Genomic DNA, 105,856 nt, shown 5'->3' with positions numbered 1-105,856 from the left:
CTTCGGCCGTGAATTTGCTTCTAGGCATAGTAAAATCCCCTTAGAGTTGATAGACGAAATTATAGTTTTTCATCTGTCAACCTTAAGGGGACTATAGCAAAACCGCGGGTGGATTTTTTAATTCGTTAAAATGTACCGAACCCCTTACTTGATCGGCCGACCACCATCAACGTTGGTCTCACCGTTATTTTTCCAATGACATTCGTCGCAAACTTCAAAAGGCGCCACGGGAGCACCGCACACTGGGCACCGCATTTGCTGACTCAGCGCTCGATTATCGTTAGGCTACTTCTTTTTAAGCAGTTTACCGCTTGGTCGCCACGTCGTATGCACCTCTTGCTGATACGACAACAACACCTCATCGTAATCTCGTTTTAAAGCCCGAATGTATTTAGCTTGATCATAGCGACTTTTGTCTTCAATCCACACTTGCCACCCATCCATGTCATCCTCAATATCTCCTGTTTCAATTAACTCAGCTGTAACAGGGGCCTCTTTGGACATTTCTTCATAATAGTCAAACATGAAATCAGGACCATCAACAGTAAACCCTGAATTTTCCGGTAAATAGCCAAGCTCAAGGATATCATACACCATTTGTAAGAACTCTCGAATCCTACTAGGTTGACTGTTATCTTGTTCCCGACTGACCGACATTGAATAATCACACTCCCTTCCACGCGCGTTACGGTGCCATCGTGTATTCTAAAAATTAATGCCAACAATCAATTTTGCATCAACTGTTATCAAGCCTAACCTCATCCGAACGCGTACCCGCTTTTGGCCAAAACGGCTACACGAATTAATTGAATCAGTCAATGGCGGTTGCATGCTAAACTTAAAAAATCGGATAATTGCCCTACACAAAATCTAATATCGATTCAATCTTTAAGCCATTCTCCGTTAGCTCACCGTCTTCAGTTAATGATTCTGCAATTGAATCAACAAACAAATTTTCAATTCGGTCCCACTGCTCATCAGAGGTCATTGCAACTGTGCGTCGGTCAGCAGCAATTGTGCGTCGGTCAGCAGCAATTGTGGGATCTAGCGCCCGGTATAAGTCTGGATAATACTTCTGAATAAAATCTAAATCGCCATCATTAAATTGCCATGACCGCAAGCTCATTTACAGTTCCCTCGTTCTTTGACCAGCCGTCACTGATCCACTACGCTTATTAACAATAATATCGCTAGTTTCATTTTACCATTACTCACGTTTTTTGAAGCACCGCTTAAAAGCCACCATTTTTAACAAAAAGCTAGCGCGTTACCACAAATTAAAAAGGCTCCCGCGTTTGAGAGCCTTTCAAAAATGCTAATCAGCCGATACGCTGATATGCCAATATTCCTATTTCACTTCCGACGTACTGATCACCGGCTGCGAACCCTTTTCCGAAATGATGGTGACCATCATGTTGTTGATCAATTGCAACTTCTTATCATCGGACAGCCGCATCCCGGTATCGTGTTCAATCCGTTTAATGGCCTCTTCAGTAATCGAAACCGCCCCTTCCACGATCACTTTCCGGGCGGATAAAATTGCGGTCGATTGTTGGCGCTGCAACATCGCACTGGCAATTTCCGTCGCGTAAGCTAAGTGAGTTAAGCGGGTCTCCACAATCTCCACCCCGGCCACTTGCAGTCGTTCTTGTAATTCGCTGGTCAAGCGGTCGGAAACTTCGGTCGGGTGACTGCGCAACGTAATCTGCTCGTCATCGTCGAAGGTGTCGTACGGGTACTCCGACGCCACGTGGCGGATGGCCGACTCACTTTGGATCTCGACAAATTGTTCGTAATCATCCACGGCAAACAACGCCATACTAGTGTCGACGACTTTAAAAACAATCACCGCGGCAATTTCAACCGGGTTCCCACGCAAATCGTTAACCTTCAAAATTGCACTATTAAAGTTGCGAACCCGTAGTGAGATGGAGAATTTATTGGTCAACGGCACCGTCATAAACAGCCCCGAATCACGAATCGTCCCGATGTACTTACCAAAGAACGTCAGGACCCGGGCTTCGTTAGGCCCAACAATTGTCAGCGAACTGGCACCAAAGCCGGCAATAATAATGAGTAACGCACCAATCAGAATCTGAATGAAACGATCATGGGTTGCCCCGGACCAACCGAGCCAACCACCAATTAAAACGAATAAAATTGCTAATACTAGCCCAACGTAACCATTAATATGAAAAACTTGCTTTTCCTTCACAGCCACCACCCCTTTGCGTTTAAGTTTAGCATAAGTCCCTTCAAAGGGTAAAACTAGACCTCACGTGCCAAGGTCCCCACGTAATGGCCGGGCAGTTCAAGCCGGCTCAGTTGATAACGCCGTTGGCCGTCAACCGCCCAAGTCAGCTCCGGCAACGTCACTTGGACCCGGCGCGGTGAACGCGTCAGCCCCCGTCCTTGTAGCTTTAAAACCGCCTCTTTAGCCGTCCACAATCGCCAAGCCAGGTCAGCTCGTTGATCGTCAGCCTGCTGCACTAAGTACGCCCATTCCACCGCGGTGAACGCCCGCCGATAGCGCGTCCAATCTACCGATCGTTGGTGCTCAACGTCCACCCCGACGGCTTGATCTGCTAGAACGACGACCACCAGCGTTGCGGAATGACTCACACTAACGCCTAACTGCGGATAACGCGGTAAATAGGGCTGTCCAAGTCGATGATACGCAACTTCCGTTTGCGCCAGGGTCGTCAGTAACTGGCAACCGGTCTGGTGCTGGACGCGTTTTAATTGGCGAGGAGATTGCGCGGCGACCCGTTGCCAACGCACCTTAACTGTCATTAGCTTAAATGCACGCCCTTATCCACGTAGATGACGTCACCCGTAATGCCGGTCGATAGCGGACTCATCAAAAAGGCGGCCACGTTCCCAATTTCACTCGTGGTCACGGCAACACCGTCAACGGTCATTGATTGCGACCGTTTTAATAACTGACGGTGATCTTGAATTCCAGTAACGGCCAACGTCTTCACGGCGCCGGCTGAAATCGCATTGACCCGGACACCAGCCGGACCCAGATCTCGCGCTAAGTACCGGACGTTGGCTTCTAAAGCAGCTTTTGCAACCCCCATCACGTTGTAGTTTGGGACCGCCCGTTGTGAACCGAAATAAGTCAGGGTTGCAATGCTTGCACTCCGACTTAAGAAAGGCCGCGCCGCCCGGGCAACGGCAATTAGTGAATAGGAACTGATATCCTGAGCCTGCTGATAGCTCCCCCGCGGAGTTGCCACAAAATCATTCGTTAGGGCGGCCTTATCGGCGTAAGCAATCGCGTGGATAACCCCGTCAATTTCGCCAAACCGCGCGCCAATTGTCTTAAACGCGGCGTCGACCTGCGCGTCATCCACGACGTCACATTCGATCAGCGGCTGATCAGGCGCTACAAAGCGTTGTAAACTCTTCTTTAAGCGCTCATTTTGATACGTTAAAACGACGCGGGCGCCTTGGTTGAGCAAGGCCTGTGCACAGCCCCACGCGATACTGCGTTGGTTGGCAACTCCCATCACGACAAGCGTTTTTCCCGTTAAAATTCCATCCATAAGTTCAATCCTCGTTTCATTTAAACTGCGCGTACCGCGCGTTACGACGGGCCAAGCGCTCCGTCGGCGATAATTGTTGTAATTGCTCAAAGCTGGCCGTCAGTTCAGTTTTGAGTGTCTGACAATCATTAGCGGTCCGTACTTCCGGCACGACCCGTTCAATAATCCCGTTCACCTTTAGCTCCGCCGGGGTCAGCTGCATTTTTGCGGCTGCGACGGGGGCCTGCTTAGCATCTTTCCACAGAATGGTCGCGTAGCCTTCAGGTGATAAGACCGAGTAAGTGCTATCCGCAAACGCCCACACCTGATCGCCACAGGCTAGGGCCAGCGCGCCACCACTCCCACCTTCACCAACGATCACACTGATCATTGGGACGGGTAGTGCTAAGCCGGTCAGTAAACAGTCGGCAATCGCCTGGCCCTGGCCCTGATACTCGGCCGAAACACCCGGATAAGCACCCGGAGTATTGATTAGCGCTAAAACTGGCCACCCTAAACGCGCTGCTAACCGGTAAGCCCGCCGAACTTTGCGGTAACAAATTGGGGTCGCACAGCCAAAGTGACGCGCCTGATTTTCAGCTAGGGTCGTTCCCTTCTGAATACCGACGATGACGACGGCCCGACCGGCCAACCGGGCTAGCCCCGCAACCACGGCGGGATCATCGCCCCGTTCACGGTCACCGTGCAATTCAAACCAATCCGTCGTTAAACCTTTAATTAGGGCTGACAAGCCAATCTTATCGGTTCGCCGAGCAGCGCGAACTTGCTGGTAAGCGGTTCGCTTAGTCACGGGCACCACCTCCAATTCGTAGCAACTGATTCAACCGGTGGCGTAATTCGGTCCGGGGAACGATTTGATCGATCCAACCATGGGCCAATAACGTTTCCGCCCGTTGGAAATCTGCTGGGGGCGTCGTATGCATCGTTTGTTCAATCACCCGGCGACCGGCAAAGCCGACTAACACTCGCGGTTCACTTAAAATGACGTCACCCTGCATGGCAAAACTCGCCGTGACGCCCCCCGTCGTAGGATCAGTTAAAATTGTTAGATACATTAACCCCGCCTGCCGGTGTTTGTTAACCGCAACCGACACCTTGGCCATCTGCATCAGGGCCTGGGTGCCTTCTTGCATGCGGGCCCCACCGGAAGCCGTGACCAAAACAACGGGTAACCGGCGCCGCAAGCATTCGCCAAATAACAGGGCAATCTTTTCGCCGGTTGCGACCCCTAAACTGCCCATCATAAAATTGGTATCCATCACGCCTAAGCCAAAGGATTGACCAGCTAACCTGGCAAGCCCCGTCACGATACTTTCATTCAAGCCACTAGCAGCTTGTGCTTTCGCAATCTTTTGGCGGTACTGTGCATCCGTAAACCGCCGTGGAACCGTTAGTGATCGATTCAATTCCTCAAATTGATCCGTCAATTGCGCAATGCGTTGCCAAGCGGGTAACCGCCAACCATAACCACAATGGGGACAAACCAGTGCCTGACCCAACGCTTGTTGTGAACAGGTGGTCTGGCAAACCGGACACCGTCGTAGTAGTTGGTCAGGAATATCAGCTTGCCGTTGCCGCAGCTCCGTCATTGTTGGTTGCTGAAACTTTTGCTTGGCCATCTAACCATCCTTTCATAAACTGATTCTGAATATCTTCGGTCGTATAGCGCGCCGTTTGGACGAGTTGACTGCCCACTAAATCGTAAAGAAATTGCCGATTTGTTTGGACCCCACTGACTACTAACTCATCTAGGCAACGCCGCATTTTTTGTTGGACCCGTTGCCGGGTCCGGCCGTGGATAATAATTTTAGCAATCATTGAATCGTAAAACGGGCTGATTAAGCTCCCACTAGTCACACCAGCGTCGATTCGCACCCCCAACGAACCAATTGGCAGTACCAAGTTGCTGATCTTTCCGGGTTGGGGCCGAAAATCAAAGTTAGGATCCTCAGCGTTTAACCGACACTCAATGGCAACACCGTTCACCTGCACATCTTTCTGCCGGAACGGTAACGCTTGTCCGGCAGCAATTTGAACCTGTAATTTAATCAGTTCCAATCCCGTCACCATCTCAGTCACCGGGTGTTCCACTTGTAAGCGGGTATTCATTTCTAGAAAGTAAAATTGGCCCGGCCGATCCATTAAAAATTCGAACGTTCCGGTATTTGTATAATGCAATTTCTTAGTTGCGTCTGCTACTAACTTTAATAATGACTGCCGTTGCTGCGTCGTAATCAAGGCGCACGGACTTTCTTCAATTACTTTCTGGTGGTGCCGTTGAAGCGAACAGTCCCGCTCCGGCAAGGCCACCACGTGCCCGTAATGATCGGCTAAAACTTGTACTTCAATGTGTTTAGCGTCCGTGATGATTTTTTCTAAGTACAACCGGTCGTCCGAATATGACGCGCGGGCTTCGCGCTGCGCCAGTTGAAAGCCCCGGGCGAGTTGGTCGTCGTTGGTCACCGTGCGAATGCCCTTGCCACCACCACCGGCTACGGCCTTAATCATCACGGGGTAACCTAATTGGCGGGCAACCCTTTGTGCAGCCGTTAACGTTGTCAGCGTGTGCTGACTACCGGGAATAATTGGTACACCCAGTTGCTGCATCGTCTGCCGAGCCGTTTCTTTATCCCCCATCGCACGAATTTGATCCGTATCGGGACCAATAAACGTTAAATGACACGCTTGACACAGACGTGCAAATTCGGCGTTTTCTGACAAGAAGCCGTAGCCCGGATGAATCGCTTGGCAGCCGGTTAAATTTGCCGCACTGATAATTGCTTGCATATTCAAATATGAGTCAGTGACGGGGTTAGGGCCAATACAAACGGCTTCATCTGCCAGTTGCACAAACGGGCTATCCTGATCCGCGGGCGTGTAAACCGCGACCGCGGCTATCCCGAGTTCGTGGAGCGCCCGAATAATTTGAACGGCAATCTCCCCGCGATTGGCCACTAAGACTTTAGTAAATAAGTTGGTTTTCATTGCCGTAAATCCTCCTTAAGCTTGAATGGCAAACCTGAGTTCCGCCGTGGCAACGAGTTTGCCGTGACAACGTAGTTCGCCGTAGCCACTTCCAATTTGCCGGCGAACCTTAGTTAGCTTGACCGTCGCTAGTAAGGCATCCCCGGGTTGGACTGGTTGATAAAAATGGGCTTCCTGAACCCCGCCCAAGAAAACGTTTTGACCTAAGTCGCTAGCCGCTAGTATGGCGGCTGCTCCGGTCTGGGCCATTATTTCAATTAAAATGGGGCTCGGCACGTATTTAGCGGTTGCGCTAGCGCGGTTAAAATACCATTCATTAATCGTGATCAACTTGCTCGCCTGCGCACTCACGCCGGATTCCAATTGGATCATTTTATCGATCATCTGAAACGGGGGCCGTTGCGGAATTAATTGATTAACGCTCATCATCAACTCGATCAGCCTCCAGTTCAATTAACGGTTCAGAAAATTCAACCATCCGACCATCCTCAACAAGAATTCGTTTAATGGTCCCGCTGATTGGGCTGGGCACTTCATTAATCAGTTTCATGGCTTCGATGACGCAAACCGTTTGCCCCTTATCAACGTGATCGCCAACTTGAACGAACGGCGGCTTACCCGGTTCCGGTGCCAAATAGGCGACCCCAACTAGTGGGGCGGTAACCGTTGGCGCCGCGCTTGCAGCTGGCGCTTCCGGAGCACCGGTCATGGCCAGTGGTGCCGCTTCGCTATCGACAGCGGGGTACCGCTCGGCTTGTTTATTCAAATGGAGCTCGTAAGCCGGTGTTTTCACGTTAAGCACCTGCGCACTCGACGTATTGAACGTCTTAATCAAAGTTGTCATGGCGTTTAGTTCTTTTTCAGCCATCGTCTATCCCCACTTTCTAAAGGCTAAAACCGCATTATGACCACCAAAACCGAACGAGTTACTCAACGCGTAGTTGCACGGCTCCTGCGCATTTTCGGCCGTAACCAAGTTAACTGGACAAGCCGGATCCTGATCGAACACCCCCACGTTAACCGGTAATTGTTGCCGTTGAAGTGCCCCGATCGTGGCGATTGCTTCGATTGCACCGGCCGCACCGAGTAAGTGACCGGTCATGCCCTTCGTGCTGCTAACGCGGACGTCTTTGCCCAAAAAGTCCAGGATGGCTTGGGCCTCCGCTGCATCGTTGGCATGGGTTGCCGTTCCGTGAGCGTTAACGTAGTCCACCGCTGTCGGGGTGATGCCCGCTTCTTCCACGGCTTGCTGCATGGCCCGCTTGGCACCGGCACCGTCTGGTCGGGGCGCCGTCATGTGGTAAGCGTCACTGGTCGTCCCGTAACCGACAATTTCGGCTAAGATCTTAGCACCGCGCGCCTGCGTATGGCTCAAGGTTTCTAAAACCAGGCTGCCCGCGCCTTCACCCATCACAAATCCCGAGCGGTTCGTATCGAACGGTTGCGACGCGCGGGTGGGATCGGGTTCTTTTGACAAGGCCGTTAGCGCCGCAAAACCGGAAATGCCGATTTCATTGACCGACGCCTCGGCGCCACCGCTAATGATGACGTCCGCTTTACCTTGACGAAGGTATTCAAACGCATCACCAATGGCATTGGTTGCCGACGCACAGGCCGTGACAACGGCCTGGCTCGTATTCTGCGCGTTAAAGGCCATGGCAATGTTTCCGGCCACCATGTTAATGATCGAATTTGGTACGAATAACGGGGAGACCCGCTTAGGCCCCTTTTCGTGCATTTTAATGACCTGTTTTTCGATCGTGGTCAAACCGCCGATGCCCGATCCGTAAATCACGCCTAACCGGGTCGGGTCAAACTCATCCTGTTTAAGACCGGCCTGGGCCATTGCTTCGTAAGCGCTGTAAAGCCCGTAAACCGAAAACAGGTCCAGCCGGTTAGCTAGCTTTTTGGCTAGCCACTTTTCGGGCTTTAGCCCCTTCACTTCGCCAGCAACCGTGACACCGGTTGCCTGCGCATCAAACTTGGTAATTGGTGCAAGCCCACTGTGGCCCGCCAATAGTTCATCTAAAAATGTTTGGACGTCGTTACCGAGGGGCGTCACCGCTCCCATCCCAGTCACGACTACGCGTTCTTGCCTCATTGGGCACCATTCCTTTCCGTATTACACCATCATGCCACCGTCGACCGTCAGCACTTGGCCCGTTAGATACGGTTGCCGCAACAGGAAATCAATTGCCGTTGCAACCTCTTCCGGTCGACCGAAACGGTTCAGCGGGATTTCGCTGAGCGCTTGCTCCCGCACTTTTTCCGGTAACGCGGCCGTCATGGCAGTGGTAATCATCCCCGGTGCAACCGCGTTACAACGAACCTGGCGCCTAGCGCCTTCCTTGGCGGCGGTCTTAGTCAAGCCAATCACGCCAGCTTTACTAGCCGCATAGTTTGCTTGCCCGACATTACCGTGACACCCAATGACGCTGGCAACGTTGACGATTGCCCCGTTACGTTGGCGTTGCATCTGCTTTAAAGCGGGTTTCAAAACGTTGAACGTCCCGACCAGGTTCGTTTGTAAAACGGTCATAAAGTCAGCCGGTGACATCCGCATTATTAACTGATCGCGGGTAATTCCCGCGTTGTTGACCAGGCCGTCCAGACGGCCGTGTTCGGCCACAATTGCTTTAACCATGGTTTCAGCTTGCCCGGCGTCACCGACATCGGCAACGTACTGACTAACGTTTGGAAATTGCGCGGCCAACGCCGCCCACTGGTCATCACTAAGCGGGCGGTGAACGTTCATCACCACGTGCTTGGCCCGAGACGCCAGTTGCTTGACCGTTGCCAGGCCAATGCCCTTGGCCGCTCCCGTCACTAGGTAAACCGCTTGCTTACTGGTCATGGATCGCACCTCCTAATTCAACTCGTACCGCTTGCCAATCTTCCAAACTAGCAATTCGCACCACCCGCATTTTCGGCAACGCTCGGCGTGCTAACTTGGCGGGCGCGCTACCGGGTCCTAATTGGATCATGGTGGTCACGCCCCGCTTGGCCATTGCTGCTAAGCAGTCCCCAAAATAAGTTGGGTGGGTCAACTGTTCGGTTAGCGTAGATTTGAGCGTGGCCGCTTCAAACGGTTGCACGGTCGTATCACTGATCACCGGCAATTTCGGTTCACGGGCGTGTAAGAAGTTCAACCGTTTGGCCAACGCGTCCGCGGCGGGTTGCATTAACGGTGTGTGTGACGCTACCGCAACGTCGAGCGGTACGACGTGCTTGATGCCGTGCGTGTGCAAGAACTCACCAGCAGCTTCCACGGCGGCCAAGTCACCGCCAATCACGATTTGCGTCGCAGCGTTATAGTTGGCTGGATAAACCGCGCCCACCGGTTGGGCTGCTAGACAGGCTTCCTGAACTAATGCGGGCGTAGCGCCAAGGACGGCCGTCATCGCACCCGGCCGTTGTAAACTCGCCCGTTGCATGTAACGGGCCCGTTCAGCCACAACTTTGATCCCATCCGATAAGCTGATTGTATCCGCGGCCATCAGCGCACTGTACACGCCTAAGCTCAACCCGCTCATCACTTCGGGTCGCAACTGATTTGCCGCTAATAACTTGAATAATGCTAAGTTCATGGCCGTAATGGCTACGGGCGTCCGCGTCGCATCTTCCAGCCAGTCTTCATCCGTTGTTAACGACCAAGTCAGTTGCTGATCAATCTGGTCAATGGTTGCCCGGTACACCGGTTCCCGTGCGTACAGGTCCGCCCCCATCCCAGCAGTCGCCTGGCCCTGACCGCTAAAAATGATTGCAATTGACATCAGTTATTCTGCCTCGCTATCCGTTAAATGGGTCGCAACGTAATTAACTAGATCACCGACCGTTGCCAAGGAATCGTCGGTTTCAATTTCGATATCAAAGTGATCTTCCAGTTGGTCGATTACTTCAAAAACGTCTAGGCTGTCTAAGTCTAAATCTTCAGTAAAGTTCGTTTTCATTGAAATCTTTTCAGCTGAAACGTCCAACTGGTCACTCATCATCGTCTTCACTTGGTCAAAAATTTGTTCAGTTGTCATGGTTAGTTCCTCCAATAAATTAGGTTTAAATTAAGTTAAAATTCAATTACAACGCTACCGACCGCTAAGCCACCGCCAAAGCCGCTAAAAACGAGCTGATCACCGCGTTTCAGTCGCCCTTGCGCCATTAATTCAGCTAACAAAATCGGTTCACTGGCCGCCGCGGTGTTCCCGTAGCGGTCAATGTTGATTGGGCATTGGTCGGCCGTCAAACCGAGCTTTCGCTCAACTCGCTTGATAATTCTGGCATTGGCTTGGTGTAGTAAGTAGTAATCAATCGCTGACGCGGGCAGCGCAGCCGCGGCTAACGCCTGGTCAATCGAATCCGGCACCCGCTTAGTCGCAAAGTCGTAAACCCGGTGACCGTCCATTTGAAACGCCCAACCAGGTTCAGTTTTGCTTGCCTGCCACGGATTGGTTGGGGCCTGACCGGCTTGTAAATACCGGCCCAGTTGCCCATCGGTTGCAAAGTACTCACCTAACCAACGGCCAGCACCGCTTTGGGATTGCCGAATAGCGACCCCGCCGGCACCATCCCCGAATAAAACCGCGGTGCGGCGGTCGTGCCAATCAACTAAGCGGCTCAACGTTTCACTACCAATCAGCAACGCCGTTTGGCCAGCTTGTAACATCTTGTGAACCAGCTTTAACCCGTAAACGAAGCCGGCACAGGCCGAGTTAAGATCAAACGCCACGGCGTTATCCGCGCCAATTTCAGCCTGTACTTGGGTGGCCGTTGCCGGGGTCAAATAATCCGGTGACATGGTTGCTACGATGATCAAATCAACGTCGCTGGGTGCAAGTCGCGCGCGCATCAGTAACTTCTGTGCCACCGCGACGGCTAAACTGGTCGTACTTTCAGTGGTTGCCACGTGCCGTTGCCGAATCCCGGTCCGCTGACTGATCCAGTCGTCGGACGTATCAAGCCAGTCGGTTAACTGTTGGTTACTGAGAACCTTCGTGGGCGTTGCGGCAGCACTGGCGGTAATTGTAAATGCTAATGCCATACTTGAAACAACGGGAAGTTTGCTTTCCCAAACGCCTTCCCGTTGCGGTCACCGCCTTTCTAATCCGTGGTCGTGGGGCTCACAATAAAGGTTAAATCGGCTTTACAAGCCGTTTGATCACCGACCATTGCTTGGCAATTAACGATTCCCATATTGGCCCGTTGCTTTTCAAACTGGACGTGTAACTTCAAAGCATCGCCAGGCCGCACGATGTGGCGGAACTTAGCACGCTTAATGGCCCCCAGGTAGGCCGTTTGACCCTGAAACTGCTCCGATTTCAAGATCAAAATCGAAGCCGCTTGGGCGAGGGCTTCAATTATTAGGACGCCCGGCATTACCGGGTTTCCAGGAAAGTGCCCCTGAAAGAAAGATTCGTTGATGGTGACGTTTTTAGTTACCACGATTGATTCTCCGGGGGTCAGTTCATCGACCCGGTCCATAAATAAAATCGGGTACCGGTTCGGAATCAACTTCATAATTTCACTTGCTTCTAAAACACTCATCACTTGTCGCTCCTTTCACGGCGTTTGGGAATGCGATAAAGTTATCCGTTGGCTAAAAAGTTGTCAATTGAAACTTAAAAAACTGACGATAACAGTTTTTAGTTATTAGGCCAAAAATCGCCGTACATTAACTTTTTTCGACAACAAAAAAGCCGCAATTTTTTTCAAACTGCGACCAAACTAATTAATGATTTTTCACGATAAACTGTTTTGAATCGTTACATCCACTATAAAGTTTATAATGTGACGGTTTTCTTTTAAAACTCAGTTAACAGTCGCCACAAAGCGTATTCTAATTAACTGTCACCGGCGTTCCCTGCCTAATATTCTCGTACATCCACTTCGCATCCGCAATTGAGAGCCGCACGCAGCCGTGTGAATTAGCCTCCTTACCAAGCTGGGCCGCCTCGCTTTTAACGTAAGTACCGGTTGCATCAACCGGCACGGAGTGGAAGAGATAAATCCCGTGATCCTTGAAGGAAACCCAGTAATTGGCTCCTTCCTTGGACTGTTGGTTATAAAAATTGGGACCACGTTCCGGTTGGATGACGAACTGTCCCCGCGGCGTTTCCGAGCCAGACTTACCAGTCGAAGCCAGCATCGTGTACAGGGTTTTACCCTGATCCACTAAGTAAACCCGTTGCCGCTTAGTGGACACTTTAATCGTTAGATTGGGGTGCTGTGCCAAATCCGGGTAAGCCTTGTCCGGCATCGATGGTCCGTGCCAATCTACCGGCGTCGTTTTTTGCGACCGTGGCTTAGCCTTTTTAGCAAGCTGAATTTTTTTGGACGTTTGACTCGCCGCCCGCGTTTTTTCCGTTACCGGGTGGCTTGTCAGTTGGTGCCCGCGAATATTATTACTGGTCCCCCAAATCATCACCCCGGCGACCATGGCACCGGTCGCGATGAGAACTGCTTGAGCTTTCATGTTCAGTCACTACTCCATTGCACGGGCCCACACAACCAAGTATTGGCGTAAAGCGTGCTGCAAATTTTAATTCAGTATAAATATTAGCATTACCTTATAGCGGTAACAAGAGAATATAGAGATATTATTAAGCTCATCAAAATATTAAAGGTTTAAAAACCACCGTGGCGTTCAATTCCTGCTGCCACGGTGATTAGTGATCAGCTAATCATGCTATAATTTTTAAAAAAATAAGGTGGTTGCTATGTCAACCGTCACCGTTATCCGGAGCAGCTCGAGCAGCGGTAAAACAACGGTTGCAAGCGTCCTCCACCTCATTTAGTTTCACCAAACCACGCCAAAATCTCTAGCTAAAAAGGACCGCCATAATCCAGCGCCGCAACATCTGCGTAACTGGATCATGACGGTCCTTTGCGTTTTATAACCTTTAAACGGCTTGATCAACTTGGTTGAACTTACCAGCAGCCACCGCTGCTAACATTGCTTTAGCCGCTAGGAAGTGGAACTTCGCACCGTAGATCAAGCCGGCGTCATTACAACGGTAGTTTGATTGGTGCAACACGCCGTTACCACCCGAACCCAGAAAGCCGTAAAAGCCGGGAACCCGTTCTTGATAAAGCGCGAAATCGTCGTCGGCGTTGCACGGGTGCGCGGGCACAATGCGAACCGTGTCGCGGAGGGCCGCCGTTAATACGTCCGTTAAGGTGGCGTCGTTGTCCACGCAACTCGGCCCACGGTCCCACTTGATGGCGGGCGTTTGCCCGTTCATCTTGGTCATCCCTTCAACGATATCGTAAAAGCGTTGCTTGGCTAGTTGCCGGTTGGCGGCGCTAAACGTTCGAATCGTCCCCTTAAATTCGGCGGTATCCGGAATAACGTTAAAGGTCGTGCCGGCATGGGCGGACGCGATCGTCAACACGAGTGCGGCGTCCGGCGCGATGTTACGGCTACGGATTGTTTGCAACGCCGTAATCAGTTCCGCCATCGTGACGACCGGGTCGTGGCTAGCTTCCGGCATGGCCGCGTGCGAACCGTGCCCCTGGATTGTCACATCGAAGTTGTCGTTGCTAGCCATCATTGCCCCCGGTTTGAGTGCCAAGGTTCCGACCGGAATATTGGGTTGATTATGGAAGCCGGCAATCGCTTGAACACCGTTAAGCACCCCGTTTTTAATCATAATTTTTGCCCCGAGGTGGCCTTCTTCACCGGGTTGAAAGATTAGGCGGGCCGTGCCGGTTAGTTCACCTTCGTGGGCCTTCAACAAGCGGGCGCCACCCAGCAACGCCGCGGTGTGAAAATCGTGCCCGCAAGCGTGCATGTGTCCTTCAATCGTCGACGCGTACGGTAAGTCGGACTTTTCTTGCACGGGCAACGCGTCAATGTCCGCCCGTAACGCCACGGTCGGTTCACCGTGACCGATTTCCGCCACGACCCCGGTCGCCCCGGGATACGGTAATAGTCGCACGCCCAAATTAGTTAACGTTTTTTTGATCAGTGCCGTCGTTTGAACTTCGTGCAGTGCTAGTTCCGGGAAACTATGAATTTGATGGCGTAACGTCGTCATCCACGTGGTTAATTCCGTTGTTGTCATACCAAGACCCCCTATAATAATTTCAAGAATACGGATGCAATGATGACTGAAGCAACCGAAACCGTCGCAAAGCCACCGACTAACATCTTAGGCAACATGTTATCTAATAAGTACTTCCGTTCTTCTTTATCGGTCGTCATGATGCCGACAACTTCGTGGGTCACGATGTAATCGGCTGGAAAACCGAACAGTGCGGTCATCGCACTGGCAAACGCCATTTCACGACTAAAGCCCAGCGGTTTGGCTAATAAACTAGAAGCAATGAACATCCCGGCAATCCCTAAGATGATCAACGTCACGATTGGAACCAAAATGCTGGTCAACATGCTGACCTTCACAATGTTTAAGTTCGAAAAGATGTAGGCCAATAGCCCGTACATCAACCAGTGGAACACGCCGGCTTTTTGTAAAACAGAATCTTCCAAAAAACCGATTTGATGGGCGATAACCCCGAAAATCAAGCAAACGATGAACTTGTTGACGGTCCCGTTTAACAATTGCGCCACGTATTCGGCTAACGCCGTGACCAGCGCTACCTTGAAAATCATAAAGGCTGACGTATCGTAAGCATCTGACATCTTCCAGCGCCGGATCCGTAACTTGGGAAGGACCTTTTCTGGAACGACTGCGCTTTCGTTATTACGGGCGTGGGCCGTGACCTGCGCGTTAGTGTGGTTAGACGCACTTTCAATCGCCGGGTCGGCCGCCAAAGCTGCTTTTGGATCCGCGTGATACTTAGTTAATAACCGTTTGCTTTCACGCTTCAACATCCACGAGGTTAACGGGTAGCCCAGCATACTGTGCATCACGAACATCGCAACCGGGTAAGCGGCCAGCGTGACGATCCCTTGCGCCTTTAAACCACCCGTCATTAAGAAAGCGGCAACTAGCCCACCGGTCAACGGTGGCACACTGGCAACGACGGTTTGCCAACTAAAGAGCATGATACCGATGCCCATCGCCAAGGTCACGGTCCCAACGACCCCGGCCAGTGCAATCAACACGGCCCGCCATTGCTTTAACAACAGCTTCAGGTTCATCAGGGTACCCATATGTACCAGTAAGACGGCTTGGGTAATGGCAATAAACTGGGTCCCAAACGAGGCTTGCGGCACGATGTTCTTAGGAATAATCGTCCAAAAGCCGATTAAAAAGAGGACCGCGGTGATGAAGACTGAGGGAATGTAGGCCTTGGAACGGGTCGAAACCCATTCGCCAACCATCATGAATCCCATGACCACCATTAACGAGACAATTGCTACCATAAGCATCACTCCATGTCATTATTTTATAATTAGCTTTCTAATTATATTTTAATGATAACCTACCAGATTTCCGGTTTGATTACGAGGGGGCCCGGCAATTCGCGTTTAATCGCAAGTGTAAAGCGATTTCATAATCGATATTCTTATCTTAAAATGAGATTCTTCTTAATAATTAAAATAATTGGTTGAACTAACATTGATAAGGTTCCCCTTATCCAAGTCAGTTTGCGTCACTTTATTTAATCCGTTAAGATAATTGCGGGGGTGGCAACGATTCTTAAGTACGTTTTACTCTTATTACTGCTGTACGCACTAATTTCCGTAGTGACGGCGTTTGTCAGAACGATTCTGGCTAAGAAACGCGGGAAAACCGCGAATTTCTGGGAATACTTTTTCGACGTTTTCCTAAACGTTTTAGATCCCACCAACTGGTTTTAACGTGGGGCTACTCGATGGCCCTTTTTGAACGGAGGATTCAAGTATGAAATACGAATGGCGTAAAAACGAACGCGAGCTTTACGCAACGGTGAAAAAGCCGTTGATATTAACGGTCCCGGCCCAAAAATTCATTTCTTTATCGGGCGTCGGTGACCCGAACAGTCCCGAATTTGCCTAGAAAATTCAAGTCCTCTACCCGGCGGCGTACGGCATTAAAAACGCGTACAAGCAGTTCGCAACCACGCAGGCGTTCACGGATTACGTCGTTTTTCCGTTGGAAGGGGTTTGGTCCTTAACCGCCAAGGGTCAACAACTCGCTTACTTAGACAAAAACGAGTCCAGCTATGACATTATGATCCGTATCCCCGACTTTGTCCCCGATGACTTAATTCGGCCCGCCTTACAAGCGGTCAAAGCTAAGAAATCCTTACCGGCAATTGATCAGCTTGAAATTAAACGCATCCCCGCCATGGACTGCGCCCAAATCTTACACGTTGGCCGCTACGATGACGAACCGGCTAGCTTTGATAAAATCGATGCATTAGTCGCTAGTGCTGGTCGTAAACGGCTCTCCAAAGTTCACCGCGAAATTTACTTATCGGACGCCCGCCGCGTGGCTCCCGACAACTTAAAGACCATTTTGCGGTATCAAATTGATTAAAAACAATAACGTACCGAAAGTGTCCCCAAGGTTGGCCGTGATAGTCAACCTTGGGGACACTACGTTTAATTCATTTCTGTCGTTACTAGTAATTTGGTGTTTGCTAGCATCTTTTTAATTTCAAAATCGTAACGATTTGTTTTAGCATTTAAACGTTACGGTCCTCCCAAGTTAACCGAGTAGACAATCGCAATTTATAATGCTTTCCGAATCCGTTTAATCAACGCGATTTTCTGCTGGTATAATTCGCGCGATAAGTGAACGGGATACTCTTGCGGATTCAACTGTCGCTTATATTCGGGCCATAATCGGTGAAGTTCCGTTGCCGCATAACGCCGAATTTTTTCTACGCTTAGCGGCGCATCAGCCAGCTTACCGTGATGAAAGACTTCACGTAATAGTGGTCTTGCTTCAAAGTCACGAATAATCTTATTCATGTAAGGGTGTTCCGGATCAAATAATTCAATCTGCCCCGCCGTTCGGGGATCTTCCGCGGTAGTCGCGATGTAATCACCCATAAATTTGTCGTCATCTTTACGCGTAATCCGCCAAATTTGTTTCTTACCCGGCGTCGATATTTTACCGGCATTATTTGACAGTTTCAGCGTCCCCCGCATATGACCATGCGCGTCTTCCATGGCAACCATCTTATACACACCGCCCAATGCGGGCTGATCAAAGCTGGTGATTAACTTAGTGCCCACTCCCCAAACATCAATTTTTGCATCCTGCATCTTTAAGTTCAGAATAGTACGTTCGTCTAGGTCATTGGAAGCATAAATTTTAGCATACCAAAAGCCAGCCTGATCTAATTGGTGACGCACCTGCTTCGACAAAGCCGCCATGTCACCCGAATCAATCCGTACGCCCAAGAAATTAGTTTGATTTTTAAACTCTTTGGCGACTTTGATTGCTGCCGGTACCCCACTTTGTAACGTATCATAGGTATCAACTAGGAAAACACTGTTTCGATGCGTTGCTACGTATGCTTTAAAGGCGGCGTAATCGCTGCCGAAAGCCTGCACTAAGGAATGGGCGTGCGTTCCACTGACCGGAATGCCAAACTTTTCTCCGGCTTTAACGTTACTAGTGGCATCAAAGCCACTGATGTACGCCGCTCGTGCACCCCAAATAGCCGCGTCGGTTTCTTGGGCTCTCCGGGATCCAAATTCCAATAACTGATCATCACCCGCAACGGTCTTAATTCTAGCTGCTTTTGTCGCAATCAAGGTCTGATAATTGACAAAGTTTAGGAACGCCGTTTCGACTAACTGCGCATCAACAATGTTGCCTTCAACCTGAATTAGCGGTTCATTTGCAAAAACGATTTCGCCCTCCGGAACCGACCGCACCGTTGCTGAAAATTGATATTGAGCTAAATAGTTTAAAAAATCAGCTCGATATCCAATTTTCTTTAGATAGTCTAAATCATCGTTAGTGAATTTCAGTTGCTCTAAATACGCAATAACGCGCGCCAACCCCGCAAAAACCGCATAACCGTTTTTAAACGGCAGCTTCCTAAAGTAAAGTTCAAAGACGGCCTTGCGGTTGGCAATGCGCTGGCGCCAGTACGTTTCAATCATATTAATTTCATATAAATCTGTATGCAGTGTCAGGTTGCGATTGCTTTTCACGATTCGATTACCTCCTAATCAGCTTTTCAAACTAGCAATTATTTATCACTAAATACTTTGTGGAAGTCATCAAGTAATCACTATTCATAAAGAGCCACCCACCATTATTAATGGCCCCGATTTTCATCTTTACTAAGATAATTTTGACTTCGACTGATTGCACGATTAAGCAGAATCAAAACAACGAGTGCGATTAATGAAAAGATGACACCAACAATACTGATATTTTCTAAGCCTAATGGCGACATAAACAGTGAAGCCGCGGCAGAGCCAAGCGAAATACCGACTTGGAAAAAGATCATCGGAAATGAGGACGCAAAAACAATTGATTGGGGATACTTCTGTTCCGCAACGTTTAAAAAGTGTAGTTGAATTGGCGCATTAAGCAGGGTCACAATCAGACTGATCGCCAGTAACAGTAAATAATCGACTACTTTCGACGATACGAATAACGGAAACACCGCTAAAATTATTGCATCAAGGATGTAGAAAATTGGTAACCGCTTGAGGCCACCGTGATTGGCTAAGACGCCAGCAAGGATGTTACTAATAACCATCATTAGACCAATTAACCCTAAAAGCCAATCAATATTATTGCTACTAAACCCTAAAAGTGTCGTTAAAATCGGTTGAATATAGGTGTAGTAGGAATACATGATGGCTGCTGAGAATACGACCAATAAAATCCCCCAAATGATTTGGGGCTCTTTTAATATCGTTAATTGGTCACTAATTGTTCCGCTTACTTGCTCAGAATGCTTGGGTAAAAATAAAGCTTGAAGAACAAATAAGAAGATCGTGATCACTGATATAACAATGAAAGTCATTCGCCAACCATAGTGCGAGCTAATAATTGTACCGATTGGTACGCCAATGACCGAAGCAATACTTGATCCGGCGAATACGGCTGATACCAATCCTGCCCTTTTTTCAAGTGGTGCAATTTCATTAGCAAATGTCATCATCAGTGAAGCAATCACTCCCGAGACACTAGCCGTTAAAATTCTTGAAACAAACATGAAAGCGTAATTAAACGACATTGCACTCAACGTATTACCAACAAAGAAGACAACCATTAGGAGTAACAAGGTTGAATAATGGTTAAACTTACTGGTCAATAAATTAATGATTGGCGTACTTAGGGCATACACAACGGCAAATGCTGTGACCAGAAATCCAACCAGCGATTGAGCGACATTAAGACCGTTTGAAATATCCGAAAGTATTCCAACGACCATGAATTCATTACAGCCCAGCATAAAAGTGACAAAAACTAAAATGGTGGCCTGTACGCGATAATTTAACGATTTAATTCTAATCAATCCATTTCTTATTATTTTTTAAATGATGTTTCATATACCTCGTAATTGTGATGATTTCAGCGATAGTCGCAGCAACTAGTGCGAGCATAAACGCTGCTTTGAAACCAATCATAAATAAGTGATCATCATTGACTGGATAATCACCGATCCTCCGACCAGCTTGCCAACTCATCACACCATAAAGCGTGACGGTGGCTAAGCTAGCGCCTAATTCCATCCCTAAATTCCGGGCAAACGAGTTCACGCTACCAGCAACTCCTAAAAACCTTTTTTCAACCGCGGTCATGATAACGGTGTTATTGGGCGCTTGAAATAGTCCCATGCCGATCCCATAAAGTAGCGACATTGCAACGAAGAACCAGAGCGGGGTCGCTAAACTAAATGAAACAATCATAATCTGCGCGATAATTAAGAAAAACAGCCCAATTGCTGAGACCCTTTCGCCACCATACCTATCAGCTAATAGTCCGCCAATCGGGCCAACCACGGCCAAAGTAACTGGAATTACAATCAATAAAAGCCCTGCGAAGCTAGTGCTTAAATGCCGAGCATTTATCAAGTAGTAAGGCATCATAACGCTACACGTAAAACCAACAACGAACGAAAGCATTGCGGCAACCACTCCCATTGAAAAATCAGCGTTTTTAAAAATACCCAAATTAAGGAGCGGTGTTGCTACTGATTTTTCTCGCTGAATGAATGCCGTGGTAAGCACTAAGATAACTAATAGGGACAAGGCAAAGCGGCGCGTCCAAATCCCCTGCGTTTGGATGCGCATTAAGGTGTAGAAAAATAAACATATCAGTAAAGTAAAGATAACGACACCGATAATATCCAGTTTTTCTTTGGATTGGCGCGGAGCACGGTGTGGTAAGGTAATAGCCCCAAGCAATAACGCGAAGCCACCAATTGGCACGTTGATCCAGAATAAGTAGGACCAGCTCCCGACACTCAGGATAAGGCCACCTAATGACGGCCCGATGATTAAACCAAGCGCAAAAAAGGTCGTCAAGATTGAGAGTGCCAGTCCCCGATTCTTCTTGGAAAAGATTTCGGTCGTAATCCCAAAATTATTTGACATTGTCATTGCGGCACCGATAGCTTGAATACCCCGACTAATCAAAAGTACCTCGAATCCTAATCGAATTCCTGCAAACAACGATCCAATTGTAAAAATGATGGTTCCTAGTTGAAAAACTTTAACCTTACCAATAACATCTCCTAAATGACCAAAAAACATGATTAAAGCAGCAATAATCATCAAATAAATCGAAATAACCCATTCGATCATACTGGTTGAAACCGCTAAGTCCTTGGCCATTATGGGCGCCGCAACGTTAACAATGGACGCGTCTAGTGAGGTTATTAAGGTGACTAGCGTAATTGCTAATAGTCCAACCGATTTTTTAGTCAATTTGATGCGCCCCCACCAATACCAAAGCTGTTATACCCAGCGTCGGTAAACTGATTTAATATCTCCATATCTCGTTGCCAGTCGGCATCCTTTGAAAAATGGTGCAGCCGATTTACCGCAAATGATCCGTAAATCATGTAGGTAAACAAAGACTCGGCAACGTCTTTTGGTAGATTGGTTTTCCTGATAATTTCCGGAACAACGTATTGGTGTTCATGGGCTTTGATTCGGCCAACGATATACTCACTTAAGTCAGGATCCATTAATAGGTGCCGGTACTTAGGCGAGTCACCAACGCGCTGGCAAACCGGTAATAGCGATTCATTTTTCTTGAGATATTCCCGTTCGATCACCTTAGAACTGCAAGATAAATGGAGTGCGTCGTCAATGACTTCATTAAGTAAATCGGTTATGGAACTAAAGTGAAGGTAAAAAGTTGACCGGGTAATATCGGCGGTTCGACAGATTTCACTAATCGTAATTTTAACGAAGGGGTCTTGATTAACCAGTGTTAAAAAAGCTTCTTTGATCATTTCGATGGTGTATCTGGTTCGACGGTCCATTTTTTTATGCCGACTCATTTTTAATCACCTACCGCAAGGCGCTCGATCATTTCTTGATATTGTGGAAAGCCCTTTTTCAAATTTTCCTTCTTAGGAATCAAGATTTCATTACTAGCATTTTCCGGAAAGCTGCCACTAATTTGAGCAAAACCAGCGCCGCTATCTTCTAAACTTTCAAACGCAACTACGGTTCCCGCTTCAATATAGAATCCATGGACCTGCTTTTTAGACTTATCTAGTCCGAGGTGCACGCGATAATACTTGCCATCTCGCGTAAAACAATGGGCAACCGTGGCGTCACCTAACGAATACATCCAGGTTTGGTCCTGTTCAACCAAGTGAAAGTGGGATTGATGCTGGGAATCGGTTGTTAAATACATCGTCAATTCACCAGGTCGAATGCCGTGCATCACTATGTATGAAGGGAAAAATAATTTTATGGTTTCATTTTGGGCCTTTTGCTGTTCAGGCGTCAGCTTAGGTTGCGCCTTTGCCGGGCCCTCAATTTCGATTCCCAAATCCTTACCAGTTTTTAATTCTTCAAAAGCATCTAAGATACTGGAAGAAAAGCCAATTGAACGGTCGGCAATGACGGTCGGGATGTTGAGCTGGCCCTTATTGATGGTGATGTAGCGACTATTTTCAGCGCCCGCTACTAATTGCATACTTGGGGCTTTAATCATCTGATTCTGAGGGCCAATTCCCAGTTCGAGAATCAATAAACGTTTATCCTGATAACGCTGTACAAAGTTACCAAAGGCGGCGACCTGATCTTGATTCATTTGAAAGTCTTGACCAGCCATGTTAAAGGTCAACGGGGCCCCACATTGATCACATTTAGGAATATCGGTTTCTTGTAAGGTCCCTTGTTGGTCTTTAAGATAAATCTGATGCAATTGTTCTTTTAAATTGTAGGTACCATGTTCTTTAGGATGACTGCTACAAATTCCTTCCAGCCAGTTACCTTCCAGTTCTAGTAAATTATCGAGCCCGGCTAAAACAAAGTGATGATCAATGTTTGAAGTCCAGATAAAGTACGGCCGGTCGCCAATGATTGCCTTAAGTCCGTTCATGACTGCTCCGGGTTGATAATGCCCAGCATAGTATTCGGTAATTCGTGCGTATACCCGCCACTTGTCTAATTCATTCGGATAGTCATAGCTAATCGCTGCTAATAAGTTTTGCAGATGGTACGTTTGTTCCAACCCACCCAAGACTTCATGTAACTTATCGTCCGTGGCGAAAAGATTTAAGCCCTCGGTAATCGAAAAGCCGTTACTTGCGGTGATTAAAACTGCATCACTATCTTTGACCCATTGTTGTGCGGTTTGAATTGATTTAAGCATTTTGACCTCCATTAATGACTGCAGCTGCTTCTTTTAATACTTCGTTGATATCCTCACTAATTAAAAGTGAACGATCTTGAATTTCCGGGTTCGTAATGGCATCTTTTGGATTGATATTAACGTAATGGGAACGAGTCATATAATGCGTCATTTCCCAAAACGGCTCCTGAATAAACATCGGTGTCATCCGGCCAACCCCCATCTCTAAAAACAAAATATTTTCATTTTTGTGCTGACCAAGAAACTTGTTCATTTTTTTATATTCATCGTGATAACGTTTGTCCTCTAGAAATTCAGGCCCCCGTGCCCATACGATTAACGGCGAACCATCGACTTTACTCTTAGGGAAATACTCTCTGGGTAACCGGTTATTTTTTATTTTCGGTAATAGGTCCTTAACGATTTTTTGGGTGTCATACAAACTTTTATCGGTTACCGGATTCTTACTTTGCAAAAAATAATCGGATCCCTGAATTTCACTGACCTGCTCTTCCGGAAAGAACTTTTTAAACAGCCCGTCTTGATTGGTCGTAACGACGTGAACCGGCTTGTGACCAATAACCGTCTTTAAATAGTCATACGTTGGTTTTTGCGGTGGAATATTAAAAATCATATCCCAAGCCATAATATTCAACGCCCACCGTTCTTCCGGTGAGTCAAAATGACTGTAATAACCATTAAAGACGCCTTCAAAATGATATTTATCATGAAAATAACGCATATACTTTAAAAACAGTGGACTTGCTTCGTACCAAAAATTCATTCCGGCAGCGTTTGACATGCCACTCCCACCGCCGATAAGAATTGCATCGGCCGCTTTAACCTGTTGAACTAATTGTTCTATTTTCTGATCCATAATAATCTCCTCTTCAATGACTTTTTAATGTACAACGTGTCGTCTTAATGTTTTGAATTCTAATACGATTAAATTTTCAATTAAAGCACACTTCGTTACAGTCTGGAGGTTTATGGACAGATAAGCGATTTTGTCACGTAATTTATGTATTTTCTGACCTAAATCAGCTTGACTGGCTAACCCGTGTTGAGTTCATGGAAGACCCTGTGTTCAGATTTAATGATAGTTTTCCCCCCATCTTAATGAAAAATCCGTTCGTCCGCATCGTAAGAAGTAAACTACCTATTAACCATTCAAAATGTTCTGGCAATTGTATTGGAAAGTGGTGGTTATGCGTGCCACCTTTAATAATCTTAGTCACCCACCAGTGTGTCAGTGACGACGTAGCAACAATAATTTTCGTCCAAAAAGAACACATGTTCGCATTTTTATGTTAAACTAAAGCCATTCAGGAAATCTATGATCAACGGAGGTGTGCGCCATGTCTTTTATTGACCACGAACCACATGGTGTCTACTTTTTAATCGATAACAAATCATTTTACAGTAGTGTCGAATGCACAATGCGGGGCCTTAACCCGCTCAAAGTGCCGCTGGTCGTCCTTAGTGAACAGAAAAACACCAACGGCGGCTTGATTTTGGCGACTTCGCCCGAGGCCAAGCGCTTGTTTCACTTAAAGGCAAACGTGTCCCGTCAACGGGATTTACCACAAGACCCGCGGCTAGTCGTCGTCCCACCACGGATGAACCTTTACATCAAACGGAACTTACAAATTAACCAGATTTTTACCCGTTTCGTTGCGGAAGAGGACTTACTCCCCTATAGCATTGATGAATCGATTCTCGATTTGACCCACTCCTGGCACTTATTTGGTGATAGTCCTAAGGCCGTGGCCCGCCGCATTCAGGAAACGGTGCGCGCTGAACTGGGGCTCTACACCACCGTTGGCATCGGCGACACCCCTGTGCAGGCCAAAATTGCGCTCGACCTTTACGCGAAGCACAACGCCGACTTTATTGCGGAGATCCACTACGAAACGGTTCCCGCAATGATTTGGACCATTCCCAATCTCACCGACGTCTGGAGCATTGGCAAGCGAACGGCAAAGCGGCTCGCCCGGATTGGCATCCATAACATGTATGACTTGGCACACGCCAACCCTTACCGGATTAAAAAGGAATTTGGCGTGATGGGTCTTCAGCTTTACGCCATTGCTTGGGGCGTTGACCGCAGTGACCTGCACACGCAGTTTAAGCCCAAGGAAGCCAGTATCGGGAATTCACAGGTCCTACCACGGGATTACCGGAGTCGCCAAGAAATTACGTTGGTCATCCGTGAAATTGCCGAACAAGTCGCCAGTCGGTTACGTCATCATCACAAGCAGGCCGGCTGCTTAGTCCTGAGCATTGGGTTTAGTTACGCCGCCGCTGAACAGGACGGTCACGGTGGCTTTCATAAGTCGCTGACCATCCCACCCACTAACGATAATCAGGAGCTGACTCGCCAAGCCGTCTACCTGTTCGAACAGCTATGGGACGGGCAAGCGGTTCGTAACGTGGCCCTGTACACGTCAAAACTGGCTACGGATAGCGGCTTACAACTTAATTTATTTCAGCAACCTACCCGCCAGTTAAAAGACGCCCAGATCAACCGCGTTGTCGATAACATCCGCCAACGCTTCGGCTTTACCAAATTAATTTATGGCAGCAGCCTATTAAAGGGTGGTACGGCCGTACAGCGGGCTAACTTAGTTGGTGGTCACAACGGGGGGAACGCTTATGACTAACGATGCCAAAGTCATTTGCCAGCGCATGGACTTACTATTCAAGCGACTTGCACGGACCAAGTACTGGCTTCAAGTGGTCAACGACCATTACGATCACAGCTATAACGTTTTCTTCAATAGCCAACGCAAATACGAGCGCCTAAAATCGGTTCCGCTACACACCATCGCAACCTATGACTTAAGTTACTTAGAAAAAGTGCTGGGCGATCTACGGACCCATACCCAGCTGACCATTGAATTCGAAGGGTTCAGTGGTCAGCTGTGGCCCGACTCACAACGGTTGATTGAAAGGGTCAAGAACCATTATGAATAAGGACGAGTTCGACATGGCGGCCGTCAACCGTTTCTTCGAGCATGATTACCACGACCGCGGTATCGTTAAGTGGCAAGGGTTCTTTCTTAGTGACCATACTAGCGCCCTCAATAAGGTGCGGGCCCGTGAGCGCACCGTCATCCAGGGACGCCCCGTTCAGCCGTTGAGCGCCCGAACCGTTATTTTAGCCGACGCCTTTGCGCAGGGCTACCGCGTCAAAATTCAGCTAGCCACACTGGACCGCAACGGTCACTTCTATCCCGACCTAATCGGCACGGTCAGCGGTTACAATGCAACCAATATCGTGCTTAACGGCTCGACTTTCGTTAGTCTGGATCAGATTCGTAACGTTCAACGTGCCCAGTAAAGACCTGCTAAAACAAGTTAAGCGACCACCGTTTACCCGAAGATTTCCAAGTAAACGGTGGTCGCTTTAAATTTTCTGTTTTAATCTATTTAGGGGATTACCCAATCGTGACATATCTACCGATCATACACGTTACGCCGATGACCAATATTAATTGCTACTACAATCAATTGCTCATCCTGAATCTCACAAATAACACGGTAATTACCGATTCGATAACGCCATTGACCAGAACGATTGGCCGTTAACCCTTTCCCCATTGAACGTGGATCTTCTATTCCGTCAACGTGCAAGTACAACCAACGAACAATTAACGTTGCTTGGTGGCGGTCCATTTTACGTAAAGCTCGTTGAACTTCTTTAGTGAATTCTAGCCGATAACTCAATCCAGCCCACCAAATTCTTTCATAATTTTCCGCATCGAAACCGTTTGTTCACCACTCTCGACGAAACGCTTATGCGCAATTTCAGCCGTTTGTAAATCATACTCATCCTCTAGTTGCGCCATCGAATACTTCTTAACCAAATCGGATAACGTTAAACCGTGAAAATCAGCCATATATTGGAGCCAGTCTTTTTCAGCATCGGATACGCGAATTGTAATCATTGCCATCGAATCACCCCCATGGTTTTGTAATACATAGTAATACAAAAACTGAAAATAAGCAATTTTAACGGTGTCCGTCCAACGCAAAAAAACGGCCAACCAAAATTGGTTGGCCGTTTTCGCTCAAGCTGAACACTTAAGCCATAATCGTTGTGATTTAGCCACGCCGACGTTCTGGGATACGAGCAGCCTTACCATGTAAGTTACGTAAGTAGTAAAGCTTGGCACGACGAACCCGACCTTGACGAACAACGTCAATGGCAGCAACCCGAGGTGTGTGTAATGGGAAAGTCCGTTCAACACCGACACCGTTACTGATCTTACGAACAGTATAGGTTTCGCTGATACCTGAACCGTGACGCTTGATTACGACACCTTCGAATAATTGGATCCGTTCGCGAGTACCTTCGACAACGCGAGCATGAACGCGGACCGTATCACCGGCACGGAAATCAGGGATGTCCGTACGGAGTTGGTCGTTAGTGATCTTTTCGATCAATTTGTTTTGACGCATAATTTGTTTCTTCCTTTCGCCGACATTCGTGACAACCTGGCCAGCGGAACATCGTTAATGGGCACAATAGCCAATGAATAGAGTAACATATCACTTACAACGGATGCAAGCTTTTTTTAATTTTAACTCGATTATTGCGGGTAACCCTGCTGGTCAGCCTTAATATCCGCCAACATTTGGCGGGCCTTCCCCGAAAGTTCTAACCCCTTTAATAGGTCGGGGCGCCGGTCATAAGTGCGCTTCAAGGCCTGTTCTAAGCGCCAGTCATCGACCTTTCCGTGGTCGCCGCTGAGAAGCACGTCCGGTACCTTCATCCCGCGAAAATCGGCTGGGCGGGTGTATTGTGGGTATTCCAATAGGCCACTGGAAAACGAATCGCCGGGGGCCGATTCGGCGTTCCCGAGTACTCCGGGAATCAACCGCACGGTGGCATCGATCATCACCATCGCGCCGAGTTCGCCGCCGGTTAACACGTAGTCGCCCAGTGAGACTTCGTCCGTCACAAGTGAGCGAATCCGCTCGTCATAGCCCTCGTAATGCCCACAAATAAAGGTCAGGTGGTCTTCCTTAGCAAAGTCCTCGGCCACGTGCTGGTCAAACTGCACGCCCGCTGGGTCTAACAAGATGACCCGCCCCGGCTCGGGGTGCTTGTCCTGAACGGCCGCTAAGGCGTCGAAAATCGGTTGGGGTTGCAGGAGCATCCCCGCCCCACCACCGTAAGGGTAATCATCAACGTGGTTATGCTTATCGGTCGTAAAATCACGGAAATTAGTCACGTCCACGTTAATTTTGCCATTTTCAACGGCGTTGCCAATCATCGAAGTGTGTAACGGACCGGTAAACATTTCTGGAAAGAGGCTTAAAATGTCAATTTGCATTAATCAATCAACCCTTCCATCAGTTCAACCGTCACAACGCCGGCTTCCAGATCAACTTGCTTGATCACCTGCGGAATCTTAGGTAGTAACACGTCGCTTTGACCGAGCCCGCGTTGGACGACCCAAACATCGTTGGCACCCGGTGACAGGATCTCCTTGATGGTCCCTAATTCCTGCCCATCGACCGTCACGACCTTTAAGCCGATGATTTGGTAGTAGTAATATTCGCCCGCTGGTAAGGCGTGCAGCGCGTCCTCGGCGATTTTAATCGTCCAGCCCTTATACTGCTCCACGTCGTTAATGTTATCGAGCCCTTTAAATGTCAGGAAAAAGAGCCCCTTTTGTTGGCGCGCTTTACTGATAACGAGCGGAACGCCGTTCGTATTGGTCGTCGGGTCCTTGAACAGGGTCACCGACTGACCAACTTTGAACCGTTGTTCCGGAAAATCAGTGATGACCACAACCTTAACTTCTCCACGGATACCATGTGTGTTAACGAGCGTGCCAATCCGGTAATATTCCATTGCTTGCCTCCTGTAAAAATCATGCTAACGTTTTGTGCTAATAAAAAAGCTCTTAAACAAAACATTCCTGCTTCGCTCAAGAGTTTTTTTTCTGTCCGTCTTCGATCGTAAGCCGGACGCGTTTAGGTCCTGAAACTCGGACACTATACACGATCGTTCGAATCGCCGAAGCGACCTTACCCTGCCGACCAATCACGCGACCGATATCTTCCGGATTAACCGTTAAGTTATATTCAAGGTACCGTTGGGTCTCCTTGAAATCAACTGCAATATCGTCAGGATGTTGGACTAACGGGGTCACGACCGTGGTGATTAAAGCTTTAATATCTGCCATGATCTATTACCGCTTTATTATTTAGTGAACTTAGCTTCGTGGTACTTCTTCATGATACCGGCCTTGGATAAGATATTCTTAACCGTATCTGAAGGTTGAGCACCATTGTTTAACCAACCGAGGATATCTTCCTCTTCAAGTTTAACTTGGGCTGGTTGAGTAAGTGGGTTGTATGTGCCGACTTGGGCGATAAAACGACCATCACGTGGTGAACGTGAGTCTGCGACGACAATCCGGTAAAATGGATTTTTCTTTGAACCCATCCGCTTTAGACGAATCTTGACTGACATTTAAACACCTCCCGAATTCTTTAACAGGTAATAATATACCAGTTATTCAATAGCTTGTAAAGGATTTTTTCTTGACAGGTTAATTTTTTCTAGTTAATTAACGTTTGCGCCGGCGCATGGCCTTTGCTAAGCGCTTTTGTTTCTTTTTCTTAGTTTGGCGAACCATCCGTTTCATGGCCATTTGTTGCATCTTGCCACCGAAACCGCCGCCGTTGCCGCCCATCAGGCCTTCCATTCCAGAAAAGTTCCCCTTGGACATCTGGTTCATCATTTTCTTAGTCTGGTTGAATTGCTTGATCATCCGGTTAACTTCGTGAATCGGTCGTCCGGAACCGGCAGCGATCCGCCGCCGTCGCGACGGGTTCAAAATATCCGGATCAGCCTTTTCCTGCTTGGTCATCGAATAAACGATTGCCCGGACGTGGGCAATGTCCTTCGGGTCCATGTTGAAGTTCTTCATCGCCGGGTTATTGGCTAACCCGGGGATCATCTTCATAATGTCTTCCATGTTCCCCATCTTATCAACTTGGTCCAACTGATCGATGAAGTCGTTAAAGTCAAAGGTGTTTTCCTGAATCTTCAGGTTCATTTCTTCGGCTTGCTTTTCATCGTATTGTTGCTGCGCCTTTTCAATCAGTGTCAGCATGTCACCCATGCCAAGAATCCGGTCCGCCATCCGGTCCGGATGGAAGACGTCCAAGTCGGTCATCTTTTCACCCTGACCAACGAACTTGATCGGTTTGCCAGTCACGGCCCGAATTGAAAGTGCGGCCCCACCACGGGTATCGCCATCCAGCTTCGTCAGGATGACCCCGGTAACGTCGAGCTTCGTATCGAACCCTTCGGCGGTGTTAACGGCGTTTTGACCGGTCATCGCATCAATGACCAGTAAAATTTCGTCCGGTTCGGCCACGGCCTTAATGTTGGCCAGTTCGTCCATCAACTGTTCGTCAATCTGCAACCGCCCGGCGGTATCGATGAAGACGTAATCGTTATGATTTTCCTTCGCTTGGGCCATCCCTTGGCGAACGATTTCGACCGGATCAACGTCGGTTCCCAGTTCAAAAACCGGTACGTCGATTTGACGACCAACCTGTTGCAATTGTTCGATCGCAGCGGGCCGGTAAACGTCGGCCGCAATCATTAACGGCCGCGCGTTAGCTTCGTTTTTTAGTTTCAGTGCCAGCTTACCGACCGTCGTCGTTTTCCCGGCCCCTTGTAGCCCGGCCATCATAATAACGGTCGGAATCTTTGGTGATTTATTTAACGGCACCGCCGTTTCACCCATCGTCTTGGTTAACTCTTCATCAACGATTTTGACGATTTGTTGCGCGGGGTTCAATCCTTCGAGCACCTTAGCACCGAGCGCGCGGTCGCGGACCGTCTTAACGAAATCCTTAACGACCGTAAAGTTAACGTCGGCTTCTAAAAGTGCTAAGCGGATTTCCCGCATCGTTTGGCGTAAGTCGCTTTCCGAGACTTTCCCCTTACGCCGTAAATTGGTCATTGCCTTTTGTAAACGTTCTGTTAGGCCTTCAAATGCCATCAGTGTCACCTAACCTTTATCTTATTCTGAGTCGGCTTCAAGACCGACTAGTTGTTGAATCATTTTAATTAACGTTGCATCACCGTGGTAATGCGCCTTGATATAGTCCGAAATTGCGTCCACTTGCCGGTTTCGTTCAATGAAGTCCTGGTAAAGCCGCAACTTGGATTCGTAGCCTTCTAAAATTTTTTCGGTCCGCTTGATATTGTCATACACCGCCTGCCGGGAAACGGAGAACTCGGCGGCAATCTCACCCAAAGAATAGTCATCGGCGTAATAGAGCTGAATATATTCCTTTTGCTTATTCGTTAGTAACGGTTCGTAAAACTCAAACAGCGAGTTGATCCGAAAATTTTTCTCAATTTCCATGCGCTGACTCCTCACGCGTTTATTCGCAGACTACATACTAGTTAAGATTACCGATTTTAGCGTGATTCGTCAACTCCGAGCGCGCTTTTTAGCGTAAAAACCGGGGTAAACTGACCGGTAAGTCTCACCGGGCACCCGCGACCAGAAAATTTACCTTTTGCGCCGGTATTAAAAACGGTTGAACGCCAGTAGCTACTAGCATTCAACCGTTTAAAATCAGCTTAATTGGCTTAAGCCGTAATCACGTCTTTAAAGAGTCCGTAAACAAAGTCGTTGGCGTTGAACGGACGCAAATCGGTCACTTTTTCACCCAGACCCACGTACTTCACGGCAAGGTGGAGTTCGTTGCGAATGGCCAGCACGATCCCCCCACGGGCGGTCCCGTCGAGCTTGGTCAGCACGATGCCGGTCACGTCAGTGGATTGCTTAAAGATCTTGGCCTGGTTCAAGGCGTTTTGACCAGTCGTGGCGTCTAGTACCAACAGCACTTCCTGCGGCGCGGCCGGAATTTCACGGGTGATCACCCGTTTGATTTTTTCCAACTCGTTCATCAAGTTGACCTTATTTTGTAGTCGGCCGGCGGTATCTACGAATAAGATGTCGTAATCTTCCGCCTTAGCCTTCTTAACGGCGTCGAAACAGACCGCCGCCGGGTCACTCTTCTCACGACCGGCAACGACGTCCACACCGTCACGTTGGCCCCAAACTTGCAGTTGTTGGATGGCGCCGGCTCTAAAGGTATCACAAGCCGCTAACAAGACTTTCTTACCCTGTTGCTTATACATGTTCGCCATTTTACCGATGGTCGTCGTCTTTCCGGCACCGTTAACCCCGACAAATAGAATTACGGTCGGACCATTTTCAGCTAAGTGAATCGAATTATCTTCGCCTTCGCCAGCTTCACCGTACATATCGACCAGCTTTTCAACGATTACACTGGAAATTTCTTTCTTCGACTTGGCGTTTTGCAACTTAACTTCGTCGCGGAGCTCGTCACTGATCCGCATCGCGGTCTCGTAACCCACGTCGGATTCGATCAGCGTATCTTCCAGTTCGTCGAAGAAACTCTCATCAACGTGGCGGAAATTCGCCAAAAAGGCGTTGATCCGGTCACCAAAGGTTTTCCGTGATTTCTTCAAACCTTCGTCGTAACGCTCAGCTTCGGTCGGTTCAGCCGCCGGTTCGGGGGCTTCTGACGCTGGCGCTACCGGCGCCGGTTCCGGTTCCGGTGACACCGAACGAGTTTCACTTTCAACTTCCGTTGTTTCCAAGGCGGCACTCGTCACGGCCCCGGTTTCACTTGATGCGCTTGCTTCCACTTCTTCGGTGGCAGTCGATGTGGCTACTGATTCTACGACTTCCGTCGAATCGGGAGCGGTAGTGGCTGATTCTGCCGCTACCGTCGTCGCACTTAAGGCCGCTAACGACGCTGCTACCGCCTGACTGGCAGTCATCGTTGATTCCGGTGCCGTCGATGCCGCGCTGGTTACTTGCGCCTCGGCTGACACGGGAGCCGTACTAGTCGCACTGGTTACGACCGTTTCGGCACTTGCCGGTACGGTTGCTGCTGAAGAAGCCGGGGTAGCTGGCGTCGATTCAGCCGCACTGCGCGGCGCGGCACTCGCCGTACTTTCCTCAACCTGACTAGCCGTCGACTGCGCTGGTTGTTCCTGTGATTCTGGTAAACTAAACGCTTTTTTTAGGCGACTAAATAGTCCCATTGAACACACTCCTTCTCAATTAACTTCATTATTCATCCTTTAAATCCGCTAAGGACACGGAAACCATTTTGGACACCCCGGATTCCTCCATCGTGACCCCGTATAACACGTCGGCGTGCATCATGGTGCCCTTCCGGTGTGTAATAATCACGAACTGGGTACCGGTTTGAAAATCATTCAGGTATTGGCTAAAGCGGTCAACGTTGGCATCGTCCAACGCCGCCTCAGCTTCGTCCAAAATACTGAACGGTACCGGCCGGACGGCTAAGATGGCAAATAATAACGTGATGGCCGTCAACGCCCGTTCCCCACCGGAAAGCAGGCTTAACCGCTGAAATTTCTTACCCGGCGGCTGGGCCATGATGTCGACCCCGCTGGTCAAGAGGTGTTCCGGGTCGGTTAAAATCAATTCAGCCTTACCACCGCCAAACATTTGAACAAAAATTTGGCTAAACTGGGTCGCAACCTTGTCAAAGGCCGCCTTAAAACGGGTCGCAACCGTCGTGTCGAGGCCAGCCATCGTTTGTAATAAGTGGGCCTTCGACGCTTCTAAGTCGCTCGCTTGCGCGGTTAGGAAATCAAAACGTTGCTTAACCTGTTCAAAGGCTTCAATGGCACCTAAATTGACCGTCCCGATTTCGTCCAGGCCGCGTTTAAGCAGCTTCAACTGTTCCTCAATTGCCGGTAACGTCAATTCACTGACGTCGGCCTGGGCCGCCTCCAAGGTCAGGCGGTACTTTTCACTTAAATCAGCCGTGGCGTGGTCGACTTCGCCCGTCAGCTTAGTTTGACTCAGTTCTAGCCGCCGGTAGTCATCGGTCGCCGCCGTGGCCAACTGCTGAGTGCGGACTTGTTGGGCCGTCAAGCTGTCCACCTGGTCGTTCAACGTTGTCAACTGCTGATCACAAGCTTGCTGTTGCGCCGTGACCTGGGCTTGCTTTTCACGCGCCTCGGTTAAGATCGTCGTCCGTTCCTTGACCGTCAGTTGTTGACTGGCCAACTGTTCCTGAATGGTCGTCAGGGCCGTCTGGGCCTCCCGTTGCGTTTGCCGTTGCGTCGCTAACTGACCGTCACAGTCTTGCAACTGTTGGGTCGTTTGGTGACACCGTTCCTTCAACGTCACGAGTTGTTCGCGCCGTTCCTGCAGTCGCTCACGCTGTTCGACCTGGTAATGCTCGTAATCGGCCTGTTGTTGTTCAACGGTGGCCATTTCAGTTTGGTACTGCTCAAGTTTCGCGGTATTAGCCGCCTTGGCCTGTTCGTTACGGCCAACCTGTTCCTCGTAGCTGTCGCCGGCTTGGTCACGCTGTTGTTGTTCGTACTGCAACGCTTTGACCTGGCGCTGGCACTGCTGGTGGTCTTGCTTAGCGCTCTGTAACTGCACTTCAACCTGGTTAAGCTGCGTTCGACTGTCGCTCAGGCGCTGCTGCCCGTCTTCAACTTGTTGGGCAAGGTCCTGGTTAGCCTGCTTGGCGTTGGCCAGTTCCTGCTCGTAAGTTACTAATTCGGCCTTCATCTTTTCCACGTTGGCCGCAATTTTTTCGGCGTTGGCCTGCTGTTGTAATAACCCGTTATCATCGTGGCGGGTCGCCCCACCGGTAATCGCCCCACTGGCCGCGATGGTTTCACCACCAACGGTCACTAACTTGCAGTGGAAGCGGCGGGTGCGCGAAATGGCCAACGCGTGGTCCAACGTATCGACCACCACAGTTGTTCCGAGTAGGTAACGCTTAATTGCCGTTAACTTCGTAGCACCAGTCACCAGTTCACTGGCGATTCCCAGCACCCCCGGTTGTGACTGCAAATCACGTTCAACGTTAACTGCCAGTTGGCGCGCTTGAATCCGCTCGACCGGTAAAAAGGTCGCCCGGCCGGCGTGGTGTTGCTTTAAAAAATTAACGACTTGTTTAGCCGTTTGTTGAGTATCACAAACCACGTTTTGGAGCTGACCACCCAACGCAACTTCGATGGCCTTGGCGTACTGGGCCGGCACCGTCAGTAGTTCCGAGACCGCGCCCGCGACCCCGGGGAACTGTTGGCGGTGTTGTAGGACCATCCGCACGCCGGCATAAAAATTCGTGTAGCGTTCCTGAACCGATTGCAGGGCTTCTAGCCGTGACTGTTCACGTTGCATCAGCCCGGCGGCGTCAAACCAGCGTTGTTGCTGATCATCGATTTTTTCGGCGGTTTGCTTATACTGTTGCCGCTTAGCATTTAGTTGCTCACGTTGCCGATCAACGTCATTTTGACGTTCGGTCCGGTCACGGTTCGCAACGTCAACGGCGGTAGCGGCCCGTTTTAGCTGGGCCTGGGCCTGCGCCAACCGCTGGGCCAAAGCATCGGTCTGATTATCCGACTGTTGATGTTGCTTTTGTAAATGTTTGGCTTCATTATTGAGTGACGCCTGAACCTGCTTTTCATCCACGTAAGCGTTGCGTAAAGCGGTTAAGCGGTCTGCCAACTGCTGCCGACCGGCTTCACTAGTCGCCGCCTTTAGCTGATCGACCACGCCTTGCAACTGACTGACCTGCTTGCGCTGGTCACTTAATTGCTGCTGTAACTTAGCCTGCCGGTCTGCCAACGCGGTAATCGCGGTGGTCGCCGCATCCAGCTCGCGCTGCAGGCGTTGCTGGGTCGCTTGTTGATTTTGCCGCCGTTCTGCGTCGACGCCCTGCTGTCCCTGCGCATTTTCAATCGTCTTGGTCAGTGCCAGCGTTTGCGCCGCCAACTCGTCCTTGCGCTTTAACTGCGCGGCTTGTTGCGTCTTTAAGTCGCTTAACTTAGTCGCACCGGCGTCAACTTGCTGCTGGTAGTCTTTAACCAGTTGCTTGGCCGTTGCCAATTTTTGATTGACCGTAACCAGCTGATCGTGGGCAATCGTCACTTTTTTAACCAACCGCGAACGGTCGAAGAAATCGTAGCGTTGCTTTTGATCCTGGTAATCTCGGGCTAGGCTCGCCTGTTGTTCCAGCGGGCCCTTTTGTTGCGATAACTCCGCAATAATGTCCTTGACCCGGTCCAAGTAGTCACTGGTTTCCGCCAACTTAGTTTCGGTCGTCTGCTTATCTTTTTTATACTTTAAGACCCCGGCAACGTCTTCAATGATACTGCGCCGGTCCTCTGGTTTTGCATTGAAGACCGCTTCAACACGCCCCTGAGAAATGACCGAAAACGAATCCTTCCCCAGCCCGGTGTCGATCATCAAATTCGTAATGTCCTTTAACCGGCAACTCTGGTTATTAATTAAATAGTCACTGTCACCGTTACGAAACAGTTTCCGGGTAATACTAACTTCCGCGTAATCCAACGGCAGGAAGTGGTCGCTATTATCAAAGGTAATTGTAACCTTGGCCATGTTGAGGGGCTTTCGGTGGGCCGAACCGGCGAAGATAACGTCGGTCATTTTGGTCCCCCGCAAACTTTTAACGGCCTGCTCACCCAATACCCAGCGAATGGCTTCAATAATGTTACTTTTACCACTGCCGTTGGGGCCGACAATCCCGGTCATTCCGGATTGGAAATCAATTTTGGTTTTATCGGCAAAAGATTTAAAGCCGCTAATTTCTAATGATTTGAGTTGCATTCGCCACAAACTTCCTGTAATTATTTATCGGTGTCCTGTTGTAACTGCGTATACGCTTGCCGAGCAGCGCTTTGTTCGGCTTCCTTCTTAGAATGACCACGGCCACTACCGATTCGCTTGCCATCCGCTAAAACGGCAATGTCGTAAGAACGTTCGTTAGCCGGACCATCCTGTTCCAATAATTGATACTCGATATCCACGTCGCCGTCTTGTTGCAAGTATTCTTGCAACGTCGTCTTATAATCAAAAACACCGTCAAACCGACCTTCGTCCAATTTGGGAAAAATCACCTGGTGGACAAACTTCAACACCGGTTCGCGGCCCTGATCCAAGTAGAGGGCGCCAACGAACGATTCAAAAATATCACATAATAATGAATCGCGCTCCCAGGCGCGGGCCTTTTGTTCGCCCTTACCTAACCGGATATACTTTGGAAACCCGCACTCGCGCGCAAAGCTAGCGAAACTTTCTTCGCAGACCATTGCGGCGCGGAGGCGGGTCAACTTGCCTTGGGGCATGTCTTTATAGCGTTTGTATAAATACTCGGACACGGCGAGTTCCAAGACGGCATCCCCCAAAAATTCGACCCGTTCGTAAAACTTTAACTTCTGATCCTGATGTTCATTGACGTACGACGCCTGGGTAAACGCTTCGGCCAGTAAATCGGAATTATGAAAAACGATGCCGAACCGTTCTTTAAGCATCGCGGCTAATTCTGTTATCATCTGCAACTTCCTTTCTTAAAATCCGTTATACGTTAATATTATACTATGAGTACCGTCGCAATAACAATCTACTTGCCACCGGCACAAAATAAGGTAGGTCCTGCTCGCATTCGAGACAGACCTACCTTATTTTGAACCCAGCCTAAGCTTGGTGGGCAGCGACATAATCCACCACTTCACCGACCGTTGACAACTTTTCAGCGTCTTCGTCGGAAATTTCACTACCAAAGGTATCTTCAAGTTCCAAAACGAATTCCACAAAATCAATGGAGTCCGCATCGAGATCTTTTTGTAAATTCATCTCGTTGGTTACCTTGCTTTGGTCAACTTCGAAGCGGTCCGCAATAATCGCCGCAATTTTATTAAAAATTTCGTCTTTAGTCATTTTTGAAATCCCTCGCTAACTTTAATTCACTCAAGTATTTTAATCGTTTTCTACGGGCTTGTCTACACCCGCTTCTTGATTAGCCTGCTGGTTAGCAAAGTATTCCGCAACTCCGGGCACGAGGTCCGTGCTGACCATCTGACGAATCTGACGAATCGTATTAACAATCGTTGGCGCTTTGCTGGAACCGTGGGCCTTCACGACCGGCGCTTTCAGTCCCAATAGCACGGCCCCGCCGTACTGGGAGTAGTCCATTTGTGAACGGATCTGGTTGAAGCCGCCCTTCAATAATAATCCGCCTAACTTACCACTAATACCGGTATGGTAGACGGCATCCTTGACCAAACCGAGCATCGAGCGAGCCGTTCCCTCAATACTTTTAAGGACCGCGTTACCGGTAAAGCCGTCGGTCACGACCACGTCCGCCACGCCGTTCAGTAAGTCACGGGATTCCACGTTACCAATAAAGTTAATATCAGCCGTTTGTGAGAGCAGGTCAAAAGCCGCTTTATGCACCTTATTGCCCTTATCGTCTTCGGTCCCGTTATTGAGTAGACCGACCCGCGGATGGTTTGCGTGCATCATCCGTTCGGCGTAATAGGTCCCAAGAATCCCGTATTGTTGTAAGTTCTGGGGCTTACTATCAGCGTTCGCACCGATGTCCATCATCACAAAGTTCGACTGGTTGGCATTGCGAACAACTGGCAACGCCGTCACGAGCCCCGGCCGGTCGATGCCCTTAATGCGGCCGACCACAAACAGTCCGGCCGCCAGTACGGCTCCGGAATTACCGGCGGAGAAAAACGCGTCGGCTTGACCGTCCTTGACCGCTTGAGCAGCCATCACAATTGACGAATGCTTCTTACGGCGGACCGCCCGGACCGGTTCATCCTCCATCGTAATCACTTCGTCGGCATTGATAATTTGAATCCGATCGCGGTTCTTCAACTGAGCGTTAATCACGTCGCGTTGTCCATACAGTAAGAAGACCGTGTCTTCAAACTGGTCGCGGGCCGCTTCGACCCCCTCAATCACCGCATTGGGAGCGTAGTCGCCACCCATAGCATCAATTGCAATCTTAATCATTTCGTCACCATTTCCTCTCGTGAGCGGCCTAGTCTAAGGTACCGACCATCGCCAATTTCACCTTTAAATATTGTGCTAACGCTTGGTATTCCGGTTTTGCTTGCCAATCGGGTTGCTGCACGATGGCGTGTGCATCTTGCTGAGCAACTTGAAGGACGGTCAAATCGGCAATCGGATCACCGACTTTAAATTCAGGCATCCCGGACTGCTTGACGCCGAGCACGTCGCCGGCGCCCCGTAACTCCAGATCCTTTTGTGCGAGGATGAAGCCGTTGGTCGTCTGGGTCATAATTTGCATCCGTTCGATACCCTGTTGGTTTTTCGGGTCCGCCACTAAGATACAAAACGACGCTTTACTACCGCGGCCGACCCGACCGCGCAGCTGGTGCAACTGTGCTAAACCAAAGCGGTCCGCATCGTAAATCATCATAATGGTCGCATTTTTAACGTCGACCCCGACTTCGATCACCGTCGTGGACACGAGGACCTGGATATCTCCCGCCTTAAAGGCCGCCATCTGGGCATCTTTTTCTTCGGGTTTTAACCGACCGTGCAGTAACCCGACCTTGATTTGCGGGCCAAAGTAGTCCTGTAAATTCGCCGATAACGCCTCAGCGTTTTTAACGTCCAACGTTTCGGATTCCTCGATCAGCGGCGTTACCACGTAGGCTTGCGACCCCGCGTTGATCTGCTGACGAACAAAATCCAGGGCATTATTGGCCTGATTACTGCGCACCCAGGTCGTTTGAATCGGCTGACGCCCCGCGGGGAGTTCATCGATTTCCGACACGTCCATTTCGCCGTACGCCGTGATCGCGAGCGTCCGTGGAATCGGGGTCGCCGTCATGGCTAACGCATCCGGTTGGCCGCCCTTTTGTCGAAACGCCGCCCGCTGGTTAACGCCAAACCGGTGTTGTTCATCGGTGATTACTAACCCTAACCGGTGGTAGTTAACCCCCTCCTGAATCAGCGCGTGGGTCCCAATCAAAAGGTCGATCTCACCAGCGGCTAGGGCGGCTAACAACGTCTTCCGAGCAGCCGGCTTGGTTGAACCGGTCAGTAAAGCAACGTTAACGTCGGTTGCAGCAAAGACCTTTGCCAAATTATTAGCGTGCTGCTCCGCCAAAATTTCGGTTGGCGCCATTAACGCCGCCTGATAACCAGCGGTAATGGCGGCGTACATCACAATGGCCGCTACGATTGTCTTCCCAGACCCCACGTCCCCTTGAAGCAAACGGTTCATGTGTTTCGGCGATTTTAAGTCTAAACAGATTTCGTTAACGACCCGCTTTTGGGCGTGAGTCAGTTCAAAGGGCAGCGTTTTAATGAACGCTTTTAAGCGGTCGTTGTTGTAATGAATCGCAATGCCGTTAGTGGCCGCGTCCTCCTGTTTAAGCGCCTGCATCTGCATTTGAAACAGCAAGAACTCCTCGTAAGTGGCCGACCGCCGAGCCGCCGCCGATGCTTCCTGACTCGGCGGGAAGTGCATGTCGTGAATCATCTGGCGCCGTGGCAATAACCGGTACTTGTCGACCAACGGCGCTGGCATGATATCCGTAATCGCATCGGCGTAGTCGTCATAGGCCTGCTTAATCAACTTACGAATCGTCGTCTGCTTTACGGCCTTACTGGCAGGATAAATTGATCCGAACGCTTCGTCGGCGTTATTCGGGTTAATGATCTTCATCCCGGTCAAACTGCTGCGCTTGGCATCCCACTTACCGTAAACGGCAATCGGCTGCCCCGTTGTAATTTGCTTCATCAGGTAAGGCTGGTTAAAAAACGTCACCATGTAGACGTCGTGCTCGATCAGCAACCGGAAATTCAACCGATTCTTCTTACGCCCAAAACGCGCTAGGACCGGTTCCGAAGCCACGGTGCCCTTCAACGTCACCTTTTCCTGATCCGCAATTTCGTTAACGTCTTTAACTTGTAAATCATCGTAGCGAAAGGGGTAGTAGGTCAACAGGTCCGCAATCGTATTGATTCCAAGACCGGCCAACCCTTTTTGCTTCGCCGGGCCAACCCCGCTCAGGCTGGCAACGGCGTCACTTAATTGGTGGGTCATCACCGCACCTCCCTTTCTAAAACTTATGTGCTTATTATACCAAAGTCACTAAGAACTGACCAAAAAGCAGACGACTTTAACGACAACAAAAAGGGACTGGAACGACATCCAACCCCACTTTGTGCGCCTATTTAAGGCTTATTCAACCGAAATCAAGAATGGGTAAACCGGTTGGTCCCCTTCATGAATTTCAATTTCTAATTCACTATCTAAGTCTTGAACCTTAGCTGCTAAGGCGTCGGCGTCCGCCTTGGTAGCGTCTGCGCCGTAAATGATCGTGACTAACTCACTGTCTTCGTCGAGCATCGCTTTAACCATGTCTAAGGTCGCCGTTGCCCGGTCCGGATCAGTAATCACGATCTTGCCATCAACTAAGCCCATATAATCATCTTTTTTGATTTCCAAGCCATCGATGGTCGTATCACGAACGGCGTGGGTCACCTGACCACTAATGACCGTATCGAGCGTATCTTCCATCTCGGCTTGATTAGCAGCCGGATCCGCTTCCGGATTGAAAGCTAACATTGCCGTCAAGCCTTGCGAAATCGTCTTAGTATGAACAATTTCGACCGGGATATCGGCAACTTCCGCTGCTTGTTCCGCTGCCAAGAAGATGTTCTTATTATTTGGTAACACCAGCGCTTTTTCAGCACCACTCGCGTTCACGGCGTCAACAATGTCCGCCGTGCTAGGGTTCATCGTCTGACCACCCGCGATGATGTTCGTCACGCCCAGACCCTTGAACAGAGTGGCAATCCCGTCACCGGAAGACACGGAAATCACAGCGTACCCGTGCATGTCGATCTTCGGTTGCGCTGGTTCGGCCGGCGCGACCGGGGTTGCTTGCGCCGTTTCTTCCTGGTCGTGTTCCATGATGGTTTCTTGTTGTAACCGCATGTTGTCGACCTTAACTTTGATCAACGCCCCGAAGCGTTGGCCCCAAGTCATCACGTCACCGGGATGTTCGGTGTGCACGTGGACCTTGACGATCTCATCATCGTTGATCACCAAGAGGGAGTCCCCTAACTTAGCTAAGTAGTCGTAAAACGTCTGATAATCGAATTGATGGTCGACTAACTTACCGTCACCGATGCGCACCATAATTTCGGTACAGTAACCGTACTTAATGTCGTTCGGGTCTAACTTACCCTGAACACTCTGGTGGTGGGCAGCGTCAATCATCGAATCCATTTCGGCGTCGTCGGGAACGTAGTCCTGGGTCTCGTCAACCCGGCCGTTTAATGAATCGTTAAAGGCTTCTAATACGAAGGTTAACCCCTGGCCACCGGAATCAACGACCCCAACCTGTTTCAAAACAGGCAACAGGTCCGGCGTTGACTTCAACGCAGCTTCGGCAGCGGTAACGACCTTATCCATGACCACACCAATATCATCCGTCGTCTTGGCGGCCTTTTTACCGGCACCCGCTGCTTCACGAATTACCGTTAAGATGGTCCCTTCCGTCGGCTTCATAACTGCCTTATACGCGGTTTGCGCACCGGCAGCAAAGGCTTCGGCAAGGTCGTTGGCATCCAACGTATCCTTACCGGCAACGTTCTTAGAGAAGCCGCGGAAAATCTGCGACAAAATAACCCCCGAGTTGCCACGGGCTCCCATTAATAGCCCTTTGGCAAGTGCTGACGCTAAGTCGCCAACCGCGGTACTGGTTTCTTCCCGCTCGTACTTAGCACCACTCGCCATCGAAAGGCTCATATTCGTCCCCGTATCGCCATCCGGTACCGGGAAAACGTTCAAAGAATTAATGAATTCGGCGCGTTGGTTCAGTTTCTGCGACGCAGCCTGCACCATTTTGCCAAATTCAAGATTAGTAATCGTGGTGATTTTCAATTTCAAAATTCCTCCTTGGCTTCCACCAATTTCAATTAGTCGTTCATTACCCGCACACCTTGGACAATGACGTTGACCGAATTGGCCGTAACGCCAAGCATGTTTTGCAAATTGTATTTGACCTTGGCTTGGACATTGCGTGAGACTTCTGAAATCTTCGTGCCGTAGCTGACGATCACGTTGACGTCAATCGCCACCCCGTTATCTTCTTGACGGACGACGACGCCCCGCGCATAATTTTCGCGGCGTAAAATTTCATTTAAGTTATCACGGATCTGATTGCGACTAGCCATGCCGACAACCCCGAAGTTTTCCGTTGCGGCACCACCAACGACGGTAGCAATCACGTCGTTATCGATATCGATCGTGCCGAATTGCGTTTTGATTTTGACAGCCATGAAAATAGCCTCCTTGTTTTAACGCGTTCATTTACGATAGTTTATCATAGCACAACCCGGGTTGAAAGAAAAATTAAGCGACCAGTGCTCTAAAGCCCGTAACACGGGAATTTAGCAGTAAAGTAAAATTACTTGATAGAAATGTATTGCAACCTGTGGGGAACTATGATAAATTATTCTAGTGAATGATAAAGCAACGACCTTTTATCAATGATTACCGAAGGAGGCAGATCAACATGGCAAAAGACTACGTTACGGGCAAACGGACGCACTTTGGTAACACGCGTTCCCACGCCTTAAACCACAGCCGCCGCAGCTGGAAAGCTAACTTGCAAAAAGTTCGCATTTTAGTTGATGGTAAACCAAAGAAGGTTTGGGTTTCAGCTCGGACTTTGAAATCAGGTAAAGTAACGCGCGTTTAGCGCACTAATTCGTCACTACATTTTTTGTGGGTGGCGTTTTTTTTATGCCCAAATTTCCGGTTGACCACCCCACTTTTTATAAACTTTATAATGGCACCCTAAAAGCCGATTCTCCCCGCACGGGAAAATCGGCTTTTTTTAACAAGTTAATCTTTACTTTGAATCACCGCCAGCACGCCCTGATCGAAACTAACGTGCCCGCTAGTCCCGACAAATTCGTTACTGGCCCACGAAATTGGGTAGTCGTGGTAGTCAGCTTGCAGCCGATACTTCTCATCCGGCAACGTCAGGTGCATCGGCGTTAGCGGAACGAACGCCAGGTAGCGCTTATCGGCTTCCTTTTTAATCCGGTAGTCGCCCGGTAAGTAGTACCGTAAGCTATTCTGCTTATCAATCAGCTTGATTTTAGGCGCCCACTGGCGGAAAAACGGGTCGAGCACTAGCCACACGTTGGCCAGTAAGTGGTCTAACCGTCCGCCAGTCGCCCCGTAGACGTGGACTTCATCAGGGGCTAGCTGTTCAAAAATCGATTTAATGGCTAACTGGGTGTCGGTGTGGTCCTGATCCGGCTTAACGATCACCGAACCGGCTAAAGCTGCTTTAACGGTCGCTAACTCGGCTTGGTTAATCGAATCAAAATCACCGACCACCATTACCGGCTGAATCCCCATTTTAACCAGTCGCAGTGCGCCACGGTCGGCACCGACCCACGATCCGGGAATTTTGGCTAAGTCCGCCGGCCAGTCCGCGGTCGGGCCACCAACCAGCAAATTAATAATCTCCATTAGTTCGTCGCCACTTTTAAATCTTGAATTCTGGCAGCCGGTTCAGGACTGTCGTAAACGTAGGAACCCGCAACGGCAACCGTAGCACCGGCATCGTAGCACGCCTTAACCGTTTTAGCGTTGATTCCACCGTCAACTTCGATATCAAAGTGATAGCCCTTTTCCCGCTTAATTTCAGCTAAGCGACTAATCTTATCGACCATTGCCGGCAAGAAATGTTGGCCACCAAAGCCGGGGTTGACGGTCATCACTAACACCTGATCCACGAGCGGTAACACTTCGGTGATCATGCTCAGCGGGGTCCCAGGGTTAATGACGATTTCCGCCTTAACTCCGGCCTCCTTGATCAACTGTAAGGCGTGATAAACGTGTTGGGTACTTTCAACGTGAATCCCGATCAAATCGGCACCGGCCTTCGCAAACCGTTCCACAAAGCGTTCCGGTTCCACAATCATCAAATGGCAGTCCAACGGTAAGGAAGTCACCGGCCGAAGATCCGCCACGGTACTCATCCCAAAGGACAAGTTGGGGACGAACTGCCCGTCCATGACGTCAATGTGCAGCATGTCCGCACCCGCCTGTTCAGCCATTTGAACGTCCCGTTGTAAATTAGCAAAATCAGCACTTAAAATTGAAGGCGCAACTTTAATCATATGTCTCACTCACTTTTTCTTATTATAGATAACTTTTTTATTTTTAATCGTTTCATAGAATTGTAAGTAATTATCATAACGACTTTGAAGTAACGTCCCCGCGGCTAACGCGGCCTTGACCGCGCACTGCGGTTCGTTGATGTGCACACAGCCACGATACTTGCAATCAGCGGCTAACGCAACGAATTCTGGAAAGTAATGTGTTAATTCGTTAGCAGCAATGTTGAAAACTTCGTAGGACGAAAAGCCTGGTGTGTCGGCCACTAAACCGTCAGCAATCGGAATCAAACTAACCTTACGGGTCGTATGTTTCCCACGGTTAAGCGCTTGCGAAATTTCACCGGTCGCGAGATCCAATCCCGGCTGCAAATGGTTCAGTAGCGTCGATTTACCCGCCCCGGTCTGACCCATGACGACCGCCACGTGGTTGGCCAACGCTTGGCGAAGTGCGTCCAACGCCGTGGCCGAAAAGGCGGTCCGATCCATGATTACCTGGTACCCGATTTGGCGGTAAGCCGCCGCTAACTTGGCACGTTGCGCGTAATCCGCATCCGTTAATAAGTCGGTCTTGGCGAAATAAATCACCGGTTCGATGCCCGCAACCGCTAAGGCCACTAACTGGCGGTCCAGCAAGTTCGTCGAGAACTCTTGCGGGGTCGTCGCCGTCACCACGATTGCGAGGTCCACGTTAGCAACTGGTGGTCGCACCAGCTGCGTCGTTCGTGATAATACTTTCAGTAGATAGCCCTCTTGTGGCGTTGTACTATCAAATTCCACTTGGTCACCGACCAGCGGCGTAATCTTTCGTTTCCGAAAGTTGCCGCGAGCCCGAGTCCGGTAGAGTTGGCCATCGGCGTAAACGTCGTAGAAGCCACTTAATGATTGTCGAATTTGTCCAATTTTCAAATTAGCACCACCTTATTTTCAATTTGGTACGGTCCGCTTTTGGATATCTGTTCCTATTGTACCAAAAAAGTCATGCCTAGGCATGACTTACTACTTTAATTTGTTGCGTCTTCACTCGTAATTTTACTTTTTTCACTAATCGTGACCCCGTTACGGACGATTCGGTAGCGGCCGGTCGCCTTACCGGTCAATTGGAACGGTAAACTAACCCGGGTATCGTGATTGATCGACAGGTCGCGGTAAACCGTCGTCAACACGTGCGAGTCGTCCTCTAAATAAATCTTCACGTTATTCGCCTGAGTACCGCTCGTAGCCAGTGCTTTATACGGCAACGTTATTTTAACATAAAAGTTACTAGGTGTCCCGATTCCTAACGGCCGGTCACCCTGCGACATCATAATCGTGATGCCACTACCGGCACGAACGTTATTACCACCATCCGGTGACTGATCGTACGAGTAACCCTTTTTCTGCTCGCTCGAGTAGCCGCGTTTAAAAGTCACGTTCAAGCCGTTATCAGCCGCGTAAGTTTCAATATCCGACTGACTTTCACCAGTCAGATCCTTTAAATCCACGTACTGGTTACCCGCACTGACCGTGAACGTCACCGTCGTGGCCGTTGGTAACACCGTGCTGCCAGCAGTCACGTCCTGACTTAAAATCTGGCCGGTCGCAACGTCGGAAGTGCTGAAGCGTTCACGCACCGTAAAGCCTTGTGCCTTCAGCGATTTACGCACTTCCCCGTAGTTTTCGTTCACAAAGTTACCAAAGCTCATCTTTTTGGCCCCACTACTAATCACCAGGTCAATGCGTGAGTGTTTAGCCACCTTGGCATTCTTCGCTGGCGTCGTTTTTACGACCTCGTTTTTTGCCACCCGGTTACTCTTTTGCCGCGAAATTTTTCCCACGGTTAAGCTGTGCTTCGCCAGTGCCTGAGTCGCAGCGTTGTGGGTCATCCCGGTAACGGTAGGCACCGAGGTCATTTGTGGTCGGCTAAGGGTTAAGCCAATCAAGACCGCCGCCACTAGCAAGAAAATAACGCCAAAAATCATTAAGATCCGGCGCCTAACCGGGTGGCGCTTGGACCAGGAGCGTTTCGGTAGCGGCGTGACCGTATCATCCGCACTGGCCGTCGTTGTTTCGGCAGGTTTTGCCGGCTCGGGATCCCGCGGCAACGCTTGGGTCGCGCCGTCCTGATTGGCCGCAATCGCCGCCTGAATATCGGCTTTCGGCATGATCTTAGTCTCATCGTTACCGACGTCTGCCGGCACGTAGCGGCGCTCGCCAGCCCGGGTCGTCGACAAGGTCGTCAGTAGATCCGTCGCCATGTCTTCCACCATGGCGTACCGTTCCCGCGGATCCTTAGCCGTGGCCTTTAAGACCACGTTTTCTAGAGCCTGGGGAATGTCGGCGTCAAAGTCTCGAACCGACGGGATCTCACTTTGAAAGTGCTTCAACGCAATCGACACCGCGGTCTCACCTTTAAACGGAACCGAACCGGTCAGCATTTCGTACAAAATGATCCCTAAGGAATAAATGTCCGATTGTTTGGTTGCCATACTACCGCGGGCTTGTTCCGGCGATAAGTAATGTACCGAACCCAAAATCGTGTTGGTTTGGGTCATCGAATGTTCCGATAAGGCAACGGCAATCCCAAAATCAGTAATTTTAGCGTTACCGGCCTCATCGATTAAAATATTTTGGGGCTTTAAGTCCCGATGAATGATGTTATGCGCGTGCGCGGTGGCGACCGCACTTAAAATCTGCTCCATAATATCAATGACTTGCTGCAATGGGAGTGGAAAATGCTGCTTGATGTAATTCTTAAGGTCCATTCCCTTAACGTATTCCATCACCAGGTACTGCATGCCATTTTCTTCACCCACATCGTACAAACTCACAATGTGCGGGTGCACGAGTTCCGTGGTGGCCAGAGCCTCCCGCTGGAACCGTTTGATTGTTCGTGGATCATCACGCAAGTCTAATCGTAAGAGCTTGACCGCAACGTCGCGGTCTAAAATTAAGTCGTGCGCCAAGTAAACGTTAGCCATCCCACCTTCACCTAAGGACCGGACGATTCGGTACCGTCCGCTAAGGGTATAGTTGGGTGTCATTTACCGGCCACCTCGCCATCTACCGCTACGATCAGTGCGGTAATATTATCAAAACCACCGGCAGTGTTGGCCATCTTGATCAGCGTTTCGCACTTTTCGGTGGCGGTTTGGTGCTGGTCGGCTAACACCTTGGCAAGTTGGTCATCAGGAACCATGTTAGTCAATCCATCTGAACATAACAGCAACTGATCACCAAGTTCCATTTTAAATAAACTGGTATCGATATCCGCATCGGGAGAAATGCCCACCGTCCGGGTAATAATATTTTTTTGCGGGTGCTTGCGAGCCTGTTCTTCCGAGATTTCACCACGCTTGACCAGTTCGTTCACCAGTGAATGGTCTTCCGTTAACTGGTGCAACGCGCCGTTGCGGAATAGGTAGCCACGACTGTCACCGAGGTTAGCGACTAAAAACTGGTCGTCAAAAAGTAACGCCGCCACCATCGTGGTTCCCATGCCGTTCAAATCGGAAAATTCACGGGCCTTTTCGATGATGTGCTGGTTTTCATCCTGAACTTCGTTGGACAGCCACTTGACCGCGTCTTCCGGCTGATCAAAGTGGGTGTTTTCAAAGCGGTACCCCATGTGCGAGACCGCCATTTCGGAAGCGACGTCCCCACCCTGGTGGCCGCCGATACCGTCTGCGACAATCGCAAAGTTGATTCCCGCTTTATTTTGAAATACGCCGACATAGTCTTCATTTTCTTCACGTTGTTGGCCAATATCCGACCGGTATGCAAAATCCACTGTTAACCACTCCACCGTTATTTTTTTCGTAAACAAGCAATGAAAAAGCCATCGGACAAGTAATCATCTGGATAAATCGTTAACGTCCGCGTCTTGCGATCCGCTTTTAAGTGATTTGCCGTTGGCGTTGTCAACAACTCGAAATCGGGGTGGCTGGCCAAGAACTGGTCGATCACGTCCTGATTTTCTTGTTGCAAAATCGTACAAGTGCTATACGTCATGATACCACCTTTTTTAAGCGTTGGCGCGCAGGCGGTCAAAATTGCCAGCTGAATCTTTTGGAGGTTCAAGCTGTCACTCAATTGTTTTTCGTACCGAATTTCCGGTTTACGCCGGATCAAGCCGATTCCGGAACACGGCGCGTCGACTAAGATGCGGTCAAACGAAGCCGGCTTAAATTCCGTCGCCACTTTCCGAGCATCTAACGCCGTTGCGGCTACCCGGTCCGCAACGTGTAAGCGGGCCGCGTTTTGGCTGATCAACTTGACCTTCTTATCATGAATATCGAGGGCAACGACTTCACCGCCCTGTTCAGGATCCAGCGCCGCGGCAATTTGCGTCGTTTTACCACCCGGTGCGGCGCAGGCGTCCAACACGTGGTCACCAGGACGCAGGTCCATGGCGGGAACGACGAGTTGGGCACTTTCGTCTTGCACCGTGAACATGCCGTAACGCATCGCCTCGGTATTGATGGCCTGACCGTCCGAAGCAACTAACCCTAACGGCGACACCGCACTGGCTTCGACCGTCAGCCCGGCGTTAACTAGCGCGTTAGTCACGTCTTCAACCGTTGAAACCGCCGGGTTGACCCGTAGCGACTGCTTAGCCGGTTGGTTAAGTGACGCTAAAATACTGACCATCTTGTCCGCACCCAGCTGCCGGCGCAATTCTTCAATCAGCCACTTCGGCATACTGTAAGTCACACTAAGCCGTTCATCAGCGTCTTGGATCGCGTCAAATTTCGGTAAACCACTGCGGTCCATCTGGTGCAGGACACCGGTCACGAAGCGGCGAATCCCGGGGTGGCCCTTAACCTTCGCAATTTCAATCGTTTCGTTAAAAACCGCCCGTTGCGGAATTTTATCTAAGTACTGCCACTGGTACAGCGCACTCAGCAGTAGTTCGCGGACCCACGGATCTAACTTCCCCGGGTGGCGCACAAACGGTGTTAGCCAGTATTCCAACGTTAAGCGGTGCTGGATTACCCCGTAAACCATGTTCGTCAATAAGTTGATATCGCGCCGGTCCATTTCGTGATCATTGATCAACTGGTTCAGTTGAAGGTTTGAATAGGCGCCGTTTTTAATTTTTGCTAAAGCCGTAACCGCTAACCAGCGGGGGCTGTTGCCAACTGTACTCATTTATTAATAACCTGCTCTCCGGTGGCGAACTTGTCGGCCGCCCCATTTAAAAAGTCCGTGATCGTCATTTGTGGCTTGCCGGCCGGCTGCAACTTATTAATTGCTACGGCTGTGCCGTCAGCTGCGGCAATCACCAGTTCGTGCTTCGTCTTACGGACGACTTGGCCTGGTTGCTGACTAACGGTTTCACTCAACGGGGTCACGTCCCAGAACTTGGTCCGCTTACCGTCCATCATCGCGTAGGCGATTGGAGCCGGGCGCATCCCGCGAACCTGGTCATCAATCTGGCTGGCCGTCTGGGTGAAGAAGTCCAGTTGTTCCTGGTCGGGCTGAATGTTCGGCGCAAAGGTCACGTCCGCTTCATTCTGAGGCGTTGCGGTCACCTCACCGGCAATTAATTTTGGCAACGTTTCTAGTAGTAAGTCGCGGCCGACCACGCTCAGTTTCGTGAACATCGTCCCGGTATCGTCGTCCTTTTCAATCGGGATCGCCCGTTGTGCCAACATGTCACCGGCATCCATTTTCTTAACCATGTAAATGATGGTGATGCCAGTTCCGGCTTCACCGTTAATAATTGAATATTGAACCGGTGCACCCCCACGATATTTTGGTAACAGTGAACCGTGAACGTTAACGGCCGCAAGCTTAGCCGCCTTTAATAGCTTGGTCGGTAGGAACTGGCCAAACGCTGCCGTTACAATCAGGTCCGGTTGTAAGTCGATCACCCGTTGCATTTCGGCACTACCACCGATTTTTTCTGGTTGTAAGACTTCGATACCGTGTTCAACGGCCACCTTTTTTACCGGTGACGCCGTTAAAACGTGCTTCCGGCCAACTTTACGGTCGGGTTGGGTAACCACCGCAAGTACCTGGTACTGTTCCTTGATCAAACTTTCTAAAATGGGCGCCGCAAACTGCGGGGTCCCCATAAATACGATTGATGTCATTGATTAGTTTCCTCCGTACATTTCCTAATAATTTTCGTTACATAAAGTGTAGTGGCTCCACGTCGATACTGATTTGGAGCCCCTGCCGCTGCTGTACCTGAGTTTCTTGTAATAACGTACTCAAGGTGCTGGCAAGGTTGGGCTCGCGCTTATACTTCAACACCATTTGGTAGTAGTAGCGCCGGTTGACCCGCGCAATCGGCTTCGGTGTTGGTCCTAAAATCAACGTGCTGGGCGTCAGTCGTGGTCGCAACCACTGCAATAACTGGTACATCCGTTTGGCCGCCACCGCTTCGTCCAGGTCACTAGCGGTAATCTGGACGGTGAAGTAATACGGTGGGTAACCGCCCTGATGACGCATCCGCATCTCGTACTTAAAAAAGCCTTCGTAATCGTGGTGCTGTGCGAAGCGGATCGCGTAATGGTCGGGGTTGAACGTCTGAATGTAGACGTGCCCGGCCTTTTCCGCCCGACCGGCCCGGCCACTGACCTGGGTCAGCAGTTGAAAGGTCCACTCACTCGCCCGAAAATCGGGTAAGCCCAGGGCGGTGTCGGCATTCAGCACCCCAACCAAGGTAACGTTGGGAAAGTCCAACCCCTTGGCGATCATCTGGGTACCGATCAAAATATCGGCATCGCCGCGACCAAACGTTGCTAACAGCTTTTCGTGCGCACCCTTCTTACGGGTCGTGTCGTTGTCCATCCGAATGATGCGGGCGTCGGGCAGTAAGTCGCGGAGTTCTTCTTCAACTTTTTCCGTTCCGGTACCGTAGTAACGAATCTGACGACTATGACAGTTCGGACAGATCCGCGGAATCGCCTCTTCATGGCCACAGTAGTGACACTTCATCGTGTGGGTGTCCATGTGTAATGTCAATGAAATGTCGCAATTCGGGCACTTCAATACAAAGCCGCAGTCACGACACAGCACGAATGAAGAGTAGCCCCGCCGATTCAGCATCAGGACACTCTGTTCATGGCGCTCCAAGCGATCCTGTAACGCCACCAGTAACGGTGCCGAAAAGTTACTTTCGGCGTGTTGCTGCATTTCCTTTTTCATGTCGATAATTGACACCGCCGGCAGTGGCCGCTGGTTAACGCGGTCTTTTAATACCAACCGCGAATAAACGCCCTTTTCCGCCCGCGCCCGGGTCTCGAGCGATGGCGTGGCCGAACCCAGAACGACCGGACAGTGGTGGTAGCGACTCCGCCACAACGCAACTTGGCGCGCGTGGTAACGCGGTGCGTCGTCTTGTTTATACGAGCTTTCATGTTCTTCGTCCATCACGATTAAGCCGATGTTCGTTAACGGTGCGAACACCGCGGAACGCGCCCCAACAACTACCTGGGCTTCGCCACGCTGAATCCGGCGCCACTCATCGTACTTTTCACCGTTTGACAAGCCACTGTGTAACACCGCAACGGCGTGGCCGAAGCGCCCCTTGACCCGCCGCACCATTTGCGGTGTTAGCGAAATCTCGGGTACTAACATTAATGCCGTTTTACCGGCCTTCAACGCGGCCGCCATCGCTTGTAAGTAAACTTCAGTTTTCCCGCTACCGGTGACCCCTTCCAATAAAAAGGTGGTCGTGGCCGGCGCGTCGATGGCGGTCACGATTTGATCCACGGCGACCCGCTGTTCATCGTTTAAGGTTAACGGCTTAGTCGCCTGAATGTCGCTGTCGGCGTACGGGTCGCGGTAAACTTCCTCGGCGACCCGCGTCAACCAGCCCTTCTTTTCACCACTGCGAATCGTGGCGTCGCTCACATTGAAGCGCCGGCTGAAGATTTTTTGCGTCAAGGTCTCCCCGTTCAGGGTCGCTAGGGCCTTCAGTAACGCCAGCTGCTGGGTTGCCCCGGCGCGCACCGTGGTTTGTGCCGTTGCGAGTTCCGCCGGTGTTAACGCCGCTTTGACGGCTAGTTGGGTCTTCCGACGCGCCTGATTTTTAACTTGGTAATAGACGTCGACTTCCCCCGCTTTTTGCCAGCGCATGAGTTGGCTGACCATTTGCGAATCGGTCGCCACGGTCTCAAACGAGACGCTGGACGCATCGCCAAATAGTTTTTCTCGAACCGCGGGACTGGTCTTATCGGTGGCCCGCAGTTGCTTTTCGTACTTCGCCCGCATGACCGCCGGTAGCATCGTCTGCGCACAGGTGATTTGAAACGCAAAGGTACTCTGCGCCAACCACGCCGTCATGGCCAGTGCCTCGGTATTCAAAACCGGCGCCAAGTCCACGACGGTGTCGATTGCCTTCAAATCACCATCGAACGTTGATTGATTGGTTAAGTTCACGACAAACCCCTGAACGCGCCGCTTGCCCCGCCCGAACGGGACAATCACCCGCATACCGGGTTGTACCTGCGACTGCCAGGCCGCTGGAATTAAATAAGTATACGGCCGGTTAGTTTGCATCGTCGGCACGTCTACGATAACTTGTGCAATTTGGGCCACACTGGTCTTCCTCTCTTATGATAATGCCTTAGTGACGCCACGCCTGGTCTGCAACCACCGTCTCTAAAATGGTTCGCGCTACCGCCAATTTTGATTGCAGCGGCGTTTTCACGGAGTCCTGCCCCGGACGTAGTAACGTCACCTGATTCGTATCACCGTTAAAGCCGACCCCGGCTTTCGAAACGTCGTTGGCGACCAGTAAGTCGACCTTTTTACTGGTCAACTTCCGCTGAGCGTTGGCTAATAAATGCTGGGTCTCAGCGGCAAAGCCGACAACGTACTGGGTCGTTTTTTGGGGCGCTAACGTTTTTAAAATATCCGGCGTTTCGGTCAATTCAATCGTTAAATTGGCATGATTGGCCGGTTTCTTGATTTTTTCATCAGCGGCATTGACCGGCCGGTAGTCCGACACGGCCGCAGCCATCACCAATAAATCCGTCGTACTAAACCGCGCGCTGACCGCAGTCAATAACTCAGCGGCTGAGTTGACCGTGACCATCTGGACACCAGCCGGCACCGGCAAGTGGGTCGGCGTACTGATCAAGGTGACGGTCGCGCCCATTTCACGCGCTGCCTGGGCAACCGCGTACCCCATCTTGCCAGATGAACGGTTGGAAATGTAACGGACCGGATCAATGGCTTCGCGGGTACCACCAGCGGTCACCAGCACGTTTTGTCCGCTCAGCGGTAACGCGGGCGTTAATTGAATCAACTGATCCGTTAACCACGCGACGATTTCCGCGGGTTCCGGTAGCCGGCCGCGACCAGCGTAGCCTTCCGCTAATAACCCGGTCGCCGGGGCCATTACGTGAAGCCCGTCCGTCGTTAACTGGTCAAGGTTGCGCTGGGTCGCCGGGTTGGCGTACATGTGCGAATTCATCGCCGGAATTACAAATTTAGGGGCAGTCGTCGCTAAAATCGTCGTCGTGGCCGCATCGTCGGCCAGTCCGTTTGCCACTTTAGCAATCAGGTTGGCAGTCGCCGGGACCATCACCAGCGTCTCCGTCCAGTCCGCCAGCGCCACGTGAACCACGTGGTGCGGGTCACTGGTCGTAAACTCATCCACTACGACCGGCTGACCGGTCAAGGTTTGAAAAGTCAGCGGCGTAACAAATTCAGTTGCGTGGGCGGTCATCGCCACGCGCACCGTTGCCCCGCGCTTCATTAACTGTCGAATCACTAATAACGCCTTATAACTGGCAATACCGCCACTAACTACGACCGTTACGTGGCGTTCATTCCAAATATCCACTGTTTCACGTCCCTTGTCACCGGTTTACCGGTGAATTTAATCGTCCGTTTAGATGTACTGAACCACACCAAACACCATCATAATTGTATCAAGAATTCAGGTGAAGTTGTAGTTCGAACCCCGTTTTACCCAAATAGGCAAAAAATGGGTAAAAAAAAGCACCGCGCACACGCAACGGCACTTCCAAATCAACTTAGTTTTCGTCGGTTTCGTCGGGGTCGATCATTAAGTCACCGGCCGCAATTTCTTCCAAAGCCCGACCAATCGTTTTAACGGACTTATAGTCGGTCAACATTGGGGTGGCCCCGGCATCTAATTCGTGGGCCCGTTTGCTGGCCAACATAATCAATGAGTACCGCGAATTAACCTGCTTTAATAAATCATCAACTGATGGATATAAGATCATGATTCCGCATCTCCTAACATTTCTTCATACTCGGGCATGACCCGCTTAACACTGTACCGTTCACTCCGGATAATCGTCTTGATTCGTTCGGCAGCTAACGGCACTTCGTCGTTAACCACCGCGTAATCATAGTTGCGCATCATTTTGATTTCACCGACGGCCTTCGCCATCCGCTTATTAATGACCGCCATGTCGTCAGTGCCACGACCGATGATCCGGTGCTTCAATTCCATTAAATCCGGGGGTGTCAAAAAGATAAACACGCCGTCGGGCATCTTTTCGCGAACCTGCATGGCACCGTTAACTTCGATTTCAAGGAAAACATCCTTACCAGCGGCCAGCGACTGCTTGATATATTTTAAGGGCGTCCCGTAGTAGTTGTCAACATACTTGGCATATTCAAGCATGCCGCCGCTTTTAATTTCATCCTCGAACTCATCTTTGGAGACAAAATAATAGTCCTTCCCATCAACTTCGCCCGGACGCATTTTCCGGGTCGTCATCGAGACTGAATATTGAAAATCGTTATCATCTGAATCAAAAATTTCCTTACGGACAGTACCCTTACCGACACCCGAAGGACCTGATAAGACGATTAACATGCCTTGTTTCGCCATGATCACAAATTCCCCTTATTAAATATGTTTTAAAGTTTATTTTGCACTTTTTATCCCTTGATTGCAAGCTTTATCAAACGATTCTTCCCATTTTGAAGTTCGCATGACCCGATTGTTAAATTTAATGCTTGCATTTCAGAACGCTTGTTCGTATAATGTAGACACAAACAAATGTTCGAGGTGGCTATCATGCAAAATCAACAATCCAATTTAAAACTCATTTCAAAAAATTTACACGCAACCTACCGCCAATTTATGGATGATTTCATTGCCGCCCCGAGCGCTGAGGTGCCGTTGCTACCGGTAATGCCAGCCGCGCAACGGACGCTGTTTTTACAGCAAGCCCTCGAACGGCACTACGCACTGATGTTGCAAATGCAGCCCCAATTATCTGAGCACCACCCGTATAACGTTCACGGCGTACTTAAGGTACTGGCGAGCGGTCAGCTCGTTTTAATCAACCGGCAGCAACACTTGACCCATCTGATTGACGCTGACCAAGTCCGTTACGTCCAGCGCCAGGGACACTAAAACAAAATTAAATCAACTTGCGGTAAAAGATGAAATTGCTGAGAATAACCACCTTGCATATTCTTAGCGGTGTTTTTACCGCAAACAAAAAAGATTGATGTTACAGCAACTCGTTACTTCCCTGAATGAGTACCAGTTGACCTGTAAATCAATCTTTTTATTTACCGTTATTTCTGGGTCGGATCCGCCCGCTTTTCAATCCAGGCGAGCACCGTATCGGAAATAATTGCCATTAGGGCCGTTGGTAACGCCCCGGCAAGGATGATTGCCCCACCGTTCGTGGCGTTCGTCCCACGAATAATGATATCCCCTAAACCACCGGCACCAACGAAGGTCCCAATGGCGGTGATCCCGATAGCTAACACTAGCGCGTTCCGGAGACCGGCCATAATCACTGACAGCGACAGCGGTAATTCCACCATCCGTAAAATCTGCCAGCGGGTCATCCCCATCCCCTTACCAGAATCCAGAATGTCATCACTCACGTTCAACATCCCAGTATAGGTGTTTTTAATAATTGGTAGTAACGCGTACAGAAAGACCGTGACGATAACCGTGTTCACACCGAGTCCCAAACCGATCATGATGATCGATAACATCGCAAGCGACGGCACGGTTTGAATCACGTTAGCAATCGCAATGACGACGCTACTAAGTTTCGTGTGGTGCGCGATAAAAATCCCAATCGGAATCCCGATGATTGCCGCAAAGATGACCCCGTAAATCGACACCAGGAAGTGGCGCATAAATTGGCTCAAAACGTAAGCACCGTTTTGTTGGTAATAATAAACGAGTTGTTCAAACAAGTTCATATTTGCCATTACTTGTCACTCCCTTCAAAGTAGTTGTGTTTTTCAAGGAACTGCTTAGCGACCGTTTCCGGTTCAACTAAGTTATTATCCACTTGATAGTTCAAGTTTTGCATCGTCTTCAAGCTAATCTTGCCATTCAAGCGGTTCAGAATCGACTTCAACTTCGGGTGTTCCTTTAAGGCTTTGTTATTGGCAACCGCACTCGCGTTATATGGTGGGAAGAAGTTCTTGTCATCCTTCAATAGCGTCAAGTCGTAACTACCAATCCGGCCATCGGTTGAGTACCCTAAGATAGCGTCCATCTTACCCGATTCCAGGGCGTCGTAGACTAACCCAATTTGCATCGGATAAGTTTTCCCGAACTTATAACCGTACAATTTTTGGAAGGCGGTATAACCGTCACCCTTCCGTTCAAGCCAGGTTTGATCCAAGCCGACCGCTAACTTCGGTGCGACCTTTTTCATATCACTAACGGTCTTCAAGTGATACTTCTTCGCCGTTTGCTTCGTCACCATAAAAGCGTAGGTGTCGGCAAAGCCGTACGTTGGGAAGTACGTCATGTCATAATCATCATTAAAGGCTTTGTAGACATCCTGGTCGGTTTCTTTGATCTTTGACCGGTCAACCTTTTTACCCATAATGGTCGAGTAGTCGGTCCCGGTAAAGCGGATGGAAGAAATATCGGCCTGGTCGTTCTTCAGGGCGTTAAAACTAACCGTCCCGGAACCCAAGTTGTTGATGATCGTCGTGTTCATGTTGGAATAGTGCTGAATCATATCCTGAATCACGTAAGCCATGATTTGTTGTTCGGTCGTATTTTGGGCCGCAATCCGAACCGTGCCGCTAGAAGTTCCGGATAACCCTGGGAACCCGCAACCGGCAAGTAACGTCCCGCTGACAATGGTCATTAATAGGCCTAACAGCCATTTTTTGAATTTTTTCATTATTTACATCCCCCTTACGCTTGCGTTGTTCGTGGGGTGACAGCGGCTTCCAGTTTACCTAGGAGCCAATCCACGATGAGGGCCAAAATAATGACTGGAATCGAACCACCTAAAATCAAGTCGGTCCGGTACAAATTTAAACCGTTAAAGATGAAGTCCCCTAAGCCACCGGCACCGATGTAGGAAGCTAGCGCCGCCCACGCGATAACGTAAGTTGCGGACAAGCGCACCCCGGACATGATCACCGGTGCAGCCATGGGTACTTCCACTTTAATAATTGACTGCCAACCAGTCATTCCCATCCCTTTTGCAGCATCAATCAGGGCTGGTTCAACGTCTTCCATTCCTAAATAAGTGTTCCGCAAAATTGGTAACAGGGAGTAAATGAATAACGCAATGATTGCTGGAATCGCCCCGATCCCAAAGAATGGAATCATTAAAGCTAATAACGCCATCGCCGGAATGGTTTGCAGCATACTGGCAATTGACATCACCACGTTCGCGATCGGTTTGACCCGCGTTAACAAGATACCAAGCGGGACGGCCACGATGACCCCTAAAAAGAGTGAAAACGCGGAAATATAAAAGTGTTGCCAAGTTTTAAGCAGCAACTGCGCCCCGTAAGTTTGGAAGAAACTCATCATTTAAGATCACCGCCCTTAGTGCTGGTCTTCGCTGCGTCCTCCTCGTGATGAATATTGTTCGAAGCTTCGTCTTCCGCTTCATCGCCCCAAAGTGCGTCATAAACAATGTCCACCAGCGTGGCCCGCGTTACGATTCCGACTAGGCGGTGTTGGTCGTCAACGACCGGAATGTTCTTCAAACCGCGCTTCAAAATACGTTCAACGGTGTCACGAATCAGCGAATTGGATTGAACGTAGAAAATATCCTTCTTCATGATGTCACTGACACTAGTTGCGGAATTAAAGTTATAGTCCACGTCTTCAATGCCGATCACACCCTTTAAAATGCCGGCTTCATCGGTCACTAGCAGACTATCAACCCGCTTGTCATGCATAAGCCGCAGCGCGTCGGTCAAGGACTTACCCGGGGTGGTCGAAATTGGGTCTTTCAACATGACTTGGCCAACGGTCGTAATACTTGGCCGGGCTTGAATCAAGCGGTCCTTCCCAATTAGGTTCTCAACGAATTCGTTAGCCGGGTGGCGTAAAATATCATCCGGCGTGGCAACTTGCATAATCTCGCCGCCGTCCATGATGACGATCTTCGTGGAAAGCTTTAGGGCTTCGTCCATATCGTGGGTTACGAATACGAAGGTCTTACCGAGGCGTTCCTGCAAATCCTTAACTAAGTCTTGTAACGATTCACGGGTAATCGGATCCAAGGCCCCGAACGGTTCGTCCATTAAAACTAAGTCTTGGTCGGCTGCCAGTGCCCGCACAACCCCGATCCGTTGCTGTTGACCACCGGATAACTGGGACGGGTAGCGGTCCAAGTAATCTTCGGGAAGTTCAACCAGTTTAATCATTTCCTTGGCGCGTTCGTCCATCTTATCTTGTGGCCACTTCAGTAAGCGTGGTACCAAGGTGATATTGTCACGGATCGTCATGTGCGGCATCAAGCCGATGTTTTGGATCACGTAACCAATTTTGCGGCGTAACTTAACCGGATCCATTTTGCCAATATCTTCACCATTTAACTTAATGGTCCCCGACGTTTGGCTAAGCATCCGGTTAATCATCCGCATCGTGGTGGTTTTCCCCGAACCAGACGTTCCGATAAAGCAGACAAACTCACCCTTCTCGATATTCAAGTTAAAATCATCAACGGCGACCTTGCCACCGGGATACGTCTTGTTTAAATGCTCCATTGTGAGAAACAAACTCATCACTCCAATCTAAATTCAGCTTATCTAGGGACTGTCTGAAAACTAAAAATTCAGGTATAATCTGAGGAAAAACGAATCGAGGCATTCCGATGACAACACCTAAACGATACGAACTGGAAGATGCTCAGTGGGACCGAATCAAAGGATACTTCCCGCCATACCGGACTGGCCGTCCATCAAGCCTAGACAACCGTACCGCCCTCAACGCTATCCTCTGGCTCATGCGCAGTGGGGCGCCTTGGCGTGATCTACCTGAACGCTATGGCTCTTGGAAAACGGTGTATAGTCGCTTCCGAGCTTGGGTAAGTTCGGGCTTATTCGAACAGGTTTTCCTCGAATTGATTGACGACCCTGATATGGAAAACTTGAGCTTGGATTCAACGATCGTTCGAGCACATCAAAAAGCCACTGGGGCAAAAAAAACGCCGAATGTTTGGTCGAAAATCAAGCTATTGGACTAAGCCGAGGTGGCCGAACAACCAAGATTCACGCACTCGTTGACGGATTAGGGAATCCTCTGGGGTTTCGCCTAACGGGTGGCCAAGTACATGATAGCCAAGTTGCCAGTGAGTTACTGGAAAGCTTCGATATTTCTCAATCAAATATTATTGCGGATAAAGCCTATGGTACCGCGAAACTTCGCCAGTATATTGAAGATAAAGCAGGCGTCTATACCATTCCGCCTAAGGAAAATACCAAACACAAGTGGGCCTGTGATTACCACGTTTATTGTGAGCGCCATTTGATTGAGAACTTCTTCAATCAGTTGAAGAACTTTCGTAGGATTGCAACGCGTTATGATAAGCTTGCTCACGTTTATCTGGCTACGGTCTACATTGCCTCAATTTGCATCTTACTTAAGTAGTTTTCAGACGGACCCTAGTTCACTTAATAAACTGTGCCCTATTAAGCATAACTTACTATGAAAGCAAATTGCAAACAACACGTCACGTAAATCCAGAATTAGGGGCAGTGACATCGGTTACAACCCCTGACCCAATAGCTTTAATTCAATTCTAATCAACTAAATTCAATTAAGTAAAAACTAATCCAAACTGTTAATATTTAGACTAAATCTGCCGGTCAAAAAAGAGGCTGTAACATTAGTCACAACCCCTTGTGTGTCTCCAAATATTGATAGCCAAAACGTGCGCCAAAAGTCAGCTGGCTCCGCTTAACCCCGTAAGCCAAACAATCCAAGCCCAGGATTTTTCGTCTTACGCCGTTCATGCTCACATCTAACCGACTTTTGGCACACTCTCAACGTATCATGATTTGCTCGCCGACTTTTCTTCGGCCGCTAAGCGTAATAATTCCTGGGCGTGTTCCCGTGATAGCTTCGTGACTTTGGTACCCGCCAGCATCCGCGCTAATTCACCGACCCGGTCGTCCGCCGTCAGTTTCGTGACGCTCGTCTTAGTCCGCTTCCCGGTAATTTTCTTGGCAATGAAGTAGTGGTGATCACTCATCGCCGCCACTTGTGGTAAGTGGGTAATGCAGAGGACCTGCGAAAACTTCGCAATACCGTTGATTTTCTCGGCAATTGCCTGGGCGACCCGGCCACTGACCCCCGTATCAACTTCGTCAAAAATAATACTCGTAATGCCCTGCGACTCGGAAAAGATGGTTTTAAGCGCTAGCATCATCCGTGAGAGTTCCCCACCAGACGCAATTTTAGCCAGCGGACGCATCTTTTCACCCGGGTTGGTCTGAATATAAAACTCGACCCGGTCCAGGCCGCTTTGATAAATCTGGCCGTTCGTCGGCTTAAAGCGGACTTCAAAAACCGCCTTATCCATGTAGAGGTCTTTCAGTTCTTGGTGGATCTGGCGTTGCAATAACTTTGCCGCGGTCCGCCGCTTATCCGAAAGCGCCTCGCCGGTTTTCAACAACGCCGCCTTTTGATCAGCGACCCGTTGGGATAGGTCCTCGCTGTTCTCCTCGGAATCGGTCATCTTGGCTAACTCGGTACTAATTTTTTGGTAATAATCTAAAATTTGCTGCTCCGAGTCACCGTATTTACGTTTCAATTGACTTAAAACGTCCAGCCGTTGCTCAATCTCATCGAGGCGGCCCTCATCGAATTCCTGTAAGTCGAGCTGGTTAGAAATTTGACCGGCCGCATCCTGAAGCCCGTAAAACGCGTTTTTAACGCTCATAGTAATCTCGTTAAACGCCGGGTCGAGGTTGGCAATCGGCTCCAACGCGTTCATCGCAGTGCCGACCATGTCAACGGCACCGGTGGTTTCTTCCCCGGCGGCCAACAACGTATAACTATGCTGTAAGGCCTGGTTGATCGTCTGGTAATTATCCAAGCGGTCCCGCTCGGCCGCTAGTTCAGCTTCTTCACCGACTTTAACCTGAGCCGCAGAAATCTCTTCCACTTGGAAGTTAAGCATGTCTAACCGTTGTGCCCATTCCTTCTCGTTGGCGTTCTTTTTCCGTAATTGGGCACTCAACTGCTGATAGCGCTGGTACTGTGCCTGATAACGGCTCTTCAGGCGCTGGATTTTGACAGCCGCAAATTCGTCCAGCAATCCGAGGTGCTTTTCGGGCTGCATCAGCTCCTGGTGCTCATTTTGACCGTGAATATCCACGATGGTCTCACCGATGTGCTTCAGCGTCGTCGTATTGACCAGCATACCGTTGATCCGGCAAGTGTTGCGACCGCTCTTCGCAATTTCCCGTTGTAAAATCACGGTATTATCAGCGTGATCGATCCCGGCATCATCGAGTAACTGCGCGGTGACCCCGTCTGCCGGTAAAATAAACATCCCTTGTAAAACGGCCTTGTCGGCGCCCGTGCGAATAAATTCTTGCGAACCGCGGCCACCAGCTAACAACCCGACGGCGTCAATAATGATTGATTTCCCGGCCCCGGTCTCACCGGTTAGGACCGTCATTCCGTTTTCAAAAGCGATATCCAAATGTTCAATAATCGCAAAGTTTGTAATTGATAATTCCTGTAACACTGCAAAACCCCCGAACCTAAATTCAGAATTGGCTAAAAAAAGCGACCTGACACAAACGTGAACAGGTCGATCGTCACTCAGTTAGTGACCGCTTAACAGGCGTTGAATCTTTTGCTGTAACTCTAACGTCTGGTCTAACGACTTACAAATAATGAGGACCGTCGCGTCATCACTGATCGTGCCAAAAACCTCATCATAGTGCATCGCTTCGACTAACGTTGCTAGTGCCGGGCCGTTACCAGGTAAAACTTTAACCAGTACGAACTTGTCTTGAGTGGCGTACGAAACGTAGGCATCCCTTAACGTTCGCTTCAGCTTCTTTTCGGTATCCATTTGCTTTTGGACTGGCAGACTGTAATGGTAACCACCCGTTGCTGAGGGCACCTTAACGAGCTGCATATCCTTAATATCGCGCGAAATCGTCGCTTGGGTCACGTCAATATCTTCCGCTTGTAATAGGCGGACAAAATCTTCTTGGCGTTCAATTTCGTTGGTACTCAATAACCGTTTAATGTAGCGCTGGCGCTCCTGCTTTTTCACCTGATCACCCCCGGCGTCTTAGTCATATCTATTTAAACACATCATAAGCCATTTTGCATAAATATGAAAGACTGGATTTGAAATCCGTTAGTTATTCAATTGTTCGTACGCCGCTTTTTGCGTTGCTTCGATGGAAACGGTCGGCGCAACCGTTGCGGTTGCCGCCGTTGCTTGCAGGTGAATCAGGAATTCGATGTTGCCTTCGCCACCTTTGATTGGTGAATAATCCAACCCCAGGACGTTATAGCCAGCAGTTGTCGCAAAGTTGACGATATCCGTCAGCACCCCGGTATGCACCGCCGGGTCACGCACGATTCCGTGCTTACCGACGTTTTCCCGGCCAGCTTCAAACTGTGGCTTAATTAGCGCCACCACTTCACCGCCATCCGCTAAAATCGCGTGGAGCGGCGGTAAAATGAGGTGCAAAGAAATAAACGACACGTCAATTGACGCAAAACTCGGTTGGCCGTGTTGAAAATCGGCGGGTTTACTGTAACGAAAATTGGTATGTTCCATCACGACGACCCGTGGATCCGAACGCAGTTTCCAAACGAGCTGATTACTCCCCACATCGAGCGCGTAACTTAACGTCGCGCCGTTTTGGAGCATCACGTCGGTAAAACCACCGGTTGAAGAACCAATGTCTAAAACGGTGCGACCACTCACATCGATGGCAAAACTTTTTAGGGCCTTTTCTAACTTAAGTCCCCCACGCGAAACGTAGGGCATCGGCTTACCTTTTAAGTGGAGTTCAGTTGTCACCGGAATTTTCATTCCCGGCTTATCCAGCCGTTCTTCGTTTACGCCTAAAATTTCACCGGCCATCACGGCACGCTTGGCTTTTTCACGGGTATCAAATAACCCCTGTTGTACTAATAATACGTCAACTCGTTCTTTTTCCATTAATTTTAAGTCCTTTAATCTGTGAAGTACGTTAAAAATGACGCCAGTAGTTCAAAATCACGCTGACTATCCTTTGACGCCCGTTGTAGTGCGCTAGTCGCGGTAGCCAGCGCCGTTTTCAAAGCCGCTTTGGCCCCCGCCAATCCCAGTAACTCGGGATAAGTGTTTTTTTGCTCGTCCGCATCCTTGTGGGTCGCTTTTCCTAACTCAGCGGGCGTACTAGTAACGTCTAAAATATCATCGTAAATTTGAAAGGCTAAGCCAAAGGCATCCGCAAACGCCAGTAGTTCGTGAGCCACCGGATCGGCGACCTGCGCCTGAATGACACCCGCGGCTACCGCGTAATGAATCAGCGCCCCGGTCTTTTCGCGGTGTAACTGACGTAGCGCGGGTAACGCCAATTGATGGCCCGTATTTTTCACGTCGGCAACCTGGCCGGCTACCATGCCGCGTGGGCCGCTCGCCTGTGCCAAGCCCAACGTCAAGTGGGCCACCATCGTTGCGGGTAAGCCACTGTCCGCCAGCCATTGAAAGCTCAATGGTTGGAGGGCATCGCCCGCTAAAATGGCAATGTCCTCACCGAACTTGACGTGACTAGTTGGTTCACCCCGTCGCAGCCGGTCGTTGTCCATTGCCGGTAAGTCATCGTGAATCAACGAGTACGTGTGCATCAGCTCTAACGCCACGCTGGCCCGTAAATTAGCCGCGGTCACCGGCTGGTCAAAGCTGGTTAAGACGGCTAGCGTCAATAACGGCCGCAATCGCTTGCCGCCCGCCAACACCGAGTAGCGGATGGCAGCGGTTAAAATTTCACGGTCACTGCAATCCCGCAAGTTCTCGTCGAGGTAGGTGTTAATCCGTGGTACCCAGGTCGTTTCAAAGCTTTTTAGTAACGTCTCACTCATTTTGGTCATCGCCCGTATCGCGCTCAAACGGAACTTCGTGACCATTTTCATCCATCATCTTGGTCAACGTCTTTTCAGCGCCTTCCAGGGTGCTTTGCAGCTGCTTGCCCAGGGCCACGCCGCGTTGAAATTGGTCTAACGCTTTTTCCAACGGTACGTCCCCCTGTTCAAGTTGGTTCACGATGGTTTCTAATTGGGTTAAATTTTGTTCAAATGTTGGTTGTTCAGCCATTTTGTTTGCCTCCGTCGGTACTCATAATTTCTGCCTGCGCTTCACCGTCCGCCAAATGCACGGCCACGTTCTGATGCGGCTGCAACTGCTTGATTGAATGGACCACCTGCTGCTCAGCCGTCACGAACGCGTAACCCCGGCCCATAATTTTAAGTGGACTAAGTAGGTCCAATGATTGAACTACTTGGGCCAACCGTTGCCGTTTTTGCCGCATCACTAAGTTGGTCCCCCGCTGTAAGCGACTGGTCAAGTTGGTCACCTGAGTTTCAACTTGACGGACCTGGTGAACCGGGTTCCGTTGCATCAAGCGTTGCGTCAAGCGTTGCGCCTGTTGGCTAGCCCGATTGACGTTGGCCACTTCGGCCTGTTTTAGACGTTCATTTAAAAAGTCTAACTTTTGTAAATAACCTTCGTATAAGCGGGTCGGCTGGGTGAAGACGTACGACTGTCGCAGTTTATCCAGTTGCTGGCGGTCGCGGCGCACAAGATTTTGAAACCCGTTTAAGACTCGGGTCTGATCCTGCTTCAATTGTACCAAAACTTCATTATAAACGGGAACCGCTAATTCAGCCGCCGCGGTAGGGGTTGCGGCCCGCACGTCTGCCACCAAGTCCGCAATCGTCGTATCGGTTTCGTGACCGACTGAAGAAATGACTGGTAGCGTACTGGCGGCAATTGCACGAGCAACGACTTCTTCATTGAACGGCCAGAGGTCTTCGATGGAACCACCACCCCGCCCGATAATCAGCGTGTCAAAATTCCCGGTTTGGTTAGCACGCTCAATTTGGCGAGCAATTTCTGGGGCCGCGGCGTCACCTTGGACCTGCGCCGGGAACAAAACGATTTGTGCAATCGGGAACCGACGACGGGTCGTCGTGATAATATCACGGATAACGGCTCCGCTACGACTCGTGACGACGGCGATCCGTTTTGGAAAACGCGGAAGCGGCTTTTTGGGCGCATTAAATAAGCCCTCAGCCGCTAACTTCTTTTTTAACTGTTCATACGCTTGGTAGAGCGCACCGACCCCGTCCGGTTCCATGCGCTCAACGTAAATCTGATACTGACCACTCGGCGCGTACAGACCGATTCGGCCCACCACTAGGACCTTCATGCCCTCTTCGGGTTGAAATTTAACCTTGGCAAAGGCCGACTTAAACATCATCGCCGAAATCTTAGCGCGGTCATCTTTCAAGCTAAAGTACTGGTGACTGTTCGGCCGGGAACGGTAGTTCGAAATTTCGCCGGTCAGGTACACCGTCCCTAGGTAGGGATCAACCTCAAATTTACGTTTGATATATTGTGTCAATGCGGAAACTGTCAAATATTGTTGACTGTCACTCACTTAGCATCACTCCATTTTGCAAGTTCGACCGTCGTTTGCATTAAAGTCGCAATCGTCATCGGACCAACGCCACCGGGAACCGGGGTAATTAAGCCCGCCACGTCCTGTGCCGAATCAAAGTCCACGTCACCGGTCAACTTGCCATTTTCATCGCGATCCATACCAACATCGATCACCGTTGCGCCGGGCTTAATGTCCGCGCCGTTGATCAAGTGGGTAATCCCGGTCGCCACCACTAAAATATCCGCAGTTTTGGCGACCGCCTTTAAATGGCGGGTCCGACTGTGGGCCAACGTTACCGTCGCGTTTGCGTTCGTTAGTAACGCCGCCATGGGTTTACCAACGATCGTGCTGCGACCAATGACGACCGCCGTTTTACCAGCTAGCTCAACGTTATACTCCTTGAGCATCGTCATAATGCCCCGTGGCGTATTCGCAACCGGGTAGTGCCCCGGATAGTTCGTGATCAGCTTACCCACGTTTTCGGGGTGAAAACCATCCACGTCCTTTTTCGGATCAATAGCCCGCGTAATCAGCGGTTCGTTGATCTGCTTCGGCAACGGTGATTGAACTAAAATACCGTGAATCGATCGATCTGCGTTATATTCCGCGATAATTGCTAATAATTCTTCCTGCGTGGTCGTTACTGGCAACTGCCGGACAACCGAATGCATCCCAAGTTTGAGTGCCTTACGGTTCTTATTACGGACATAAATTTGACTAGCCGGGTCTTCCCCAACAATAATCACAGCAATCCCGGGCTGCACACCCTGGGCAACTAATTCAGTAACGGCCTCAGCCGTTTGGTCGTTCACCTTTTTGGCGACCGCCTTACCATCAATAATTTTTGTCAACACGTGCCACACTCCCTCTCTTGTCTGCTTACATTTTAGCATAGACGGACCACTAATAAGTAGCGAGGAAGATGATAACTTATTAAAAAAAGTCTGGCAAAATGCCAGACTTTTCGGGTTGAACATCCAATTGTTCGGTTTTAGACTAAACCGTTTGGTCCTTAACGGCCTTACCCAGAACACCGCTAACGAATTTCCGTGAACGGTCATCACTGAAAGCCTTGGTCAACTCAATTGCTTCGTTGACCGCGACCTTAGCGGGTACGTCGTCGACAAACTTCAATTCGAAGAATGCGATTCTCAAAATAATTAAATCGGCTTTGGCGAGTCGATCTAACGACCACGTCCGACTTAAATACGGTTGAATCAGGGCGTCTAATTCGGATTGGTGTTCACGAACACCAGTCACTAACGTACTGAGATAGGCTGGAAGCTCAACTTCCGCGTTCTCATCAGGGTTGAGTAACTGTTCAAAAAGCTGATTTTCATCAGCTTCGGGGTTGGCGTTCAACGCAAATAACGCTTGAAACGCCTTTTCCCGAATTTCATGACGCGTTAAACTCAAGATTCTTCACCATCTTCACTTTGATCGGTTTCGGGGTCGTCGTCACCAAACAAATTGTTTGGGTCAATGGCGCTTTCCGTCTTTTCAGTTACAATGCCCGTAATGTGGACGTTCACTTCGCTGAGCGCCAAATCGGTCATGAACAGGATTTGTTGTTTGACCTTATCCTGAATTTCTAACGCAACTTTCGGTACGGAAACCCCGTAGTTCAGGTAAGCGTATACGTCAACACTGATTTGATCGTCAACGATCGTCAGCTTAACACCCTTACCAAGACTCTTCTTGCGACCGAACAACTCATTGACACTGGAAGAAATCGTGCCCCGCATCCGGTTAACGCCATCAATTTGGCTAACCGCGATCCCCACGATTATTTCAAGCACTTCTGGTGCAATTTGAATCTGTCCTAAGCTGGGTTCTTTACTTTGTAACGTAATGTTGCTACTTTCAGCCATGTCGACATTCCTCCAATTCCATGTTTGTCGGTTTGGTACGAACGATTACGCGCGTGAAACGTAAGTGCTATCAACCGTGTTAACGATCAACTTATCGCCGGCCTTAACAAAGAATGGCACTTGAATAATCGCACCGGTTTCCAACGTTGCTGGCTTTGAACCACCAGAAGCAGTGTCACCCTTGATGCCCGGTTCCGTTTCCTTAACTTCCAAGGTAACGGTGTTTGGTAAATCAATGCCTAACACTTCGTTGTTGTACATCGTTACTTGAACTTCCATGTTTTCCTTCAAAAACTTCAGTTCGTTTTCGATTTGTTCGCCAGGAATTTCAATTTGTTCGTAAGTTTCAGTGTTCATGAAGACGTAGTTGCCGCCATCTTCGTAAAGGTACTGCATCGTACTCTTATCGATTGGGGCTTGTTCCATCCGCGCACCGGCACGGAAAGTCTTGTCTTGAACGGCACCAGTCCGTAAGTTCTTTAACTTAGAACGTACAAACGCGCCACCCTTACCAGGCTTAACGTGCTGGAATTCCACGATGCGCCAAATTGCGTTGTCCACTTCAATGGTTAACCCATTCTTAAAATCTGCAGTCGAAATCATATTATTGTCCTCCTAGAAGATATCTTTATTACTATAACAAGCCAGCGCCATCCTGACAACTGTCTTGGTTATAAAATCAGCAAGTCGCGGGTCGCTTTCGTTAACCGTTCGTGCCCGGTTGCCGTCACCAGCACGTCATCCTCGATGCGCATACCGCCAAGCCCTGGGAAGTAAACCCCGGGTTCAACGGTCACCACACTATTGGCAACGAGCCGGTTAGCCGTATTTTTGGAAATTAAGGGTGCTTCATGAATGGCAAGCCCAATACCGTGACCCATCCCGTGGTTAAAGGCTTCGCCGTAGCCCGCCTTAGTCAGGTAGTCGCGACCGACCGCGTCAACTTCAGCACTGTTGGCCCCGGCGTGCACCTGGTCAACCACCAATTGTTGCGCCGTTAAAACGGCTTGGTAAGCCGCCTTGAGCTTCGCGTCCGGTTCCCCCAACGCAAAGGTCCGGGTCATGTCGGACGTATAATCGTCCAAAAAGTAACCGAAGTCTAACGTGACCATCTGTCCAGCTTCCAGTAACGCCGTTGACGCCGTTCCGTGGGGCAACGCCGCCCGGGCCCCGCCAACCACGATGGTGGTAAACGACGCCTTGCTGGCACCGTGGCTACGCATGTAGGCGTCTAACAAGTTACTAACGTCAATTTCACGCATGCCCGGACGCACAATACTCGTTACGTATTGAAAGCCCGCATCGGCCAATTTAGCCGACGCCCGCAGCTTTTCAATTTCATCCGCGGACTTGGTGATCCGCAACGTATCCACCACTGTGGGTAACGCCACTAAGTCACTGACAAGATTCTCATCCAAATAGCTATAAGCCACGTAAGGCAGGTCGTCTTCAAAGCCCATGACGCCCGTTTGCGTGGTCGCAATCAACTGACACACCGCGCCTAAATAGTCACGGGTGATGACTAGGTGCTCGTCATCGTACTGACCCGCAAAGGCCGTCTGATAACGTGCATCGGTAATCAGGTAAGCGTCATCGGCCAAGACTAACAAGTAGCCGTCGCCAGCCATGTCCGCCATTCCCGTTAAATAATGCAGATTGGCTTCGCTAGAAACTAAAAATGCATCGATCTTCAATTCTTCGAAAGTTTGCTGTAACCGTGCAATTCGATTAGACATCGAGTCACTCCCATCCATGCTTTACGTCCCATTATACCAAACTTTGAGCTGGTTAGTTACGTTTGTACTGATGGTTAGCCGGCATCCTCCCGAAAAAAAAGAGCCCCCGCAGAGGCTCTTTCATAATTATTTTGCTGGGTAAACAGAAACTTGGCGCTTGTCGCGACCCATGCGTTCGTAACGAACGACACCGTCTGCCTTTGCAAATAACGTATCGTCACCACCGCGACCAACATTGACACCTGGGTAAATGTGCGTCCCACGTTGACGATAAAGAATGTTCCCATTCTTAACCGTTTGGCCATCAGCCCGCTTGGCGCCTAAACGACGACCAGCTGAGTTACGACCGTTGGTAGTTGAACCGCCACCTTTATGGTGACTGAAAAATTGCAAGTTCATTAACATAGTAAAGTCCACCTCCGAATGTAGTTATCGTGTTTGCTCGCGAACCGTGATAAAATCACCATAATTCGCGGCCACATCGTTTAATCCGAGCGTGAAACTAGCTAAAAGTGTTTGTAATTGTTCATTCGCCAAATCAAGTTTGGAAAAATCTGCAATCAACAATCCCCCGTTAGTCTCATCACTTTGAATCGTGGGCTTTAGGTGGGCAACTTGTTCGATCCCATTGACCGTACTAATTGCTAACACCGAGACCGCCGCACACACGATGTCTTGTCCATAAGCACCTGAATCAGCATGTCCCGTCATTTTAAAGGCGGTCACCTGACCGTCGGAATTACGAGAAATGGTAGCCTGAATCATAAGCAATGCCTACTTTCTTAATTATGCATTGATTTTGTCGATCGTTACCTTGGTATATGGTTGGCGATGACCCTTCTTAGTATGTTGACCCTTCTTGGCCTTGTACTTGAAAGTAACCACTTTACGGTCACGGCCCTGCTTTTCAACAGTACCTTCAACCGTCGCACCATCAACAGTAGGGGTACCAATCTTGGTTGAGTCGCCACCAACAAAGACAACTTGATCAAAAGTTACCTTGTCGCCGGCTGCGGCGTCAAGCTTTTCAACGTAGATAGCTTGGCCTGCTTCAACTTTATATTGTTTGCCACCAGTTACAATAATTGCGTACACGTTTGTGCACCTCCTTAAATTATGAATCACTTAGACTCGCCGAGTTAAGCGTCAGTCAAGCTGAACTTAAAACTCACCCCGTGCGGTTGTAGCTGTAGAAGTCCACAAATACAACAGGAAAATACTATCAAATTTTTGCCTAGTCGTCAAGCTTTAGTTTTATTGAACAAAAAAGTCCGTAAAACTAATACTGCGCGTTGTCATTAAATGATGGAGCTTTTTAATGCATTTCGTTAAATAATGCGGCGTATAGATCATATCATTGGCCAACCAGTCGGTGATCAAGCCCACCGTGGCGGAGACGTAGTAAGCGATTTGAACGTTGATCGGCACCTCGAGGTCCGCAAACTGATCTTGAAAGTCCCGGTAAAACCGCTGCATCCAACTCGTTAGCTGACGGTTGATTCGCTGGCTAACGGCGAGTTGGCGCTGGTCCAACAGTAACGTCTGGAACGCTTCAGCGTGAGCATCAATGTAACCTAACGCCCGCGACAGCGAGAGGACTTGCACCCGCCGTAACGGGGCCGCCGGATTGGTCATCACGTCGCCAATTCCCACCGTAACGATGGCCGCGTCAAATAGCTCCGTGACCAGGTCTTCCAGCGCCTGATCGATAAACGCAGGTTTGTCCTTATAATGGAGGTAAAACGTGCCACGAGTCACCGATGCGGTACTGGTCAATTTTTGAACGGAAATATTTTCAACCGTTTCAGTTTGTAGTAATGTAATTAGTGCTCGGCGTAACCGCCGCCGCGTCTTATCCACGCGCGGATCGATATCATGACTCATAATTAGTTCCCTACTTTCTAAAAGTAATATAGCATTATCCGCTATGGGTGTCTAATTGTTTGTATTTGCCAGACATTTTTAAAATGAACGTCTAAAATGATTTGAATTTCGCCACACTCTGTAAAGGATAACTCCTTGACATTTAATTGACAAGTTGGTTATAATGGGAGTGCAATTTTTTCAGGGAAAGCCTGCTTTTCCGTAAAATTCGGTTGCAATTGACACTATACTTGTTTTAATATAGTCGTTATTGGACTAATCAAAGGAGGGACATACTCTTATGACTGTTGTTGCAAAACCATATAACACTTGGGCATCACGTCGGCCAGTTGCTGGTAAGCAAAAGCGCATTCGTCGCGAAAAGCAAATCGCTGCTATCCAACGTTGGGCTGCCGGTAAGACTGAAACCATTGAAAAAGCCCCAAAAATTAAGTAATCAAAAAAAGAACTGATCATTAGTGATCAGTTCTTTTTTTGATTGATTGTATTGGCACTGTGTGCATGTCGGATGAATCGCCCGCAGGCTAACGGTCATTACGGGAAGCAGTGAAATGCTTGCTTGCTGCATTTTCTTTTGCAACCATGTTTGAATAATATTGAATACCGCCTGCGATGGTCAAAATACCGATAATAGCTAAAACTGGACCCATAACTGATTCTCCTTCCCTGTTACATTTTTATTATCGTTTTGTTACAGGAATATTTCAAGTTAAAAGTCTAGGTTTAACAATTTCTACACTCTTCTTTAAACTTTCTTAAACTATGACAACCATTTAATCATCCAAGTCACCGTTCAACGACCCCCTTGACCAACTTTTTTATCGATTGCAAGCGCGTACCGGCGCCGTTAAAAACTTAAATAAGAATTGACACCTTCAACGTTCTTATCTATAATAAATCCTGTTGTTGTCACCTTGGCTCAACCGGATAGAGCATCCGCCTTCTAAGCGGAGGGTTGTGAGTTCGAGTCTCACAGGTGACATATTAGAATTTCACAGTTACAGTTTTAAAAATAGAGAATCCCGTTAAACGTTGATTTAGCGGGATTCTCTATTTTTAGTTCTCGACAAAACTAGACGGGGTGACGAAATAATTTGTCCCGATTTGTCCCACGGAGAAGCTTGACAGTGAATTATCGTTTGTTTTCGTATACATTAAATGAGCTTCTATTAAATCATGCACATATAGAAGAAATGATTACGCTTAGATTGTTTTCCACCCGCGGTATGCCGCAAACTGACATTTTTACCAAAATTAAAAATGCACTGGATTTCCGATACGTTTTGAGATTACTTCCAAACAAGATATATTACACGATATTCGTCTTTATTAAAAATAAGATTCCTTGTAAACGTTGGTTTAACAAGGAATCTTATTTTTGGTTCACTCTAAAAAACATAGTTCATACTAAATGTGCACGTTTATTGCGCCGATAATGCCGTAGAAATCGGCCGACCGAGATCACTACCGATGTTGTAAAATTAATCTTGAATCAGTAAGGCCATTCATTTAAAACAAATCATTTTAGGAGGTTTTCACCATGCGCACCCGTCACGTTTTAATAGTAATCATTATTAGCCTAGTTAGTCTGCCACTGACCGCCTGTTCCAGTTCACCAAAATCAGCACCCATTAAACCTCAAAGCACCAAAAGCAACCAACATACCAAGTTACCTTCGACTTCGACTAGTCAGACAAACAGTACAACCCGCCAAACTATCCAAAAATATTTAATCGGTAAAAGCTTCTCAATTTTTCCGGTTAAGTTCGATGGCGAAGACGTGGGACAGGCTATGGACGCCGGCCGGGCACCCGTTAATACCGTCCACGATGGCGGTCAATACCTTTACTTCAAAGATGCCAGTACTATCCGTGAAACCGGTAGTATGGCGACCAACCAAGCCTGGGGCACGACCTATCAAATTACAGCAACTCACCTGATCATTGCAAATAACCACCGGCGGATTCCGTACACCGTGACAGCCGGACAAGTCACTTTTCAGGATTGGACTGTAACCATTAACGGTCACACCGTCACTTATCACTTTAACCATGACGACCGATTTCAATCCTTAATTGAATCCAAGACCATTCAAAAGTGACTTAATTCCGCGGTCGCCGGCCGGTTACTAGGACAAGAAAACTCATTAACGCCAGTAAAATTACGCCAGCAGGTTTGCCTTTTGAACTTAGTTCCCCCGTTTGCGGAAGCCGCTGAGAATCACCGGTCGACACTGGCCGTTCTGGTTGACCGACACCCTTAACTTCAGTGACTAAGTTTGGCCAAGAATCGGCTTGTCGACTCGCTGATTGCTGCTTTTGATTATTAGACTTTGATACAACTAGCTGCGGACAGTTAGGTTGCGGTTCAATCGGCTTTGCCATATCTGGCACAGGCTTGACTGGTTTAGGATTGACCGGTTCCGGCGTGACCGGCGCCGGGTTGCCTGGCTCGGGATCAACGGGGGCCGGCGTGACTGGCGCCGGGTTACCTGGTTCGGGATTAACCGGTTCCGGCGTGACTGGCGCCGGGTTGCCCGGTTTGGGATCAACGGGGGCCGGCGCAGCAACGACCTGGACCGACACCGTCTGCGCCAACTCGGTCCCGTACGGCCCAGAATAGCGTACCCGCACGGCATATTGTCCGACCCGATTGGGGTCAACGTTATCGGTAAAGTGGACTTGTGTGGCCGGTATCAATTGTCCGGCTTCGTCGACCGCCCAATCAAAAACCGTTGTTGGGTCGAAATTGTTAAGCGTTCCCACTACGATTGGTGCGGGTACCTTAACTGCTAGCTGGGCCTGGCTTGCCACTACCGTCATCCAAGCTTGCCCCGTCACAACGTTACCTGCAAGGTCGGTATACGTTAACGTCAACTGGGACCGTCCGGCGTGTTTAGGATCAACCGGTCCGTTCAACCAGTCGACCGCAAGTACCTTCAACGGTTCGTTAACCGTTTGACCATTTGCGTCAACTAATTGAACGCCCGTTTGCCAGTCAACCGTTGGTACGTGGTACTGAATTACGGTAACCGGAGCAACATGGACGGCTGCCCGGGTCGCTAATAACGTTAACTCACTCGTATGCGTCAGCAAATCATAATTATTGGTCAAGTAACTAAAAGCCAAGAAATAATGCCCAGCATGAGCTAAATCAAGGGTTGGCAACGTTTCACCAAGTTCATTAGTTAATTTAACGGTCAAAGCGCCAACGGATTGCCGTTGTTGCTCCAAAGCATCCGTTAATGAAATCACCCGGCCCTGATCATCACGAGCATCTAACAAATCTGCAACTTGTGCTAAGGTGACTCGGGGACCGGCGACCACCGTCATATTCCGCCCCGCTAAAATAGCTTGACTATCATTTGCAATGACCCGGACGGTAGCGGTTGCCGTCACCCGTTTACCATATCGGTCTTGATAACTAACGGTGACTGGATACTGCCCCGCTTGGCGTGAATCAACCGCGCCCTCAAACTCAAGTCCCGTTTGCGTTGGGGTCAACGGGTCACCCAATGGTCCAACCAGTTGGCTGACTAATTGGTGCGGATCATAGTGTGCACCAACGTGCAACGTCAAGTCCGTCACCTGAAGTGCTGTCTGGTTCGAAAGCCATCGGTAAGTCGCGCTAATTCCCTGATCATGCATGTACAAGTTAGCGAGTTGGGCCGCGGTGTAGATTGCACCGGTGGCTTGGTTTTGCCAGTACCCCGGATAATCAATCGTCACTGGTGGTGTATTCAGGTATGAAGCCTCGTCATTAGTACCCTTAAATCGCAGCGACTCGTTCACGCTAAACTGGTTTAATCCCGGCGTCTGTAGCATTTCCTGCGTACTTTGTGCACCAGCGAAATCCCAAGTCGATAAATCTAACGTCTGAAAATCTGCACTTTTAAAGGCAGCGTCAAAGTCGTGAACGTGTGTAACGTCCCAGCCATTTAGGTTAACCGTTGGAGCACCTTTAAAGTTTTGGAACAATTCACTCAAATCGACCACGTTCGCGGTGCGCCAACTACTTAAATCCAACGGTGTTTTAATTTGTGCGTTTTGAAATAATCCGCTTAGCGACTGGTGCGTCTCGGTCAACGCGTCATCCTCATATGGCTTAGCACTAAACCACCAGCGTTGCGCATTAAGCGTACCAATCGTAGCTGCTTCGAATAAATTAGTAAGCCCCTGTGTCGGTAAGTTCCAATCGTTCATCGCTAACTGATCGATTTGCGCGCCACTAAACCAATTGGCTAAGCTTTGTAAGCCGTTCGTTCCCCAACCATCGAGGATCAGCTGGTGGACTTTTACCTTTTGGAACAAGGGAGGTACCGACGATTCGGGCGTGATTTGCCAACCACTTAAATCAATACTTCCCGATTGATTGTCAGCCGCAACGCTTGCAGTTATCCGCTCCGCCAGGCTGGTCAGTTGCTCACTTGTTAGATAATTTAGCAACCAGTCTTTCATTTCCAAGTGATCCACAACCGTCTGATCAAATAATAGGTCCGCTTTTTGCCCTGATTGAACCGTCCACCCATTGAGCAGTAAATCGTGAACCCGGCTTCCGGCTAACCAGTCCGTTAACGCGACTTACCGGGACAAACGACTATTGCTCAAATCTAACCTTTGAAGTGAAACGTCCTGAAATACCCCGGTTGCCTTAGTGCCCCCCGAAAAATCAAAGTTTGCTAAATCCGCACTTAGCAAGTGAGCTCCTCTAAAAAGTTGATCATAAGCTTGAATCCCGTAGGCATCCCAGTTTTTAACCGTCACCGCACTATCCGCTACCGTAACGTCCGCATCCATGTTAAAAAACATACGGTCCACGGTACGTAAATCGGGACTCTTGAAGGCAAACGTCATTTTACGCAGTGACCGGGTATTCTCAAACATGCTCGTGGCCGAACGTGCTTGGCGCATATCCCAGTGACTCAAATCAAGTTCGGTGATGGCTTGGTCATTTTTAAACATCCCATCAAAGTTAACGGCGGTCCGTACATCCACCTTATCTAAACCGGACAAGGTCCGCATGTTCGTTAGATTTTCAAACAACCCCCGACCATAATCATCCGCAACCTTCACCATACCATCAACCACGACATCACGTACCTGGCTCAAGTCAAAATCCGCCCCGCTTAGCATCTCAGTGGTATCAGACCGCTTTGGCTCACCACCGTGCAACGTTAACCGCCCAGTTTGCTTATCAAACTGGGCAACCAAACCATGGTAAATTAAATCCACATTTGGCTGTGGTTCCGGCACTACTCGTTTTTCTGGCACTTGCACTGTCTGTCGATCAATTGCAACCTTTGAAGTACCGGTTACGCTACTTTCCGCAACCGTTGCTTCAGGTTTGGTCCCCGCACTCGTTTGTGCCTGAGGACTAGCAGTCTTAGCTTTTGCAGTGGTCGGTTCAATTATTGCCGCTTGTGACTCGGTTGCCGGTTGAGCTGCTGATTGTGCCGAATTTTGTGCCACCTTAGTCAGTTGCGAGCTGAGTTGGCCAGTTGACTTGGCGTTCATTTTAGCTTTCTCGACACTCAATGCCGAATCAGCCGACTGCGCTTCAGCCCCAACTGTTGGTGCCACCGACGGCTCAACCGAACCTTGACTCGTTCTCAACACCTGAGAACGAGCAGTTTGAACCGCACTTGCTGGACTTACCATTGCCGGTGATGCCGAAGTCACAGTTTTTATTTCTGCAGCATCCGCTCCTACCTGGTGTTCAAGTACAACTATTGAACTTCCTAAACCTAACATTAACAGTGTTTTACCTGTATTGTACAAAAAATGAGACGACTCCGGTATTGTACGTAACTTAACCCTTCGCTTTTGCATGTCCCAAACGCGACCTTTCTCCAGATATTATTAAACTCATTCACAATATAGCACTGTTGACCACTGTTAACCATTAATTCAGGTTTTAAATTATTAAGAACGAGCGCGCTGCTTTCCCAGCTAGTCAACCACCCGCAAACTCGCTATAATAGACCACGAGGTGAAAACATGAAACTTGAAGCAATTGCCGGAAACATTGCCCACGCCATTAAGGACCGCTCGACCGACGCCCCCTACAACTTATCCGTGGAATTTACCGATAAGGCCACTAAGGGAAAATCGGCGACCGGGTGCGTGATTGCCCACATGCCGGACCATTTGCACTACACAATTAATAGTTACGATTACCGTTACATGGACGCCGATCCGCAGTTGGTGGCCGAGGAACTTGGCGCCTTTTTCGAATGTGACGACGACTTGGATCAGCGTCAGCCGCTAATTGACTTAGTCAACCAGTTGATTGCGGATGATCCAGATAACGACGCCACCTTGCTCAATAACGATTCAACTACCGAATAAACAAAAAAATCTGCCGTTTGGCAGATTTTTTTGTTAGTAATTATCAGCTTGTCGCTGTTCATTAACTTGGTTCTTAGCCGTAAAGGCCGTTTGAATCTCATCTTGAGTAAACCCAAATTCCACTAACCCTAATTTCAGAAACACGTGCCAAGCGTGTTGGTAGCTCACTTGGCGGTGATTAAAGTAGGCATCGTATAACAGGTGCTTAATGGCTAAATATTGCTTATTCAAATCCGTCGACCGTTGTTCGGCCAACTTTGTCAGGTCGTCAGTAGTTAGTGGTACCAAGTGGGTCCACTGCTGAATTGCAGCTAACAGGAAGAAAAAGTCCATCGCGTCAACGTATTCGTTCAGTAACGTTTCACGCTTGGTCTTACCCGCGTCAGCCTTCCCCTTATGAACCTTCCAAACTTTAAACCATTCGGCCGTATTGGCCATTTCAGCTAATTCTACGTCCAACGCCACCATCGCGTTTTGGAGCCGGTCGGCCGGCTTCCAATGAATCTGTTGGTGAGCCGTAATGTCCCGGTCCAACCGGATGGATTGTTGTAGTAAAGTCGTTAAGTCTAACATCCTAATCCCCTATCATTAAGCAAAAACTAATGGATCCGCTTTAATTTCTAAGGCGTCGATATTATCTAGGTACCAGTCACGCATGAAGTCAAAGTGGAGCAAGACGTCGAACCAGGATACCTCTTGTTGCGGGTCGTGAACCGTTAAGACCCAGCGTGCCTGCCCGTCCGGCGTGTTATTGAACAAGTCGACAATAAGGCCGTCTCGCAATTCAATTTCAGCGCCGTTACCATGCTGCGAGTTGCGCAGCATGTAGTCGTGTTCGGCCGCCGTCACGAATAACTTGTCGACGATCGAACGGTCCAGATCCGCAGCCCGCAGTTCGTACTTCGCCGCGTTGTCCACGTCTAAAATATTGAAATCGACGTTAAAACCAAAGTCGTTGCGCAAGTAGTGTCCAAACGCAATTAACGTGGTTAAGACCGCGTTGATTTGGTCGATCCCGGTTCCCTTTAGCAACAACTTATTAATAAATAAATTGGTAAAGGCCGTACTGTTAAACCGCAATAACCGCCGTTCCAGGTGGATATAAAAGAGATTCTCACCGGTCGTCTGCTCATGGTAATAGGCGCCACCGTTCGCATCACTAACGACTTCAAAACGGAACGTATAATCATCGCTCAGGTCTTCGAAGACGTGGAATAGTGATTCACTATGCCGTTGCGAATTCAAGACCGGCTTTTCGTTTTGGTGCATTGCTAACAGGCGGCTCATAAAAATCAGGTAGTAATCCGCATTTTGATACTGGTGCGGAAAAGTCACGTACGCGGAATCCAACTTAAAATTGGCTAACTGCTGTGCCGCCCCTAGTAAAGTTTCACCATCGGTCGTTTCAATCAACTGGTCCATTAGCGCGGTAAACTTTTCACCGTTAGCCAGGCCGTTTTTCAGGCCTTCGTTAAACATCGTTAGTTTGCCGTGGGTGCTCAGCGTTGCCGCGTCAGTTTCTGTTTGCTGTTCATTATTGCTCATCGTCCGCTACCTGCGCCTTTCCAATCAGCGTGGTCAAGTAATCTACGTACAGACTACGATTACGCTCATTAAAATTCTCGAAGCTCTTAAAGGCGTTTTCAATGGCTTGCTTTTCGTATGCTAAAATGGTGTCTTCTTTAGACAACGTCAAGATCTTCGCTTCGTTATCTTTCATTGCAGCGTGCGCATTATTGGCCTGCTCGTCTTGATCAGCCAACTTAGTTAACTGGTCAATGATTTGTTGGCGCTCTTCCTTAATTCGACCAGAATCGAATAAGGAGTTCCGCTGCCCGTTTTCTTTTAATTGTTTCCGTAACGTATCTTTTTGGTCGTCACGGTCACTCTGGGCGTCGATCAATTTTTGGAGTTGGTCACTGGCCGCCGAAATTTTTTGAATTTGGTCGGTGTTAAAACGCTTGTGGGTCGCCGCTAAGGCAAACGTTTGTTGCAGCTTATTAAATTCATCACTATCAAACTCAAAGGCAACCTTCAAAACATTTAGTTTGCCAAACCGCCGCCGGTCCCACCAGTTACCAAAGTAAATTTGGAACTCGCCGAGATGGGTTTCTTCATAGTAGAAAAATGGGTACTCGCGCGCCAAATAATCAATTAATTTCGTGCTCAAGTAATGACTGATTGCCGGATGAACGTCCGTAATTAAATCCACTTGGGCGTTACGGGTTGAATCCGGTTCCTCGTTTAATAAGGCTTGGTGATAATGGTCACCATCGATCAATTCGTAGATCAACCGGTCGTCACCAGCCGTAATTGCTTGGCGCAGCGTGGTCACGTAGTCCAACTTTTGTTGAAGGCGGTCCGTAAGCACGCGCGTTGGTTGATCTTGATTTTCAAGATCAGGCTGATTTTGTTTTTCCATAATAATCTCCTTGCAATCATTTTCAATCTTTGAAACTTGGTGAATTGCACTACAAGTTAATGTTACCGAAAATTGTTAAATTAATAAAGGTTAACACCGCTAATTTTCCAAAAATATAAAAAAACGGTCAGGTCGCCGAAGCTTCCTAACCGTTTTAGAATCAATCAGTTTAGTTTTTAATACAGTTCCATGTATTGATCGCGTTCCCATTCACTGACTTGCTGACGGTAAGAAGCCCATTCCAGCCGCTTAGCTTCCAGGAAGCTTTGATAAATGTGTGGTCCTAAGGCCTTCTTCATCGTTGGATCCGTCTGGAATTCCTTTAACGCGTTGTGCAAGGTCGATGGTAAGTCGGCAATCCCCGCCGCGTGCCGTTCGTCTTCGTTCATCACGTAGATGTTGCGGTCAACACTCTTCGGTGGTTCGATATTATTCTTAATACCGTCCAGTCCGGCTTCCAAGACCGCCGCAAAGGCCAAGTAAGGGTTGGTTGACGCGTCAACGCTCCGTAATTCCAAGCGGGTCGATAACCCACGGGCACTTGGAATCCGAATCATTGGTGACCGGTTAGATGCGGACCAAGCCACGTAAACCGGTGCTTCGTAACCCGGAACTAACCGCTTATAAGAGTTGACGGTTGGGTTGGTAACCGCCGTGTAACTACGGGCGTGTTTCATCAAGCCGCCCAAGAAGTGGTAGGCATCCGTCGATAATTGTAATTCGTCCTTTTCTTCCGGATCATAAAAGGCGTTCCCCTTATCGTGGAAGAGTGACATGTTAACGTGCATCCCGGACCCGTTCACGCCGTTCAGCGGTTTTGGCATGAAAGTTGCCCACAAATTATACTTACGGGCAATCGTCTTAACAACCAGCTTAAAGGTTTGAATGTGATCAGCAGCACTCAGCGCATCCGCATATTTAAAGTCGATTTCGTGTTGGCCAGGGGCAACTTCGTGGTGGCTGGCTTCAACGTTAAAGCCTAAGCGTTCTAATTCCAACGCAATGTCGCGGCGGCAGTTTTCACCCAAGTCCATTGGTGCAAGGTCGAAGTAACTCCCCTTGTCGTTTAATTCCGTCGTTGGTTCACCCTTATCATTCATCTTAAAGAGGAAGAATTCAGGTTCAGTCCCGATGTTAAAGGCAGTGAAGCCCGCATCGCGCATGTCACTCAGGACCCGGATCAAGTTATTACGCGGATCACCTTCGAACGGCTTCTTATCCGGCGTGTAAACTTCACAGATCAACCGGGCAATTTTACCATGTTCCGTGTTCCAAGGCATGATCAACCAAGTTGAAAGGTCTGGGTAGAGGTACATATCACTTTCTTCGATCCGTACGAAGCCGTCGATGGATGACCCATCAAACATCAGCTTGTTGTCGAGTAATTTATCGAGCTGTGAAACTGGAACTTCAACGTTCTTGATCGTCCCGAATAAGTCGGTGAACATTAGCCGTAAAAAGTTAACGTTCTCTTCCTTAACGATACGACGGATATCGTCCTTGGTGTACTGCTGTTTTGCCATGAAAATCGCTCCTTAAATGATTGACTAATGGATGCAGACGCATTTAATGCGCGGGGTAATGCGGCCCGGGATCAGACTGCAAACGCCCAAGATTCAGGAATTCGTCATGGAGGATTCGGCGAACGTCGTCGTCGGTCAGCGGTCGGGCTAGTGCGGCTTGCTTTTGCTTAGCCCGTTGCTTTTGTAGTTCATAGACTTCTTTAATGCCAGCCATATTAATGCCATCGGCTAGGTAATCCTTGATTTCAAGCAACCGATCAATATCGTTCAACGAGAACATCCGCCGGTTACCGGCGTTGCGTTCGGGAACGATCAGGCCCTGCTCTTCGTAGTACCGAATCTGACGAGCGGACAAATCAGTCAACTTCATAACCGTACCAATTGGCAAAACAGCCAACGAACGACGAAGCTCCTTCTCCTTCATAGCGACCCTCCTCCTTTAATACAGACTTAATAGTAGCAATCTGAATGGTGAAAGTCAACAATTCATGTAAGAAAACATGACATATGCAAATTTAGGTAGACCAATTTATATTTTAGCTTAACCAACTAGCCAGTTGCTGGTCGATTTCGCGCCGTTGCTCGGGGTGTTCCAATAAATCAAACCACGTCACCGTCATCTTATTTCGGAACCAGGTCAGCTGTCGCTTGGCATAGTGGCGCGAATCGCGCTTAATTAGGTCAACCGCGTCAGCCAAGCTCCGTTGGTGCTCAAAGTAGCCGAAGAGCTCGTGGTAACCAATCCCCTTGCCGGCCGGTAAAGCCGCCCCGCCCTGGTCAAATAGCCAGCGGGCTTCATCAACCAGCCCGTCGGCCATCATCAGGTCGACCCGTTGATTGATCCGGTCGTATAACCGGGAGCGGTCGGTAGTTAGACAAAGCGTGCGTGCGTCTAACTGAACGTCCGGTACGTCGGCCTGCTCCGAGAAACGCTTACCGGTCTGGTGATAATACTCGAGCGCCCGGATTATCCGCACCAGGTTAGCGGGTGCCACCGTTGCGGCGGTAGCCGGGTCCACTTGGTTCAAAGCGTCCCACGCCACCTGATTACCCGCCGTGGCCGCTTGATCAAACCAATGCTGACGAAACGCCCAGTCGGGATCGCCATCACTCGGCCCAAACTGGTAGCCCGCTAGTAGTGATTGCAAATAAAAGCCGGTGCCACCAACCACGATCGGTAACTTACCACGGGCGTTGATGGCCGTGATCAGCGCGGTCGTCCGGGTCACAAATTCAGCGACCGTAAAGCGTTGGTCAACCGTCTTAATATCAATCAGATAATGCGGGATTCCCGCCCGTTCTTCCGGCAGCACTTTAGCCGTCCCAATGTCTAATTTTTGATACACCTGCATCGAGTCGCCAGAAATAATTTCACCGTTCAATTGGTGGGCCAACTCTAACGATAGGGCCGTTTTGCCGACCGCGGTCGGTCCCGCTATCAATAAAACTTTATTTTGTTGCACTTAATGTTCACCCCGATAATTTTGTCGTATTTGATAAGCCAGTCCCGGATAATCCGTAATAATACCCGCAAAGCGGTGCCGAAAACAAAAGCGCATGTCGCGCGGTTTGTTAACGGTCCACGGTCGCAACTGAATCTTGGGTAACCACAACCAGTTCAAGCGCACCCAGCGCATGGCCGGGTGGTAGCCCAAAACAACGTGCTGGGCGTGTAACCGGCGCGCAATTCGGCGCCGGGCCGAAAAGAGACTATCGGTTTCAACCTCTGGCTGTAAGCGGTGCAAGCGTTCCACCGATTTGGCATAAAAGCTGGAGTAAACCAGTTTGAAAGGCACCGAGTGCTGGTCAAAATAGTCGGCCACCAAATCTTCAATTCCCTCATAATGAATCTTATTGGTCTTAAGTTCTAAATTAAAGATTCCGGTGAAATGTTGCGCCACTAGCAACTGCACAACGTCATCCAACGTTGGGACCCGCGTGTTGGTGTAGGCCGGGTCAAAGTAGCTGCCAGCGTCCAGCCGTTTTAACTGGGCTAACGTTAGGTCCTGAATCAAGCCTTCCCCATCAGTCGTCCGGTCAACCCGTTCGTCGTGCATGATGATCAGGTGACCGTCCCGTGACAAGTGAACGTCGGTCTCGATGCCATCCGCCCCATCCGCAATTGCAGCGCGAAACGCCACTAGGGTATTTTCCGGCCGGGTCCCCTTACTGCCACGGTGTGCAATAATCTGTGTCCGCATTTTTCCATCCCCATTTTCGAAATTCAAGCTTTAAATCATTGATATCTCGGCAAAAAACAAGCATAATAAAACTAATAACAGCTAGGAGGTTCAAACTATGAAATCATTTACACGTGGCTTCTTATTCGGGGTCGTGGCAACGGCCGGCGCCGTGATTGGTTCCGTTTTATCCTTTAAGAAACAGGTTGTGGATCCAATCGAAGAACAAGAAAATAAATTCGAAGAAAGCCGTAAAAAAGCAATGCGCAAGAGTCGCTCCGCTCATAACGGCTAATTAACGTAAAAAATGGTGGCCCGAACAAAATTATTTTGTTCTTGCCGCCATTTTTTAATACTTGGCTTTTTTCGTCTTGCCTTCCCAGCGTGCGTAACCGGGCTTTAAAATATACAACTCTTTAAAACCGTTTTTATGCAACGTCACAACGGCCCGGGTACTCAAACTATGGGTTTGATCATATAAGTATACCGGCATATCCGTCCGTAGTTCCGCCATCCGGACTTTCAATTGATTAAACGGAATGTTGCGGGCACCCAAAATATGACCCGCATCAAATTCTTTCTTTTCCCGTAAATCAATGACTTGCGCTTTCCGCATACCCGCTTGAAAATCGTCTTCTTCCAGCATGGTGGAAACCTGCTTGCGCCGAATATAACTATATAACTCATAAATAACGTAAGCCGCGATGAGGATCAACAAAACAACGTTGACGTACCCCCAACCGGTAAGTGCACCTAAAACCACGATATCCCTCCTATTTTCTACCTTACTATTTTACACAAAACCGCTTACTTTGACTAGGGGCAAGCGGTAATTATCCCCTTGCCAACAAAAAAGGCGCCGACACGCGTGCCGGCACCCCCAAGTTATTCTCGCTAGATGAAACGTTGTGCTAATGAGCCGGCACCAATGACCCCGGCATCGTTACCCAAGACGGCTAACTTCAAAACGGTCGTGTTCCGAACCGTTGGGAAAGTAAACTGCTTGAAGTAGGCGATAACTTGTTGTAACAAGAAGTCACCGGCAGCGGAAACGCCCCCACCAATAATGATGGACGACGGGTTCATCGTGTTACCAACGTTACCCAAGGCTAAGCCTAAGTAGTATGAAACCCGGTCAACGACGCTCTTCGCTAAAATGTCGCCTTCCTTAGCAAGGTCGAACGTGATCTTAGAACTGATTTCTTCACCGTTATCTAAAAGTTGCTTTAACTTAGAGTTACCGGAGAATTCTTCCGCCATATCCCGTGCAACGTGAACCACCCCGGTTGCCGAAGCGTATTGTTCCAAGCAACCCTTCTTGCCACAAGTACACATGTAGCCGTTTGGTTCAACCGTCACGTGGCCGATTTCACCAGCCGCACCAGCCGTACCGTGTAAGAGGCGACCGTCAGCGATGACGCCACCGCCAACCCCCGTACCAAGGGTAACGAACACCACGTCACTGCCGTTTTCACCGGCACCCTTCCAGCGTTCGCCAAGTGCGGCAACGTTGGCGTCGTTATCGAGCGTAAACTTGATCCCGGTACCTTCTTCAATTTGTTTCTTAACTGGTTGTAAGGTCTTCCAGTTTAAGTTGTACGCCCCAATAACGGTCCCCTTGTCCAAATCAACGGTCCCGGGAGTTCCCATCCCGATACCGATAAATTGGGAACGGTCCATCTTGTAAAGATCGATGTGGTGGTTGATCGAATCGATGATGTTAGGAACGATGTGGGATCCTTCATCTAAAATCGTCGTATCGATACTCCATTTTTGTTGGATGTCACCATTTTCAGTTAAAATAGCGAACTTTGTCGTCGTACCACCAAGGTCGACCCCAATTAATTTGCGCTCCATGTTGCTAAATCCCTCCATTAATGCGGCGCGCCTTTTGCGCGCTCATGTTCTGCTTCTAGCCGGTGCTCATGACTCAATACGAGTTTTACGCGGGAATACATTTTGGCATCGATCACCCCGGCCTGATAGAGGTGATCCACCTCGATGGCCATCAGTTCGATATCCCAAATACGTTTGCCCACGTAAACGTACACACCAAACTTTTTCAGTAATTGTTGGACGTCGTAGAGTGTTTTCATGTGCATATCCTCGATTTATTATACAGTTAATTCACCATTTGTAAAACCCATTTTTAGCAGCGCTACCCAAGCAATCACAAGGACGACCGTCGCTAAAATTCGCTTTAAATTCGAAATTTTACCGATTCGGGGGACGCCCAGCGTGTAGGCGATTAAAAAGCCACCAATGGCACCGCCGACGTGCCCCCAAATATCAATGCCGGTCGAAAACAGGTCAAAGACCAGGTTGATCACCGTTAAGAGTAAGAAGCGGCTCGCCAGCTGCCGAATCACCGGGTTCTCCCAGAACGACTCACCGACCATCAGGAAGGCCCCGAATAACGCGAAGCAGGCGGTACTAGCGCCCAGCGACTGGTTATTCGATAACGCAAAACTCAGGATGTTGCCACTGATGCCACCAATCAAGTAAATGACCAGCATCCGCCAGTGCCCAAACATTGCTTCGATCTGGACCCCCATAAAGTAAATCACCACCGCGTTCAACGCGATGTGGGTCAAATTTGCGTGCAGAAACATCGGCGTGATGAATCGCCACCACTCACCGGCTATAATCGCCTGATTATTTTTGAGCCCCATCATGTTGACTAGCCAGATTCCCTGGCTGCCCATCAGGAGCCACGGGATTAAGAAGAACGCGACCGTGACCGCTAAAATAACCTGGGTTACTGCGGGTTCCGTTTGCCACCATCGTTTAATCACGCTCACCTTCCTTTGCGACGAGTACCTCGTCGAGTAAAATATCAAACGCATCGACCGGCCACTGGGCAGTGGCAAATGCCATTTGCTGGTAAGCGACCGTTAATTTGGTTCCCTTAAAATCAGCCAAGTAGCGGTCGTAATAGCCACCACCAAAACCAATGCGGGCGTGCTGATCCAAGCTATACCCTAGGCCAGGCACGATGATCAAATCAATCGCTTTTTTAGCGACGGCTTCACCATCAACCGGTTCCAAGATGCCAAACTTGGTCCGTTCAAGCTGACTGCTGGCCGTGTACGGGTAAAAGGCCATTTGACGGTGGGGTAACGTCTTGGGAATCAAGACCGTTTTCCCCTCTTGCCAAGCTTGCTGAACGAACGGGCGGGTATCGACTTCAATCGGGCTGCTGATGGTGACCGCGACCGTCTGGGCCCGCTGCCACGCGGCACTAGCGAAGAGCTGTTGTTGCAGCGACAAGTTTTGCGCAACCCGTTGTTCAGCGGTCATTTTGCTGAGCTGACTAATTTGTTGTTTTCGAAAGGCTTTTTTTTCCACGGTCGTAACCCCCACCAAGCTATTTTTTAGTTATCGATACAAAAAAATCTCATTCATTAACACTCCGGAAGATTCCGGTCGTTGCCAACAAATGAGAAACCCATTGTCTAATGACAATGTTGCTGAAAAACAACAGGTCACCCCGTTGTTATTTTGTTTCGCGATGTAAAGTGACTTTATGTTCACGAGGACAGTACTTCTTAAATTCGACCCGGTCAGGATTGTTCCGACGGTTCTTTGAAGATAAGTAGTTACGTTCGTGGCATTCAGTACATTCAAGTGTAATGTGTACCCGCATGTTGTTGACCCTCCAAACTCATTCGCAAATTCTAGGGCCATAGCCCTTAACTCAAACTACTATACCATTAATGAATTAAAAATACCAGTATCAATTCTGATACTGGTACCGATTCTAACAAATTTTAATCCGGGTGTAAAACGCGGTTGCACCGCGCCCGCCCGCTATTTACCATAATACTTCCAGAATGCCTTGTAAATCTGAGTCGCCGCCGTCATGTTCGCGCTCCCGCCGGACATCCCCGGAAAGACGATTGCAATCGCAACCTTCGGGTTCTTATACGGCGCGTAAGTAGCCAAACTCAGGGTTTCAGTTGAAACGGTTCCGTGGAACGTTTCGGCAGTCCCAGACTTAGCCGCTACGGCTGGTGACAAGTCGGCTAACGCACTCCCAGTCCGTTGTGACATGCTCCCGTGGACTACGTTCCAGTAGCCTTGGTGAACCACGTCAAAGTACGATGACGGCACGTCGATCGTGTTCAGCACCCGGGCGCCGACGTTGGTCTTAACGGCGCCTTGTTTCCCGTTAGCCTTGGTCCCAGTGACGGCACCGACCACGTGAGGGGCAATTCGCCGACCACCGTTGGCCATCGTTGCGATGTACTGGGCAACTTGAATCGTCGTGTAGGAATCGTAGTTCCCGTAGGACAAGTCCAGCGCTTTACCAATGTTAGCGCGGGTTGACGCCCCTTGGTAACCAGTGGCTTCGCCTGGTAAGTCAATCCCGGTCTTCACGCCTAACCCAAATTCGTTAAAGTAACCACGTAACTTTGAGAAGACGCTCGACGACATCGTCAGGGCCTTGCCCGCCGCGTAATTGAAGTTACCTTCCTTCATCGCCAGCTGCATCATATACGAGTTAGAGGAAACTTCCATCGCCGTTGAGGCGTTCAATGCCAGGTTCATATTCCCGGACTTGTTGAACCAGGACGTCTTGGCTGCCGTACCGGCTAACTTGATTGGCACGTCGGTCAGCGTACTGTTGGTTGGCGTAATGACACCGTCCTGCAAAGCCCCCATGACCGTGGCGCCCTTAACGACCGACCCCATAACGATCGATTGGTTGATCGTCCCGAGGGCGTTTTCCGTAATCTTCCCGGTCGACGTATTGCGGTCAACCCCGGCCAACGCGTAGACCGACCCGTTATTCGGGTTCAGAACCACGGCGTAGGCACCGGACATGTACGGGTTCGAACCGACGTTGGAACCGACCACCGAGCGAATGATACTTTGAACTTGCTTTTGAAATTTCGAATTGATCGTTAACTGAAGGTTGTCCCCCTTCGAGCCGCCGTACTTCTCAATTTCTTTTTGAATAACACCATCCTGCGTCTTAACTTCGGTTTGCGACTTCGTTCCGCGCAGGACGTCTTCATACTGCTTTTCCAACTGACTTTGTCCGACCGAATCGTCACGGGCGTAACCCTTAGCTAATAACGTCTTGACGTCATCACTTGGCAACCCCTGCTTTTCGGTTGTGACCGTCCCAAGCACACTGCTCAGGTCAGTCCCGTTCGGGTAACTTCGTGTCCAACTCGTCCCGACCTTCACACCGGGCATTTCCGACTGGTGTTCCCCAATTTGGGCCAGCTCCGTATTCGTTACGCCGGTTGATTTAATGTTGACCGTTGATAACGAGTACGCCGAATTCATCTTATAGTAGATGGCAGCCGCTTTCTTTTGCTGGTCGGTCAAATCATTGATCAGGTGTTTTTCGGTGTAGGCGACTTCTCTGGCGTACATCACGTCCTCGTCAGTCGAAGTCTTGACCTTCTTAGCGACCGCCTTTAAGTTACTGGCACTGGCCAAGTAATAGTCCGCGAGGTTACGGTCCGTTAAGGTGTCGGTCGGAATCGTCAAGAATTGACTTAACTTAGTTGCGACCCCGTACATCTTAGTTGCCGCCACATTGAGGCCCTTGGTGTATTGAATCGCCTGGTGGGACTTATTACCAACTAAGACCCGGCCGGTAGAATCGTAAACCGACCCCCGCTGAACCTTCCCCGTTGCCGTTGTGTTGTTAGCGGAGTTGACTTCCGTTCGAAATTTTTGTCCGTAATCGACCTGTAAGTAAGCTAACTGCCCAATTAACGCAGCAAACAGCAAAAAGACGATAAAGAATAAAAAGTTTAGTCGAAACGGAATGTGGGACTTATTTGGATCCCGATTCGCAGTAATTTTCTTAAACAGTTTCAATTCTCAGGCTCCCGTTCTTAATTTGGTAAACATTTTTTGAAATTTTACCAGATGTGACTAGCAATCCTTAATAATTGCAATACTACTATGCTATTCTATACGATAGACATGAAAATTTCAGCCGATATTCAGTATTTTAATATTTTTTTGAAGTTTTGAAGCCGGCTGAAACGCATTGTAAAAGAGATTGAGGTGGCATTTCTAATGATCCGTCGTTTTTTTGACAAACGCACCTGGCCGCTATGGGTCAGCTTCTGGCTCCCACTCCTGACCATGACCGGTTACTTCATTTACCGCGGCATGGCCCCGTTTGGTTCCAGCAGCTTGCTCACCGTGGACCTCGGTCAACAGTACGTCGATTTATTTGCTTATTTTCGACACACGCTGTTACACGACCCGAGTGCATTTTTCTATTCCTTTTCCAAAACCATTGGTGGTGAAATGGTCGGGGTGTGGGCTTACTATTTAATGAGTCCCTTTAATTTAATCTACTTATTCTTCCCTGGTCAATCAATCACGACCGGCATTTTTATCGTCACCGTCCTAAAGTACGGGTTTGCCGGACTATCCTTTGCTTGGTTGCTCACCAAAACTAAGACCCAGAAAGGCTGGCTAGTCCCGACTTTCAGTACCGCCTACGCCATGATGGGCTGGATGATTGCCAACCAACTAAACATGATTTGGTTAGATACAACGGCCATCTTACCAATGGTCATCTTGGGGCTCGAGCGGCTCTTCAAAACCGGTAAGGTCCGCTACTTTGCCGGTTGGTTAGCGGTCATGTTAATCGATAACTACTACATGGGTTACATGGTGATCCTCTTTAGTTGCTTATACTGGTTATACGCCGCGACGAAGTACTGGCAAAACGTCAAGACGTTGGTCGTGCACGTTGCCAAGTTTGCCTGGGGGGGCTTACTCGCCGTCGCCCTATCCGCCTGGCTGTTACTACCGACCTTTTGGGCGTTGATGCAGAGTAAGGCCAAGTACAACGTCACCAAGGTTCACTGGAAATTCGAGTACGCGCCGTGGAAAATGATTGCCAAGTTCGTTACCGGGACGTTTAATTTCGATCAAATGCCGTCCGGTCAACCTAATTTTTACGTCGCTTGGTTGGCGATCTTCGCCTTCATGCTGTTCTTCCTACGCCGTAAATTCCATTGGACGGTCAAACTAAGCAGCTTACTGGTTACCGCCGTCCTCCTACTCTCATTTTGTTACGAGCCGCTCGACTTACTCTGGCACGCCGACCAGTTCCCAGTCTGGTACCCTTATCGCTTCTCGTTCGTCTTCTGCTTTTGGATTGTCTGGCTGGGTGCCCAGGCCTTAACCGACAAGTTAACGGTCAAGTGGTGGCAAGCCGCGATCATGTTAGTCTTAAGCGTTAGCGGCTTTACTACCGTCTACTTGAACCTAAAACACGTCAGTTTTGTCACCAAGGCCAACCTGATGATTACGATTGGCTTAGCCGCCGTGACGTTGATTTTCCTACTAGTTGGCAAACAGCGCCGGCGTATCTACCAGGTAATCGCCCTCTTGCTAGTGACAGTCGATATGGGGATTAACGCTTTCGCTTCATTAAATAACCTGTCGTACGTCTCGCAAGCCGAGTTCGGTAATTACACCAGCGCGCTGAACCAAAGTGTGGCTAAAATCAAAGCGAGTGACAGCAGTTTCTACCGAATTGGTAAGACCTTCACCCGGACTAAGGACGACCCGATGCAGGCCGCCTATAACGGCGCCGACCATTTCAGTTCGACCTTTGAAAAAATTATTCCGAACTTCTTCGGTTCGATTGGCCAACCAGACGGTGACGGCGTGGTCGCCTATACTAACGGGACTTTGATCAGTGATTCGCTGCTCGACATGCAGTACTTCATGGATAAGAAGGTTCCCACGGCACAGCAGAGCAACACGAACTACCGTAGTTACATTCCGGTCACTAGCACCAAACCGGACCTGACCAACTACCGGGGTCAATCTAGGCTCAGCACTAAAAAAGTTGCCACCTACAAGAACCCGTACGCGTTAGGATTAGGGTTCGGCGCGTCGGCCGCAATCAACGACCTGCACGTTTCCAAAACGACCGGGGATCCAATCGCCCGCCAAGAGTTGATCTACCAAACACTGGCCGGCCGGTCAACGAGTGGTCTGATCAGCGCCGAGAACTTTGACGAAGTCGTTTTCCAAAACGTTAAAAAGGTCACCACGTTGACCGGATCAGTGCTGAATAAACAGAACCTGGGTAAAACTGGTTCGATTTACTTTAAGTTTACACCGCGGACCAACGATTCTTACTACATTACACTTGGGTCTAACCTCAATACGGATAATGCCAGCTATTACATTAACGGCAAGGAACTCAAGCAGTACCCAACTTACCGCCACACCATTGCGGTCAACGTGGCCGCAAACAGTAAGGGTAAGACGGTCACCTTTGGAATCCAAATGAAGAAAACGTCGCTGTGGTTGCAAAACTTTACCCTGTATAAGTTGGATAATGCCGAATTCAAGCAATCCGCGAAAAAGTTGCAGCAACAGCCTTGGCACTTAACCAAGCACTCTAGTCGCAAGTTGAGCGGAACCATTAACATCACCAAGAAAAACCAAGTCTTGATGACAACCGTTCCGTACTCCAAGGGCTGGCATGCCACCGTTGATGGCAAGGCCGTTAAAACCAAAAAAGCAATCAATACTTTCGTAACCGTGCCACTCAGCAAGGGCCACCATACGGTCACGTTGACTTACCGGCCACCGTTACTACTCAGCGGTAGCCTGATTACCGGGGGCGCCGTGATTGGCACCATCGGCTGGTTCGCACTGAAACGGCGGCGTGACCAGTTACATTTTTAGGTACTGAAACCAAATAAAAATTAGCGTCGTAAAACCTGGAATGGTTTTACGGCGCTTTTTGAATTGCAGCGAACCTGACTGTTGTGACTAGGAGAGCCCCAGCGCTAAGCGTAATTCCGGAATAACTTTACTAAAGCTGATAATCACCGCTTAAAAAGGACCCCCTCCCAAACCAAATAAGGTCGCAATTACGGGATGACTAAGCGGACTAGGAAGTGCCCACCATCCGGACTTGATTGATTGTCAAAACGTGGGACCAAAAGTCAGTTACCTTTTGGTCCCACGTTGGGTTAATTACTCGTTATTTTTAATATAATCGTACTTAGGCCCGTCATTTTCCGGATCATAATCGACCTTCAAATCGTAACCGTTAAAAAACCATTCATCACGGTCGTTAACATAGTAGTTAACGCCGTCCTTAACCGTCTCGACAATCGGTTTGTGGGGCTGGTCGTCGCGCATCAACCCAATTGAAAAGCCGCTGTGGACCGCGGTCTTTCCGTAGGTCTTACCGAAAAAGCGGACCCCGTTACCGGTCGTCACGCCCATATCATCGTGGAACCACTGACTTGCTGCATCCGTAATCGTAATTTTCATCGTCGCACCTCACCTGTAATCGTTTACAGTTATTGTCCCCTGTTTGCATCAAAAACGCAACATTGAGACGCAGTGAGCAACCGCTGAACACCGTCATCCAACTAGCTAAGCGGGGCGTCACCCGCCCCGCTGCCAAAATTGCTGGCCACGTTAGACCTTTCACAACCCATCGGGTACTACCTCCTGACGCTATTAATTCACTTGCTAGTGACAAAAAAGCGTTGCTTCGCGATTAATATCGTTAAGCAACGCTTTCGTACTTTCATATACCAGTTAACTTAGGCGTTTTCAACCTTCAAAATCTTGACTTTCATTGAGCCGGCCGGGATGTCGATTGAAATTTCTTCGTCGACGTGGTGACCAATTAAGCCCTTTGCAATCGGTGAGTCATTCGAAATTTTACCGGCCATCGGGTCAGCTTCCGCCGCCCCAACGATCGTGTAACTTTCGGGCTCTTCATCGGGTAATTCCTTGAAAGTCACGATTTTACCAACCGAAACTTCGTTTTCATCGATTTGATCACTGTCAATAATCTCAGCGTATTGCAGCATGTGTTCCACCGTTTTGATTCGGTTTTCCAACAAGCTTTGTTCGTTCTTAGCTGATTCATACTCGGAGTTTTCGGATAAGTCCCCGTAGCTCCGTGCAATTTTAATTCGGTTAATAATTTCTGGGCGCTGGTTGATTTTTAAATCTTCAAGCTCGTTTTCAAGCTTAACCTTACCCTCTTCTGTCATTGGATACGTTTTGTCTTCTGCCAATGTTTCCACTCCTCTAATTCCTGTAATTGTAATATCAATGAACAGACTACCATTTCGAATTTTAAATGTAAACTCCGAAATTCTGAATCCTGATCAAATGGTCTATAAAATCGACCGGACTTTGGTCGTTAACAAATCAATCGCCACTTCGTTTTCGCCACCTTCAGGCACGATGATGTCGGCGTAGCGCTTGGTTGGTTCAACGAACTGGTGATACATCGGTTTGACGGTCGCTAAGTACTGGTTGATCACCGAGTCCAACGTCCGGCCGCGTTCCTTAATATCGCGCTGAATCCGGCGAATGATTCGAATATCGTCGTCGGTATCAACGAAGACCTTAATGTCCATTAAATCACGTAGCCGCTGATCATCCAAAATTAGCACGCCTTCAACGATGATTACGTCGCGGGGCTCCTGATGAATCGTTTCCGCGCTCCGGGTGTACTGTTCGTAATCATAAACCGGCTTTTTAATCGACTGGTAAGCCAACAACTGCTTGATTTGCTTGATCATCAAGTCGGTATCAAAGGCTAACGGGTGGTCATAATTGACCGCGTGGCGCTGAGCCATCGTCATGTCGCTTTGATCATTGTAGTAGGAATCTTGTTGCAAAATCAGTAGCGACTGACTGGATAATTGGTTATAAATTGCCTTGCTAACGGTGGTCTTACCACTACCTGAACCACCGGTGACCCCAATAACCACTGGGCGCTGATGACGTTTAATTTCACTCATAGTTGCTTTAGCCTCATTTTCCATTTTCTGCTGCTTCGTTGTGTTTTGATACCTTTTCAATGTTTGCTGCGTGACCAGCAGCATCGGTTGCATAGTACACTTTACCGGTCTTAAGGTCGGCAACGAAGTACATGTAGTTCTTACTACGTTGGGCGGGTTCTAAGACGGCTTTAATCGAGGTCAGGCTCGGGCTGTTAAATGGTCCGGGGCCGTAACCTAAGTGTTTACGTAAATTATACGGCGAGTCGGTTTGCAATTCCTTCGCGGTCAACGTCGACTTAGTCGAATTGATGGCGTAGAACACTGAAATATCCGAATCCAAACGCCACTTAGCTTCCAAGCGGTTTAAGAAGACCCCGGCAATCAAGCGCCGGTCCTTCTTGGTACTGCCTTCACGTTCAACAAGTGACGCTAACGTCATAATCTCTTGAACGGACATCTTCGACTTCTTGATTTCGGTGTAGTACGGTTGCAGTTCCTGATCCGTCTTGGCAACCATTTGGGTAACCAACTGCTTCAACGTCATCTTTTTACCCACTTGGTAAGTTGCAGGGTACAAATAACCTTCGAGGTGGTAACGAACCTTCTTAGCAGCCATCGACGACGCCAACAATTGCGGGTACTTCTTGGCCAGCGACTGAATAAAGGTCTTATCCTTCATCAGGGCCAAAAATTCGGCGGCCGTAAAGTCGGTCTGCTTTTCAACCGTCTTGGCAATCGTCTTGATTTGGCTGCCCTCGACGACCAACACCCGGCCAGTCGAACTTTGAATCGGTTCGGACGAGCCACCCTTATTCAGCGTCTTAGCAATTTTTTCCAAGCTCATTGATGGTTTCAGCTGGTAATAACCCGCGTGAAAGTTAGAGAGGTTGTGGGCTTTCGTCCAATATTCAAAAACAAAGCCACTCTTAATGACTTTATTCGATTGCAAAATATCCGCAATCTTTTTCCCGTTAGCACCGTAGGGAATGTTGACCTGCACGACTTGGTTATCTTTACGGTCGTAAGGCTGGGTCGCATTGTCAAAGTAACGGTAGCCCATGAAGCCGACAATAATCAATAAAACAATTAAAATACCGACAACGCCACCGATGACGTGCTTTGAAAATGACTTACGTTCAGTCCGTTCTAACCGTTCCGGTTGAACGGAAGCCTTGTTTTTTTGATCCTGGTTATCCTGGTCGTTATTCAAGATTCGCCCCTCCATTTGTTAATTAATCCTATCAATTATACAAGACTGTGCTGGCCTTTGCACTAGTTCACACTGAGTTTTAGCGATTTTTTAAAGTAAATCGACCAATTCAGCGTCTTTTGACAAAAAAACAGCTCCCAACCACCGTTGAGAACTGTTCTAAAAAGATTAACGAATCTCTGCCCCTAATTTCTCAGTCAGAGCTTCCAAGACTTTGTTGAAGGCTGCCGTAACGTCATCGTCGATCAGGGTCGCGTTTTGGTCACGATAAGTTAAGGTGTAGGCCAGCGATTTCTTGCCCGCCGGGACGTGCTTGCCGTTATAAACGTCAAACAGCGTCACGTTTTGCAAGTGCGCGCCACCCTTATCGGTAATTAGGGCGACCACGTCCGCGTTAGTAACGGTATCATCAACCAGCATAGCCACGTCGCGGGTAATACTTGGGAACTTAGAAATTGGTTGATATTGTTGTTGAGCCTTTGGTAAAGCAATCAAAGCCGATAAATCAAGTTCAAAGACGTAAGTTTCACGGATCTTGTAAGCCTTAGCGGTTGTTGGGTGCACTTCACCGACGAACCCAACCAACGTCTCATCAACAAAAATATTAGCAGTCCGGCCAGGGTGCATCTCCGGCATATCACTAGTTGCCACGTAACTGACCGTCCCGGCTAAGGCTAAGCGTTTCAAGTAGCCCGCAACAATTCCCTTGATTTGGTAAAAATCAACCGGTTGTTCGGCAACGCCCCAGCTCTTCTTGACCATCGAACCCGTAATTGCACCGGCAATGTGTTCGATTTCCTTCGGCCGAACTTGGTCGGGTTGGCTATAGAAGACCCGCCCCTGTTCGTATAAGGCCACGTTATGTTCCTTGCGGGCGTTATTATAAGCGAGGTCGTCCAATAATCCGGAAACCAGGCTTAACCGTAACGTCGTCCGTTCAGAACTCATTGGGAAGTCCAACTTGGTTACGTCACTAGCACTTAACGCAAAGGCCTTCGCCTTTTCCTCAGTGGTCAGTGAGTAACTAATGGCCTGAGTTAAGCCGGCACTTTCCATCATTTTGCGAGAATCGCGGATCACGCGCTGAGTTTCGTTGAGTTTCCCGATGGTTGGTTGGCCCGCCGGTAAGGTTGCCGGCAAGTTATCATACCCGTATAGCCGGGCGACTTCTTCAATCAGATCGGCTGGCAGGTGAATATCCCACCGTCGTGATGGTACCGTGACGGTATAGGTTTCACCATCCAGCTTAGTTGGAAAGTCCAAGCGCTTGAAGATGTCCAGTACCGTGTCACTGGTTAACGTTGTTCCTAAAACGTGGTTGATTTTCGATAAGGTGATGGTCACTTCAAACGGTTGAACGTCTTCGTCGCGACCAACCGCAACGCCCTTAGCAACCGTTCCCTGACCTAATTCAGCAATCATGGCAGCGGCGGCATCCAACGCGGTCACCGTCATGCCGTGGTCGATGCCCCGTTCGTAGCGCATCGAGGCTTCACTGTGCAAGTCGTGGTTATGGGCAGCCTTACGAATTTTAACGGCGTCAAAGACCGCACCTTCCAAGGCAATCGTCGTTGTCTTGGCGGTCACTTCGGTGTCCAAACCACCCATCGTACCGGCCAAGCAAATCGGTTGGTCGTCACTACAAATCAGCAAGTCGGTCGCTAGTAATTCCCGGTCCTCACCGTCCAACGTAGTTAAATGTTCGCCCGCCTTAGCTAAGCGTACGTTCACTTGGCCGTCCGTCAATTGATCGTAGTCAAAAGCGTGCAGTGGTTGCCCGTATTGCATTAAGACGTAGTTCGTCGCATCGACCACGTTATTGATTGGCCGCATGCCGGCGTTCCAAATCCGAATTTGTAACCAGAGCGGACTTGGTTGCACGTGAACGTTCTTGATTAAGCGCATCTTGTATTGCGGAACGTCGTGTTTGTCGGCGTCAACCCGTACCGTTAACTGGCCGTTCACGTCATCGGCAGCGTCTTCATGTAAGTCAACCGTTGGCATCGTCGGCGTTTGATTGTAAATGGCGGCCAACTCGTGCGCGGTCCCGTTCATACTTAGCATGTCACCACGGTTCGGTGTCACCGACATGTCGATGATTTCATCATCCATCCCGAGGTAACCAAAAACGGGTTCGCCGGGCGTTGCGTCGGCGGGTAAAATAAAAATACCATCCGCAACTTCTTTTGGCACCAACTTTTCGTCAAAGCCTAATTCATCAAGGGCGCACAACATCCCGTTTGATTTTACGCCGCGCATCTTGCTCTTTTTGATTTTTGTATGGTTCCCGATCCAGGAGTTCGGTAACGCCACGATGACGTTTTCACCAGCGGCCACGTTTGGCGCTCCACAGACAATTTGTAACGGTTCGTCTTCACCGACGTCGACTTGGCAAACGTGTAAGTGGTCGGAATCCGGATGGGGTTCGCAAGTTTCAACGTGGCCCACGACCACCTTTTTTTGCCCTTCGTTCGGCCGGATCACGCCGTCAACTTCAACGGCGGTCCGTTCAATCTTTTCTGCTAATTCATCGGCCGGAATGTCCAGCTTTAAATAATCTTGTAACCATTGTGTAGAAATTCTCATGGGGACTCCTCCTAGCCTTTCTTGTAAAACTGTGATAAGAACCGAACGTCGTTAAGGTAGAAGTTCCGAATGTCGTCAACCCCGTACTTCAACATCGCAAAGCGGTCTGGCCCTAAACCAAAGGCAAAACCACCGTACACTTCGGGATCGATTCCGGACATTTCTAAGACGTGTGGGTGCACCATACCGGCACCGAGAACTTCGATCCAGCCAGTTTGTTTACAAATGCCACAGCCCTTACCGCCACAATTAAAGCAAGTAACGTCCGCTTCAACGGAAGGTTCCGTAAACGGGAAGTAACTTGGCCGTAAACGAACGTCGAACTGGTCACCGAACAACGTCTTCGAGACCAACGTCAACGTCCCCTTTAAGTCGGCCATCGTCACGTGCTTATCCACGACTAACCCTTCGATTTGGTGGAATTGGTGGGAATGAGTCGCGTCATCGGTGTCCCGCCGGTAAACCCGTCCTGGTGATAAGACCTTCAACGGCCCCTTCGAAAAGTCGTGGTTTTCTAGTGAGCGCGGTTGGTCCGCCGAAGTTTGGGTCCGTAACAGGACGTCCTTGGTAATGTAGAACGTATCCTGCATATCGCGGGCCGGGTGGTCTTTTGGTAAGTTCAAGCGTTCAAAGTTATAGTAATCTTCTTCAACTTCGTCACCATCAACGATTTGGTAACCCATCCCCATGAATAGGTCTTCCAATTCCGTAATAATCTGCGTAATCACGTGTGGTTGCCCTTGGGGAACTTCCCGTCCTGGTAACGTCACGTCCAATTTTTCAACCACCAACTGCTTGTTGACGGCGGCTTGTTCCAATTCCGCCCGCCGGTTATCAATGGCTTGTTGTAGCCGGTCGCGGACTTCGTTGGCGTACGCCCCAACCTTAGGCCGTTCTTCCGGCGCTAAGTCGCGCATCCCACGTAGGACTTCCGTAATTGGACCCTTTTTACCTAGCAGGTCAACTTTCACTTGGTTGACTTTTTTTAGTACGTCAGCCGCTTGAATGTCGGCCAAGCCTTGATCACGTAATTCAGTTAACCGATCTTGTAAACTCATATGCATCCTCCAATATTCTTAAGTCACGTTGGCACAAAAAAAGACCCCGTCCAAAAAGGGACGAGGTCATCGCGGTACCACCCTTGTTCACGGCGCTAGTTGGCCTAGCCCCGTGCACTTTTCCCGTCGATAACGGTCGGGTACCGGAAAATTATTTGTTCGTACAAACGCCCAATTTCAGCTCAGAGAGTGAATTCATTAGCTTAAAGCGTCCGGGTGCTTTCAATCGGTGACACCCTTCCCTATGACGCCGCTACTAACTACTACTTCTCGTCAAGGCTTTTTCAATCTACACTGTAAGTCTATGGCAAAGCGTGCGCCACGTCAACCCACTAATTACACTGAGCCGGACTAAACCACTTATCGGACCATGCATGGACGGTATCCATCACTTGGCGTAAATCCTTACCCTTAGTTGTTAACCGGTACTCGATCAGGGCCGAATCACGGTGCGTGACCCGACTAACGATCCCGTTAGCTTCTAACTCTTTCAACCGGACAACTAAGACGCGGTCGCTACACTTAGGAATTCGGCGCGCTAGGTTTTTGAACCGTTGCGGGCCGTCTTCCAGTAAGACGTCAATAATCAACCCGTTCCATTTCTTACCCAGAATGGAAAACGTCTTTTCAAACTTCGGACACAGTTCGAAGTCTACGGCCGAATCTTCAACCGTCGCTGCTATCATTTCTGACATTTGCATGACCTCCAAAAATCTACTAACCGGCGGAGACCTTACCTCGGAACCGATCTAACTGTTTAGCCAACTTTAACTTGAGCGGGCCAAAAAACTCTTGTTCTGCTTCAAAATCATCGACTAGGGAAACGAGCAAACTTTCACGGTATTTCGGCACGGCTAGCGTCGCCCCGAACATGTGCTTTAAAATGATATCCTTTTCCATTGGCGTCAACTTCGTCAACTTTTCCGCGTTACGTAACGCGACCCGTGGGTGGATAAACGCGTGCGAACCCAAATCAAACTTCGTTTCGCGCCAGTCATAATAAAACAAATCATGTAATAATCCACCACGAGCAACTGCCGTGGTATTCAGATGCCACTTCTTAGCTAACACATAACTATCATATGAGACTGCAATCGAATGATCTAAGCGATTCGAATGGTGGTGTTGGGTAAAATCAGCGAGCCGTTGCACGGCTGGCTGAGCTAATAAATCGGCCACAACTGCCACGTATTCAGAATCTTGTTTCCACGCATTAGTTTTCATTAAAAGCTCCCTTTGTTAATAACTACCGCTATTCTACTAAAAAGTAAGTAACTTTGAAAGTATTTTGCCCAATTTAAACGGGAATCTAACCTCCAACTCAGCGGTAAAGCCCGAACATCAGGATACCGGCAGCGACCGCCACGTTCAACGATTCGGCCTGGCCTTTAATTGGAATATAAAGATTTTTATCGGTCAACGCCAGTAACTCCCGCCGCATCCCGTTACCCTCATTGCCCATAATCAGGCCAAAACAGGCCGGCGCCCGCACGTCTAAGTACTGGGCTGCTTGCGGGTTCAACTCCGACCCGTAAACCGGAACGTCCGCTGTGTGCAAGCGCTCAACCAAGCTTTCCAGGTCGGTACTAATCAGTTTCAAATGAAACTGACTCCCCTGCATCGACCGTTCCACCTTGGGTTGGTGCAGGTCGACGGTTCCACGGCCAAAGGCGACCCCGGCAAAGCCGGCGGCGTCCGCGGTCCGCACCATCGTGCCAATGTTACCGGGATCCTGCACGTTATCCAATAACAACCACGGCCGAGTCAGATCCAAGTCAGTCAGCGGATCGGCCTGTGAAGTTGCCAACGGAACCAGGGCAAAGACCCCCTGGGGGGTAACGGTCGCACTGATGTGGGCGGCCACTTCCTCCGAAATTTCGATCACCGTTGGAAAAACCGTCAAGTCTGGCTTGGTCGCCAACTGTTTGGCCGTGATCAACAACGCTTTGATTGGCTGTTTGGCTTTTAAGGCCTCATTAACGAGGTGCCAACCGTCTAACAAGTATAGGCCCTGTTGCCGGCGCCCCTTTTTGGTTTGTAACTTTTTCCACGCCTTCACGTGGGCGTTTTGTAATGAATTGATTTTTTCCATGGTTTGTGTGCTCTTCCTTTTCCGTAACATGCTCGTTTATTTTCAAGTATAGCATATCGCGAGCAGCGCCCTGAAATGCTATTATATTAGTGGATGCTTCGTCGTCCGTAACGCCATCTTTAACAAGGAAGTGACAGTTATGCGCGCAGTAACCTTACAAGCCAGTGGCCGCGTTCAGGGCGTCGGTTTCCGCTGGGCCACCAAAGTCGCCGCGGATAAATGCGGCGTCAACGGCATCGTCCGCAACTTAATGGACGGTTCGGTCTTTATCGAAGCCGAGGGCGAGGATCAACGGGTGCAAGTCTTCATCGACGTGATTCGTCAGTCCCCGACCGACTACGGCCGCGTTGACCAACTACTAGTCCGCGAGACCGAGCCACAAAACTACCATAATTTTCGGATAACTAATTGAAATCCCCCCTGAGGTCTAGTATCATCATCTTTATATACGTTTAAATTAAAGGGGATCATATGCTATTGAAATCTAAAAAAGGGCTCACGTTAATGCTAACGCTGCCCACGCTCGCACTGTTTTTAAGCGGTTGTGTCCAGACGAAGAATGGTAGGCCCACCGGCCCCGTTTATCATTACCTGGCCGTACCTGGCCAAGCCGTCATGGATTGGTTAGCCAGCCTGCTCGGTAATAACTACGGATGGGCCATCATCTTGCTGACGGTGATCGTCCGGTTAGTCCTATTACCGATGATGATCAACCAACAACGAAAATCAACTTACCAACAGGAAAAAATGGCAGCGGTTAAGCCGCAGATGCAGAAAATTCAGGAACGTCAAAAAGCGGCCCAAACGCCCGACGAAAAGGCGGCCGTCAGCAGCGAATTAATGCAACTGTACCGCGATAATGGCATCAGTATGACCGGTGGCATCGGTTGCTTGCCGTTGCTAATTCAATTGCCAATTTTCTCAGCCCTCTACTCGGCAATTGCTTACTCAGATGAGATGAAACATTCAGTGTTCATGGGAATGCAATTAGGTAAATCAAGTATGCTGATTGCGATTCTGGCCTTTCTTTCCTACTTAGCTCAGGGTTACTTATCAATGATTGGGCTACCGGACGACCAAAAGAAGCAAATGCGAATGATGCTGATTATTAGTCCGATTATGATTCTGTTCATTTCACTACCAGCACCAGCCGGACTAGGCCTGTACTTCTTCGTCGGTGGGTTATTTGCCTGCTTACAGACGTTGATCATCAACTTCTTCCGCCCACGGATTCGGCGCGAAGTTGCAGCGGAATTGAAAAAACACCCAATTAAAACGCCAACACCGGCCGCACCTAAGCCGAAACCGGTCAAGGCTAGTGAAACACCGTCCCAACCAACGGCAGCCCGTAAACCGGGTCAGGGCCGTAACGCTGGCAAACAGCAACGTCACCACCATCACTAAATAGAGACAGCAAAGCGCTTGAAGCCAATGACTTCAAGCGCTTTTAGTTTGACCTTAGCTTAAAAAATAATGCCTAAGATCAGCCCCAATAACTGCATCCCCTGAAATAACATCAAGTTTTGCGGTGCGGTGTTAAAAGTAGTTTCCTTAATTTGAACCGCGTTAAACGCCTTGATGTTCTTGATGATCTTCGGTAAGACTAGTAAGACCAATAATTGGTAAATCGGCAAAATTTGCAAAATGACACTAATAATCACCGGTACGTAACCGAGCAATGCCAGCGTATCGTAAACTTGCAGTGACCGCCGGTGGCCGATGTAATACGGTACGGTGTAGCGTTCGTTGCGAATATCTTGCTGCAAGTCGGAAATGTTATCGGCTAACATGATGTTGGCAACTAAGAAGATTCCTGGCAGCCCGACTAGGACCATCACCAAAATATTTTCCAAGTTACCGACCAACGCGAACTGCGGCCAGTCCAACGTAAAACCGGCCAAAACCGGGGTGGCCACGTTCATGTAAACGCTGAGGAAGAAAACTCCGAATCCTTCGACACAGCCCGATAACAGTTCACCCAACGGGAAGCGTGAAAACGGTACTGGTCCGTAGGTATAAAAGATGGCCACGCCAATTGCCGCGGCTCCCATGAATAAAAGTAGAAAATTGGTTTTAAAAACCAAGACGATGCCTAAAATAATTGCAGTTGCTAACATCACCAGTACCAGCGCCATCGACCGCCGCGGCGATAAGTGTTCACGTCCCACGATGTTATAGGTATCCCGGTAATGCAAATCCTTAGCCAGGTAGTAGTCCTGAACGTTATTGAACCCGGTCACAAACAGTGCAATCGCCACCTGTGCGATCAAGTAGATCAATGAATTGACCCAGTTAAACGCGTGAAAATAATAAATTGAAAAAAGGATCCCAATGAAGTACGGTACCACGCTAGCCGCCTTCGCATTCAACCGGATGAATTGTAAGAAAATTTTAACCGTCATCGGTTGATAAGTTGGTTCGTTTGTCAACTATTTCGCCCCCATAAAATAATTTCGTGCAATACCACTATACCAAAAATGCAAGCGGTTAACACTAGCTTTTGTGAAATAAAGGCTCTTTGTCAACCGGTGTTGATGAGGACTAATTTGAGAATCCAATTCATTTACGAATTGGGTTCTTTTTTGTGATTTTGATTTTAAATGAGACTTGAATGCGATAGATAAAGTTTTGCCAGTTTCGATAACCATACGCAGTTCGTTTGATCTGTTTGATTTTTCGATTAACCCCTTCGATGGGACCATTTGACAAATTCCCACTGGCCATGTTTGCTATTAATTGTTTGTTATGAATAAAGGTTTTGATGGTGGTCATGAGCTGTGGACTAACGTTTTCTACCTTGCCAAGAATCGTGATAAAGGCCGAATAATCGCGGTTTTGAAAGGCTTTGACTAAGTCATGAGCGATAAGGTAGGTTTGAGTAAATTGCTGATTTAAATCCAAGCCTTCATGCACGAGCTGTTCTTGAGTCAAACGGTCCTTAAGATGGGGCTGTGACATAACTAGCCTCTGTATAAGCAAATAGGACGAGAAACCGAATTTTGGTTTCTCGTCCTATTTGCTTACGCTTTTGATTTTTAAAACTG

General features: G+C 49.1%; 115 protein-coding genes, 1 tRNA gene, 1 pseudogene and 2 other annotated features. Of the genes and pseudogenes, 17 read left to right on the top strand and 100 right to left on the bottom strand.

Features of this window, described 5'->3' with window-relative positions; genetic code table 11:
* Nucleotides 1–285: 285 nt before the first annotated feature.
* The 19 genes from FFM82_RS05640 to FFM82_RS05550 form a co-directional block, all read right to left on the bottom strand.
* On the bottom strand, nucleotides 286–597 hold the full coding sequence (locus FFM82_RS05640; RefSeq protein ID WP_137644893.1) for a hypothetical protein: 312 nt from the start codon (nucleotides 595–597) through the stop codon (nucleotides 286–288).
* 262 nt (nucleotides 598–859) lie between these two features.
* Nucleotides 860–1,126 (bottom strand): hypothetical protein, encoded by a 267-nt coding sequence (locus tag FFM82_RS05635; protein ID WP_137644892.1) that lies wholly within the window; start codon nucleotides 1,124–1,126, stop codon nucleotides 860–862.
* Between the two features lie 222 nt (nucleotides 1,127–1,348).
* Complete coding sequence (locus FFM82_RS05630) at nucleotides 1,349–2,215, bottom strand: SPFH domain-containing protein (protein ID WP_137644891.1); 867 nt, start codon at nucleotides 2,213–2,215, stop codon at nucleotides 1,349–1,351.
* A gap of 53 nt (nucleotides 2,216–2,268) precedes the next feature.
* Nucleotides 2,269–2,793: a 4'-phosphopantetheinyl transferase family protein gene (locus FFM82_RS05625; protein ID WP_137644890.1), complete on the bottom strand. Its 525-nt coding sequence runs from the start codon at nucleotides 2,791–2,793 to the stop codon at nucleotides 2,269–2,271.
* Entirely contained in the window at nucleotides 2,793–3,551 is a 759-nt protein-coding gene (fabI, locus tag FFM82_RS05620; RefSeq protein ID WP_137644889.1) for an enoyl-ACP reductase FabI, read from the bottom strand. Before fabI ends, FFM82_RS05625 begins: the two co-directional genes overlap by 1 nt.
* 16 nt (nucleotides 3,552–3,567) lie before the next feature.
* On the bottom strand, nucleotides 3,568–4,341 hold the full coding sequence (locus tag FFM82_RS05615; protein WP_137644888.1) for an acetyl-CoA carboxylase carboxyltransferase subunit alpha: 774 nt from the start codon (nucleotides 4,339–4,341) through the stop codon (nucleotides 3,568–3,570).
* A complete protein-coding gene (locus FFM82_RS05610) occupies nucleotides 4,334–5,170 on the bottom strand; it encodes an acetyl-CoA carboxylase carboxyltransferase subunit beta (protein WP_137644887.1) in 837 nt (278 codons plus the stop codon). The genes FFM82_RS05615 and FFM82_RS05610 overlap by 8 nt, the downstream gene beginning before the upstream one ends.
* A complete protein-coding gene (locus tag FFM82_RS05605) occupies nucleotides 5,112–6,536 on the bottom strand; it encodes an acetyl-CoA carboxylase biotin carboxylase subunit (protein WP_137644886.1) in 1,425 nt (474 codons plus the stop codon). Before FFM82_RS05605 ends, FFM82_RS05610 begins: the two co-directional genes overlap by 59 nt.
* 15 nt (nucleotides 6,537–6,551) lie before the next feature.
* Entirely contained in the window at nucleotides 6,552–6,965 is a 414-nt protein-coding gene (locus FFM82_RS05600; RefSeq protein WP_137644885.1) for a 3-hydroxyacyl-ACP dehydratase FabZ family protein, read from the bottom strand.
* Entirely contained in the window at nucleotides 6,952–7,404 is a 453-nt protein-coding gene (locus tag FFM82_RS05595) for an acetyl-CoA carboxylase biotin carboxyl carrier protein (protein ID WP_137644884.1), read from the bottom strand. Before FFM82_RS05595 ends, FFM82_RS05600 begins: the two co-directional genes overlap by 14 nt.
* Before the next feature lie 3 nt (nucleotides 7,405–7,407).
* Complete coding sequence (gene fabF / locus FFM82_RS05590) at nucleotides 7,408–8,637, bottom strand: beta-ketoacyl-ACP synthase II (RefSeq protein ID WP_137644883.1); 1,230 nt, start codon at nucleotides 8,635–8,637, stop codon at nucleotides 7,408–7,410.
* A gap of 21 nt (nucleotides 8,638–8,658) precedes the next feature.
* Nucleotides 8,659–9,390 (bottom strand): SDR family oxidoreductase, encoded by a 732-nt coding sequence (locus FFM82_RS05585; RefSeq protein ID WP_137644882.1) that lies wholly within the window; start codon nucleotides 9,388–9,390, stop codon nucleotides 8,659–8,661.
* Entirely contained in the window at nucleotides 9,380–10,309 is a 930-nt protein-coding gene (locus FFM82_RS05580; protein WP_137644881.1) for an ACP S-malonyltransferase, read from the bottom strand. Before FFM82_RS05580 ends, FFM82_RS05585 begins: the two co-directional genes overlap by 11 nt.
* A 3-nt stretch (nucleotides 10,310–10,312) precedes the next feature.
* The gene (locus tag FFM82_RS05575; protein WP_137644880.1) at nucleotides 10,313–10,564 is read right to left on the bottom strand and encodes an acyl carrier protein; all 252 of its coding nucleotides are present in this window, start codon (nucleotides 10,562–10,564) and stop codon (nucleotides 10,313–10,315) included.
* Between the two features lie 35 nt (nucleotides 10,565–10,599).
* Nucleotides 10,600–11,571 carry a beta-ketoacyl-ACP synthase III gene (locus tag FFM82_RS05570; protein WP_137644879.1) on the bottom strand — a complete coding sequence of 324 codons (972 nt, stop codon included), beginning with the start codon at nucleotides 11,569–11,571 and terminating at the stop codon, nucleotides 10,600–10,602.
* 59 nt (nucleotides 11,572–11,630) lie between these two features.
* Nucleotides 11,631–12,074 carry a 3-hydroxyacyl-ACP dehydratase FabZ gene (gene fabZ, locus FFM82_RS05565; RefSeq protein ID WP_137644878.1) on the bottom strand — a complete coding sequence of 148 codons (444 nt, stop codon included), beginning with the start codon at nucleotides 12,072–12,074 and terminating at the stop codon, nucleotides 11,631–11,633.
* A gap of 292 nt (nucleotides 12,075–12,366) precedes the next feature.
* On the bottom strand, nucleotides 12,367–13,008 hold the full coding sequence (locus tag FFM82_RS05560) for a L,D-transpeptidase (RefSeq protein WP_371852238.1): 642 nt from the start codon (nucleotides 13,006–13,008) through the stop codon (nucleotides 12,367–12,369).
* Between the two features lie 421 nt (nucleotides 13,009–13,429).
* Complete coding sequence (locus tag FFM82_RS05555; RefSeq protein WP_137644877.1) at nucleotides 13,430–14,593, bottom strand: amidohydrolase; 1,164 nt, start codon at nucleotides 14,591–14,593, stop codon at nucleotides 13,430–13,432.
* Between the two features lie 11 nt (nucleotides 14,594–14,604).
* Complete coding sequence (locus FFM82_RS05550; RefSeq protein WP_137644876.1) at nucleotides 14,605–15,858, bottom strand: hypothetical protein; 1,254 nt, start codon at nucleotides 15,856–15,858, stop codon at nucleotides 14,605–14,607.
* Between the two features lie 264 nt (nucleotides 15,859–16,122).
* Between FFM82_RS05550 and FFM82_RS13730 the strand changes: the two genes are divergently transcribed.
* The 3 genes from FFM82_RS13730 to FFM82_RS05545 are packed head-to-tail and all read left to right on the top strand — an operon-like array spanning nucleotide 16,123 to nucleotide 16,957.
* Nucleotides 16,123–16,296, top strand: coding sequence for a hypothetical protein (locus FFM82_RS13730; RefSeq protein ID WP_225425627.1), 174 nt, complete (start codon nucleotides 16,123–16,125; stop codon nucleotides 16,294–16,296).
* 43 nt (nucleotides 16,297–16,339) lie between these two features.
* Nucleotides 16,340–16,474 (top strand): hypothetical protein, encoded by a 135-nt coding sequence (locus FFM82_RS13870; protein ID WP_263854481.1) that lies wholly within the window; start codon nucleotides 16,340–16,342, stop codon nucleotides 16,472–16,474.
* 3 nt (nucleotides 16,475–16,477) lie between these two features.
* Nucleotides 16,478–16,957, top strand: a complete 480-nt coding sequence (locus tag FFM82_RS05545; protein ID WP_225425629.1) for a GyrI-like domain-containing protein — start codon at nucleotides 16,478–16,480, stop codon at nucleotides 16,955–16,957.
* A 194-nt stretch (nucleotides 16,958–17,151) separates the two neighbouring features.
* Here FFM82_RS05545 and FFM82_RS05540 read toward each other — a convergent pair whose 3' ends face one another.
* From FFM82_RS05540 to FFM82_RS05515, 6 genes are all read right to left on the bottom strand, one after another.
* The gene (locus FFM82_RS05540) at nucleotides 17,152–18,594 is read right to left on the bottom strand and encodes a nicotinate phosphoribosyltransferase (RefSeq protein WP_137644875.1); all 1,443 of its coding nucleotides are present in this window, start codon (nucleotides 18,592–18,594) and stop codon (nucleotides 17,152–17,154) included.
* Nucleotides 18,595–18,698: 104 nt separating this feature from the next.
* Entirely contained in the window at nucleotides 18,699–19,913 is a 1,215-nt protein-coding gene (locus FFM82_RS05535) for an MFS transporter (RefSeq protein ID WP_225425626.1), read from the bottom strand.
* Nucleotides 19,906–21,327, bottom strand: a complete 1,422-nt coding sequence (locus FFM82_RS05530) for an MFS transporter (protein ID WP_137644874.1) — start codon at nucleotides 21,325–21,327, stop codon at nucleotides 19,906–19,908. Before FFM82_RS05530 ends, FFM82_RS05535 begins: the two co-directional genes overlap by 8 nt.
* Nucleotides 21,324–21,908, bottom strand: a complete 585-nt coding sequence (locus FFM82_RS05525) for a TetR/AcrR family transcriptional regulator (RefSeq protein WP_137644873.1) — start codon at nucleotides 21,906–21,908, stop codon at nucleotides 21,324–21,326. Before FFM82_RS05525 ends, FFM82_RS05530 begins: the two co-directional genes overlap by 4 nt.
* A 2-nt stretch (nucleotides 21,909–21,910) precedes the next feature.
* On the bottom strand, nucleotides 21,911–23,236 hold the full coding sequence (locus FFM82_RS05520) for a cupin domain-containing protein (protein WP_137644872.1): 1,326 nt from the start codon (nucleotides 23,234–23,236) through the stop codon (nucleotides 21,911–21,913).
* Nucleotides 23,229–24,092, bottom strand: a complete 864-nt coding sequence (locus FFM82_RS05515) for an SIR2 family NAD-dependent protein deacylase (RefSeq protein ID WP_137644871.1) — start codon at nucleotides 24,090–24,092, stop codon at nucleotides 23,229–23,231. The genes FFM82_RS05520 and FFM82_RS05515 overlap by 8 nt, the downstream gene beginning before the upstream one ends.
* Before the next feature lie 481 nt (nucleotides 24,093–24,573).
* Between FFM82_RS05515 and FFM82_RS05510 the strand changes: the two genes are divergently transcribed.
* Genes FFM82_RS05510 through FFM82_RS05500 form a run of 3 tightly spaced genes read left to right on the top strand, consistent with a single transcriptional unit; the run spans nucleotide 24,574 to nucleotide 26,558 of the window.
* The gene (locus FFM82_RS05510; RefSeq protein WP_137644870.1) at nucleotides 24,574–25,878 is read left to right on the top strand and encodes a Y-family DNA polymerase; all 1,305 of its coding nucleotides are present in this window, start codon (nucleotides 24,574–24,576) and stop codon (nucleotides 25,876–25,878) included.
* Nucleotides 25,871–26,191, top strand: a complete 321-nt coding sequence (locus FFM82_RS05505; protein WP_137644869.1) for an acetyl-CoA carboxylase — start codon at nucleotides 25,871–25,873, stop codon at nucleotides 26,189–26,191. Before FFM82_RS05510 ends, FFM82_RS05505 begins: the two co-directional genes overlap by 8 nt.
* Nucleotides 26,184–26,558 (top strand): hypothetical protein, encoded by a 375-nt coding sequence (locus FFM82_RS05500; protein ID WP_137644868.1) that lies wholly within the window; start codon nucleotides 26,184–26,186, stop codon nucleotides 26,556–26,558. Before FFM82_RS05505 ends, FFM82_RS05500 begins: the two co-directional genes overlap by 8 nt.
* A 116-nt stretch (nucleotides 26,559–26,674) precedes the next feature.
* On the opposite strand, the gene FFM82_RS05495 is transcribed toward FFM82_RS05500, so the two are convergent.
* From FFM82_RS05495 to FFM82_RS05415, 17 genes are all read right to left on the bottom strand, one after another.
* Nucleotides 26,675–26,944, bottom strand: coding sequence for a type II toxin-antitoxin system RelE family toxin (locus tag FFM82_RS05495; RefSeq protein WP_137644867.1), 270 nt, complete (start codon nucleotides 26,942–26,944; stop codon nucleotides 26,675–26,677).
* A complete protein-coding gene (relB, locus tag FFM82_RS05490; RefSeq protein ID WP_137644866.1) occupies nucleotides 26,941–27,171 on the bottom strand; it encodes a type II toxin-antitoxin system RelB family antitoxin in 231 nt (76 codons plus the stop codon). The genes FFM82_RS05495 and relB overlap by 4 nt, the downstream gene beginning before the upstream one ends.
* Before the next feature lie 151 nt (nucleotides 27,172–27,322).
* Complete coding sequence (rplS, locus tag FFM82_RS05485) at nucleotides 27,323–27,679, bottom strand: 50S ribosomal protein L19 (protein ID WP_137644865.1); 357 nt, start codon at nucleotides 27,677–27,679, stop codon at nucleotides 27,323–27,325.
* Nucleotides 27,680–27,810: 131 nt separating this feature from the next.
* Nucleotides 27,811–28,557, bottom strand: a complete 747-nt coding sequence (gene trmD, locus FFM82_RS05480) for a tRNA (guanosine(37)-N1)-methyltransferase TrmD (RefSeq protein ID WP_137644864.1) — start codon at nucleotides 28,555–28,557, stop codon at nucleotides 27,811–27,813.
* Nucleotides 28,557–29,081: a ribosome maturation factor RimM gene (gene rimM, locus FFM82_RS05475; RefSeq protein WP_137644863.1), complete on the bottom strand. Its 525-nt coding sequence runs from the start codon at nucleotides 29,079–29,081 to the stop codon at nucleotides 28,557–28,559. The genes trmD and rimM overlap by 1 nt, the downstream gene beginning before the upstream one ends.
* Before the next feature lie 76 nt (nucleotides 29,082–29,157).
* Nucleotides 29,158–29,415: an RNA-binding protein KhpA gene (gene khpA, locus FFM82_RS05470; RefSeq protein ID WP_137644862.1), complete on the bottom strand. Its 258-nt coding sequence runs from the start codon at nucleotides 29,413–29,415 to the stop codon at nucleotides 29,158–29,160.
* Between the two features lie 17 nt (nucleotides 29,416–29,432).
* Nucleotides 29,433–29,705 (bottom strand): 30S ribosomal protein S16, encoded by a 273-nt coding sequence (gene rpsP, locus FFM82_RS05465; protein WP_137644861.1) that lies wholly within the window; start codon nucleotides 29,703–29,705, stop codon nucleotides 29,433–29,435.
* Between the two features lie 97 nt (nucleotides 29,706–29,802).
* A complete protein-coding gene (gene ffh, locus FFM82_RS05460; protein WP_137644860.1) occupies nucleotides 29,803–31,251 on the bottom strand; it encodes a signal recognition particle protein in 1,449 nt (482 codons plus the stop codon).
* A gap of 21 nt (nucleotides 31,252–31,272) precedes the next feature.
* On the bottom strand, nucleotides 31,273–31,620 hold the full coding sequence (locus tag FFM82_RS05455) for a putative DNA-binding protein (RefSeq protein ID WP_137644859.1): 348 nt from the start codon (nucleotides 31,618–31,620) through the stop codon (nucleotides 31,273–31,275).
* Nucleotides 31,621–31,850: 230 nt separating this feature from the next.
* Nucleotides 31,851–33,341, bottom strand: coding sequence for a signal recognition particle-docking protein FtsY (ftsY, locus tag FFM82_RS05450; protein WP_137644858.1), 1,491 nt, complete (start codon nucleotides 33,339–33,341; stop codon nucleotides 31,851–31,853).
* Nucleotides 33,342–33,369: 28 nt separating this feature from the next.
* Nucleotides 33,370–36,924, bottom strand: a complete 3,555-nt coding sequence (gene smc / locus FFM82_RS05445) for a chromosome segregation protein SMC (protein WP_137644857.1) — start codon at nucleotides 36,922–36,924, stop codon at nucleotides 33,370–33,372.
* Nucleotides 36,925–36,944: 20 nt separating this feature from the next.
* Nucleotides 36,945–37,649 (bottom strand): ribonuclease III, encoded by a 705-nt coding sequence (gene rnc / locus FFM82_RS05440; RefSeq protein WP_137644856.1) that lies wholly within the window; start codon nucleotides 37,647–37,649, stop codon nucleotides 36,945–36,947.
* A 142-nt stretch (nucleotides 37,650–37,791) separates the two neighbouring features.
* Nucleotides 37,792–38,034 carry an acyl carrier protein gene (acpP, locus tag FFM82_RS05435; protein WP_137644855.1) on the bottom strand — a complete coding sequence of 81 codons (243 nt, stop codon included), beginning with the start codon at nucleotides 38,032–38,034 and terminating at the stop codon, nucleotides 37,792–37,794.
* A 39-nt stretch (nucleotides 38,035–38,073) separates the two neighbouring features.
* On the bottom strand, nucleotides 38,074–39,120 hold the full coding sequence (plsX, locus tag FFM82_RS05430) for a phosphate acyltransferase PlsX (protein WP_137644854.1): 1,047 nt from the start codon (nucleotides 39,118–39,120) through the stop codon (nucleotides 38,074–38,076).
* A gap of 28 nt (nucleotides 39,121–39,148) precedes the next feature.
* A complete protein-coding gene (recG, locus tag FFM82_RS05425) occupies nucleotides 39,149–41,188 on the bottom strand; it encodes an ATP-dependent DNA helicase RecG (protein WP_137644853.1) in 2,040 nt (679 codons plus the stop codon).
* A gap of 138 nt (nucleotides 41,189–41,326) precedes the next feature.
* Nucleotides 41,327–43,036: a DAK2 domain-containing protein gene (locus FFM82_RS05420; RefSeq protein WP_137644852.1), complete on the bottom strand. Its 1,710-nt coding sequence runs from the start codon at nucleotides 43,034–43,036 to the stop codon at nucleotides 41,327–41,329.
* Between the two features lie 35 nt (nucleotides 43,037–43,071).
* On the bottom strand, nucleotides 43,072–43,434 hold the full coding sequence (locus FFM82_RS05415) for an Asp23/Gls24 family envelope stress response protein (RefSeq protein WP_137644851.1): 363 nt from the start codon (nucleotides 43,432–43,434) through the stop codon (nucleotides 43,072–43,074).
* Between the two features lie 236 nt (nucleotides 43,435–43,670).
* Between FFM82_RS05415 and rpmB the strand changes: the two genes are divergently transcribed.
* Nucleotides 43,671–43,856 (top strand): 50S ribosomal protein L28, encoded by a 186-nt coding sequence (gene rpmB / locus FFM82_RS05410; protein ID WP_003638622.1) that lies wholly within the window; start codon nucleotides 43,671–43,673, stop codon nucleotides 43,854–43,856.
* A 146-nt stretch (nucleotides 43,857–44,002) separates the two neighbouring features.
* Here rpmB and FFM82_RS05405 read toward each other — a convergent pair whose 3' ends face one another.
* From FFM82_RS05405 to gmk, 11 genes are all read right to left on the bottom strand, one after another.
* Nucleotides 44,003–44,641 (bottom strand): thiamine diphosphokinase, encoded by a 639-nt coding sequence (locus tag FFM82_RS05405; RefSeq protein ID WP_137644850.1) that lies wholly within the window; start codon nucleotides 44,639–44,641, stop codon nucleotides 44,003–44,005.
* On the bottom strand, nucleotides 44,641–45,294 hold the full coding sequence (rpe, locus tag FFM82_RS05400; RefSeq protein ID WP_137644849.1) for a ribulose-phosphate 3-epimerase: 654 nt from the start codon (nucleotides 45,292–45,294) through the stop codon (nucleotides 44,641–44,643). Before rpe ends, FFM82_RS05405 begins: the two co-directional genes overlap by 1 nt.
* A 9-nt stretch (nucleotides 45,295–45,303) precedes the next feature.
* Nucleotides 45,304–46,200 (bottom strand): ribosome small subunit-dependent GTPase A, encoded by an 897-nt coding sequence (gene rsgA / locus FFM82_RS05395; RefSeq protein WP_137644848.1) that lies wholly within the window; start codon nucleotides 46,198–46,200, stop codon nucleotides 45,304–45,306.
* Between the two features lie 95 nt (nucleotides 46,201–46,295).
* On the bottom strand, nucleotides 46,296–48,314 hold the full coding sequence (gene pknB, locus FFM82_RS05390; RefSeq protein ID WP_137644847.1) for a Stk1 family PASTA domain-containing Ser/Thr kinase: 2,019 nt from the start codon (nucleotides 48,312–48,314) through the stop codon (nucleotides 46,296–46,298).
* The gene (locus FFM82_RS05385) at nucleotides 48,311–49,060 is read right to left on the bottom strand and encodes a Stp1/IreP family PP2C-type Ser/Thr phosphatase (RefSeq protein WP_137644846.1); all 750 of its coding nucleotides are present in this window, start codon (nucleotides 49,058–49,060) and stop codon (nucleotides 48,311–48,313) included. Before FFM82_RS05385 ends, pknB begins: the two co-directional genes overlap by 4 nt.
* 17 nt (nucleotides 49,061–49,077) lie before the next feature.
* Nucleotides 49,078–50,421, bottom strand: coding sequence for a 16S rRNA (cytosine(967)-C(5))-methyltransferase RsmB (rsmB, locus tag FFM82_RS05380; protein ID WP_137644845.1), 1,344 nt, complete (start codon nucleotides 50,419–50,421; stop codon nucleotides 49,078–49,080).
* Nucleotides 50,418–51,368 carry a methionyl-tRNA formyltransferase gene (gene fmt, locus FFM82_RS05375; protein WP_137644844.1) on the bottom strand — a complete coding sequence of 317 codons (951 nt, stop codon included), beginning with the start codon at nucleotides 51,366–51,368 and terminating at the stop codon, nucleotides 50,418–50,420. Before fmt ends, rsmB begins: the two co-directional genes overlap by 4 nt.
* Nucleotides 51,369–51,405: 37 nt before the next feature.
* A complete protein-coding gene (gene priA / locus FFM82_RS05370; protein WP_137644843.1) occupies nucleotides 51,406–53,823 on the bottom strand; it encodes a primosomal protein N' in 2,418 nt (805 codons plus the stop codon).
* 28 nt (nucleotides 53,824–53,851) lie between these two features.
* The gene (gene coaBC, locus FFM82_RS05365) at nucleotides 53,852–55,075 is read right to left on the bottom strand and encodes a bifunctional phosphopantothenoylcysteine decarboxylase/phosphopantothenate--cysteine ligase CoaBC (protein WP_137644842.1); all 1,224 of its coding nucleotides are present in this window, start codon (nucleotides 55,073–55,075) and stop codon (nucleotides 53,852–53,854) included.
* A gap of 193 nt (nucleotides 55,076–55,268) precedes the next feature.
* The gene (gene rpoZ, locus FFM82_RS05360) at nucleotides 55,269–55,481 is read right to left on the bottom strand and encodes a DNA-directed RNA polymerase subunit omega (RefSeq protein ID WP_137644841.1); all 213 of its coding nucleotides are present in this window, start codon (nucleotides 55,479–55,481) and stop codon (nucleotides 55,269–55,271) included.
* A complete protein-coding gene (gene gmk, locus FFM82_RS05355) occupies nucleotides 55,478–56,098 on the bottom strand; it encodes a guanylate kinase (protein WP_137644840.1) in 621 nt (206 codons plus the stop codon). The genes rpoZ and gmk overlap by 4 nt, the downstream gene beginning before the upstream one ends.
* Nucleotides 56,099–56,287: 189 nt before the next feature.
* On the opposite strand from gmk, the gene FFM82_RS05350 reads away from it, so the two are divergent.
* Nucleotides 56,288–56,629 (top strand): hypothetical protein, encoded by a 342-nt coding sequence (locus FFM82_RS05350; protein WP_174795685.1) that lies wholly within the window; start codon nucleotides 56,288–56,290, stop codon nucleotides 56,627–56,629.
* Nucleotides 56,630–56,796: 167 nt separating this feature from the next.
* Here FFM82_RS05350 and FFM82_RS05345 read toward each other — a convergent pair whose 3' ends face one another.
* Genes FFM82_RS05345 through FFM82_RS05330 form a run of 4 tightly spaced genes read right to left on the bottom strand, consistent with a single transcriptional unit; the run spans nucleotide 56,797 to nucleotide 60,216 of the window.
* On the bottom strand, nucleotides 56,797–57,450 hold the full coding sequence (locus tag FFM82_RS05345; protein ID WP_137644838.1) for an ABC transporter permease: 654 nt from the start codon (nucleotides 57,448–57,450) through the stop codon (nucleotides 56,797–56,799).
* Nucleotides 57,450–58,385, bottom strand: a complete 936-nt coding sequence (locus FFM82_RS05340) for an osmoprotectant ABC transporter substrate-binding protein (RefSeq protein ID WP_137644837.1) — start codon at nucleotides 58,383–58,385, stop codon at nucleotides 57,450–57,452. Before FFM82_RS05340 ends, FFM82_RS05345 begins: the two co-directional genes overlap by 1 nt.
* A 14-nt stretch (nucleotides 58,386–58,399) precedes the next feature.
* Nucleotides 58,400–59,029, bottom strand: a complete 630-nt coding sequence (locus FFM82_RS05335) for an ABC transporter permease (protein ID WP_137644836.1) — start codon at nucleotides 59,027–59,029, stop codon at nucleotides 58,400–58,402.
* Nucleotides 59,026–60,216 carry a betaine/proline/choline family ABC transporter ATP-binding protein gene (locus FFM82_RS05330; RefSeq protein ID WP_174795686.1) on the bottom strand — a complete coding sequence of 397 codons (1,191 nt, stop codon included), beginning with the start codon at nucleotides 60,214–60,216 and terminating at the stop codon, nucleotides 59,026–59,028. The genes FFM82_RS05335 and FFM82_RS05330 overlap by 4 nt, the downstream gene beginning before the upstream one ends.
* 107 nt (nucleotides 60,217–60,323) lie before the next feature.
* On the opposite strand from FFM82_RS05330, the gene FFM82_RS05325 reads away from it, so the two are divergent.
* Nucleotides 60,324–61,099 (top strand): IS5-like element ISLpl3 family transposase gene (locus FFM82_RS05325; RefSeq protein WP_137644834.1). Its coding sequence is split into 2 segments (ribosomal slippage): nucleotides 60,324–60,648 and nucleotides 60,648–61,099, totalling 777 coding nucleotides; the frame shifts between segments, so codons are not numbered across the junction.
* A gap of 403 nt (nucleotides 61,100–61,502) precedes the next feature.
* Here FFM82_RS05325 and recN read toward each other — a convergent pair.
* The 15 genes from recN to FFM82_RS05250 all read right to left on the bottom strand — a co-directional run bounded on the left by recN (nucleotide 61,503) and on the right by FFM82_RS05250 (nucleotide 72,625).
* Nucleotides 61,503–63,206 (bottom strand): DNA repair protein RecN, encoded by a 1,704-nt coding sequence (recN, locus tag FFM82_RS05320; protein ID WP_137644833.1) that lies wholly within the window; start codon nucleotides 63,204–63,206, stop codon nucleotides 61,503–61,505.
* A gap of 81 nt (nucleotides 63,207–63,287) precedes the next feature.
* A complete protein-coding gene (locus FFM82_RS05315; protein WP_137644832.1) occupies nucleotides 63,288–63,746 on the bottom strand; it encodes an arginine repressor in 459 nt (152 codons plus the stop codon).
* Between the two features lie 87 nt (nucleotides 63,747–63,833).
* Complete coding sequence (locus tag FFM82_RS05310) at nucleotides 63,834–64,649, bottom strand: TlyA family RNA methyltransferase (RefSeq protein ID WP_137644831.1); 816 nt, start codon at nucleotides 64,647–64,649, stop codon at nucleotides 63,834–63,836.
* A gap of 14 nt (nucleotides 64,650–64,663) precedes the next feature.
* Entirely contained in the window at nucleotides 64,664–65,554 is an 891-nt protein-coding gene (locus FFM82_RS05305) for a polyprenyl synthetase family protein (RefSeq protein WP_137644830.1), read from the bottom strand.
* A complete protein-coding gene (locus FFM82_RS05300) occupies nucleotides 65,547–65,786 on the bottom strand; it encodes an exodeoxyribonuclease VII small subunit (RefSeq protein WP_137644829.1) in 240 nt (79 codons plus the stop codon). Before FFM82_RS05300 ends, FFM82_RS05305 begins: the two co-directional genes overlap by 8 nt.
* On the bottom strand, nucleotides 65,779–67,131 hold the full coding sequence (gene xseA, locus FFM82_RS05295; RefSeq protein WP_137644828.1) for an exodeoxyribonuclease VII large subunit: 1,353 nt from the start codon (nucleotides 67,129–67,131) through the stop codon (nucleotides 65,779–65,781). The genes FFM82_RS05300 and xseA overlap by 8 nt, the downstream gene beginning before the upstream one ends.
* Nucleotides 67,128–67,985, bottom strand: a complete 858-nt coding sequence (locus FFM82_RS05290) for a bifunctional 5,10-methylenetetrahydrofolate dehydrogenase/5,10-methenyltetrahydrofolate cyclohydrolase (RefSeq protein ID WP_137644895.1) — start codon at nucleotides 67,983–67,985, stop codon at nucleotides 67,128–67,130. The genes xseA and FFM82_RS05290 overlap by 4 nt, the downstream gene beginning before the upstream one ends.
* Nucleotides 67,986–68,130: 145 nt before the next feature.
* Nucleotides 68,131–68,550, bottom strand: coding sequence for a transcription antitermination factor NusB (gene nusB, locus FFM82_RS05285; protein ID WP_137644827.1), 420 nt, complete (start codon nucleotides 68,548–68,550; stop codon nucleotides 68,131–68,133).
* Entirely contained in the window at nucleotides 68,547–69,005 is a 459-nt protein-coding gene (locus tag FFM82_RS05280; protein WP_137644826.1) for an Asp23/Gls24 family envelope stress response protein, read from the bottom strand. The genes nusB and FFM82_RS05280 overlap by 4 nt, the downstream gene beginning before the upstream one ends.
* 45 nt (nucleotides 69,006–69,050) lie before the next feature.
* On the bottom strand, nucleotides 69,051–69,608 hold the full coding sequence (gene efp, locus FFM82_RS05275) for an elongation factor P (RefSeq protein WP_137644825.1): 558 nt from the start codon (nucleotides 69,606–69,608) through the stop codon (nucleotides 69,051–69,053).
* Between the two features lie 68 nt (nucleotides 69,609–69,676).
* Nucleotides 69,677–70,741, bottom strand: a complete 1,065-nt coding sequence (locus FFM82_RS05270; protein ID WP_137644824.1) for a M24 family metallopeptidase — start codon at nucleotides 70,739–70,741, stop codon at nucleotides 69,677–69,679.
* Between the two features lie 126 nt (nucleotides 70,742–70,867).
* A complete protein-coding gene (rpmA, locus tag FFM82_RS05265; RefSeq protein ID WP_137644823.1) occupies nucleotides 70,868–71,146 on the bottom strand; it encodes a 50S ribosomal protein L27 in 279 nt (92 codons plus the stop codon).
* Between the two features lie 24 nt (nucleotides 71,147–71,170).
* Nucleotides 71,171–71,506 (bottom strand): ribosomal-processing cysteine protease Prp, encoded by a 336-nt coding sequence (locus tag FFM82_RS05260; RefSeq protein ID WP_137644822.1) that lies wholly within the window; start codon nucleotides 71,504–71,506, stop codon nucleotides 71,171–71,173.
* A 21-nt stretch (nucleotides 71,507–71,527) separates the two neighbouring features.
* On the bottom strand, nucleotides 71,528–71,836 hold the full coding sequence (rplU, locus tag FFM82_RS05255; protein ID WP_137644821.1) for a 50S ribosomal protein L21: 309 nt from the start codon (nucleotides 71,834–71,836) through the stop codon (nucleotides 71,528–71,530).
* Nucleotides 71,837–71,858: 22 nt separating this feature from the next.
* Nucleotides 71,859–71,934 (bottom strand) — a sequence feature (ribosomal protein L21 leader region).
* 61 nt (nucleotides 71,935–71,995) lie between these two features.
* Nucleotides 71,996–72,625: a TetR/AcrR family transcriptional regulator gene (locus FFM82_RS05250; protein ID WP_137644820.1), complete on the bottom strand. Its 630-nt coding sequence runs from the start codon at nucleotides 72,623–72,625 to the stop codon at nucleotides 71,996–71,998.
* 280 nt (nucleotides 72,626–72,905) lie between these two features.
* On the opposite strand from FFM82_RS05250, the gene FFM82_RS05245 reads away from it, so the two are divergent.
* Nucleotides 72,906–73,061 (top strand): hypothetical protein, encoded by a 156-nt coding sequence (locus FFM82_RS05245; protein WP_137644819.1) that lies wholly within the window; start codon nucleotides 72,906–72,908, stop codon nucleotides 73,059–73,061.
* An 88-nt stretch (nucleotides 73,062–73,149) separates the two neighbouring features.
* Here FFM82_RS05245 and FFM82_RS13865 read toward each other — a convergent pair whose 3' ends face one another.
* Nucleotides 73,150–73,275 carry a hypothetical protein gene (locus tag FFM82_RS13865; RefSeq protein WP_263854480.1) on the bottom strand — a complete coding sequence of 42 codons (126 nt, stop codon included), beginning with the start codon at nucleotides 73,273–73,275 and terminating at the stop codon, nucleotides 73,150–73,152.
* 258 nt (nucleotides 73,276–73,533) lie between these two features.
* On the opposite strand from FFM82_RS13865, the gene FFM82_RS05240 reads away from it, so the two are divergent.
* Together FFM82_RS05240 and FFM82_RS05235 are read left to right on the top strand one after the other, a co-directional pair.
* Nucleotides 73,534–73,607 (top strand) — tRNA-Arg (locus FFM82_RS05240).
* Nucleotides 73,608–74,165: 558 nt separating this feature from the next.
* Nucleotides 74,166–74,726, top strand: a complete 561-nt coding sequence (locus tag FFM82_RS05235; protein ID WP_137644818.1) for a hypothetical protein — start codon at nucleotides 74,166–74,168, stop codon at nucleotides 74,724–74,726.
* 1 nt (nucleotide 74,727) lies between these two features.
* On the opposite strand, the gene FFM82_RS13860 is transcribed toward FFM82_RS05235, so the two are convergent.
* Together FFM82_RS13860 and FFM82_RS05225 are read right to left on the bottom strand one after the other, a co-directional pair.
* Nucleotides 74,728–77,082, bottom strand: coding sequence for a BspA family leucine-rich repeat surface protein (locus FFM82_RS13860; protein WP_137644817.1), 2,355 nt, complete (start codon nucleotides 77,080–77,082; stop codon nucleotides 74,728–74,730).
* Nucleotides 77,083–77,205: 123 nt separating this feature from the next.
* Nucleotides 77,206–78,282: a BspA family leucine-rich repeat surface protein gene (locus FFM82_RS05225; RefSeq protein ID WP_170178220.1), complete on the bottom strand. Its 1,077-nt coding sequence runs from the start codon at nucleotides 78,280–78,282 to the stop codon at nucleotides 77,206–77,208.
* 339 nt (nucleotides 78,283–78,621) lie between these two features.
* Between FFM82_RS05225 and FFM82_RS05220 the strand changes: the two genes are divergently transcribed.
* Entirely contained in the window at nucleotides 78,622–78,972 is a 351-nt protein-coding gene (locus tag FFM82_RS05220) for a hypothetical protein (protein ID WP_137644815.1), read from the top strand.
* 33 nt (nucleotides 78,973–79,005) lie between these two features.
* On the opposite strand, the gene FFM82_RS05215 is transcribed toward FFM82_RS05220, so the two are convergent.
* The 7 genes from FFM82_RS05215 to FFM82_RS05185 all read right to left on the bottom strand — a co-directional run bounded on the left by FFM82_RS05215 (nucleotide 79,006) and on the right by FFM82_RS05185 (nucleotide 85,118).
* On the bottom strand, nucleotides 79,006–79,545 hold the full coding sequence (locus FFM82_RS05215) for a dUTP diphosphatase (protein WP_137644814.1): 540 nt from the start codon (nucleotides 79,543–79,545) through the stop codon (nucleotides 79,006–79,008).
* Between the two features lie 15 nt (nucleotides 79,546–79,560).
* A complete protein-coding gene (locus tag FFM82_RS05210) occupies nucleotides 79,561–80,517 on the bottom strand; it encodes a hypothetical protein (RefSeq protein WP_137644813.1) in 957 nt (318 codons plus the stop codon).
* Entirely contained in the window at nucleotides 80,507–81,394 is an 888-nt protein-coding gene (locus FFM82_RS05205) for an exonuclease SbcC (protein ID WP_137644812.1), read from the bottom strand. Before FFM82_RS05205 ends, FFM82_RS05210 begins: the two co-directional genes overlap by 11 nt.
* A 176-nt stretch (nucleotides 81,395–81,570) precedes the next feature.
* Nucleotides 81,571–82,917, bottom strand: a complete 1,347-nt coding sequence (locus FFM82_RS05200; protein ID WP_137644811.1) for a glutamine synthetase family protein — start codon at nucleotides 82,915–82,917, stop codon at nucleotides 81,571–81,573.
* 43 nt (nucleotides 82,918–82,960) lie between these two features.
* Nucleotides 82,961–83,341, bottom strand: a complete 381-nt coding sequence (locus FFM82_RS05195; protein WP_137644810.1) for a MerR family transcriptional regulator — start codon at nucleotides 83,339–83,341, stop codon at nucleotides 82,961–82,963.
* A 112-nt stretch (nucleotides 83,342–83,453) separates the two neighbouring features.
* A complete protein-coding gene (miaA, locus tag FFM82_RS05190; RefSeq protein ID WP_137644809.1) occupies nucleotides 83,454–84,380 on the bottom strand; it encodes a tRNA (adenosine(37)-N6)-dimethylallyltransferase MiaA in 927 nt (308 codons plus the stop codon).
* The gene (locus FFM82_RS05185; protein ID WP_137644808.1) at nucleotides 84,381–85,118 is read right to left on the bottom strand and encodes a glycerophosphodiester phosphodiesterase; all 738 of its coding nucleotides are present in this window, start codon (nucleotides 85,116–85,118) and stop codon (nucleotides 84,381–84,383) included. It lies immediately after the preceding gene.
* A gap of 97 nt (nucleotides 85,119–85,215) precedes the next feature.
* On the opposite strand from FFM82_RS05185, the gene FFM82_RS05180 reads away from it, so the two are divergent.
* The gene (locus FFM82_RS05180; RefSeq protein ID WP_137644807.1) at nucleotides 85,216–85,392 is read left to right on the top strand and encodes a DUF3042 family protein; all 177 of its coding nucleotides are present in this window, start codon (nucleotides 85,216–85,218) and stop codon (nucleotides 85,390–85,392) included.
* Nucleotides 85,393–85,446: 54 nt separating this feature from the next.
* Here FFM82_RS05180 and FFM82_RS05175 read toward each other — a convergent pair whose 3' ends face one another.
* From FFM82_RS05175 to FFM82_RS05145, 7 genes are all read right to left on the bottom strand, one after another.
* On the bottom strand, nucleotides 85,447–85,860 hold the full coding sequence (locus FFM82_RS05175) for a rhodanese-like domain-containing protein (protein WP_137644806.1): 414 nt from the start codon (nucleotides 85,858–85,860) through the stop codon (nucleotides 85,447–85,449).
* 131 nt (nucleotides 85,861–85,991) lie between these two features.
* A complete protein-coding gene (locus tag FFM82_RS05170) occupies nucleotides 85,992–86,954 on the bottom strand; it encodes an ROK family glucokinase (RefSeq protein WP_137644805.1) in 963 nt (320 codons plus the stop codon).
* Nucleotides 86,955–86,971: 17 nt separating this feature from the next.
* Entirely contained in the window at nucleotides 86,972–87,193 is a 222-nt protein-coding gene (locus FFM82_RS05165; RefSeq protein ID WP_137644804.1) for a YqgQ family protein, read from the bottom strand.
* A gap of 18 nt (nucleotides 87,194–87,211) precedes the next feature.
* A complete protein-coding gene (locus FFM82_RS05160; RefSeq protein ID WP_137644803.1) occupies nucleotides 87,212–87,898 on the bottom strand; it encodes a rhomboid family intramembrane serine protease in 687 nt (228 codons plus the stop codon).
* Nucleotides 87,885–88,445 (bottom strand): 5-formyltetrahydrofolate cyclo-ligase, encoded by a 561-nt coding sequence (locus tag FFM82_RS05155; RefSeq protein ID WP_137644802.1) that lies wholly within the window; start codon nucleotides 88,443–88,445, stop codon nucleotides 87,885–87,887. Before FFM82_RS05155 ends, FFM82_RS05160 begins: the two co-directional genes overlap by 14 nt.
* 148 nt (nucleotides 88,446–88,593) lie before the next feature.
* Nucleotides 88,594–88,743: a 50S ribosomal protein L33 gene (gene rpmG / locus FFM82_RS05150; protein WP_003638573.1), complete on the bottom strand. Its 150-nt coding sequence runs from the start codon at nucleotides 88,741–88,743 to the stop codon at nucleotides 88,594–88,596.
* A 164-nt stretch (nucleotides 88,744–88,907) separates the two neighbouring features.
* On the bottom strand, nucleotides 88,908–90,938 hold the full coding sequence (locus tag FFM82_RS05145) for a peptidoglycan D,D-transpeptidase FtsI family protein (RefSeq protein WP_137644801.1): 2,031 nt from the start codon (nucleotides 90,936–90,938) through the stop codon (nucleotides 88,908–88,910).
* A 204-nt stretch (nucleotides 90,939–91,142) separates the two neighbouring features.
* Here FFM82_RS05145 and FFM82_RS05140 point away from each other — a divergent pair, with 204 nt between their 5' ends.
* The gene (locus FFM82_RS05140; RefSeq protein ID WP_137644800.1) at nucleotides 91,143–93,791 is read left to right on the top strand and encodes a YfhO family protein; all 2,649 of its coding nucleotides are present in this window, start codon (nucleotides 91,143–91,145) and stop codon (nucleotides 93,789–93,791) included.
* 294 nt (nucleotides 93,792–94,085) lie between these two features.
* On the opposite strand, the gene FFM82_RS05135 is transcribed toward FFM82_RS05140, so the two are convergent.
* The 9 genes from FFM82_RS05135 to FFM82_RS05095 all read right to left on the bottom strand — a co-directional run bounded on the left by FFM82_RS05135 (nucleotide 94,086) and on the right by FFM82_RS05095 (nucleotide 102,812).
* Entirely contained in the window at nucleotides 94,086–94,388 is a 303-nt protein-coding gene (locus tag FFM82_RS05135; RefSeq protein ID WP_137644799.1) for a HesB/YadR/YfhF family protein, read from the bottom strand.
* A 278-nt stretch (nucleotides 94,389–94,666) separates the two neighbouring features.
* Nucleotides 94,667–95,149 carry a transcription elongation factor GreA gene (gene greA / locus FFM82_RS05130; RefSeq protein ID WP_137644798.1) on the bottom strand — a complete coding sequence of 161 codons (483 nt, stop codon included), beginning with the start codon at nucleotides 95,147–95,149 and terminating at the stop codon, nucleotides 94,667–94,669.
* A gap of 102 nt (nucleotides 95,150–95,251) precedes the next feature.
* On the bottom strand, nucleotides 95,252–95,884 hold the full coding sequence (gene udk, locus FFM82_RS05125; protein WP_137644797.1) for a uridine kinase: 633 nt from the start codon (nucleotides 95,882–95,884) through the stop codon (nucleotides 95,252–95,254).
* A 13-nt stretch (nucleotides 95,885–95,897) separates the two neighbouring features.
* Entirely contained in the window at nucleotides 95,898–97,091 is a 1,194-nt protein-coding gene (mltG, locus tag FFM82_RS05120) for an endolytic transglycosylase MltG (protein ID WP_137644796.1), read from the bottom strand.
* Nucleotides 97,092–97,244: 153 nt separating this feature from the next.
* The gene (gene pheT / locus FFM82_RS05115; protein WP_137644795.1) at nucleotides 97,245–99,662 is read right to left on the bottom strand and encodes a phenylalanine--tRNA ligase subunit beta; all 2,418 of its coding nucleotides are present in this window, start codon (nucleotides 99,660–99,662) and stop codon (nucleotides 97,245–97,247) included.
* Nucleotides 99,663–99,673: 11 nt separating this feature from the next.
* Complete coding sequence (gene pheS, locus FFM82_RS05110) at nucleotides 99,674–100,720, bottom strand: phenylalanine--tRNA ligase subunit alpha (protein ID WP_137644794.1); 1,047 nt, start codon at nucleotides 100,718–100,720, stop codon at nucleotides 99,674–99,676.
* 53 nt (nucleotides 100,721–100,773) lie between these two features.
* Nucleotides 100,774–101,006: a binding site (T-box leader), on the bottom strand.
* A 46-nt stretch (nucleotides 101,007–101,052) separates the two neighbouring features.
* Nucleotides 101,053–101,415, bottom strand: coding sequence for a winged helix-turn-helix transcriptional regulator (locus FFM82_RS05105; RefSeq protein WP_137644793.1), 363 nt, complete (start codon nucleotides 101,413–101,415; stop codon nucleotides 101,053–101,055).
* A gap of 22 nt (nucleotides 101,416–101,437) precedes the next feature.
* Nucleotides 101,438–101,944: an HD domain-containing protein gene (locus FFM82_RS05100; RefSeq protein WP_137644792.1), complete on the bottom strand. Its 507-nt coding sequence runs from the start codon at nucleotides 101,942–101,944 to the stop codon at nucleotides 101,438–101,440.
* A 97-nt stretch (nucleotides 101,945–102,041) separates the two neighbouring features.
* On the bottom strand, nucleotides 102,042–102,812 hold the full coding sequence (locus tag FFM82_RS05095) for a TrmH family RNA methyltransferase (RefSeq protein WP_137644791.1): 771 nt from the start codon (nucleotides 102,810–102,812) through the stop codon (nucleotides 102,042–102,044).
* Nucleotides 102,813–102,951: 139 nt separating this feature from the next.
* Here FFM82_RS05095 and FFM82_RS05090 point away from each other — a divergent pair, with 139 nt between their 5' ends.
* Nucleotides 102,952–103,224 (top strand): acylphosphatase, encoded by a 273-nt coding sequence (locus FFM82_RS05090; protein ID WP_137644790.1) that lies wholly within the window; start codon nucleotides 102,952–102,954, stop codon nucleotides 103,222–103,224.
* Nucleotides 103,225–103,289: 65 nt separating this feature from the next.
* Nucleotides 103,290–104,216, top strand: coding sequence for a membrane protein insertase YidC (yidC, locus tag FFM82_RS05085; protein ID WP_137644789.1), 927 nt, complete (start codon nucleotides 103,290–103,292; stop codon nucleotides 104,214–104,216).
* A 59-nt stretch (nucleotides 104,217–104,275) separates the two neighbouring features.
* On the opposite strand, the gene FFM82_RS05080 is transcribed toward yidC, so the two are convergent.
* Nucleotides 104,276–105,214: a UbiA family prenyltransferase gene (locus FFM82_RS05080; protein ID WP_137644894.1), complete on the bottom strand. Its 939-nt coding sequence runs from the start codon at nucleotides 105,212–105,214 to the stop codon at nucleotides 104,276–104,278.
* Between the two features lie 157 nt (nucleotides 105,215–105,371).
* Nucleotides 105,372–105,758: pseudogene (locus FFM82_RS05075) on the bottom strand (transposase); the annotation flags it as partial.
* Between the last annotated feature and the right edge of the window lie 98 nt (nucleotides 105,759–105,856).

The organism is Lactiplantibacillus plajomi (assembly GCF_005405405.1).
Lineage (GTDB): Bacteria > Bacillota > Bacilli > Lactobacillales > Lactobacillaceae > Lactiplantibacillus > Lactiplantibacillus plajomi.
The sequence above is the reverse complement of the archived record's forward strand: the minus strand, read 5'-3'. Positions and strand labels throughout refer to the sequence as shown.

Coding starts and splice junctions, on each gene's coding strand:
- FFM82_RS05640 (WP_137644893.1), bottom strand. CDS start 597: ATGGTGTATGATATCCTTGAGCTTGGCTATTTACCGGAAAATTCAGGG.
- FFM82_RS05635 (WP_137644892.1), bottom strand. CDS start 1,126: ATGAGCTTGCGGTCATGGCAATTTAATGATGGCGATTTAGATTTTATT.
- FFM82_RS05625 (WP_137644890.1), bottom strand. CDS start 2,793: ATGACAGTTAAGGTGCGTTGGCAACGGGTCGCCGCGCAATCTCCTCGC.
- fabI (WP_137644889.1), bottom strand. CDS start 3,551: ATGGATGGAATTTTAACGGGAAAAACGCTTGTCGTGATGGGAGTTGCC.
- FFM82_RS05610 (WP_137644887.1), bottom strand. CDS start 5,170: ATGGCCAAGCAAAAGTTTCAGCAACCAACAATGACGGAGCTGCGGCAA.
- FFM82_RS05605 (WP_137644886.1), bottom strand. CDS start 6,536: ATGAAAACCAACTTATTTACTAAAGTCTTAGTGGCCAATCGCGGGGAG.
- FFM82_RS05600 (WP_137644885.1), bottom strand. CDS start 6,965: ATGATGAGCGTTAATCAATTAATTCCGCAACGGCCCCCGTTTCAGATG.
- FFM82_RS05595 (WP_137644884.1), bottom strand. CDS start 7,404: ATGGCTGAAAAAGAACTAAACGCCATGACAACTTTGATTAAGACGTTC.
- fabF (WP_137644883.1), bottom strand. CDS start 8,637: ATGAGGCAAGAACGCGTAGTCGTGACTGGGATGGGAGCGGTGACGCCC.
- FFM82_RS05585 (WP_137644882.1), bottom strand. CDS start 9,390: ATGACCAGTAAGCAAGCGGTTTACCTAGTGACGGGAGCGGCCAAGGGC.
- FFM82_RS05580 (WP_137644881.1), bottom strand. CDS start 10,309: ATGTCAATTGCAATCATTTTTAGCGGTCAGGGCCAGGCGACTGCTGGG.
- FFM82_RS05575 (WP_137644880.1), bottom strand. CDS start 10,564: ATGACAACTGAACAAATTTTTGACCAAGTGAAGACGATGATGAGTGAC.
- FFM82_RS05570 (WP_137644879.1), bottom strand. CDS start 11,571: ATGGCATTAGCATTTACAATTACCGCCAGTGCTGCCGCAACGCCCACG.
- fabZ (WP_137644878.1), bottom strand. CDS start 12,074: ATGAGTGTTTTAGAAGCAAGTGAAATTATGAAGTTGATTCCGAACCGG.
- FFM82_RS05555 (WP_137644877.1), bottom strand. CDS start 14,593: ATGACAACAACGGAATTAACCACGTGGATGACGACGTTACGCCATCAA.
- FFM82_RS05550 (WP_137644876.1), bottom strand. CDS start 15,858: ATGGTAGCAATTGTCTCGTTAATGGTGGTCATGGGATTCATGATGGTT.
- FFM82_RS13870 (WP_263854481.1), top strand. CDS start 16,340: ATGAAATACGAATGGCGTAAAAACGAACGCGAGCTTTACGCAACGGTG.
- FFM82_RS05525 (WP_137644873.1), bottom strand. CDS start 21,908: ATGAGTCGGCATAAAAAAATGGACCGTCGAACCAGATACACCATCGAA.
- FFM82_RS05520 (WP_137644872.1), bottom strand. CDS start 23,236: ATGCTTAAATCAATTCAAACCGCACAACAATGGGTCAAAGATAGTGAT.
- FFM82_RS05515 (WP_137644871.1), bottom strand. CDS start 24,092: ATGGATCAGAAAATAGAACAATTAGTTCAACAGGTTAAAGCGGCCGAT.
- FFM82_RS05510 (WP_137644870.1), top strand. CDS start 24,574: ATGTCTTTTATTGACCACGAACCACATGGTGTCTACTTTTTAATCGAT.
- FFM82_RS05505 (WP_137644869.1), top strand. CDS start 25,871: ATGACTAACGATGCCAAAGTCATTTGCCAGCGCATGGACTTACTATTC.
- FFM82_RS05500 (WP_137644868.1), top strand. CDS start 26,184: ATGAATAAGGACGAGTTCGACATGGCGGCCGTCAACCGTTTCTTCGAG.
- relB (WP_137644866.1), bottom strand. CDS start 27,171: ATGGCAATGATTACAATTCGCGTATCCGATGCTGAAAAAGACTGGCTC.
- rplS (WP_137644865.1), bottom strand. CDS start 27,679: ATGCGTCAAAACAAATTGATCGAAAAGATCACTAACGACCAACTCCGT.
- trmD (WP_137644864.1), bottom strand. CDS start 28,557: ATGCAAATTGACATTTTAAGCCTCTTTCCAGAAATGTTTACCGGTCCG.
- rimM (WP_137644863.1), bottom strand. CDS start 29,081: ATGGAATATTACCGGATTGGCACGCTCGTTAACACACATGGTATCCGT.
- khpA (WP_137644862.1), bottom strand. CDS start 29,415: ATGGCAGATATTAAAGCTTTAATCACCACGGTCGTGACCCCGTTAGTC.
- rpsP (WP_137644861.1), bottom strand. CDS start 29,705: ATGTCAGTCAAGATTCGTCTAAAGCGGATGGGTTCAAAGAAAAATCCA.
- ffh (WP_137644860.1), bottom strand. CDS start 31,251: ATGGCATTTGAAGGCCTAACAGAACGTTTACAAAAGGCAATGACCAAT.
- FFM82_RS05455 (WP_137644859.1), bottom strand. CDS start 31,620: ATGGAAATTGAGAAAAATTTTCGGATCAACTCGCTGTTTGAGTTTTAC.
- ftsY (WP_137644858.1), bottom strand. CDS start 33,341: ATGGGACTATTTAGTCGCCTAAAAAAAGCGTTTAGTTTACCAGAATCA.
- smc (WP_137644857.1), bottom strand. CDS start 36,924: ATGCAACTCAAATCATTAGAAATTAGCGGCTTTAAATCTTTTGCCGAT.
- rnc (WP_137644856.1), bottom strand. CDS start 37,649: ATGATAACAGAATTAGCCGCGATGCTTAAAGAACGGTTCGGCATCGTT.
- acpP (WP_137644855.1), bottom strand. CDS start 38,034: ATGACTAAAGACGAAATTTTTAATAAAATTGCGGCGATTATTGCGGAC.
- plsX (WP_137644854.1), bottom strand. CDS start 39,120: ATGATTAAGATTGCAATTGATGCTATGGGTGGCGACTACGCTCCCAAT.
- recG (WP_137644853.1), bottom strand. CDS start 41,188: ATGACCCACCAATTAAGTGACGCCGTTGCCAGCCTGAGCGGGGTTGGC.
- FFM82_RS05415 (WP_137644851.1), bottom strand. CDS start 43,434: ATGGCTGTCAAAATCAAAACGCAATTCGGCACGATCGATATCGATAAC.
- rpmB (WP_003638622.1), top strand. CDS start 43,671: ATGGCAAAAGACTACGTTACGGGCAAACGGACGCACTTTGGTAACACG.
- FFM82_RS05405 (WP_137644850.1), bottom strand. CDS start 44,641: ATGGAGATTATTAATTTGCTGGTTGGTGGCCCGACCGCGGACTGGCCG.
- rpe (WP_137644849.1), bottom strand. CDS start 45,294: ATGATTAAAGTTGCGCCTTCAATTTTAAGTGCTGATTTTGCTAATTTA.
- pknB (WP_137644847.1), bottom strand. CDS start 48,314: ATGACACCCAACTATACCCTTAGCGGACGGTACCGAATCGTCCGGTCC.
- rsmB (WP_137644845.1), bottom strand. CDS start 50,421: ATGAGTACAGTTGGCAACAGCCCCCGCTGGTTAGCGGTTACGGCTTTA.
- fmt (WP_137644844.1), bottom strand. CDS start 51,368: ATGACATCAATCGTATTTATGGGGACCCCGCAGTTTGCGGCGCCCATT.
- rpoZ (WP_137644841.1), bottom strand. CDS start 55,481: ATGATCTTATATCCATCAGTTGATGATTTATTAAAGCAGGTTAATTCG.
- gmk (WP_137644840.1), bottom strand. CDS start 56,098: ATGGCGAAACAAGGCATGTTAATCGTCTTATCAGGTCCTTCGGGTGTC.
- FFM82_RS05350 (WP_174795685.1), top strand. CDS start 56,288: ATGCAAAATCAACAATCCAATTTAAAACTCATTTCAAAAAATTTACAC.
- FFM82_RS05345 (WP_137644838.1), bottom strand. CDS start 57,450: ATGGCAAATATGAACTTGTTTGAACAACTCGTTTATTATTACCAACAA.
- FFM82_RS05340 (WP_137644837.1), bottom strand. CDS start 58,385: ATGAAAAAATTCAAAAAATGGCTGTTAGGCCTATTAATGACCATTGTC.
- FFM82_RS05335 (WP_137644836.1), bottom strand. CDS start 59,029: ATGATGAGTTTCTTCCAAACTTACGGGGCGCAGTTGCTGCTTAAAACT.
- FFM82_RS05330 (WP_174795686.1), bottom strand. CDS start 60,216: ATGGAGCATTTAAACAAGACGTATCCCGGTGGCAAGGTCGCCGTTGAT.
- FFM82_RS05310 (WP_137644831.1), bottom strand. CDS start 64,649: ATGGAAAAAGAACGAGTTGACGTATTATTAGTACAACAGGGGTTATTT.
- FFM82_RS05305 (WP_137644830.1), bottom strand. CDS start 65,554: ATGAGTGAGACGTTACTAAAAAGCTTTGAAACGACCTGGGTACCACGG.
- FFM82_RS05300 (WP_137644829.1), bottom strand. CDS start 65,786: ATGGCTGAACAACCAACATTTGAACAAAATTTAACCCAATTAGAAACC.
- FFM82_RS05280 (WP_137644826.1), bottom strand. CDS start 69,005: ATGGCTGAAAGTAGCAACATTACGTTACAAAGTAAAGAACCCAGCTTA.
- efp (WP_137644825.1), bottom strand. CDS start 69,608: ATGATTTCGACTGCAGATTTTAAGAATGGGTTAACCATTGAAGTGGAC.
- FFM82_RS05270 (WP_137644824.1), bottom strand. CDS start 70,741: ATGTCTAATCGAATTGCACGGTTACAGCAAACTTTCGAAGAATTGAAG.
- rpmA (WP_137644823.1), bottom strand. CDS start 71,146: ATGTTAATGAACTTGCAATTTTTCAGTCACCATAAAGGTGGCGGTTCA.
- FFM82_RS05260 (WP_137644822.1), bottom strand. CDS start 71,506: ATGATTCAGGCTACCATTTCTCGTAATTCCGACGGTCAGGTGACCGCC.
- FFM82_RS05250 (WP_137644820.1), bottom strand. CDS start 72,625: ATGAGTCATGATATCGATCCGCGCGTGGATAAGACGCGGCGGCGGTTA.
- FFM82_RS05245 (WP_137644819.1), top strand. CDS start 72,906: ATGACTGTTGTTGCAAAACCATATAACACTTGGGCATCACGTCGGCCA.
- FFM82_RS13865 (WP_263854480.1), bottom strand. CDS start 73,275: ATGGGTCCAGTTTTAGCTATTATCGGTATTTTGACCATCGCAGGCGGT.
- FFM82_RS05235 (WP_137644818.1), top strand. CDS start 74,166: ATGCGCACCCGTCACGTTTTAATAGTAATCATTATTAGCCTAGTTAGT.
- FFM82_RS13860 (WP_137644817.1), bottom strand. CDS start 77,082: ATGAAAGACTGGTTGCTAAATTATCTAACAAGTGAGCAACTGACCAGC.
- FFM82_RS05225 (WP_170178220.1), bottom strand. CDS start 78,282: ATGGTAAGTCCAGCAAGTGCGGTTCAAACTGCTCGTTCTCAGGTGTTG.
- FFM82_RS05220 (WP_137644815.1), top strand. CDS start 78,622: ATGAAACTTGAAGCAATTGCCGGAAACATTGCCCACGCCATTAAGGAC.
- FFM82_RS05215 (WP_137644814.1), bottom strand. CDS start 79,545: ATGTTAGACTTAACGACTTTACTACAACAATCCATCCGGTTGGACCGG.
- FFM82_RS05210 (WP_137644813.1), bottom strand. CDS start 80,517: ATGAGCAATAATGAACAGCAAACAGAAACTGACGCGGCAACGCTGAGC.
- FFM82_RS05205 (WP_137644812.1), bottom strand. CDS start 81,394: ATGGAAAAACAAAATCAGCCTGATCTTGAAAATCAAGATCAACCAACG.
- FFM82_RS05200 (WP_137644811.1), bottom strand. CDS start 82,917: ATGGCAAAACAGCAGTACACCAAGGACGATATCCGTCGTATCGTTAAG.
- FFM82_RS05195 (WP_137644810.1), bottom strand. CDS start 83,341: ATGAAGGAGAAGGAGCTTCGTCGTTCGTTGGCTGTTTTGCCAATTGGT.
- FFM82_RS05185 (WP_137644808.1), bottom strand. CDS start 85,118: ATGCGGACACAGATTATTGCACACCGTGGCAGTAAGGGGACCCGGCCG.
- FFM82_RS05180 (WP_137644807.1), top strand. CDS start 85,216: ATGAAATCATTTACACGTGGCTTCTTATTCGGGGTCGTGGCAACGGCC.
- FFM82_RS05170 (WP_137644805.1), bottom strand. CDS start 86,954: ATGGAGCGCAAATTAATTGGGGTCGACCTTGGTGGTACGACGACAAAG.
- FFM82_RS05165 (WP_137644804.1), bottom strand. CDS start 87,193: ATGAAAACACTCTACGACGTCCAACAATTACTGAAAAAGTTTGGTGTG.
- rpmG (WP_003638573.1), bottom strand. CDS start 88,743: ATGCGGGTACACATTACACTTGAATGTACTGAATGCCACGAACGTAAC.
- FFM82_RS05140 (WP_137644800.1), top strand. CDS start 91,143: ATGATCCGTCGTTTTTTTGACAAACGCACCTGGCCGCTATGGGTCAGC.
- FFM82_RS05135 (WP_137644799.1), bottom strand. CDS start 94,388: ATGAAAATTACGATTACGGATGCAGCAAGTCAGTGGTTCCACGATGAT.
- udk (WP_137644797.1), bottom strand. CDS start 95,884: ATGAGTGAAATTAAACGTCATCAGCGCCCAGTGGTTATTGGGGTCACC.
- mltG (WP_137644796.1), bottom strand. CDS start 97,091: ATGGAGGGGCGAATCTTGAATAACGACCAGGATAACCAGGATCAAAAA.
- pheT (WP_137644795.1), bottom strand. CDS start 99,662: ATGAGAATTTCTACACAATGGTTACAAGATTATTTAAAGCTGGACATT.
- pheS (WP_137644794.1), bottom strand. CDS start 100,720: ATGAGTTTACAAGATCGGTTAACTGAATTACGTGATCAAGGCTTGGCC.
- FFM82_RS05105 (WP_137644793.1), bottom strand. CDS start 101,415: ATGTCAGAAATGATAGCAGCGACGGTTGAAGATTCGGCCGTAGACTTC.
- FFM82_RS05100 (WP_137644792.1), bottom strand. CDS start 101,944: ATGAAAACTAATGCGTGGAAACAAGATTCTGAATACGTGGCAGTTGTG.
- FFM82_RS05095 (WP_137644791.1), bottom strand. CDS start 102,812: ATGGAAAAAATCAATTCATTACAAAACGCCCACGTGAAGGCGTGGAAA.
- FFM82_RS05090 (WP_137644790.1), top strand. CDS start 102,952: ATGCGCGCAGTAACCTTACAAGCCAGTGGCCGCGTTCAGGGCGTCGGT.
- FFM82_RS05080 (WP_137644894.1), bottom strand. CDS start 105,214: ATGACGGTTAAAATTTTCTTACAATTCATCCGGTTGAATGCGAAGGCG.